This is a genomic window from Novosphingobium terrae (assembly GCF_017163935.1).
GTDB lineage: Bacteria > Pseudomonadota > Alphaproteobacteria > Sphingomonadales > Sphingomonadaceae > Novosphingobium > Novosphingobium terrae.
Window position 1 is genome coordinate 3,994,764 of sequence record NZ_JABVZR010000001.1, and the last position, 108,376, is coordinate 4,103,139.

The 108,376-nt window shown below is 64.4% G+C and carries 117 protein-coding genes and 2 tRNA genes (2 of these 119 only partly in view); 53 read left to right on the top strand and 66 right to left on the bottom strand.

Annotated features, from left to right (window positions below):
• The 4 genes from HGK27_RS17755 to HGK27_RS17770 all read right to left on the bottom strand — a co-directional run.
• Positions 1 to 747, bottom strand: partial view of a 5-(carboxyamino)imidazole ribonucleotide synthase gene (locus HGK27_RS17755; RefSeq protein ID WP_206242307.1) — the 5' portion only. Its footprint begins 309 nt before the window's first position; only the first 747 of its 1,056 coding nucleotides appear in the window; it begins with the start codon at positions 745 to 747; its stop codon lies beyond the left edge, outside the window.
• Positions 748 to 765: 18 nt separating this feature from the next.
• Positions 766 to 1,260 carry a 5-(carboxyamino)imidazole ribonucleotide mutase gene (gene purE, locus HGK27_RS17760; protein ID WP_206242309.1) on the bottom strand — a complete coding sequence of 165 codons (495 nt, stop codon included), beginning with the start codon at positions 1,258 to 1,260 and terminating at the stop codon, positions 766 to 768.
• 3 nt (positions 1,261 to 1,263) lie between these two features.
• On the bottom strand, positions 1,264 to 1,950 hold the full coding sequence (gpmA, locus tag HGK27_RS17765; protein ID WP_206242311.1) for a 2,3-diphosphoglycerate-dependent phosphoglycerate mutase: 687 nt from the start codon (positions 1,948 to 1,950) through the stop codon (positions 1,264 to 1,266).
• 118 nt (positions 1,951 to 2,068) lie between these two features.
• A complete protein-coding gene (locus tag HGK27_RS17770; protein ID WP_206242313.1) occupies positions 2,069 to 2,233 on the bottom strand; it encodes a hypothetical protein in 165 nt (54 codons plus the stop codon).
• A gap of 172 nt (positions 2,234 to 2,405) precedes the next feature.
• Between HGK27_RS17770 and HGK27_RS17775 the strand changes: the two genes are divergently transcribed.
• Together HGK27_RS17775 and HGK27_RS17780 are read left to right on the top strand one after the other, a co-directional pair.
• Positions 2,406 to 2,480, top strand: a tRNA-Thr gene (locus HGK27_RS17775).
• A gap of 191 nt (positions 2,481 to 2,671) precedes the next feature.
• Positions 2,672 to 3,424, top strand: coding sequence for a FadR/GntR family transcriptional regulator (locus tag HGK27_RS17780; RefSeq protein WP_206242315.1), 753 nt, complete (start codon positions 2,672 to 2,674; stop codon positions 3,422 to 3,424).
• A 241-nt stretch (positions 3,425 to 3,665) separates the two neighbouring features.
• Here the strand turns inward: HGK27_RS17780 and HGK27_RS17785 are convergent, their stop codons facing one another.
• From HGK27_RS17785 to HGK27_RS17795, 3 genes are all read right to left on the bottom strand, one after another.
• On the bottom strand, positions 3,666 to 5,933 hold the full coding sequence (locus HGK27_RS17785) for a putative bifunctional diguanylate cyclase/phosphodiesterase (RefSeq protein ID WP_206242317.1): 2,268 nt from the start codon (positions 5,931 to 5,933) through the stop codon (positions 3,666 to 3,668).
• Positions 5,934 to 6,130: 197 nt separating this feature from the next.
• Positions 6,131 to 7,342 carry a M20 metallopeptidase family protein gene (locus HGK27_RS17790; RefSeq protein ID WP_206242319.1) on the bottom strand — a complete coding sequence of 404 codons (1,212 nt, stop codon included), beginning with the start codon at positions 7,340 to 7,342 and terminating at the stop codon, positions 6,131 to 6,133.
• A gap of 12 nt (positions 7,343 to 7,354) precedes the next feature.
• Positions 7,355 to 8,296 carry a CDP-alcohol phosphatidyltransferase family protein gene (locus HGK27_RS17795; protein WP_206242321.1) on the bottom strand — a complete coding sequence of 314 codons (942 nt, stop codon included), beginning with the start codon at positions 8,294 to 8,296 and terminating at the stop codon, positions 7,355 to 7,357.
• A 336-nt stretch (positions 8,297 to 8,632) separates the two neighbouring features.
• On the opposite strand from HGK27_RS17795, the gene HGK27_RS17800 reads away from it, so the two are divergent.
• Both HGK27_RS17800 and HGK27_RS17805 read left to right on the top strand, forming a co-directional pair.
• Positions 8,633 to 9,733 (top strand): inositol-3-phosphate synthase, encoded by a 1,101-nt coding sequence (locus HGK27_RS17800; protein WP_206242322.1) that lies wholly within the window; start codon positions 8,633 to 8,635, stop codon positions 9,731 to 9,733.
• Positions 9,734 to 10,058: 325 nt separating this feature from the next.
• Complete coding sequence (locus HGK27_RS17805) at positions 10,059 to 10,808, top strand: phosphocholine cytidylyltransferase family protein (protein WP_206242324.1); 750 nt, start codon at positions 10,059 to 10,061, stop codon at positions 10,806 to 10,808.
• Between the two features lie 231 nt (positions 10,809 to 11,039).
• Here the strand turns inward: HGK27_RS17805 and HGK27_RS17810 are convergent, their stop codons facing one another.
• The gene (locus HGK27_RS17810; protein WP_206242325.1) at positions 11,040 to 11,546 is read right to left on the bottom strand and encodes a DUF2141 domain-containing protein; all 507 of its coding nucleotides are present in this window, start codon (positions 11,544 to 11,546) and stop codon (positions 11,040 to 11,042) included.
• A gap of 297 nt (positions 11,547 to 11,843) precedes the next feature.
• Here HGK27_RS17810 and rpe point away from each other — a divergent pair, with 297 nt between their 5' ends.
• The 6 genes from rpe (at position 11,844) to HGK27_RS17840 (ending at position 18,205) form a co-directional block, all read left to right on the top strand.
• On the top strand, positions 11,844 to 12,506 hold the full coding sequence (gene rpe, locus HGK27_RS17815; RefSeq protein WP_206242327.1) for a ribulose-phosphate 3-epimerase: 663 nt from the start codon (positions 11,844 to 11,846) through the stop codon (positions 12,504 to 12,506).
• 3 nt (positions 12,507 to 12,509) lie between these two features.
• On the top strand, positions 12,510 to 14,447 hold the full coding sequence (locus HGK27_RS17820) for a heparinase II/III family protein (RefSeq protein ID WP_206242328.1): 1,938 nt from the start codon (positions 12,510 to 12,512) through the stop codon (positions 14,445 to 14,447).
• 387 nt (positions 14,448 to 14,834) lie between these two features.
• A complete protein-coding gene (gene purH / locus HGK27_RS17825) occupies positions 14,835 to 16,409 on the top strand; it encodes a bifunctional phosphoribosylaminoimidazolecarboxamide formyltransferase/IMP cyclohydrolase (protein WP_206242330.1) in 1,575 nt (524 codons plus the stop codon).
• Between the two features lie 213 nt (positions 16,410 to 16,622).
• Complete coding sequence (locus HGK27_RS17830; protein ID WP_206242332.1) at positions 16,623 to 16,766, top strand: hypothetical protein; 144 nt, start codon at positions 16,623 to 16,625, stop codon at positions 16,764 to 16,766.
• A gap of 13 nt (positions 16,767 to 16,779) precedes the next feature.
• On the top strand, positions 16,780 to 17,487 hold the full coding sequence (gene msrA / locus HGK27_RS17835; RefSeq protein WP_206242334.1) for a peptide-methionine (S)-S-oxide reductase MsrA: 708 nt from the start codon (positions 16,780 to 16,782) through the stop codon (positions 17,485 to 17,487).
• 244 nt (positions 17,488 to 17,731) lie between these two features.
• Positions 17,732 to 18,205, top strand: a complete 474-nt coding sequence (locus HGK27_RS17840; protein ID WP_206242335.1) for a Fur family transcriptional regulator — start codon at positions 17,732 to 17,734, stop codon at positions 18,203 to 18,205.
• 4 nt (positions 18,206 to 18,209) lie between these two features.
• Here the strand turns inward: HGK27_RS17840 and HGK27_RS17845 are convergent, their stop codons facing one another.
• Positions 18,210 to 18,593 (bottom strand): VOC family protein, encoded by a 384-nt coding sequence (locus HGK27_RS17845; protein ID WP_206242337.1) that lies wholly within the window; start codon positions 18,591 to 18,593, stop codon positions 18,210 to 18,212.
• Between the two features lie 61 nt (positions 18,594 to 18,654).
• Positions 18,655 to 20,424, bottom strand: coding sequence for a peptide MFS transporter (locus HGK27_RS17850; protein ID WP_206242338.1), 1,770 nt, complete (start codon positions 20,422 to 20,424; stop codon positions 18,655 to 18,657).
• A gap of 171 nt (positions 20,425 to 20,595) precedes the next feature.
• On the opposite strand from HGK27_RS17850, the gene HGK27_RS17855 reads away from it, so the two are divergent.
• The 3 genes from HGK27_RS17855 to HGK27_RS17865 all read left to right on the top strand — a co-directional run bounded on the left by HGK27_RS17855 (position 20,596) and on the right by HGK27_RS17865 (position 21,539).
• A complete protein-coding gene (locus tag HGK27_RS17855) occupies positions 20,596 to 20,943 on the top strand; it encodes a GntR family transcriptional regulator (RefSeq protein WP_206242340.1) in 348 nt (115 codons plus the stop codon).
• 167 nt (positions 20,944 to 21,110) lie between these two features.
• Entirely contained in the window at positions 21,111 to 21,395 is a 285-nt protein-coding gene (locus HGK27_RS17860) for an integration host factor subunit beta (RefSeq protein WP_206242342.1), read from the top strand.
• A 59-nt stretch (positions 21,396 to 21,454) separates the two neighbouring features.
• A tRNA-Leu gene (locus HGK27_RS17865) sits at positions 21,455 to 21,539 on the top strand.
• A gap of 230 nt (positions 21,540 to 21,769) precedes the next feature.
• Here HGK27_RS17865 and HGK27_RS17870 read toward each other — a convergent pair.
• The 3 genes from HGK27_RS17870 to ligK form a co-directional block, all read right to left on the bottom strand.
• The gene (locus tag HGK27_RS17870; protein WP_206242343.1) at positions 21,770 to 22,645 is read right to left on the bottom strand and encodes an amidohydrolase family protein; all 876 of its coding nucleotides are present in this window, start codon (positions 22,643 to 22,645) and stop codon (positions 21,770 to 21,772) included.
• Positions 22,646 to 22,667: 22 nt separating this feature from the next.
• Positions 22,668 to 23,729, bottom strand: a complete 1,062-nt coding sequence (locus HGK27_RS17875; protein WP_206242345.1) for a 4-oxalomesaconate tautomerase — start codon at positions 23,727 to 23,729, stop codon at positions 22,668 to 22,670.
• A 242-nt stretch (positions 23,730 to 23,971) separates the two neighbouring features.
• Entirely contained in the window at positions 23,972 to 24,643 is a 672-nt protein-coding gene (ligK, locus tag HGK27_RS17880) for a 4-carboxy-4-hydroxy-2-oxoadipate aldolase/oxaloacetate decarboxylase (RefSeq protein WP_206242347.1), read from the bottom strand.
• A gap of 103 nt (positions 24,644 to 24,746) precedes the next feature.
• On the opposite strand from ligK, the gene HGK27_RS17885 reads away from it, so the two are divergent.
• The 11 genes from HGK27_RS17885 to HGK27_RS17935 all read left to right on the top strand — a co-directional run bounded on the left by HGK27_RS17885 (position 24,747) and on the right by HGK27_RS17935 (position 34,754).
• Positions 24,747 to 25,919, top strand: a complete 1,173-nt coding sequence (locus HGK27_RS17885; RefSeq protein ID WP_206242348.1) for a LysR substrate-binding domain-containing protein — start codon at positions 24,747 to 24,749, stop codon at positions 25,917 to 25,919.
• A gap of 67 nt (positions 25,920 to 25,986) precedes the next feature.
• Positions 25,987 to 26,820 (top strand): NAD(P)-dependent oxidoreductase, encoded by an 834-nt coding sequence (locus tag HGK27_RS17890; RefSeq protein ID WP_241127281.1) that lies wholly within the window; start codon positions 25,987 to 25,989, stop codon positions 26,818 to 26,820.
• Positions 26,821 to 26,877: 57 nt separating this feature from the next.
• Complete coding sequence (locus HGK27_RS17895) at positions 26,878 to 27,906, top strand: amidohydrolase family protein (protein WP_206242350.1); 1,029 nt, start codon at positions 26,878 to 26,880, stop codon at positions 27,904 to 27,906.
• Positions 27,899 to 28,339 carry a protocatechuate 4,5-dioxygenase subunit alpha gene (gene ligA, locus HGK27_RS17900; RefSeq protein WP_206242352.1) on the top strand — a complete coding sequence of 147 codons (441 nt, stop codon included), beginning with the start codon at positions 27,899 to 27,901 and terminating at the stop codon, positions 28,337 to 28,339. The genes HGK27_RS17895 and ligA overlap by 8 nt, the downstream gene beginning before the upstream one ends.
• 1 nt (position 28,340) lies before the next feature.
• Positions 28,341 to 29,183, top strand: a complete 843-nt coding sequence (locus HGK27_RS17905; protein WP_206242354.1) for a class III extradiol dioxygenase subunit beta — start codon at positions 28,341 to 28,343, stop codon at positions 29,181 to 29,183.
• Between the two features lie 11 nt (positions 29,184 to 29,194).
• Positions 29,195 to 30,154 carry a Gfo/Idh/MocA family oxidoreductase gene (locus HGK27_RS17910; RefSeq protein WP_206242355.1) on the top strand — a complete coding sequence of 320 codons (960 nt, stop codon included), beginning with the start codon at positions 29,195 to 29,197 and terminating at the stop codon, positions 30,152 to 30,154.
• The gene (locus tag HGK27_RS17915; RefSeq protein WP_241127282.1) at positions 30,151 to 31,155 is read left to right on the top strand and encodes an aldo/keto reductase; all 1,005 of its coding nucleotides are present in this window, start codon (positions 30,151 to 30,153) and stop codon (positions 31,153 to 31,155) included. Before HGK27_RS17910 ends, HGK27_RS17915 begins: the two co-directional genes overlap by 4 nt.
• A gap of 134 nt (positions 31,156 to 31,289) precedes the next feature.
• Entirely contained in the window at positions 31,290 to 32,528 is a 1,239-nt protein-coding gene (locus HGK27_RS17920) for a glycosyltransferase family 2 protein (RefSeq protein WP_241127283.1), read from the top strand.
• A gap of 1 nt (position 32,529) precedes the next feature.
• On the top strand, positions 32,530 to 33,234 hold the full coding sequence (locus HGK27_RS17925) for a class I SAM-dependent methyltransferase (RefSeq protein ID WP_206242359.1): 705 nt from the start codon (positions 32,530 to 32,532) through the stop codon (positions 33,232 to 33,234).
• Positions 33,235 to 33,654 carry a GtrA family protein gene (locus tag HGK27_RS17930; RefSeq protein ID WP_206242360.1) on the top strand — a complete coding sequence of 140 codons (420 nt, stop codon included), beginning with the start codon at positions 33,235 to 33,237 and terminating at the stop codon, positions 33,652 to 33,654.
• Complete coding sequence (locus tag HGK27_RS17935; protein WP_206242362.1) at positions 33,651 to 34,754, top strand: glycosyltransferase family 4 protein; 1,104 nt, start codon at positions 33,651 to 33,653, stop codon at positions 34,752 to 34,754. The genes HGK27_RS17930 and HGK27_RS17935 overlap by 4 nt, the downstream gene beginning before the upstream one ends.
• A gap of 223 nt (positions 34,755 to 34,977) precedes the next feature.
• On the opposite strand, the gene HGK27_RS17940 is transcribed toward HGK27_RS17935, so the two are convergent.
• The 11 genes from HGK27_RS17940 to HGK27_RS17990 form a co-directional block, all read right to left on the bottom strand.
• Positions 34,978 to 35,514 carry a demethoxyubiquinone hydroxylase family protein gene (locus tag HGK27_RS17940; protein WP_206242363.1) on the bottom strand — a complete coding sequence of 179 codons (537 nt, stop codon included), beginning with the start codon at positions 35,512 to 35,514 and terminating at the stop codon, positions 34,978 to 34,980.
• Between the two features lie 3 nt (positions 35,515 to 35,517).
• Positions 35,518 to 35,988 carry a disulfide bond formation protein B gene (locus tag HGK27_RS17945; protein WP_206242365.1) on the bottom strand — a complete coding sequence of 157 codons (471 nt, stop codon included), beginning with the start codon at positions 35,986 to 35,988 and terminating at the stop codon, positions 35,518 to 35,520.
• An 11-nt stretch (positions 35,989 to 35,999) separates the two neighbouring features.
• On the bottom strand, positions 36,000 to 37,361 hold the full coding sequence (locus tag HGK27_RS17950) for a S41 family peptidase (protein ID WP_241127284.1): 1,362 nt from the start codon (positions 37,359 to 37,361) through the stop codon (positions 36,000 to 36,002).
• Between the two features lie 123 nt (positions 37,362 to 37,484).
• Positions 37,485 to 38,711, bottom strand: coding sequence for a murein hydrolase activator EnvC family protein (locus HGK27_RS17955; protein ID WP_241127286.1), 1,227 nt, complete (start codon positions 38,709 to 38,711; stop codon positions 37,485 to 37,487).
• Positions 38,711 to 39,133 (bottom strand): 23S rRNA (pseudouridine(1915)-N(3))-methyltransferase RlmH, encoded by a 423-nt coding sequence (locus tag HGK27_RS17960; RefSeq protein ID WP_068091992.1) that lies wholly within the window; start codon positions 39,131 to 39,133, stop codon positions 38,711 to 38,713. The genes HGK27_RS17955 and HGK27_RS17960 overlap by 1 nt, the downstream gene beginning before the upstream one ends.
• Positions 39,134 to 39,180: 47 nt before the next feature.
• Positions 39,181 to 39,585, bottom strand: a complete 405-nt coding sequence (rsfS, locus tag HGK27_RS17965; protein WP_206242367.1) for a ribosome silencing factor — start codon at positions 39,583 to 39,585, stop codon at positions 39,181 to 39,183.
• An 18-nt stretch (positions 39,586 to 39,603) separates the two neighbouring features.
• Positions 39,604 to 40,290 (bottom strand): nicotinate-nucleotide adenylyltransferase, encoded by a 687-nt coding sequence (locus tag HGK27_RS17970; protein ID WP_206242368.1) that lies wholly within the window; start codon positions 40,288 to 40,290, stop codon positions 39,604 to 39,606.
• Positions 40,291 to 40,302: 12 nt separating this feature from the next.
• Positions 40,303 to 41,613 carry a glutamate-5-semialdehyde dehydrogenase gene (locus tag HGK27_RS17975; RefSeq protein ID WP_206242370.1) on the bottom strand — a complete coding sequence of 437 codons (1,311 nt, stop codon included), beginning with the start codon at positions 41,611 to 41,613 and terminating at the stop codon, positions 40,303 to 40,305.
• A gap of 373 nt (positions 41,614 to 41,986) precedes the next feature.
• Positions 41,987 to 42,706 (bottom strand): DUF1013 domain-containing protein, encoded by a 720-nt coding sequence (locus HGK27_RS17980; RefSeq protein WP_241127288.1) that lies wholly within the window; start codon positions 42,704 to 42,706, stop codon positions 41,987 to 41,989.
• A gap of 150 nt (positions 42,707 to 42,856) precedes the next feature.
• Positions 42,857 to 43,468 (bottom strand): glutathione S-transferase family protein, encoded by a 612-nt coding sequence (locus tag HGK27_RS17985; protein ID WP_206242372.1) that lies wholly within the window; start codon positions 43,466 to 43,468, stop codon positions 42,857 to 42,859.
• Positions 43,465 to 44,448, bottom strand: a complete 984-nt coding sequence (locus tag HGK27_RS17990) for an NAD(P)H-quinone oxidoreductase (RefSeq protein ID WP_407674628.1) — start codon at positions 44,446 to 44,448, stop codon at positions 43,465 to 43,467. The genes HGK27_RS17985 and HGK27_RS17990 overlap by 4 nt, the downstream gene beginning before the upstream one ends.
• 13 nt (positions 44,449 to 44,461) lie before the next feature.
• Here HGK27_RS17990 and HGK27_RS17995 point away from each other — a divergent pair, with 13 nt between their 5' ends.
• Together HGK27_RS17995 and clpA are read left to right on the top strand one after the other, a co-directional pair.
• Positions 44,462 to 44,779: a DUF1192 domain-containing protein gene (locus HGK27_RS17995; protein WP_322099044.1), complete on the top strand. Its 318-nt coding sequence runs from the start codon at positions 44,462 to 44,464 to the stop codon at positions 44,777 to 44,779.
• Between the two features lie 264 nt (positions 44,780 to 45,043).
• Positions 45,044 to 47,416 (top strand): ATP-dependent Clp protease ATP-binding subunit ClpA, encoded by a 2,373-nt coding sequence (gene clpA, locus HGK27_RS18000; protein ID WP_206242375.1) that lies wholly within the window; start codon positions 45,044 to 45,046, stop codon positions 47,414 to 47,416.
• A 316-nt stretch (positions 47,417 to 47,732) separates the two neighbouring features.
• On the opposite strand, the gene HGK27_RS18005 is transcribed toward clpA, so the two are convergent.
• From HGK27_RS18005 to hemB, 4 genes are read right to left on the bottom strand one after another with little or no spacing between them, the layout of a single operon-like run.
• Complete coding sequence (locus HGK27_RS18005) at positions 47,733 to 48,014, bottom strand: DUF167 domain-containing protein (RefSeq protein WP_206242376.1); 282 nt, start codon at positions 48,012 to 48,014, stop codon at positions 47,733 to 47,735.
• The gene (locus HGK27_RS18010) at positions 48,014 to 48,586 is read right to left on the bottom strand and encodes a gamma carbonic anhydrase family protein (RefSeq protein ID WP_206242377.1); all 573 of its coding nucleotides are present in this window, start codon (positions 48,584 to 48,586) and stop codon (positions 48,014 to 48,016) included. The genes HGK27_RS18005 and HGK27_RS18010 overlap by 1 nt, the downstream gene beginning before the upstream one ends.
• Positions 48,583 to 49,113, bottom strand: a complete 531-nt coding sequence (locus HGK27_RS18015; protein WP_206242379.1) for a GNAT family N-acetyltransferase — start codon at positions 49,111 to 49,113, stop codon at positions 48,583 to 48,585. Before HGK27_RS18015 ends, HGK27_RS18010 begins: the two co-directional genes overlap by 4 nt.
• Positions 49,106 to 50,113, bottom strand: a complete 1,008-nt coding sequence (hemB, locus tag HGK27_RS18020; protein WP_206242380.1) for a porphobilinogen synthase — start codon at positions 50,111 to 50,113, stop codon at positions 49,106 to 49,108. Before hemB ends, HGK27_RS18015 begins: the two co-directional genes overlap by 8 nt.
• 278 nt (positions 50,114 to 50,391) lie before the next feature.
• Between hemB and xth the strand changes: the two genes are divergently transcribed.
• Positions 50,392 to 51,165: an exodeoxyribonuclease III gene (gene xth, locus HGK27_RS18025; protein ID WP_206242382.1), complete on the top strand. Its 774-nt coding sequence runs from the start codon at positions 50,392 to 50,394 to the stop codon at positions 51,163 to 51,165.
• 228 nt (positions 51,166 to 51,393) lie between these two features.
• Here the strand turns inward: xth and HGK27_RS18030 are convergent, their stop codons facing one another.
• The 11 genes from HGK27_RS18030 to HGK27_RS18080 all read right to left on the bottom strand — a co-directional run bounded on the left by HGK27_RS18030 (position 51,394) and on the right by HGK27_RS18080 (position 58,413).
• Entirely contained in the window at positions 51,394 to 51,765 is a 372-nt protein-coding gene (locus HGK27_RS18030; RefSeq protein ID WP_206242384.1) for a glutathione S-transferase N-terminal domain-containing protein, read from the bottom strand.
• 113 nt (positions 51,766 to 51,878) lie between these two features.
• Positions 51,879 to 52,490, bottom strand: coding sequence for a cell wall hydrolase (locus tag HGK27_RS18035; RefSeq protein WP_206242385.1), 612 nt, complete (start codon positions 52,488 to 52,490; stop codon positions 51,879 to 51,881).
• 202 nt (positions 52,491 to 52,692) lie between these two features.
• A complete protein-coding gene (locus tag HGK27_RS18040; RefSeq protein WP_206242387.1) occupies positions 52,693 to 53,031 on the bottom strand; it encodes a DUF1491 family protein in 339 nt (112 codons plus the stop codon).
• Positions 53,028 to 53,495, bottom strand: coding sequence for a PaaI family thioesterase (locus HGK27_RS18045; RefSeq protein WP_206242388.1), 468 nt, complete (start codon positions 53,493 to 53,495; stop codon positions 53,028 to 53,030). Before HGK27_RS18045 ends, HGK27_RS18040 begins: the two co-directional genes overlap by 4 nt.
• Before the next feature lies 1 nt (position 53,496).
• Positions 53,497 to 53,958 carry a PTS sugar transporter subunit IIA gene (locus HGK27_RS18050; RefSeq protein WP_206242390.1) on the bottom strand — a complete coding sequence of 154 codons (462 nt, stop codon included), beginning with the start codon at positions 53,956 to 53,958 and terminating at the stop codon, positions 53,497 to 53,499.
• A gap of 234 nt (positions 53,959 to 54,192) precedes the next feature.
• A complete protein-coding gene (gene hpf, locus HGK27_RS18055; RefSeq protein WP_206242392.1) occupies positions 54,193 to 54,762 on the bottom strand; it encodes a ribosome hibernation-promoting factor, HPF/YfiA family in 570 nt (189 codons plus the stop codon).
• Positions 54,763 to 54,798: 36 nt separating this feature from the next.
• Positions 54,799 to 55,491 (bottom strand): DNA polymerase III subunit epsilon, encoded by a 693-nt coding sequence (gene dnaQ, locus HGK27_RS18060; protein WP_206242394.1) that lies wholly within the window; start codon positions 55,489 to 55,491, stop codon positions 54,799 to 54,801.
• Between the two features lie 54 nt (positions 55,492 to 55,545).
• Entirely contained in the window at positions 55,546 to 56,142 is a 597-nt protein-coding gene (gene coaE / locus HGK27_RS18065; protein WP_206242396.1) for a dephospho-CoA kinase, read from the bottom strand.
• Positions 56,139 to 56,978, bottom strand: coding sequence for a shikimate dehydrogenase (gene aroE / locus HGK27_RS18070; RefSeq protein ID WP_206242398.1), 840 nt, complete (start codon positions 56,976 to 56,978; stop codon positions 56,139 to 56,141). The genes coaE and aroE overlap by 4 nt, the downstream gene beginning before the upstream one ends.
• Entirely contained in the window at positions 56,975 to 57,571 is a 597-nt protein-coding gene (locus tag HGK27_RS18075) for a Maf family protein (RefSeq protein ID WP_206242400.1), read from the bottom strand. The genes aroE and HGK27_RS18075 overlap by 4 nt, the downstream gene beginning before the upstream one ends.
• Positions 57,568 to 58,413, bottom strand: a complete 846-nt coding sequence (locus HGK27_RS18080; RefSeq protein ID WP_206242401.1) for a pyruvate, water dikinase regulatory protein — start codon at positions 58,411 to 58,413, stop codon at positions 57,568 to 57,570. The genes HGK27_RS18075 and HGK27_RS18080 overlap by 4 nt, the downstream gene beginning before the upstream one ends.
• Before the next feature lie 347 nt (positions 58,414 to 58,760).
• Between HGK27_RS18080 and hemE the strand changes: the two genes are divergently transcribed.
• The 3 genes from hemE to rho all read left to right on the top strand — a co-directional run bounded on the left by hemE (position 58,761) and on the right by rho (position 61,931).
• Positions 58,761 to 59,786, top strand: a complete 1,026-nt coding sequence (gene hemE, locus HGK27_RS18085) for a uroporphyrinogen decarboxylase (protein ID WP_206242403.1) — start codon at positions 58,761 to 58,763, stop codon at positions 59,784 to 59,786.
• Between the two features lie 15 nt (positions 59,787 to 59,801).
• Positions 59,802 to 60,245, top strand: a complete 444-nt coding sequence (locus tag HGK27_RS18090; RefSeq protein WP_206242405.1) for a CopD family protein — start codon at positions 59,802 to 59,804, stop codon at positions 60,243 to 60,245.
• A 429-nt stretch (positions 60,246 to 60,674) separates the two neighbouring features.
• Entirely contained in the window at positions 60,675 to 61,931 is a 1,257-nt protein-coding gene (gene rho / locus HGK27_RS18095; RefSeq protein WP_206242406.1) for a transcription termination factor Rho, read from the top strand.
• Positions 61,932 to 62,254: 323 nt separating this feature from the next.
• On the opposite strand, the gene HGK27_RS18100 is transcribed toward rho, so the two are convergent.
• The gene (locus tag HGK27_RS18100; RefSeq protein WP_206242408.1) at positions 62,255 to 62,953 is read right to left on the bottom strand and encodes a dienelactone hydrolase family protein; all 699 of its coding nucleotides are present in this window, start codon (positions 62,951 to 62,953) and stop codon (positions 62,255 to 62,257) included.
• Positions 62,954 to 63,066: 113 nt separating this feature from the next.
• On the opposite strand from HGK27_RS18100, the gene HGK27_RS18105 reads away from it, so the two are divergent.
• The 6 genes from HGK27_RS18105 to HGK27_RS18130 all read left to right on the top strand — a co-directional run bounded on the left by HGK27_RS18105 (position 63,067) and on the right by HGK27_RS18130 (position 69,048).
• Positions 63,067 to 63,312, top strand: coding sequence for a DUF6489 family protein (locus tag HGK27_RS18105; RefSeq protein ID WP_206242410.1), 246 nt, complete (start codon positions 63,067 to 63,069; stop codon positions 63,310 to 63,312).
• 13 nt (positions 63,313 to 63,325) lie between these two features.
• Positions 63,326 to 64,615, top strand: coding sequence for a tRNA uridine-5-carboxymethylaminomethyl(34) synthesis GTPase MnmE (mnmE, locus tag HGK27_RS18110; protein ID WP_206242411.1), 1,290 nt, complete (start codon positions 63,326 to 63,328; stop codon positions 64,613 to 64,615).
• A gap of 57 nt (positions 64,616 to 64,672) precedes the next feature.
• Positions 64,673 to 66,520: a tRNA uridine-5-carboxymethylaminomethyl(34) synthesis enzyme MnmG gene (gene mnmG / locus HGK27_RS18115; RefSeq protein WP_206242413.1), complete on the top strand. Its 1,848-nt coding sequence runs from the start codon at positions 64,673 to 64,675 to the stop codon at positions 66,518 to 66,520.
• Positions 66,517 to 67,194, top strand: a complete 678-nt coding sequence (gene rsmG, locus HGK27_RS18120) for a 16S rRNA (guanine(527)-N(7))-methyltransferase RsmG (RefSeq protein WP_206242415.1) — start codon at positions 66,517 to 66,519, stop codon at positions 67,192 to 67,194. The genes mnmG and rsmG overlap by 4 nt, the downstream gene beginning before the upstream one ends.
• 67 nt (positions 67,195 to 67,261) lie before the next feature.
• Positions 67,262 to 68,053, top strand: a complete 792-nt coding sequence (locus tag HGK27_RS18125; protein WP_206243353.1) for a ParA family protein — start codon at positions 67,262 to 67,264, stop codon at positions 68,051 to 68,053.
• A complete protein-coding gene (locus HGK27_RS18130; RefSeq protein ID WP_206242417.1) occupies positions 68,050 to 69,048 on the top strand; it encodes a ParB/RepB/Spo0J family partition protein in 999 nt (332 codons plus the stop codon). Before HGK27_RS18125 ends, HGK27_RS18130 begins: the two co-directional genes overlap by 4 nt.
• Here HGK27_RS18130 and HGK27_RS18135 read toward each other — a convergent pair whose 3' ends face one another.
• Together HGK27_RS18135 and HGK27_RS18140 are read right to left on the bottom strand one after the other, a co-directional pair.
• Positions 69,049 to 69,426, bottom strand: a complete 378-nt coding sequence (locus HGK27_RS18135; protein ID WP_206242419.1) for a hypothetical protein — start codon at positions 69,424 to 69,426, stop codon at positions 69,049 to 69,051. It lies immediately after the preceding gene.
• Between the two features lie 320 nt (positions 69,427 to 69,746).
• A complete protein-coding gene (locus tag HGK27_RS18140; protein WP_206243355.1) occupies positions 69,747 to 70,229 on the bottom strand; it encodes a GAF domain-containing protein in 483 nt (160 codons plus the stop codon).
• Positions 70,230 to 70,289: 60 nt separating this feature from the next.
• Between HGK27_RS18140 and HGK27_RS18145 the strand changes: the two genes are divergently transcribed.
• Positions 70,290 to 71,765: a PQQ-dependent sugar dehydrogenase gene (locus HGK27_RS18145; RefSeq protein ID WP_206242421.1), complete on the top strand. Its 1,476-nt coding sequence runs from the start codon at positions 70,290 to 70,292 to the stop codon at positions 71,763 to 71,765.
• 379 nt (positions 71,766 to 72,144) lie between these two features.
• Here HGK27_RS18145 and HGK27_RS18150 read toward each other — a convergent pair whose 3' ends face one another.
• On the bottom strand, positions 72,145 to 72,975 hold the full coding sequence (locus HGK27_RS18150) for an ATP-binding protein (RefSeq protein WP_206242423.1): 831 nt from the start codon (positions 72,973 to 72,975) through the stop codon (positions 72,145 to 72,147).
• Positions 72,976 to 73,132: 157 nt separating this feature from the next.
• Between HGK27_RS18150 and HGK27_RS18155 the strand changes: the two genes are divergently transcribed.
• Entirely contained in the window at positions 73,133 to 74,074 is a 942-nt protein-coding gene (locus HGK27_RS18155) for an L-threonylcarbamoyladenylate synthase (protein WP_206242425.1), read from the top strand.
• A 1-nt stretch (position 74,075) separates the two neighbouring features.
• On the opposite strand, the gene HGK27_RS18160 is transcribed toward HGK27_RS18155, so the two are convergent.
• The 6 genes from HGK27_RS18160 to HGK27_RS18185 form a co-directional block, all read right to left on the bottom strand.
• A complete protein-coding gene (locus HGK27_RS18160) occupies positions 74,076 to 74,804 on the bottom strand; it encodes a head GIN domain-containing protein (protein WP_206242427.1) in 729 nt (242 codons plus the stop codon).
• Between the two features lie 399 nt (positions 74,805 to 75,203).
• On the bottom strand, positions 75,204 to 75,734 hold the full coding sequence (locus HGK27_RS18165) for a CarD family transcriptional regulator (protein ID WP_206242429.1): 531 nt from the start codon (positions 75,732 to 75,734) through the stop codon (positions 75,204 to 75,206).
• Between the two features lie 244 nt (positions 75,735 to 75,978).
• The gene (locus HGK27_RS18170) at positions 75,979 to 76,374 is read right to left on the bottom strand and encodes a hypothetical protein (RefSeq protein WP_206242430.1); all 396 of its coding nucleotides are present in this window, start codon (positions 76,372 to 76,374) and stop codon (positions 75,979 to 75,981) included.
• A 67-nt stretch (positions 76,375 to 76,441) separates the two neighbouring features.
• Positions 76,442 to 76,780, bottom strand: coding sequence for a ferredoxin FdxA (fdxA, locus tag HGK27_RS18175; RefSeq protein WP_206242432.1), 339 nt, complete (start codon positions 76,778 to 76,780; stop codon positions 76,442 to 76,444).
• Complete coding sequence (locus HGK27_RS18180) at positions 76,777 to 77,106, bottom strand: RNA-binding S4 domain-containing protein (RefSeq protein WP_206242434.1); 330 nt, start codon at positions 77,104 to 77,106, stop codon at positions 76,777 to 76,779. The genes fdxA and HGK27_RS18180 overlap by 4 nt, the downstream gene beginning before the upstream one ends.
• A gap of 2 nt (positions 77,107 to 77,108) precedes the next feature.
• Entirely contained in the window at positions 77,109 to 79,685 is a 2,577-nt protein-coding gene (locus HGK27_RS18185) for a helicase-related protein (protein WP_206242435.1), read from the bottom strand.
• Positions 79,686 to 80,068: 383 nt separating this feature from the next.
• Here HGK27_RS18185 and HGK27_RS18190 point away from each other — a divergent pair, with 383 nt between their 5' ends.
• Positions 80,069 to 81,517 carry a M23 family metallopeptidase gene (locus HGK27_RS18190; protein WP_206242437.1) on the top strand — a complete coding sequence of 483 codons (1,449 nt, stop codon included), beginning with the start codon at positions 80,069 to 80,071 and terminating at the stop codon, positions 81,515 to 81,517.
• 258 nt (positions 81,518 to 81,775) lie between these two features.
• Here HGK27_RS18190 and HGK27_RS18195 read toward each other — a convergent pair whose 3' ends face one another.
• A complete protein-coding gene (locus HGK27_RS18195) occupies positions 81,776 to 82,108 on the bottom strand; it encodes a HesB/IscA family protein (RefSeq protein ID WP_206242439.1) in 333 nt (110 codons plus the stop codon).
• A gap of 50 nt (positions 82,109 to 82,158) precedes the next feature.
• Positions 82,159 to 82,590, bottom strand: a complete 432-nt coding sequence (locus tag HGK27_RS18200; RefSeq protein WP_206242441.1) for a CBS domain-containing protein — start codon at positions 82,588 to 82,590, stop codon at positions 82,159 to 82,161.
• Positions 82,591 to 82,715: 125 nt separating this feature from the next.
• On the opposite strand from HGK27_RS18200, the gene HGK27_RS18205 reads away from it, so the two are divergent.
• Complete coding sequence (locus HGK27_RS18205; protein ID WP_241127292.1) at positions 82,716 to 83,078, top strand: hypothetical protein; 363 nt, start codon at positions 82,716 to 82,718, stop codon at positions 83,076 to 83,078.
• Here the strand turns inward: HGK27_RS18205 and HGK27_RS18210 are convergent.
• The 4 genes from HGK27_RS18210 to HGK27_RS18225 are packed head-to-tail and all read right to left on the bottom strand — an operon-like array spanning position 83,051 to position 86,071.
• Positions 83,051 to 83,431 carry a (2Fe-2S) ferredoxin domain-containing protein gene (locus HGK27_RS18210; RefSeq protein ID WP_206242443.1) on the bottom strand — a complete coding sequence of 127 codons (381 nt, stop codon included), beginning with the start codon at positions 83,429 to 83,431 and terminating at the stop codon, positions 83,051 to 83,053. The genes HGK27_RS18205 and HGK27_RS18210 overlap by 28 nt on opposite strands.
• 13 nt (positions 83,432 to 83,444) lie before the next feature.
• Positions 83,445 to 83,936, bottom strand: a complete 492-nt coding sequence (locus tag HGK27_RS18215; RefSeq protein ID WP_206242445.1) for a DUF2497 domain-containing protein — start codon at positions 83,934 to 83,936, stop codon at positions 83,445 to 83,447.
• A 56-nt stretch (positions 83,937 to 83,992) separates the two neighbouring features.
• The gene (locus HGK27_RS18220; RefSeq protein WP_206242447.1) at positions 83,993 to 85,450 is read right to left on the bottom strand and encodes a TolC family outer membrane protein; all 1,458 of its coding nucleotides are present in this window, start codon (positions 85,448 to 85,450) and stop codon (positions 83,993 to 83,995) included.
• Positions 85,451 to 86,071, bottom strand: coding sequence for a protein-L-isoaspartate O-methyltransferase family protein (locus HGK27_RS18225; protein ID WP_206242449.1), 621 nt, complete (start codon positions 86,069 to 86,071; stop codon positions 85,451 to 85,453).
• A gap of 270 nt (positions 86,072 to 86,341) precedes the next feature.
• Between HGK27_RS18225 and HGK27_RS18230 the strand changes: the two genes are divergently transcribed.
• The 3 genes from HGK27_RS18230 to HGK27_RS18240 are packed head-to-tail and all read left to right on the top strand — an operon-like array spanning position 86,342 to position 88,927.
• The gene (locus tag HGK27_RS18230) at positions 86,342 to 87,862 is read left to right on the top strand and encodes a fumarate hydratase (protein WP_206242451.1); all 1,521 of its coding nucleotides are present in this window, start codon (positions 86,342 to 86,344) and stop codon (positions 87,860 to 87,862) included.
• 34 nt (positions 87,863 to 87,896) lie between these two features.
• Positions 87,897 to 88,163, top strand: coding sequence for a hypothetical protein (locus HGK27_RS18235; protein WP_206242453.1), 267 nt, complete (start codon positions 87,897 to 87,899; stop codon positions 88,161 to 88,163).
• 32 nt (positions 88,164 to 88,195) lie between these two features.
• On the top strand, positions 88,196 to 88,927 hold the full coding sequence (locus HGK27_RS18240) for a metallophosphoesterase family protein (RefSeq protein ID WP_206242455.1): 732 nt from the start codon (positions 88,196 to 88,198) through the stop codon (positions 88,925 to 88,927).
• Between the two features lie 76 nt (positions 88,928 to 89,003).
• On the opposite strand, the gene rpsI is transcribed toward HGK27_RS18240, so the two are convergent.
• From rpsI to HGK27_RS18260, 4 genes are all read right to left on the bottom strand, one after another.
• Positions 89,004 to 89,507: a 30S ribosomal protein S9 gene (rpsI, locus tag HGK27_RS18245; protein ID WP_206242457.1), complete on the bottom strand. Its 504-nt coding sequence runs from the start codon at positions 89,505 to 89,507 to the stop codon at positions 89,004 to 89,006.
• Positions 89,507 to 89,986, bottom strand: a complete 480-nt coding sequence (rplM, locus tag HGK27_RS18250; protein ID WP_206242459.1) for a 50S ribosomal protein L13 — start codon at positions 89,984 to 89,986, stop codon at positions 89,507 to 89,509. The genes rpsI and rplM overlap by 1 nt, the downstream gene beginning before the upstream one ends.
• A 194-nt stretch (positions 89,987 to 90,180) precedes the next feature.
• Complete coding sequence (gene cutA, locus HGK27_RS18255) at positions 90,181 to 90,492, bottom strand: divalent-cation tolerance protein CutA (protein ID WP_206242461.1); 312 nt, start codon at positions 90,490 to 90,492, stop codon at positions 90,181 to 90,183.
• The gene (locus tag HGK27_RS18260; RefSeq protein ID WP_206242463.1) at positions 90,489 to 91,523 is read right to left on the bottom strand and encodes a COX15/CtaA family protein; all 1,035 of its coding nucleotides are present in this window, start codon (positions 91,521 to 91,523) and stop codon (positions 90,489 to 90,491) included. The genes cutA and HGK27_RS18260 overlap by 4 nt, the downstream gene beginning before the upstream one ends.
• Before the next feature lie 139 nt (positions 91,524 to 91,662).
• Here HGK27_RS18260 and HGK27_RS18265 point away from each other — a divergent pair, with 139 nt between their 5' ends.
• Both HGK27_RS18265 and thiS read left to right on the top strand, forming a co-directional pair.
• Positions 91,663 to 92,034, top strand: a complete 372-nt coding sequence (locus HGK27_RS18265; protein ID WP_206242465.1) for a MerC domain-containing protein — start codon at positions 91,663 to 91,665, stop codon at positions 92,032 to 92,034.
• A 19-nt stretch (positions 92,035 to 92,053) separates the two neighbouring features.
• Positions 92,054 to 93,043 (top strand): sulfur carrier protein ThiS, encoded by a 990-nt coding sequence (gene thiS / locus HGK27_RS18270; protein WP_206242467.1) that lies wholly within the window; start codon positions 92,054 to 92,056, stop codon positions 93,041 to 93,043.
• Positions 93,044 to 93,067: 24 nt separating this feature from the next.
• Here the strand turns inward: thiS and HGK27_RS18275 are convergent, their stop codons facing one another.
• Complete coding sequence (locus HGK27_RS18275; protein ID WP_206242469.1) at positions 93,068 to 93,415, bottom strand: hypothetical protein; 348 nt, start codon at positions 93,413 to 93,415, stop codon at positions 93,068 to 93,070.
• On the opposite strand from HGK27_RS18275, the gene HGK27_RS18280 reads away from it, so the two are divergent.
• Positions 93,414 to 93,941, top strand: coding sequence for a hypothetical protein (locus HGK27_RS18280; RefSeq protein WP_068088353.1), 528 nt, complete (start codon positions 93,414 to 93,416; stop codon positions 93,939 to 93,941). The genes HGK27_RS18275 and HGK27_RS18280 overlap by 2 nt on opposite strands.
• Positions 93,942 to 94,206: 265 nt before the next feature.
• Here HGK27_RS18280 and HGK27_RS18285 read toward each other — a convergent pair whose 3' ends face one another.
• Both HGK27_RS18285 and HGK27_RS18290 read right to left on the bottom strand, forming a co-directional pair.
• The gene (locus HGK27_RS18285) at positions 94,207 to 95,478 is read right to left on the bottom strand and encodes an alginate export family protein (protein WP_206242471.1); all 1,272 of its coding nucleotides are present in this window, start codon (positions 95,476 to 95,478) and stop codon (positions 94,207 to 94,209) included.
• 80 nt (positions 95,479 to 95,558) lie between these two features.
• A complete protein-coding gene (locus HGK27_RS18290; RefSeq protein ID WP_206242473.1) occupies positions 95,559 to 96,419 on the bottom strand; it encodes a DMT family transporter in 861 nt (286 codons plus the stop codon).
• A gap of 109 nt (positions 96,420 to 96,528) precedes the next feature.
• On the opposite strand from HGK27_RS18290, the gene HGK27_RS18295 reads away from it, so the two are divergent.
• Both HGK27_RS18295 and HGK27_RS18300 read left to right on the top strand, forming a co-directional pair.
• Entirely contained in the window at positions 96,529 to 97,917 is a 1,389-nt protein-coding gene (locus HGK27_RS18295) for an aminotransferase-like domain-containing protein (protein WP_206242475.1), read from the top strand.
• Between the two features lie 160 nt (positions 97,918 to 98,077).
• Positions 98,078 to 100,117 carry a TonB-dependent receptor gene (locus HGK27_RS18300; RefSeq protein ID WP_206242477.1) on the top strand — a complete coding sequence of 680 codons (2,040 nt, stop codon included), beginning with the start codon at positions 98,078 to 98,080 and terminating at the stop codon, positions 100,115 to 100,117.
• Between the two features lie 62 nt (positions 100,118 to 100,179).
• Here the strand turns inward: HGK27_RS18300 and HGK27_RS18305 are convergent, their stop codons facing one another.
• Positions 100,180 to 100,674 (bottom strand): cupin domain-containing protein, encoded by a 495-nt coding sequence (locus HGK27_RS18305; RefSeq protein WP_206242479.1) that lies wholly within the window; start codon positions 100,672 to 100,674, stop codon positions 100,180 to 100,182.
• A gap of 60 nt (positions 100,675 to 100,734) precedes the next feature.
• The gene (locus HGK27_RS18310) at positions 100,735 to 101,646 is read right to left on the bottom strand and encodes a LysR family transcriptional regulator (RefSeq protein ID WP_206242481.1); all 912 of its coding nucleotides are present in this window, start codon (positions 101,644 to 101,646) and stop codon (positions 100,735 to 100,737) included.
• Positions 101,647 to 101,758: 112 nt separating this feature from the next.
• Here HGK27_RS18310 and HGK27_RS18315 point away from each other — a divergent pair, with 112 nt between their 5' ends.
• The 4 genes from HGK27_RS18315 (at position 101,759) to HGK27_RS18330 (ending at position 104,189) form a co-directional block, all read left to right on the top strand.
• Positions 101,759 to 102,457: a pirin family protein gene (locus HGK27_RS18315; protein ID WP_206242482.1), complete on the top strand. Its 699-nt coding sequence runs from the start codon at positions 101,759 to 101,761 to the stop codon at positions 102,455 to 102,457.
• A 71-nt stretch (positions 102,458 to 102,528) separates the two neighbouring features.
• Positions 102,529 to 103,446: a pirin family protein gene (locus HGK27_RS18320; RefSeq protein ID WP_206242484.1), complete on the top strand. Its 918-nt coding sequence runs from the start codon at positions 102,529 to 102,531 to the stop codon at positions 103,444 to 103,446.
• A 12-nt stretch (positions 103,447 to 103,458) separates the two neighbouring features.
• Positions 103,459 to 103,881 carry an OsmC family protein gene (locus HGK27_RS18325; protein WP_206242486.1) on the top strand — a complete coding sequence of 141 codons (423 nt, stop codon included), beginning with the start codon at positions 103,459 to 103,461 and terminating at the stop codon, positions 103,879 to 103,881.
• Positions 103,878 to 104,189 (top strand): hypothetical protein, encoded by a 312-nt coding sequence (locus HGK27_RS18330; protein WP_206242488.1) that lies wholly within the window; start codon positions 103,878 to 103,880, stop codon positions 104,187 to 104,189. The genes HGK27_RS18325 and HGK27_RS18330 overlap by 4 nt, the downstream gene beginning before the upstream one ends.
• Before the next feature lie 276 nt (positions 104,190 to 104,465).
• On the opposite strand, the gene HGK27_RS18335 is transcribed toward HGK27_RS18330, so the two are convergent.
• Positions 104,466 to 106,292, bottom strand: a complete 1,827-nt coding sequence (locus tag HGK27_RS18335) for an AMP-dependent synthetase/ligase (protein WP_206242489.1) — start codon at positions 106,290 to 106,292, stop codon at positions 104,466 to 104,468.
• 351 nt (positions 106,293 to 106,643) lie between these two features.
• Positions 106,644 to 107,699, bottom strand: coding sequence for a quinone-dependent dihydroorotate dehydrogenase (locus HGK27_RS18340; protein WP_206242491.1), 1,056 nt, complete (start codon positions 107,697 to 107,699; stop codon positions 106,644 to 106,646).
• Between the two features lie 475 nt (positions 107,700 to 108,174).
• Here HGK27_RS18340 and HGK27_RS18345 point away from each other — a divergent pair, with 475 nt between their 5' ends.
• Positions 108,175 to 108,376, top strand: partial view of an RrF2 family transcriptional regulator gene (locus tag HGK27_RS18345; RefSeq protein WP_206242493.1) — the 5' portion only. Its footprint extends 287 nt past the window's final position; 202 of the gene's 489 nt are visible here — the first part of the coding sequence; its start codon is at positions 108,175 to 108,177; its stop codon lies off the right edge, out of view.

Genomic DNA, 108,376 nt, shown 5'->3' on the forward strand with positions numbered 1-108,376 from the left:
CACCGCCAGCACGCCGACATAGCCCAGCGCTTCGGCAATCTTCTGCGCCATGGCGCGGGCGGCGGGCACCTGTTCCAGCAGGGCCGGGGCGGCGGGCACGGTGGAGAGGGCAAGGATGCCACTCTCGTGAACATTCTGCGCTGAATCCCAGAAGCGGATATCGCCATCGGCACCGCGTGCCAGAATCACCGAAAACTCGCCGGAGAAGCGCACGAAGCCTTCATAGACCAGCGGCACATCGGGCAGATCGATGGCGGCGGCGTCCTGCGGCGTCATGATGCGCCACTGACCCTTGCCGTCATAGCCGTCACGGCGGGTCTTCAGGATGCCCGGCGTGCCGATTTCGGCGATGGCGGCGTCCAGATCAGCCCGGCTGTCCACAGTGGCGAAGGGGGCGGGGGTGCCGCCCAGATCGCGGACCATGCTCTTTTCGCTCACCCGGTCCTGCCCAACTTCCAGCGCGCGGGGCGGGGCCAGCAGCGGCGTGGGAGCAATGGCAGCCAGAGGCCCCACCGGCACATTCTCGAACTCATAGGTGACGACGGCGCAATCCGCTGCGAAGGCGCGCATGGCCGCCGCATCGTCCCACGCCGCCTGCGTGAAGGACGCACAGACCTCGGCGGCCACCGAATCCTCTTCGGGCGCATAGATATGCACCCGGTAACCGAGGTTCGCTGCCGCCATGGCCATCATGCGGCCCAATTGGCCGCCACCCAGAATGCCGATCGTCTCGCCGGGGGGAATCATGGTCTTGCTGGTAATCCTTCAGGCGTCGGTGGGGCGCTCGGCCACCGAATCGGTCTGCGCCACGCGATAGGCTTTCACGCGCTCGGTCAGGGCCGGATCGCTGGTGGCCAGAATCTTGGCCGCCAGCAGACCGGCGTTGGTCGCGCCAGCCTCGCCGATGGCCAGCGTGCCGACCGGCACACCGGCGGGCATCTGCACGATGGAAAGCAACGAATCCTGCCCCGAGAGCATCTTGCTCTGCACCGGAACGCCCAGCACGGGCAGGTGAGTCATCGAGGCGACCATGCCCGGCAGATGCGCCGCGCCGCCAGCGCCCGCGATGATCACCTTGAAACCCTCATCCGCGGCGCCCTTGGCGAATTCGACCAGACGGTCGGGCGTGCGATGCGCCGAAACGATGCGCACATCATGCGGCACATCCAGCGCGGTGAGAATGTCAGCGGCCTTCTTCATGGTGTGCCAGTCAGACTGGCTGCCCATAACGATGGAAACAATGGCTCCGGGACGGGTCATGGCTTAGCGCTCCGACAGGTAGTAACGTTCCGTGGCGTTCAGATCTTCGTCGAGTTCGAAGATGATGGGCTGACCGGTGGGGATTTCAAGATCCAGAATGTCGGCATCCGAAATCTTCGACAGATGCTTCACCAGCGCGCGCAGCGAATTGCCATGCGCGGCGACGATCACCGTCTCGCCAGCCTTGAGCTGAGGGGCGATGGCCTCCTCATAGTAAGGCAGCACGCGGGCAATGGTGTCCTTCAGACTCTCGGTCTGGGGGATGGCGATGCCAGCATAGCGCGGATCGGTCGAGAGATCGAACTCGCTGCCCTTTTCCTGCACCGGGGGCGGCACGTCGAAGCTGCGGCGCCAGATCTTCACCTGCTCCTCGCCATGCTTCTCGGCGGTTTCGGCCTTGTTGAGGCCAGTGAGGCCGCCATAGTGGCGCTCATTCAGGCGCCAGTCCTTGGTTTCGGGAATCCAGGCCAGACCGGCCTCTTCCAGCGCCAGATGCAGCGTGCGGATCGCGCGCGTCTGAAGCGAGGTGAAGGCCACGGTGGGGATCACGCCCTTGTCCTTGAGCAGTTCGCCCGCGGCCATCGCCTCGGTCTCGCCCTTGGGGGTCAGATCGACATCCCACCAGCCGGTGAAGCGGTTTTCAAGGTTCCACTGGCTCTGGCCATGGCGGACGAGGATCAGGCGAGGCATCGGTAATGGGCTCCCTCTCGTAGAGGCCGGGCCTTGCGCCGACGCATGTGGCGGGAGGCGGCCCGACGGTAACAGGCCCGAGGCCCTAGCCGGTTGGCCCGGATTTGGAAAGGAAAGCTTATGCGCCTTTTTCGCTCTCTTCATTGCGCGGGGTGTTGTTCTGCTGCGCGGCCTCCTCGGCGCTCAGGGCGCGGGCCTGCGTTTTGCGGCGGCGCAGATTTTCACGCAGCTTGGCGGCAAGGCGTTCCTCGCGGGTGAGGGGGACTGATGGGTCGGAGGGCATGGGCTGCGTCAAATCCTGAAGGTTCGGTTGGAAGGTTCGAGTGGGCAGGGCGGATGCCTGACAGAGATTTTCATTCAATGCAAAACAGGCGCTTGACAAGGGATGATCGGGCCGTCATTAGCGCCCCCCTGCCCGGCGGCGCTTTTCGCTCCAAACGGCAAGACTGTGGTGTGCTGCTGTAGCTCAGTGGTAGAGCGCATCCTTGGTAAGGCTGAGGTCGGGAGTTCAATCCTCCCCAGCAGCACCACAGTTTCCCGATCCTGATTGATTATTTCCCCTCGGGGGACACTCCCAACATCGATAGCATCATTTCGGCCCCAAGGCGCCGATTGATCGCCTGATTGCGCCCATTCTTATGTCCCGGTGCGGCTCGGCTCTTGCCAAGCTGCGTGGCGGCGCCTCTACTGCATCCAAAGAAAAGACTTTGGGAGTATGGGAATGGATGTGTCGCTGGCCGATGGCCGCAGGATACCGGGGCCAGAGGCGGGGCTTGGACGCAATCTGACCTATGGGCTGCTCGATCTGCTGGGCAAAAGAATCGTCACCGGCGCCTATGAAACCACCGGCTTCCCCACCGAGGCCGAACTTTCCGAACAGCAAGGCGTCAGCCGCTCGGTCACGCGTGAGGCGGTGAAAATGCTGACCGCCAAGGGATTGCTCACCGCGCGCCCCCGGCAAGGCACCAGCGTCCAGCCCTCCGCCTGCTGGAACCTGTTCGACCCCGATGTCCTGCGCTGGATGCTGGAGCGCAAGGTGACCGCGCAACTGCTCGAACAGTTCAACCAGCTGCGCAACGCCATCGAGCCGGGCGCCGCCGCGCTGGCAGCCCGCACAGGCGATCCGGCGGGTCTGGCAGGCATCGAGGCCGCTTTCGCCCGCATGGAGGCTGCAGAGGCCGGACAGGAGACCTACGCCCATCACGAGGCGCTGGAGGCCGATATCGGCTTTCACCTGTCGATCCTGCGCGCCTCGGGCAATCCTTTCTTCATGCAGTTCCGCGATGTGGTGGCCACGGCTTTGCGCACCTCGATCCGCATGACGCGCAACATCTCGGGCAAGGTGTTCGATCTGGCCGCGCATGAGGCGGTGATGCAGGCCATCCTGCGCGGCGATGCCGATGGGGCCTTTGCCGCAATGTCTGCGATCATCGGGGAGGTGTCGCGGATTATGGAGCAGGAAAAGGCGGCTTGAGGAGGTAAGAAAGAGAAGATGCGAGGGTCATAACCCTCGCGCTCCCTTTAATGTCTACCTTGCGCCACGGGTTCGGCCTTGCGCCCAGTTTGCCGCGCCGCAGGCAGAAATGAGCTTTAAAGCCTGCGGCGCCCCAAGTGTCACAGGTGGAGAGACTGGGCACAACAACCGGGCGCCACTGCCCTTGTGTCGGAAGACGTTCCGGGAGCGCGAGGGGGTAACCCCCTCGCATTATTCTTCCTTACCTTCCCGGAATCATCTTCTCCAATTCCTGCGCCCCCACAGGCCGGCTCACCAGATACCCCTGGAAGTGATTGCACCCACACAAAGCCAACCGCCGCCGCTGGCTCTCGGTCTCAACCCCCTCCGCCACGATATCCAGCCCCAGAGCGCGGCCCAGCCGCACGATGGCGTCGATCAGAGCCTCGGCCTCTTCCCCGCTGTCGAGGTTATGGACGAAGCTGCGGTCGATCTTGATCTTGTCGATGGCGAAGCGGTGCAGGTTGGTCAGGCTGGAATAGCCCGTGCCGAAATCGTCCAGCGCGATGGTGAAGCCCTCCTGACTCAGCACGGTCAGATTGTTGCGGGTGACGCCATCATCGCCCAGCAGCGCGGTTTCGGTGATCTCGAACTCGTAATGGCGGGGATCGATGTCATATTCGGCAACCAGCCGCGTCACCATCGCCATAAACACCGGCGAGCGCAGCTGCAGCGCCGAGACATTCACCGCCACGCGCAGATTGGGCCAGCCCCGCGTCTCCTCAAAGACGCGGCGCAGGATATATTCACCAAGCTCGTGAACCAGACCGCTTTCCTCGGCCAGCGGCACCAGCACGGTAGGCGAGATGGCGCCCTTGGTGGGGTGCTGCCAGCGCACCAGCGCCTCGACGCTGACAACGCGGTCATCGCGGTCGATCTGCGGCTGATAGGCCATGTGGATCTGGCCGTGAGACAGGGCCTGGCGCAGATCGCCTTCCAGCGCGCGGCGCAGGCGCAGGGCGGCATCCATCTCGGGCTCGAAGAAGGCGCTGGCGTTGCGGCCCGCCTCTTTCGCGACATAGAGCGCCATATCCGCCTGCCGCAGCACATCGGAGGGCTCGACCTGCGGGTCAGGCACCATGGTCACGCCGATGGAGGCGCTGATCTCCACCTGACCGAAGGTGAGGTCGATCGGGCGGGACAGTTCACGCAGGATGCGCTCGGCCAGATGCGAGGCGCCCGCGGCGGTGGTGCCGGGCTGAAGGATCACGAATTCATCGCCCCCCAGACGCGCCACCGTATCGGATTCGCGGCACAGCGCCTTCAGGATGGTGCCGACCTTGCGGATCAGCTCATCCCCGGCGTGGTGGCCCAGCGTGTCATTGACCTCCTTGAAGCGGTCGAGGTCGAGGCAATGGACCGCCAGATCGGCGGCGGGATCATAGGGATGGCGTCGGGCGAGGGCCAGAAGGTGATTCAGCCGGTCGAACATCAGGGCGCGGTTGGGCAGGCCGGTCAGCGTGTCGTGATAAGCGACATGGCGGGCAAGGGCCTCGCTGTCGATCAGCTCGCGGGTCATCTGCGAGGCTTCGCGCATGAAGATCCAGCTGCCCCAGCCAAAGGCCACCAGCAGCATGATCAAAGGCGCGGCGATCTCCCGCAGCAGGGCCGAGCCGGGGCGCTGGGGCGACCACACCATCCAGCCCAGATCGGACCCGTCGAGTCCCTTGAGCAGCACGCGGGCCATTGTGTCATTGCGCGGCGCCATGGGCATCACCACCATATCGGCGATGCGATAGCGCTGGCCGAACAGGTTCAGCATCGGCGCGTCGAGCGGGATCGCCACCATGGCGATGGCCAGCGGCCCCTCGCGCGGCTTGACCTTGCCGCCATCGGGCTGAATCAGATGAGCGCTGACGATCCACACCTGCCCCTCGGCCCGGGCCAGCGCGGTGGTGTGCACAGCATGGGCCAACGCCTGACCGGGGACAGGCGGCTGATGCGCGGCAGCTTCACGCTGGCGCAGCCCCGGCAGCATCGCTTCAGCAGCGGGAGCGAAAGGGCCAAAGAGCGCATCGGGCGCGGCATTGGTGGGCTTGCCGTCACGCGCGCCATAGACAGGCCGCCCATCGCCCTGAAGCACGAAGGCACGGGTGGCGCCCACCTGCGAATGCATGAAAACGGCGAAATAGGCATCAGCCCAATGGCGGTCGAGCCGGTTGCCCAGATGATCGACCGCCTCGTCCCATTCGACCTGCGGGATGATGGCCTGCTCCAGCTCATGCATGCGCAGGGCAAGGCCGCGCGCCACCATGGCCTGCTCATGCTCGCGGGTTTCGCGGTCATTGCTGGCCACCAGCTGCATGGCGATCACGGCGAGCAGCAGCAGCGCCACCACCGCCACCACCGCCACCGGGCGAAAGATGCGGGCGCGGCGCTTGTCGAAACTGCTGTCCGCCATGGCATCATGGCCCGCGATCGCAGGCATGACGGGTTCGGGTCGGGAATCGCGGTTGGGCAGTGCCAGCATGTCGGTCAACGTCCGTTGCGTGCCGCGCCGGCTGCATGACCGACGAGCAGGCTGTGGTCAGGGACGTGGTGACCGAGTCTCATTGCGCCGCCATAGCTTACGCCCTGTTAGGGAAGGATGCGGAGATCTCCTCCGGAAGTTCCCTAGGCGTTTGTTGTCGTTGGATCAGGAGGTGGGAAAGCCTAGGCTTGTTTTGGTTACCAACCGGTTTCCAGAAAGGCCTGCCCCAGACCGGCCAGCAGGGCGCTGCCGCGTGGCAGCACCGCCTCATCCAGCACCATGCGGGGGGAATGGATGCCATTGGCCCTGGCGGCTTCCACATCGCGATGGGCGGCGCCCAGAAACAGCATGGCGCCCGGGGTTTGCTCCAGCACATAGGAGAAATCCTCGGCCCCCATGATCGGCGCGGGGAGGCGAGCGAAGGTATCGGCCTCAAACAGCATGCCGCTGACCCTTTGCGCCAGATCGACGGCGCGCGGATCGCAGAGCGTGACGGGAAAGCCGGGATGGATCGTCACTTCGGCCCGCTGGCCATGGGCTGCGGCGATTCCCTCGGCCAATCTGGTGAGCGCGTCACGCAGCGCAGCGCGGTTGGCGGGGGAGAGCGAGCGCATCGTGCCCTTGAGATGCGCGCTGTCGGGGATGACATTGTGAGTCGTCCCGGCCTCGATTTTGGCGATGGTGACCACCACCGGATCATGGGCGTTGAACTGGCGCGTCACCATGGTCTGGATCGCGGTGACGATCTCGCAGGCGACAGGAATGGGGTCGGCGGCGTGATGCGGCATGCTGGCATGGCCGCCCGCGCCGGTGATGGTGATGTCGATCTGGTCGGCGCTGGCCATCAAGGCCCCGGCGCGGCCCTGCACCTGCCCATGCGGGGCGTTGGGCATGACATGCAGCGCAAAGGCAGCATCGGGCTGACGACCGTCTGGCGTTTGCAGCAGCCCGTCATCGATCATGAAGCGGGCGCCGTGATGGCCTTCCTCGCCGGGCTGGAACATGAACAGCACGTCGCCGGGCAGGCTTTGCGCCCGCGCCGCCAGCAGCTCCACCGCACCGGTCAGCATGGCGGTGTGGGCGTCATGACCGCAGGCATGCATGGTGCCCGCAATGGTGGAAGCGAAGGGCAGGCCGGTTTCCTCACCCATCGGCAGGGCGTCCATATCGCCGCGCAGCAGCACCACGCGGCAGTTCTCCGCCGGGCCAGCGCCGCCGCGCAGAAAAGCCACGGCGCCGGTGGTGGAGGGGCCCTCACGCCATTCCAGCGGCAGATGAGCCAGCGCAGCCTTCACCTTGGCCAGCGTTCTGGGCGTGTGCAGGCCCAGTTCGGGCTCGGCATGGATGGCGCGGCGCAGGGTGGTCAGGCGTTCCGAGAGGTCCTGCGCTTCGTCATAGAGCGTCGCCATGCCCGCCTCCCTTTAACCGATGGCCTTCAGAATCCGCAGAGCGGCGGCATTGTGCATCCGGATCGACGCCTTGAGCGTCAGATTCAGACCAATCACCAGCCACAGGAAAAACCAGATCGGGCTGCCCGCCAGCATCGAGAAGCCCAGCAGCACCGCGCGCGGATTGGGGCCCAGCACCTTGAGAATCCCCAGCAGGCGCGGCGCTTCCTTGCGGGCGGCGGTGCGAATCACCTCCAGCCGCTCCGGATTGCCCTGCGCCTCATCCACAGCTTCGTCGATCAGCGGCGTGTTGGTGGCGAATTTGCCGCCCACATACATATAGAGCGACACCAGCGCGCCCGAAGCGCCCGTCTTGGTGCTTTCATCGGCCTTTTCGCGCGTCTGGCGAATCCACGGCTTGGCATAAACCCACCACTGGTAGGAGCGCTTCTGCACCTCGACATGGTTGGCCTGAATCACATGACTCACGCCCGCCGCCAGCATCAGGGGCCAGGCGATCAGCGCGATCAGCGAGGAACCGGTCCAGCCGGCGATCTGCTCGTAAGCGATCCAGCCCAGCACGAAATACATCACCACATGGCTGGCATAGTCGCAGATGCCGTCCACCATCTCGCCGATGGGGCTGGCGCGACCGGTGATGCGGGCCAGATCGCCATCGGCGCCGTCCCACACATGCCACGCCATATGCAGCGCCATACCCAGCGCCGCGCCCTTCCAGCCCCAGCCATGGGCAAAACCCCAGCCATAGACGAAGGCCGCACCCACCACATTCATCGCCCCGATCACCGAGACGATGTTCGGCGTCAGCGGAGTCTTGGCCAGCAGCAGCGCCAGCCGCCATGCCAGCGGGTGATAGAGGTAATGGTTAAGCCCATCCTGCAGCTCACGCGGACGCATCGGGCGTTGCGGCCGCTTGCCCTTGGGAGGCTGGCCCGACTCTTGTGACGTATTCATTTGCGGTGCGCCATCTGTCGCTACCTTACCCCCGACGGATGCCATGCGCTTGCGAATACCCTTTGCCTGCGATATAAAAATCGCATAAAAATACGTGCGTCTACGGGGCGTCGGCCTGCAACTCATCGCAAACCCGCGCTATCGCGACCAAAGCAGCATATCGCCAAAATGCTTGCGGTAACACCGCTTTGTGGCGGTCCTGAGACAGTTTTGCGAGGGAGTCGTGCATCTGGCCGCTTGACCCCGGGCCAACTTCTTGCTTTGGACCTGTGATTTACCGAGAAGCGCGCAAAGGCGGACGACGCCCCCCGCGTCTCGCCTGGAGGAATCGAATTGATGAAACCGATTAAGGTCGCCGTGATCGGCGTGGGCAACTGCGCCAGCTCGCTGGTTCAGGGCGTTGCCTATTACCGTGCCAACAACTCGTCGGAAGGTCTGATCCATGACCGCATCGGCGGCTATGGCGCGGGTGACGTGGACTTCGTGCTGGGCATCGACGTTGACAAGCGCAAGGTCGGCAAGGACATTTCCGAAGCCATCTTCGCAGGCCCCAACTGCACCGCCATCTTCCATGCCGACGTGCCCGCCAGCGGCTCGAAGGTCATCATGGGCAAGATCCTGGACGGCGTTGCCGACCACATGACCGGCATGGGCGACAAGGGCTTCATTCTGGCCGACGAGCCCGAAGCCACCAAGGAAGGCATCATCGCTGCCATCAAGGACAGCGGCGCCGAGGTTCTGGTGAACTTCCTGCCCGTCGGTTCGCAGACCGCCACCGAATTCTACATGGAATGCGCGCTTGAAGCCGGCGTTGCCGTCGTCAACTGCATGCCCGTGTTCATCGCCAGCCGCCCCGAGTGGGAAAAGAAGTTCGCTGAAAAGCGCCTTCCCATCGTCGGCGACGACATCAAGGCTCAGGTCGGTGCCACCATCGTGCACCGCGTGCTCTCCAGCCTGTTCGCCGCCCGCGGCGTGACCGTGGAGCGCACCTACCAGCTCAACACCGGTGGCAACACCGACTTCATGAACATGCTCGACCGCCAGCGTCTGGGTTCCAAGAAGGAATCGAAGACCGAAGCCGTGCAGGCCATGCTGGCCACGCGCCTGGAAGACGAGAACATCCACGTCGGCCCCTCGGACTATGTTCCCTGGCAGAAGGACAACAAGCTGTGCTTCCTCCGTCTGGAAGGCGCACAGTGGGGCAACGTGCCCATGAACCTGGAGCTGCGCCTCTCGGTTGAAGACAGCCCCAACTCGGCCGCCTGCGTGATGGACGCCATCCGCTGCTGCAAGGTCGCGCTGGAGCGCGGTGAGGGCGGCGCCCTGACCGGCCCCTCGGCCTACTTCTGCAAGCACCCGCCGGTGCAGTTCAGCGACGATGTCGCCGCGCAGATGGTCGAAAGCTACATCGCTGACCCGGCCATCGCTGCCGAGTAAGCCTTGCGCTTTTGAAGAACATGACGCCGGTTGGGATTGCCCAGCCGGCGTTTTGTTTTTCAGGGGATGGAAGAAGGAAGATGCGAGGGGGTTACCCCCTCGCGCTCCCATGACGTCTTCCGACGAGAGGCTGATGGTTCCGCATCGTGGCGCACAGTCTCTCCACCTGCGCAGCCTAAGGCGCCGCAGGCTCCAAAACCTTTTCTGCCTGCGGCGCTTTGAGCCCATGCACCCCGGCCTAGTCAGGGCGCAACGCAGACACTAAAGGGAGCGCGAGGGTTATGACCCTCGCATTTTCACTTTTCTTGCAACGTACCGGAAACCCATGGACGCCCTGATCATCGCCGCCGGCTACGGCAGCCGCCTTGCCGACATTTCGCCCAGCAAGCCGCTGACCCCCATCGCAGGCATCCCCTTGATCGAACTGGGCATCCGCAACGCCAAGGCCGCGGGTGCGGGCAAGGTGGTGGTGGTGACAGGCCACGCGGCAGATCGCCTCGAAGGCGCACTGCCCGCTCTGTCCGACCGCGTGGGCATCGCCGTGGAGCCGGTGCGAATCGGTGACTGGTCCAAGCCCAACGGCTGGTCCGTGATGGCCGGGGCCGAGCATATCGCGGGCGACTATCTGCTGATGATGGCCGACCATATCTTCGCCCCCTCGATCCTCCAGCGCCTTGCCAAACAGGGCGGGGCGGATCGTGGCGTGACTCTGGCCGTCGATCAGCGCATCGACAGCCCGCTGATCGATCCCGACGACGCCACATGGGTGGAAACCGACGAGAAGGGCTTCATTCAGGCCATCGGCAAGACGATTCCCATCTGGAACGTGGTGGACTGCGGCGCCTTCCTCGCCACGCCGGAACTGGCCGCCGCGATCGGCGAGGCCATCGCTCAGGGCAAGGGCGGCAGCCTGTCGGAAGGCATGCAGGTTCTGGCCAACCGAGGCCGCGCCGCCACCTTCGATATCGGCGAGGATGAGAACGACGCGTGGTGGATGGATGTCGACGATCCCCGCGCGCATGAACTGGCCGAGGCTTTGGCGCCCCGGTATCTGGCCGGGTATTTTCAGGGGTAAAAAGGTGAATGCGAGGGTCATAACCCTCGCGCTCCCTTTAATGTCTGCGTTGCGCCAAGGGTTCAGCCTCGCGCATGGCTTGCCGCGCCGCAGGCAGAAAGCCAAAGCCTGCGGCGCCTCAGCTCGCGCAGGTGGAGAGCCAAGGCGCACGGATCGGGCGCCACCGCCCAGGCGTCGGAAGACGTAATGGGAGCGCGAGGGGGTAACCCCCTCGCATTTTCACTTTATCCCTTAGGGATACTTCATCTTGATGTGCGACGTCAGCCCATCACGCGTCACATTCAGACGCACGGAGCTGAACGTCGGCAACCCCAGCAGCGTCGGCGGATTGTTCGAAAAACCATACCCCTCGGCAGGCATCTTGAAGCTGGTCAGATCGAACTTCTGGTTCGAGTTCTCATCATGATACAGCGCCAACACCCAGACCCCGGTTTTCGGCAGGTAGATGCAGGTGTTGGTCGTACCGGCCACAGCCTTGGTGCGTCCCACATAGAGCGAGCCGTGCTTCACGAGGAACTTACTGGAATCATCGCTGTAAAGCGTGATGGCGATCTGGCCCTGATCGTTGCGCACATTCTCCACCACCACATTGATCCAATGCGGGCTGGCGGGGCCGGTGCATCCCGGAGGCGCTCCATCGGCCAGAGCCGGAGTAGCAGGCAAGGCGGCTGCGAAAGCCACAGCGGCAGCTGCAACACGCAGCCGGCGGGCGAGCAGGGGGAAGGGCGAAAAAGGCATCCGGTCTGGCATCCAGTCGAGCGAGCAACACTGCCCCACCGCGCGAGCGAGGGGCCACAACAGGGTTAACCTTCCTGCCATCCCCCCCGGGCTGACTGGTCGGGCGGGGCAATACAGGAGGTCAGCCTGTGGTGCCAGCACTTCTTGGCAACAGTGTGGCAACGTAATTCCCCTTAAACGCCCGTCACTTGGGGCTCTGTGACGCGTAACTGTGTGGAAAATGGCGGGGTCGGCGCTTGAGTGGCTGCGAATCGGGGGTTAAGCCAAGTCGATTTCCGTCAAGAGCATTACCCTGTCATGACCATTCCCCTGATTGCTCCCTCGATCCTTTCGGCCGATTTCGCGCGGCTGGGCGAGGAAGTGCGCGCCATCGACGCCGCCGGGGCGGACTGGATTCATGTGGACGTGATGGACGGGCATTTCGTGCCCAACATCACCATCGGGCCGATGGTGGTGAAGGCGCTGCGCCCGCACACGCAAAAGCCTTTCGACGTGCATCTGATGATCTCTCCGGTGGATTCCTACCTTGAAGGTTTTGCCGAGGCCGGGGCCAACCACATCACCTTCCACCCGGAAGCCGGTCCGCATCCGCACCGCACGGTGCAGGCGATCCGCGCGCTGGGCTGCAAGCCGGGTCTGGTGCTCAATCCGGCGACGCCGGTCGATTGCCTCGACTATCTGCTTGAAGATCTTGATATCGTGCTGCTGATGAGTGTGAACCCCGGCTTCGGCGGGCAGAAGTTCATCTCCAGCCAGCTGCGCAAGATCGAGACGGTGCGCAACATGATCGAAGCCACCGGCAAAGCGATCCACCTTGAGGTGGATGGCGGTGTCGATGTGGAAACCGCACGCCAGTGTGTGTCCGCGGGGGCGGATGTGCTGGTGGCGGGAACGTCCAGTTTCCGGGGTGGGCCGGAGCATTATGCCGCGAACATCGCGGCGCTGAAAAGGGCCGGGTAGACGATGTGGGAGGTCGAGGGAACGTCAGGTGCTGATCCTTCGGGTTCCCGTGAAGGGACGGTGCGTTCGCGCGCCATTCCCTTGACCTCCACACCGCCCTCGCATGAGGAAACCGCCCTGCTCGCCGATGAGCGGCAAGGCCATGGGCAGACCGGCGCCCGGCGCGACGCCAAGCTGATCGAACCCAGTCGCGCGCTGGCGCTGGCCGATTTCGGCCCGCCGAAAGTGGGCGCGGGTGAGCGGCTGATCCGCATGGCCTATCGCATGGGCGTGTCGGGCGGCATGCTCGCCGCACCGTTCCGCAAGCCTGCCAAGCCGCGCCTGCTGGCTGCCGTGGCCAATCCGCTGCCGGGCGACCGCGCCTCGGGCATGGCGCTGCGCTCGGGTCATTTTCTGGTGCATGGGCTGAAACTGCCGATCATGCAGGTCGATTTCGCGGGCGTGGCGCGTCTGGCGCCGCCCGTCGAGCAGGCCGTGCATGGCTTCGGCTGGCTGGCCGATCTGGAAGCGCTGGGCCAGGCCGACCGCAACAGCCGCGATGGCCGCGACCAGATCACCCCCGTCGCCGAACGCATTCTGGGCGCCTGGATGCAGGCCAACCCCAAGGCCCCCTCGCGCCCCGGCAAGGGCCCGGCGTGGAGCGTGGACAATGCCGGCAACCGCCTGCTCAACTGGCTGGTGCATGCCCCGCTGATCCTCTCCGGCCCTGACAAGGCGCTGCGCAACCGGATCATGGAGGTGATCGCCGACACCGCCCGCTGGCTCGACCGCAATGTGGGCCGTGGCGAAGACCTTCTGGCGCAGGTGACGGGCTGGTGCGCCATTGTCGCCGCCGGTCTGCTGCTGCCCGATGGCCGCCCGCGCCGCCTCTATGGCGAATCCGGCCTGATCGCCGCGCTGGGCGAATTGCTGGGCGATGATGGCGGCGTGATGAGCCGCAGCCCGCTCGGCCAGATGGAGGCGATGAGCGCCATCGTCCGCCTGATCGCCTGCTACCGCGCCACCCGTCGCGAGCCGCCCCGCGCGCTGGATTCGATCCTGCAGCTGATGGTGCCGCCGCTGCTGGCGCTGGCCCATGGCGATGGCTCGCTGGGCAGCTGGCAGGGCAGCTGGGCGGTTTCGGCCGATGCGGTGTCGCGGATGATCGCGGCGACCGGCGTGCGCACCCGCCCGCTGCGCGATGTGCGGCAGTGGGGTTATCAGCGCGTCAACGCGGGCAAGAGCATGCTACAGTTCGATGCCGCGCCGCCGCCGCTGGCGCGCCATGCCCGCACCGGCTGCGCCTCGACGCTGGCGTTTGAATTGAGCCATGCCGGGCAGCGCATCATCGTCAATTGCGGCGGCGCGGCGGCGGCGGGCGGCTTGATGCCCGTGCGTCTGGAGCAGGGCCTGCGCGCCACGGCAGCCCATTCCACGCTGGTGCTGGACGACGCCAACTCCACGGCGGTGCTGATCAACGGCGGCCTTGGCAATGGTGTGGCCGAGGTCGAGGTCGACCGCCGCACGCTGGAGGGCGAGGGCACCGCAGGCAGCTGGGGCGCCACCCGTCTGGAGGCCAGCCATGACGGCTATTCCACCCGCTATGGCCTGATCCACCGCCGCATCCTGATCCTGCGCGACGATGGCACGGAATTGCGCGGCGAAGACCTGCTCGTGCCGCAGGGCCGCAAGGGCAAGCGCGGGATGGTGGGCTATGCCATTCGCTTCCATTTAGGCCCCGGGATTGATGTCGGCCTGTCTCAGGACAAGCAGGGTGTGGGTCTGGCTTTGCCGGATGGGTCCTACTGGCAGTTCCGCGTCGGTTCGGGCGAGATCGGCATTGAGGAATCGATCTGGTGTGACGGGCAGGGGCGCCCGGTGCCGGTGCAGCAGATCGTGATTCAGGGCATGGTTTCGCGCGGGGGCGGGAATTTCGCCTGGTTGTTGAAGAAGATGGGCTAAAAGGAAGATGCGAGGGGGTTACCCCCTCGCGCTCCCATGACGTCTTCCGGCGCACGGGCAGTGGCACCGAAGCCGAGCGCCTCGGCTCTCCACCTGCGCTACCTAAGGCGCCGCAGGCCTGAATCCCTACAGCACTGCACCATCGCTCCTGCCTGCGGCGCGGCGACGTTGCTCTGTGGCCGAACCCATGGCTCCAAGGCTGACAAATAACGGGAGCGCGAGGGTGTAACACCCTCGCATTTTCCCTTTTCCTTCCTGCCCCTTACCTGCGCAAACCCGTCAAACCCCCGCAGGCCCCCTAGCCAAACCGGCCAAAATCCTTATGGGAGCGCGCAACAGCAGGGCGATCTCAACCCGCCCACCCGCCTCCGCAGGAAAGGCCGCATCATGACCGACATCGTTCCCATTCGCCGCGCATTGCTCTCCGTTTCGGACAAGACCGGTCTGGTCGATCTGGGCAAGTCTCTGGCGGCAAAGGGCGTTGAGCTGGTCTCGACGGGCGGCACGGCCAAGGCGCTGCGCGATGCGGGTCTGGATGTGAAGGACATCAGCGAGCTCACCGGCTTTCCCGAGATGATGGATGGCCGCGTGAAGACGCTGCACCCCAAGGTCCATGGCGGCCTTCTGGCGGTGCGCGACAACGCCGAGCACGTCGCCAGCATGGATGAGCACGCCATCGGCGCGATCGATCTGGTGGTGGTGAACCTCTATCCCTTCGTGCAGACGGTCGCCAAGGGCGGCACGCGCGAGGAAATCATCGAGAACATCGACATCGGCGGCCCCTCGATGGTGCGCAGCGCGGCGAAGAACCATGAGTTCGTCGCCATTGTGACCGATCCGGCGGATTACGCCGCTGTCGCCGCTGGTGAGACCACGCTGGCCCAGCGCCGCAAGTTCGCCGCCAAGGCCTATGCGCTGACCGCCAGCTATGATGGCGCGATCAGCCAGTGGTTCGCCCATGCCGATCAGGGCGAGACCTTCCCCGAGACGCTGGCGATCACCGCCGACCGCGCCACCACGCTGCGCTATGGCGAGAATCCGCATCAGCAGGCAGCACTGTACCTGCCCAAGGGCGCAGCCGCGCGTGGCATCGCCAATGCCGTGCAGGTGCAGGGCAAGGAGCTGAGCTACAACAACTACAACGACGCCGATGCCGCGCTAGAGCTGGTCGCCGAGTTCCGCGATGCTGAACCGACTGTGGTGATCGTCAAGCATGCCAACCCCTGCGGCGTCGCCACGGCGGCCACGCTGGTGGAAGCCTATGAGGCCGCGCTGAAGTGCGACTCGGTCAGCGCCTTTGGCGGTATCATCGCTGTGAACCGCCCGCTGGACGGCCCCACCGCCGAAGCCATCAGCGGCATCTTCACCGAAGTGGTCTGCGCGCCCGACGCCGATGACGCCGCCAAGGCCGTCTTCGCCAAGAAGAAGAACCTGCGCCTGCTGCTGACCGGCGAGCTGCCCGATCCCAAGCGCGAGGGCCTGACCGTCAAGCCCATCGCCGGTGGCATGCTGGTGCAGAACCGCGACAACGGCTCGATCACGCTGGATGACCTGAAGGTCGTCACCAAGCGCCAGCCCAGCGAGCAGGAGCTGACCGACGCCCTCTTCGCCTGGACCATCGCCAAGCATGTGAAGTCCAACGCCATCGTCTATGCCAAGGACGGCATCACGGCGGGCATCGGCGCGGGCCAGATGAACCGCCGCGATTCCAGCCGCATCGCCGCCGCCAAGGCCAAGGAAGCCGCTGAAACACATGGCTTTGCCGATGTCCACACGAAGGGCAGCGCGGTCGCCTCGGACGCCTTCTTCCCCTTCGCTGACGGTCTGCTGGCCGCTGTCGAGGCCGGCGCCACCATGGTGATCCAGCCGGGCGGCTCGATGCGTGACGACGAAGTCATCAAGGCCGCCGATGAGGCCGGTCTGGCGATGGTTTTCACAGGCATGCGACACTTCCGCCACTAATGGCGACAAAGGTGAACCGCGCCGAAAGGGCCGGTTCATCGACTCCACGCTAATCAGGCGCTGCGACGAGCCGTTCGTCGCAGCGCCACGCCTTTTTGTCGCGCCCGGATGCGGGTGAGACCAAAGGGGGGCTGGAACTTTTTGACGGCAGTACCATTTAGGGCCTCCCCCCAAGGGCTTTCCCAGAGCCCGCCAGACAAGTCGACTCCTCCTATGAGCCTTATCAAATCAGACCTGTTCCGCTCTTTCGCCGTCGGCTTCACGCTGGGCGCGATTGCGATCTGCCTGTTCCTGAGCACACATAACGGTGCGAGCAACCCGGTGATCCCCGCCGCGGTGGCCGCGCCCTCCCGCTAAGGATATCCGCATCATGCGCCCAGCCCTTGCTGCTGCGGTGCTGATGCTGGCGGCGGCCTGCTCGCCCACCGATACGGCGCAAGCCGGAGGCCAGAGCCGATCCGCCGCGCCTGCGGGCGAAACCATCCTCCTGACTCCTGACGCCAGAGTGCCCGCGCAGGAAGCCCCCGGCAAAAAGATCGCGATCTTCTCCGGCGGCTGCTTCTGGGGCGTGGAAGGCGTCTTCTCGCATGTGAAGGGCGTGACCAGCGCCGTTTCGGGCTATCAGGGCGGCAGCGCCTCCACCGCCAATTACGACAGCGTGAGCGAGGGCGACACCGGCCATGCCGAAAGCGTGCGCGTGGCCTATGACCCCGCCGTGATCCGCTACGACCAGCTGTTGCAGATCTTCTTTTCAGTGGTGGCCGATCCCACGCAATTGAACCGTCAGGGGCCGGACAGCGGTACGCAATATCGCAGCGCGCTGGTGCCCCAGAGCCCCGAGCAGGAAAAAGTCGCCCGCGCCTATCTGGCTCAGCTGGATGCGGCCCATCTGTGGAAAGGCGCCGTGGTCACCCGCGTGGAGCCCATGAAGGGCTTCTATCCCGCCGAGACCTATCATCAGGATTTCATGCTGAAAAACCCCGGGCATCCCTACATCCAGTATTGGGATGTGGCCAAGGTGGAAGGGCTGAGGAAGCTGTTCCCGCAGGTTTATAAGGCTGATTTTACCAGGAATTGAAGGGTTGAAGCAGGGGGTGTTACACCCCCTGCACCCCCATGACGTCTCCCGACACGGTTGGAGCGCCAAGCCAGATCGCAGCGCAAACGTCCCACCGCCGGAGGCAAATCATTCATTCCCTGCGGGGCGGACAGGGCACGCCGATAGGGTGCCACCATCCTTTCGCCGGAAGACGTTATGGGAGCGCGAGGGGGTAACCCCCTCGCATCTTTCTTCTTCCTCTTAACCCGGCTACAACACCCTTATGTCCGCACATCACCACCATCACGAACTCTCTGGCGACGGCCTTGTCCACGCCGCCCGCGCTGCTCTGGAGCTGGCGGGCGAGCAATGGACCGACATGCGCGGCGATGTGTATGATGCGCTGGCCAGCGAGGGCAAACCGGCCTCGGCCTATGACATTGCCGAGGCGGTGTCGAAGCTGCGCGGCAAGCGTGTGGCGGCCAACAGCGTCTATCGCATTCTGGACCTCTTCGTGCGGACCAATCTGGCGCGGCGGGTGGAAAGCGCGAATGCCTATATCGCCAACCCGCATCCGGGCTGCCGCCATGACTGCATCTTCCTGATCTGCGAAGTCTGCGGCAAGGCCGTACATATCGATGACGACAAGCTGACCGGCGCTCTGGTCGAAGCAGCCAAGGCGGCAGGCTTTGCCGATGTGCGCCCGGTGGTGGAGCTGCGCGGCATGTGCGCCGATTGCACCGCCGGAGCAGAATAATCCTTCAGAATTGAGTCAGGCTGAGCAGATTGCCTTCGGGGTCGGGGAACCATGCGACCATGGTTTGGCCATCCGGGGCCGTCCAGACGCCATCTGAGTCCTGACCGAAGCCGTCATAGGTCTTGAACGCCACACCCTTGGCTTTCAGCGCGAGGATGGTGGCGCGGATGTCTGCCACGCTCCATCCGAAGGCCGTGTGGGGCTCGGGCTTGTGGCTGGGCAGGTTGGTCAGGCGCAGCATCGCGCCTTGCCCCAGATCGAAGGCGATGGCGAAATCATCTTCCCCCGTCAGCGGCAGCCCCAGCACATCGGCGTAGAAGGATTTCAACGCTTGGGGATTGGTGCTGAAGACGAAACCGATGGGATGGGCGCTTGGCGGCAAGGTCATGGCAGGCTCCATGGCTGGAACCGTGCCAATCTCTCACCGCCTGAGGCTGCCGTCAAACCCTTCAGCGCACGCCGTGCATCAGGCGCTTGAGCAGCGGCGCAATCGCCAGCAGCACCACGCCCACAGCCACCGACGACCAGCCGATCTGGCGGTAGGTGGCGATATAGGTTTCAAGGCTGAGCTTGAGGTTGGTCACCTCGCCGCCCACGGTCTTCACCGTCGCCAGCTGCGCCAGCAGGCCCGCGCCATACTCACCCAGCGCCATGGAGAGATACCATGTGCCCATCATCAGGCCGACCACACGCGGGATGGCCAGCTTGGTGATCATGGAAAGTCCCACGGGCGAGAGGCACAGCTCGGCGATCGAATGGATCACATAGAGCCCGGCCAGCCAGATCAGCCCCACCTTGAAGCTGGGCCCCACGAATTGCGCGCCCAGCACCAGAAACAGGAAGCCCGCGCCCACGCCGATCAGGCCCAGCGCGAATTTCACGGGAATCGAGGGCTCCCACCCCTTGCGGCCCAGCACGCTCCACAGCGCGCCCATCACCGGCGCCAGCAGGATGATCGCCACCGAGTTGAACTGCTGCGTCTGCGGCGCGGACATCCTCAGGCTGCCCCAGAGGGTGAGATCGGTGTTGCGGTCGGCAAAGAGGGTGAGGGAGGAACCGGCCTGCTCGAACAGGCTCCAGAACACGGTGTTGAAGGTGATCAGCACCATGGCGGCCACCATCATCTGGAATTCCTTGCGGCTGCCCACCCGCCATGACCAGATCAGGATCGCGGGCAGGGCAATCGCGAAGGTGCCGCAGAGAAACTTGCCCATCAGCGGCAGGCCCAGCAGATAACCGGCCAGGCCCGCGCCCGCGACTGGCTCGGGCGTGTCCATCAAATTGACGAAGAGCAGGTAGAACAGCGGGATCGCCAGCACGGCCAGCGCATAGATCGTCCAGGCGCGATCACCACCCTCGCGCTGCGGGGTTTCGCCATAGCCGGCCAGACGCCCGCCATCGAAACGCAGCATCGCCCAGGCCAGCAGCATCACCGCGCCCGCCGAGCCGAAACCGGCGGGCCAGCCATAGGCGTCGGCCAGCCATGGCGCCACCGTCTGCCCGATCATCGAGCCGAGGTTGATGCCCATGTAGAAGATGGTGAAACCGGCGTCGCGGCGGCGGTCGCCCTGTTCGTACAGCGCGCCGACCATGGTCGAGATGTTGGGTTTGAAGAAGCCATTGCCCACCGCCACGGCGGAGAGCGCCATCAGCATCAGGGCCACGCGCCAGCCTTCGCGCACGGCGCCTTCCTTCAGCGCGCCGGGGGCCAGATGGCGGGCGACATGGCCGTCAGCGGCCAGCAGGTCGATGCTGCCATCGTCATTGCCGCGAATCTGCTCGGGGCTTCCATTCACGATCACCACGCGGCGTTCATCCGCGCCGCTGGTGGGGCCATCGCGGAAATGTTCGATCACCACCTCGTGGCGCGCGCCGTCGAATTCGACCCAGGGTTTGGCCGCATGGCCACCAAAGGCCAGCGTGAAATAGCCCGCCGCCATCACCAGCGCGCCGAATTTCACCGAGCGTTTCGAGCCCAGAAACTGGTCCGCCACCAGACCGCCCGCCAGTGGCGTGAGGTAAACCAGCGCGGTATAGCCGCCATAGATCCCGGTCGAGGCGTGATCGCCCAGCACGAAATGCTTGGTGAGATAAAGGGTTAGCAGCGCCCGCATGCCGTAGAAGCCGAAACGCTCCCACATCTCGATCGAGAACAGGCGGGCAAGCTGCGCGGGGTGCCCCATCCATTGGCGTGGGGCGGTGTTCGAAGCATCTCTCATCGCGGCAGGCTTAGAGCATCGGGCAAAAAAGTGGGAACCGGATTTTCGTAAAAAGCGATGTCGTAATGAAACGTCAGATCGGGTGCGAAAAGCGCCCGATTGCATTACGACCAAGGTCCAAATCCCGCAGGAATGCTTGCGTGAGAGGCTGTATTATGGCACTGATGCACCATGGTCGCATCACCCAAACCCGTCTATCTCAAGCTGCGCGATATGATCGCCGCAGCCATCATCGATGGCACCTATCCGGAAGGGACATTGCTCCCCTCGGTGCGGGCGCTGGCAGCCGAGCAGGGCGCCAATCCGCTCACCGTGGCCAAGGCTTACCAGCAGTTCCAGCTGGACGGTCTGGTGGAGGTGCAGCGCGGCGTGGGCATGCTGGTGGCCCCCAATGCGGCAACCCGCCTGCGCAAGACCGAGCGCGACCAGTTCCTCACCGAAGAGTGGCCCGCCATCCGCCAGCGCATCGACCGCCTTGGCCTGGACGCGCAAGAGTTGCTGGCGAAGCAGCCGGGCTGAGAATCTGCTGCAAAAAATGGGCCTGTCCCATTTCCGGATTGGCAGGAACTCTTGACTGTTCCGCAACTTATGTCACTTATATGCATTGCACTGATGGAATGATGCCGCCGGCCGGAAGTGGGACCGGCGGAGGCATCGGGTGCTTTATACGGGTTGGGGGAAGTTCAATGATCCGATCGGAATTGCTTCAGGCTCTGTCCAAGGCGAACCCGGAACTGCGGGCCGATGATGTCGAGCGCGTGGTCGATGTGTTCTTCGATGAAATCGCTCAGCGCCTGGCCGAAGGCGGCCGCGTTGAACTGCGCGGCTTCGGCGCCTTTTCCTCGCGTGAGCGCGAACCCCGCAAGGGCCGCAATCCGCGCACCGGCGAATCGGTGGACGTGCCCGGCAAGCGCGTGCCCTTCTTCAAGCCCGGCAAGGAAATGCGCGCGCGCCTGAACGTCGAGGGCTGATTCGCGCTGGTTTCAGGGCTCTTGCTCCGTCTGGCGCGATCTGCCACAGGCAACAGCGCGCGGACGTGGCGGAATGGTAGACGCCGGAGACTTAAAATCTTCTGAGCCTTGCTCGTGCGGGTTCGAGTCCCGCCGTCCGCACCAAATCTTCCTGAAGGTTTTTAAGGGATTGAAGCAGGGGGTGTTACACCCCCTGCACCCCCGTGACGTCTTCCGACACGGATGAAACGCCAAGCCAGATCACAGCGCGAACGTCCCACCGCCGGAGGCTTTTATGCCTGCGGCGCTGCGGGCCTCGCTCCATGGCCGAACCCGTGGCGCAAGGCTGACATTCATGGGAGCGCGAGGGGGTAACCCCCTCGCATTTTCCTTTCTTACAATTCTTCCGGCCAATACAGCCGCATAGGATTGGTCACCAACAGCTTCTGCTGCAGCTCTGCCGTGGGCGCGATGCGGGGGATCATGTCCACGATATGCCCGTCATCGGGAATGTTCTTTTCCATGTTGGGATGCGGCCAGTCAGTGCCCCAGATCACGCGGTCCTGATAGTCTGCGACCAGAGGCGCGATGGCGGCGGCAAAGTCGTTCCACGGGTCGCCGCTCGCGTCGAGGCGATCCGGGCAGGTGGGCTTGAACCAGATGTCGTCGCGGCTTTCCAGCAGGCGGCGGAAGGCTTTCAAATCCTCACCATCGGGGCCCTGCGAAACGTCGGGGCGACCCATATGGTCCACCACCACGGGGACGGGGATGGCGGCGATGAAGGGGCGCAGCTCTTCGAGGATGTCGGCCTCGAAATAGATCACCACATGCCAGCCTTCGGGCAGGCGGGCGGCGAGATCGAGGAACTTGTCCTTGGGGGCGTTGTCGACGAGGCGCTTGAGGAAGTTGAAGCGCACGCCGCGCATGCCCTTGGCGTGCAGGTCGGCCAGTTCCTCAGCCGAGATATCGGGATCGACCACGGCCACACCGCGCGCCTTGCCGCCGGACAGCGCGATGCCGTTCAGAGTCGCGGCATTGTCGGTGCCATGGCAGCTGGCCTGCACGATCACATTGCGCGAGAAGCCGAGGTGATCGCGCAAGGCGAAAAGCATGTCCGGGCCGGCATCCTCGGGCAGATACTTGGCCTTGGGGCTGAAGGGGAAGTCCGCCATCGGGCCGAAGACGTGGCAATGGGCGTCCACCGCGCCGGGGGGCGGGGTGAAGCTGGGCTTGGACGGGGCGCTGTGCCACGAGGTGATACGGTCAGTCATTGAAACTCTCCCTTGGCGTGTCTCAGCCGAAAACGGTTCCATCCATCAGCTTGCGCGCGGTGCGCAGCAGGGCGGCGGTGGCGACCTGCCCCTTGTCGTCCAGTTCCAGCACGCAGCTCATCTCGCCGGTGGGATGCTCGACAGAGAGCGTCTTGCGGTTGCCCTCGGGGATCTCCGCCACCTCGGCGGCGGGCGAACCCGGAATCAGGCAGGCCGTGGCGACGCTGACCGCACCCAGCACGCCGATCGTGGCATGCGCGCGATGCGGGATAAAGCTGCGCACGGTAACCGCGCCGCCGTTCTTGGGCGGGGCCACCAGCATCATCTTGGGGACGGACTTTTCCTTCACATCGCCCAGATTCATGGTTTCGCCCACAGCCAGACGGATCGCCTCGATCTTGGCTTTCAGCTCGGTGTTGGCGTCGAGACTCTCGCGGTCTTCATAACCCGTGATGCCGACATCTTGCGCCTTCATCACCACGCAGGGCATGCCATTGTCGATCAGCGTGACCGGCACACCATTGACCACGTCCACCGCATTCCCGCTGGGCAGCAGCGCCCCGCAAGACGAACCGGCGGTATCGCGAAACTCCAGCGGAATGGGCGCATGCGAGCCCGGCACGCCATCGATCCTCGCGTCACCATTGTAGGTCACAACCCCACCCGGCGTCTGCACCGTTGCCACCGCAACTTGGCCCGTGTTCTCCATGAAGATCGCCACGCGGGTTTCATCGCCTGTGGCCGGGATCAACCCGCGCTCGATGGCGAAGGGCCCGATGCCCGCCAGAATGTTGCCGCAGTTCTGCGCATCCGTCACAATCGCCTGATCGACGAACACCTGCAGGAACAGGTAATCGACATCGATCCCCTCACGATCCGACTTGCTGACGACCGCCACCTTGCTGGTCAACGGATCGGCGCCGCCCATGCCATCGATCTGGCGCTCATCGGGGCTGCCCATCACGCCTAGCAAGAAGGCGTCGCGCTCGGCTGTGTCGGCGGGGAGGTCGCTCTTCAGGAAGAAACCGCCCTTCGACGTGCCGCCGCGCATCCAAAGGCAGGGGGCGGAAAATCCGGTGGTCATGATGGGGTGTCCTCTCAGATTATTCGGTCAAGAAGGAAGTGAAGATGCGAGGGTCATAACCCTCGCGCTCCCTTTAATGTCTGCCTCGCGCCACGGGTTCGGCCTTGCGCTGACTTTGCAGCGCCGCAGGCATGAAAGCCTCCGGCGGTGGGACGTTTGCGCAGCCATCTGGCTTGGCGCTTCATCCGTGTCGGGAGACGTAACGGGGGTGCAGGGGGCGTAACGCCCCCTGCTTTCATCCCTTAAATATACTTCAGGCCTTCCTTTTCGAGACGCTCCCGCATCTTGTACATGTCGAGACCCAGAATACCGGAAGCCAGCTTCTCGCGCTTCTCGCCTTCGTTGGCCTCACGTGCCTGAGCGGCGGCCAGAACCTCGGCGGCCTTCTCGCGCGGCACGACCACCACGCCGTCGTCATCGGCCACGATCACGTCGCCCGGCTGCACGGCGGCATTGGCGCAGACCACCGGCACGTTCACCGAGCCCAGCGTGTTCTTCACCGTGCCCTGCGCCGAGACGGCCTTGGACCACACGGGGAAGTTCATCTCGGTCAGATCGCGCACGTCGCGCACGCCCGCGTCGATGATGAGGCCGCGGCAGCCGCGGGCCTGAGCGCTGGTGGCCAGCAGATCGCCAAAATAGCCGTCCTCGCAAGGCGAAGTGGGAGCGAGGAGCAACACGTCACCTTCCTTCAACTGCTCGATGGCGACATGGACCATCCAGTTGTCGCCAGGGGCGGCGCTGATCGTTACGGCGCTGCCCGCGATGCGCGCACCGGCGTAGATGGGGCGCATATAGGCCGCCAAAAGCCCGGTGCGGCCCTGCGCCTCATGGACGGTGGCCACGCCGCATTTGGCAAGGCCGTCGATCACTTCCGGATCGGCGCGGAGGATATTCTGGACGACGACACCCATGGGGGTTCTCCTCTGATCTGTTTGGCGCGTGGGATGGGCCTTTGGCGGTCATCAGGGAAAGCGGAAGTCTGGCGCGGCTATTAGATTTCGCTAAGATGGTGCGATGGAGATCTGGGATTTCAACCTGAGGCATCTGGCCGCCATCACGCGGATTTCGGAACTTGGCACGATGATCGCGGCCGCCGAGGCGGTGAGTCTGACCCAACCGGCCATAACACAGGCCTTAGGACGGATGGAGGACCAACTCGGCCTGCCGCTGTTCGAGCGGCGGCACAACGGCATGGTGGAGACCGAGGCGGCGCGTCTGCTGGTGCCGCGATTTCGCGCGGCGTTGGATCATATCGGCTCGCCGCATGTCACCATGTCGCGGTTGCGGGCGATGCTGGCGCTGGCCGATGCCGGGTCTTACGTGGGGGCGGCGCAGATTACCGGGCTGTCGCTGCCCTCGCTGCATCGCGCGGTGAATGATCTGTCGCTCTCGATGCGGCGGCAGCTGGTGGCGCGGCGCGGCAAGGCGATCATGCTGACCGAGGCGGGGCGGGCGATGGCGCGCTCGCTGCGACTCGGGCGGATCGAGCTGGAGACGGCGCTGGCCGAACTCGCCTCGCTGAAAGGTGACGAGCAGCGCAGTCTGGCGGTGGGGGCGATGCCGCTGTCGCGGGCGCGGGTGCTGCCGGCGGCCGTGACTCGCTTTGTGCGACGGCACCCGCAGGTGCGGCTGCGCATTGTGGAGGGATCGCGCGCGGAACTGGTCGAGCCCTTGCGCAACGGCGCCATCGATCTGATGATCGGCGCGCTGCGCCAGCCGCTGATGGAGCCCGATCTGGTGCAGACGGAGCTGTTCCTCGACCATCCGGTGGTGCTGGGGCGGCGCGAACATCCGCTGGCGGGGCAGGCGCCCAGCCTGCAGGATCTGGCGCAATGGCCATGGATCATCGCCGCCAAGGGCGCGCCTTTGCGCGATGCGTGGGAGCAGATGTTCACCCGCGCCGGGCTCGATCAGCCGCAGGTGCTGGTGGAGGCCGGATCGGTGATGACCATCCGCCAATTGCTGATCGAAAGCGATTGCCTCACGCTGCTGTCTCCCGATCAGGTTTCGGTGGAGCTGGAGGCGGGATGGCTCACCACGCTGTGTGCCGCGCCGCCGGGGCTGGCGCGCATGATTGGCGTCACAACGCGCGCTTCATGGGTTCCCACACAGGTTCAGGTCGATTTTATCGAGCAACTGCATCAGCTTACGCAATCTCATCAGGATCGCGATCCGCAACAGGATTAGCATGATCTTATAACCAGCGGGCAGTTCCGATTGGCTGTTTTGCGCGATCAGGGGCAGGTCCGGCGGCATGACGCTCAACCCCGCCACCTCGCTGCCCCTATCGCTCGCCCTGATCGGCTTTGGCGAGGCGGGGGAGACCTTTGCCAGTGCTGCCGGATGGCGCGCGGGCAATGAACTCAACGCGGGGGCCTGCGATCTGAAGTCCGAGCGACTGGCTCAGGCCCAGACGCTGGGGCTGGGCACGGGTGAGGCCAAGGCCGTGCTGACCGGCGCCGATCTGGTGCTGTGCCTCGTCACCGCCGATGAGGCGCTGCCTGCCGCCGTGGCCTCCGCGCCGCTGCTGCCCAAGGGCTCGATCTGGTGCGACGGCAATTCGGTGGCACCCGGCACCAAGCGCGCCGCCGCCGAGGCCATCGAGAAGGCGGGCGGCATCTATGTCGATATGGCGATTCTGGCGCCGGTGAATCCGGCCAAGCTCGATGTGCCGCTGCTGCTGAGCGGCGCGGCGGCGCAGGATGCCGCAAAGCTGCTGGCCCGCGCCGGTTTCCGCAACATTCGCGTGGTGGGTGACGAGGTGGGCCGTGCCAGCGCGATCAAGATGATCCGCTCGGTGATGGTCAAGGGCGTGGAAGCGCTAACCGCCGAGATGATGATGGCCGCCCAGAAGGCAGGCGTGGTGGACGAGGTTATCGCCTCGCTCGACGCCAGCGAGAAGCCCAGGCCCTGGGCCGAAAAGGCCGCCTACAACATCGAGCGCATGGTGACTCACGGCGCGCGCCGCGCCGCCGAAATGGAAGAGTCGGCCAAGACTCTCGAAGGACTCGGCATCGAGCCGCTGATGACCAGCGGCACCGTCGCCCGCCAGCGCGAGATGGCCGGGCGGAAAGACCGTTTGATCTGAATCCGGTTGAGCATCGCTCACCGAAACCGCACAAATTTCGAAGGGAAGGATAGCAACGTGACTTTGGTGATCGACTGCCACGGGCATTACACCACAGCGCCTGACGCCCATACCGCATGGCGCGACGCGCAGAAGGCTGCTTTCAAGGCTGGCGAGGCGGCACCCGCCTATCCCGCCATCAGCGACGACGAGATCCGCGAGACGATCGAGAAGAACCAGCTGCGCCTCATCAAGGAGCGCAAGGCGGATCACACGATCTTTTCGCCGCGCGCCTCCACCATGGCGCATCATGTCGGCGATCAGCAGGTCAGCGAAAGCTGGTCGATCCATTGCAACAATCTGATCGCCCGCGTGGTGGAGCTGTTCCCCGAGACCTTCACCGGCGTCTGCCAGCTGCCGCAGAACCCGCAGAGCGATCTGTCGGTCTCGATCAAGGAGCTGCGCCGCTGCGTTGAGGAGCTGGGCTTTATCGGCTGCAACCTCAACCCCGATCCGGGCGGCGGCCACTTCACCAGCCCGCCGCTCACGCACGAATACTGGTTCCCCATGTATGAGGCGATGAGCGAGCTGGACGTGCCCGCGATGATCCACGTCTCGGGCAGCTGCAACCCGGCGCAGCATGCCACCGGCGCCTTCTACATCGCGGCGGACACCATCGCTTTCATGCAGCTGCTGGAAGGCGATCTCTTTGCGCGCTTCCCCAATCTGCGCTTCATCATCCCGCATGGCGGCGGCGCGGTGCCCTATCACTGGGGGCGCTATCGCGGTCTGGCCGATATGCTCAAGAAGCCCGCTCTGGACGGGCATCTGATGAACAATGTGTTCTTCGACACCTGCGTCTACCATCAGCCGGGCATCAACCTGCTGAACGAAGTGATCGAGACCAAGAACATCCTGTTCGGCAGCGAAATGGTCGGCGCGGTGCGCGGCATCGACCCCACCACCGGCCAGTATTTCGATGACACGAAGCGTTATATCGACGCTCTGCCCGTCACCGACGAGCAGCGTCATGCCATTTTCGAAGGCAATGCCCGCCGCGTTTTCCCGCGTCTGGATGCCAAGCTGAAGGCCATGGGCCATGTCTGAGATCAAGGGCACCATCGGCCCGGTCGGCAATCAGGACGACATCGCGGAATATCTGGAAGAGCTGGAGGATATCCCCGGCACGCGCGTCTACACCGCCGCGCGCGCCCGCAAGGGCTACTGGATCAACCAGTTCGCGATGAGCCTGATGAAGGAAGAGAACCGTGCCCGCTGGCGCGCGGACGAAAAAGCCTATCTCGACGAATGGCAGATTTCGGACGAAGCCAAGCAGGCGCTGCTCGACCGCGATTACAACCACCTGCTCGATCTGGGCGGGAACATCTATTTCCTCGCCAAGGTCTTCTCGACCGATGGTCTCAGCTTCCTGCAGGCGGTCTCCACCATGACCGGCATGAGCGTGACCGAATATAAGGCGATGATGGATGCCGGTGGGCGCTCGCCTGAAGGCGTGCGATCCATCAAAGGAGGCTATTAAGATGGCGCGGATTACCGCCGGTGTCGGCTCCAGCCATATCCCTCTGCTGGGTGTGGCGGTCGATCAGGGCAAAACCACGGATGAGTATTTCACCCCGATCTTTTCGGGCTATGAGTGGACCAAGGAGTGGATCAAGGGCGAGAAGCCCGATGTGATCATTCTGGTCTACAACGACCATGCCTCGGCCTTCGATGCCAACATCATCCCCACCTTCGCCATCGGCACGGGCGAGCGTTACAAGCCCGCCGATGAGGGCTGGGGCCCGCGCGAGGTGCCCGATGTGATCGGCGAACCCGATCTGGGCTGGCACATCGCGCAGAGCCTGATCCTCGATGAGTTCGACATGACCATCATCAACGAGATGGATGTCGATCACGGCCTGACCGTGCCGCTGTCCATGATGTTCGGTCAGCCCGAGGCATGGCCGGTCAAGGTCATTCCTCTGGCGGTCAATGTCGTCACCTATCCCGTCCCCACCGGCAACCGCTGCTGGCTGCTGGGCGAGGCGATCAAGCGCGCCGTGGAAAGCTATCCGGAAGATCTCAACGTGCAGATCTGGGGCACGGGCGGCATGAGCCACCAGCTTCAGGGTCCGCGCGCCGGCTTGATCAACGCCGACTGGGACAACCAGTTCATGGACGGTCTGATCGGCACTTCCGACAAGAACCGCACCATCCCCCATATCGAATATCTGCGGGAAACCGGCAGCGAGGGGATCGAGATGGTGATGTGGCTCATCATGCGCGGCGCGCTGGGGGCCGAAACCCGTCTTCTGCACCGCCATTATCACGTGCCCTGCAGCAACACCGCTGTGGGCCATATCGTTCTTGAACCTGTTACCTGAGGATTGCTCCCATGAGAATCGCAGTCGTTGGCGCCGGTGCTTTCGGTGAAAAGCATATCGATGGCCTGAAGAACATTCCCCACGCCGAGGTTGCGGTGGTGGTCTCCAACTCGCTGGAAAGCGCTCAGAAGGTGGCCGACAAGTTCGGCATCGCCGAGGCCAGCGATGCCTATGACGAGGTGCTGAAGCGCGACGATATCGACGCGGTGATCCTCGCCACCCCCACCCAGATGCATGCCGCGCAGGCGATTGCCGCCATGAAGGCGGGCAAGCATGTGCAGGTGGAAATCCCCGTCGCCGACAGCTGGGCGGATGCTCAGGAAGTGCTGCGCGTGCAGCAGGAAACCGGCAAGGTCTGCATGGTGGGCCACACCCGCCGCTTCAACCCCAGCCATCAGTGGGTGAAGAACAAGATCGACGCGGGCGAGTTCAACGTGCTGGCGATGGACGTGGAAACCTTCTTCTTCCGCCGCAAGAACATCAACGCCAAGGGCGAGCCGCGCAGCTGGACCGATCATCTGCTGTGGCACCACGCCGCCCATTCGGTCGATATCTTCCAGTATATGACCGGCGCCAAGGTGGTGAAGGCCAACATCCTGCAGGGGCCCAAGCACCCCGAGCTGGGCATCTCGCTCGACCAGTCGATCCAGCTCAAGACCGACAAGGGCCAGATCCTGACTCTGGCGCTGTCGTTCAACAATGACGGTCCGCTGGGCACCTTCTTCCGCTACATCGGCGACACCGGCACCTACATCGCCCGTTACGACGATCTGGTGAACGGCAAGGAAGAGCCTGTCGATGTGTCGGGCGTGGCCGTCTCGATGAACGGCATCGAGCTGCAGGACCGCGAATTCATCGCCGCCATCACCGAAGGGCGTGAGCCCAACAGCTCGGTGGCCGGCGTGCTTGACTGCTATCGCGTGCTGGGCGAACTGGCAGCCAGTCTGGAAGAGCAGGACGGTTGGTCATGATGCAAGCTGTGGCGGTTGAACGGAATCTGGGGGGCACGTCGTTGCCTCCCATCGGGCTGGGTTGCATGTGCCTGTCATGGGCCTATGGCCTGCCGCCCTCGACGGAGGAGGGCATCGCGCTGCTCCACCGCGCAATCGATCTGGGATACCGCCACCTCGATACGGCCCGGCTCTATGGGCTGGGCCGTAACGAGATCCTTGTCGGGCAGGCGCTGAAGGGCAAGCGTGACAAGGTCTATCTGGCCAGCAAGATGGGCATCATCGTCGATGATGCCGGTCGCCGCATCGACTGCAAGCCGGAGACCATCCGCGCCGAGGTCGAGAAGAGCCTGACCGCGCTGGAGGTCGATCATATCGACCTCTATTACATGCACCGCCGCGATTTCACCGTGCCCATCGAGGAGTCGGTCGGCGCGATGGCGGATCTGATCGCCGAGGGGAAGATCGGCGCTATCGGCCTGTCGGAAATGAGTGCGCAGACGCTGGAAAAGGCGGCCGCCACCCATCCCATCGCCGCGATGCAGACCGAATATTCGCCCTGGACGCGCAATGTCGAAATCGCCGTGCTGGAGGCCACCAAGCGCCTCGGCACCGCGCTGGTGGCGTTCTCGCCGGTGGCGCGCGGCGTGCTGGCCAATGGGCTGCGCGATCCCGCTCTGCTGGCGGAAAAGGACATTCGCCGCCCCATGCCGCGTTTCTCCGCCTTCAACTGGCCGAAGAATCTGGCGCTGGTCGATGCCTTCAACGTGCTGGCCGAGGAAGCCGGTGTGACTCCCGCGCAACTTTCGCTGGGCTGGGTGCTGTCACGCGGGGAGCATGTCCATGTTATCCCCGGCACCACCAGCATCGCCCATCTGGAAGAGAATGTTACCCGCGCGGATTGGCGCCCCGATGCCGATCTTGCCGCCAAGGTGGACGCGCTGATCAACCAGCAGACGGTGGCGGGCGGGCGCTATGATGCCGTGACCCAGCGCACCATCGAAACCGAGGAATTCGCCTGAACGGGCGAAACGCGGGGTAAACTCGCCTAACATCCTCTGTTCTTGCCGCTTTGTGCCTGTTAGGCAGGCCATGGGGCAAGACAGGGGATGGTAAAACCAGCCCGGCCACGCGCCCCATGGGGAGCAAGCCGGGTTTGAGCGAGACCATAACAGCCAGCCAGACTGATCAGGCCGCCCCGGCGATACAGCCGGATGTCTCGATCATCATGCCCTGCCTCAACGAGATTGAATCGCTGCCGCATTGCCTCGCCAATGCGCGCGCGGCGGCAGAGGCGATTCACGCCAAATACGGCCTGACCAGCGAAGTGCTGATCGCCGACAATGGCTCCACCGATGGCAGTCAGGCCTATGCGCAATCGCAAGGCGCCCGCGTGGTGCCGGTGCCCCGGCGCGGCTATGGCGCGGCGCTGATCGGCGGGTGTGAGGGCGGCTATGGCCGCTATCTGCTGATGGCCGATGCGGACGGCAGCTACAATTTCCTTGATGGCGTGGCGATGATCGGGCGGCTGGTGGCGGGCGCGGACCTCTGCATGGGCAGCCGCTTTGCCGGGGGCATCGCCAAGGGCGCCATGCCCTGGAAGAATCGCTACATCGGCAATCCCATCCTGACCGGTGTGCTGAATCTCTTCTTCCGCGCCGGCATCGATGACGCCCATTGCGGCATCCGCGCCATCACCAAACAGGCTTTCCTCGCCTGCCGCCTGTCCTCCACGGGCATGGAATTCGCCAGCGAGATGGTGATCAAATCCACCCTGCTGGGCCAGCGCATCGAGCAGGTGCCCGCCACCCTCGGCCCCGATCTGCGTGACCGCGCCCCGCATCTGCGCCCGTGGCGCGACGGCTGGCGGCACTTGCGCTATCTGCTGATGCTCAGCCCGACATGGGTCTTTGGCGTGCCCGCATTGCTGGCGATGCTGGCCGCCGCGCTGATCTTCAGCGTGGCCGGGCTTCACGATCTGCATCTGCTCCCCGGAGACGGCCCTTTCGGCGCCAGCTGGACCATTCTGGCCGGTTTCCTGCTGACTCTGGGCCATTTCTCCGGCCTGATGGCGGTGGCGACCCATTTTTACGGCGTGCGCAGCGGGTATCGCCGCCTGCGCCCCGGTTTCGACCGCTGGAGCGCCATCCTGACGCTGGAACACACGCTGATGGCCTCGCTGGCGCTGATCCTGCTCGCCGGGCTATGGCTGGGCGAGATCGGCATCCGCTGGCAGGGTGGAGGCTTTCTGGCGCTGCCCTCGGTGCTGCCTTTGGTGATGGCGCTTTCTATCGGCTCAGTGGGGGTACAAACCGCTTTGGGAGGCTTTCTGATCTCGATCCTTGCCGGGCATGACGCCAGCTTCGTACCGCCTGCCACAAGAGAGGCGCGCTGACATGCAGGAAAACGCCCGCCGCGTCGCCCCGCGCCTCTGGGATACCGACTGGCTGCAACTGCGCCCGCTCGCCCGCCTGCTGCGCGAGAAGGCGCAGGCCCATCTGCGCCCCGACGGCGTGATGATCGACCTTGGCTGCGGCACCATGCCCTATGCCGGGATGATGCGCGATCTGGGCTGGCACTATCAGGGCGCGGACATCGACGCCGATGCGGTGGCCAAGGGCAAGCTGCCCATCGGCGCCGATGGCCGCGTGCCCTTCCCGGACCATGGCGCCGATGCCGTGATCTCGGTGCAGGTGCTGGAGCATATCGCCGACCTCGACAGCTATTGCGCCGAAATCCGCCGCCTGCTGGCGCCCGGAGGGCTGGTGCTGCTCTCCACCCATGGCAGCTGGTTCTACCACCCCCATCCAGAGGATCACCGTCGCTGGACGCGCACGGGCCTCAAGCTCGATCTGGAAGCGCGCGGCATCATGGTGGAGGAGATGCACTCCATCTGCGGCCCTCTGGCCACCACCACCATGATCCGGCTGACGGCCTTTGCCTTCGTTATCAAGCGCATCCCGCTGGTGGGCAAGCCCATCGCCGGGCTGCTCTCCATCGTGATGAATCTGCGCGGGCTGGTGGAGGATGCCGCCACGCCCGCCGAGATGGGTGACGACAATGCCTGCATCTATCTGGTGCGGGCGCGGGTCGCCGCGTAAATGTCAATTGCTCGCACCGGCATTGCCTATGGTCTGGTGGCCGCCACCTGCCTTGGCCTGCACAATGGCATCATGATCGCCACCGATTGGGCGCTGCGCAAGCATGTATCCGATTTGACCGTGCTGGTGACGGGCTTTTTGATCTCGCTGCTTGTGGTCTCCATCGCGGGCTATCTGCTGCACAGCCGCTTCACCTTCCGCGAACCCACCAGCCTTGGCCGCTACCTGCGCTATACGCTGGCCATGAGCGCGAACACCCCCATCGCCTTCGCCGTGACATGGGTGCTGAAAACTCCCCTGCATCTGCCGATGGCACTGGCCGCGCCGATTGCCTCGGGCGGGATGATTCTGGTCAACTTCCTGATGAGCCGCTGGGCGATCCGCCATCCGGGACAAGATACAAAACCGGGCGCGCCATGACCCGCATCCTGACCGTCAGCCACTTCTACGAAAGCCACCTTGGCGGGCTGGAACGCGTCGCCGGCCACCTCGCCAGAGCGCTGGAACGGCAAGGCGCACAGGTCACATGGGCGGCCAGCACGCAAGACGCTGCCCCCTCAGATATCTCCACCCTCCCGCTGCCCTGCGCCAACCCCACAGAGGCGCTGAGCGGCCTGCCCATGCCTCTACCCGGCCCACGCGCCCTTGCCGCCCTGTGGCGCGCCGTGGGGCAAGCCGAGGCTCTGGTGGTCCACGACGCGCTCTATGTCACCAGCATCGCCGCCATGGTGATGGCCAAGCTGCGCCGCCGCCGCGTGGTGCTGGTCCAGCATATCGCCGCCATCCCCTTCGCCAGCGCCGCCATGCGCGCCCTGATGCGCCTCGCCAATGCGCTGGTGACCCAACCGATGCTCTCCGCCGCCGATGAGGTGGTGTTCATCAGCGCCACCGTGCGCAAGGACCTGCTGGGCAACCCGCCGCGCCGCACAGCCCATTTGCTGTTCAACGGCGTCGACGATTCAATCTTCCGCCCCGATGGCCCTTCTACGCGCCCCATGCCCGATGCATCGCGCTGCTGCCTCTTCGTGGGTCGCTTTGTGGAGAAGAAGGGGCTTTCCATCCTGCGCGCTCTGGCTCGCCAGCGCCCGGACCTCACCCTGCTGATGGCCGGAGACGGCCCCATCCGTCCGGAAAGCTGGAACCTGCCCAACGTCCATGTTCTGGGCCCTCAAAATGCCGGACAGCTTGCCGCCCTGTATCGCGGCGCCGACCTGCTGCTGCTTCCTTCCGTGGGCGAGGGCTATCCGCTGGTGATTCAGGAAGCCATGGCCTGTGGCCTGCCTGTCATCTGCGGCGCGCCCACGCATCTCGCTGATCCGGATGCCTCACGGTGGCTGCATGGCGTGGCGGTCGATCTCGGGAACGTGGACGGGTCTGCTGCGCGATGTGCCGAGGCGGTGGATGGCCTTGCCATTTCCCCCAAGGATCGCGCTGCAATGGCCGCCTATGCCGGGAAGGCCTATCGTTGGGATGCGATGGGGCAGGGGGTTTTGACGTTGATTTTGCAGAAGGAAAAGTAAGATGCGAGGGTCATAACCCTCGCGCTCCCTTTACTGTCTGCGTTGCGCCACGGGTTCAGCCTTACGCTCAGCTTGCCGCGCCGCAGGCAAGGTTTAAAGCCTGCGGCGCCCTAGATCGCGCAGGTGGAGAGCCCGGGCGCAACATTTCGGCGCCACCGCCCTATCGTCGGAAGACGGAATGGGAGCGCGAGGGGGTAACCCCCTCGCATCTTACCTTTAAACCTTAAATCCGCTCGGACAGAGCAATCGCCACCTTGCACCCCAACCGGATCGCGCCCGACAGCAGCGGATAGGCCGGAGCCTTCTCCGCCCCCTGCTCGAAGGCGATATCGCGGTGCTCACGCTCTTCATCGCGGGCCTTGGCGATCTTTTCGGCGATCTCGGGTTCGTCCTGGCCCAGCTCTTCCAGCTGCTTGGTGTAATGGAGATCGATCTCGGTCTCGACGGCAGCGGTGCAGGCCATGGCAGCTTCAGGGCCGATCAACGCCGTCGCCGCGCCCAGAGCAAAGCCTGCCACATGCCAGAAGGGCTGCAACAGCGTCGGCCGCGCGCCGCGCTTAACCAGAAACTCATCGAACCATTGGCGGTGGACGACTTCCTGCTCCATCATATGGGCGATGCGGCCACCGTGAGGGCCACGGTCTCCCATCACCGCCATCTGGCCCGCATAGATGCGCACCGCGCCATATTCGCCCGCCTGATCGACGCGGATCATCCGCTCGACGGCTTTGGAGAGGGGCTTTTTGACCGGATCAGACATGGTTCACGCCTTCTTGCCGCGCAGCAGCAGCGCGAACACGCCCACCGCGCCCAGAGCCGACAGGATAAAGTTGAAGCCCGCCAGCGAAATGCCGAAAATCTTCCACTGCACCACATCGCAGCGGATGATCGGCGCGTTCATGATCGCGGCCAGAGGATCGCCGCCAGCGCCGAAGTTCACCAGCGTGGTGCATTCGGTCAGCCCCTTGAACCAGCCATATTCGACACCCGCGTGGTAACCGCCGATCAGCGCCGAAACCGCAATCGCCAGCCCGGCCAGCGCCACAAACAGCTTCTTTGCGGGCAGCACAAAGGCCGCCACAGCAAAGGCAATTGCCGCGAAATGCGCATAGCGCTGCCACCAGCACATCTCGCAGGGGAACAGCCCGCCCCAGTACTGGAAGGCATAGGCGCCGCCCACCAGAGCCACCGGCACCACCAGCGCCAGTGCGCGGGCCTGAGTCACATTTGCCATCGACGGTGATCCTATTTCGCGGCCTTGGGCTGAGACGGCAGGCCGCCGGTGTGCTTCAGGGTTTCCTCCGCATACCACAGCTGGAAGTCCTTGATGCCCTTGGCCTTCAGTTCATCGGCGGTCATCTTGAAGCGCGGATCGTCCTTCAGGTCGTTTTCCAGCTTCTTGTCGTCGATGCCGGCCTCGTTGACGAGGTGGCGGGCCAGATCGCTCTCGCGCTCGGCCAGTTCGTTGCGGCGGCGGGCATCGGGATCGGTCAGCTGAGGCACGCGGATGTCGGGATGGATGCCGCCCTCCTGCACCGAATGGCCGCTGGGCGTGTAGTAGCGCGCGGTTGTCAGCTTGACAGCATGATCCTTGTCGAGCGGGATCATCGTCTGCACGCTGCCCTTGCCGAAGCTGCGCTCACCCATGATCAGCGCGCGATGCTGGTCCTGCAGCGCGCCCGCCACGATCTCGGAGGCCGAAGCCGTGCCCGCATCGATCAGCACGATGATCGGCATGCCCTTCACGGCATCGCCGGGGAAGACGGTCTCGGCATGCCAGACGGCGTTTTCAGAGGCCACACGGCCCCGCTGCGAGACGATATCGCCCTTCGTCAGGAACAGATCGGACAGCGCCACGGCCTCGTCCAGCTCACCGCCCGGATTGCCGCGCAGATCGAGGATATAGCCGGTCAGCTTGTTGCCCGATTGCGCACGCAGCGTCTGGATCGCCTGATAGACATCGCGCCCCACATTGGTGGAGAACTCGTTCACCGAAATCACGCCGACGGTGCCGTCCAGCTGCGAGGTGACGGGTTTCAGATCGATGGTCGCGCGCGTCACATTCACATCGAAGGTGCCGTCGCGGCCCGGGCGATAGATGGTCAGGCGGATGCTGGTGCCCGGAGGGCCACGCATCTTGTTGACCGCATCATCCAGATCGCCGCCATAGATCAGCTTGCCATCGAGATGCGTGATGTAATCGCCCGGCTTGATCCCGGCCTTTTCGGCGGGGCTGCCCTTCATGGGCGAAACCACCTTCACCGTGCCCTCATCCATCACCACGGAAAGGCCAAGGCCCTGATAATTCCCGTCGATCATGGTGCGCAGCCGGTCGAGGCTGGAGCCTTCCAGATAGGCCGAATGCGGATCGAGGCTGGCCAGCATGCCGTCGATGGCGCCCTTCACCAGCTTGTCGTCATCGGTCTGATCGACGTAATTGGCCTTCACCAGCCGATAGACGTCGAACAGCCGCCCGAATTGCGGCGCCACGCGCCCATCCACTGCCGACAAGGCCGCCGTGGTGGCCGGCACCAGCGCCACCGTGCCCAGCAACAGGGCGGCACGAAAGGTAGTGGCAAGACTGGAGCGCATCCCGTTCAAACGCATTTCGGGGCCTTTCAACTGCTTTAAGGATCGAGTCTAGCGGCTCGCAAGCGCCAGCGCCAGATGGATCAAGGTGTTAACCCCCGTGATGTTCCTGAATTGGTTTTCGCCTTGCCCAAAAGGCCATCAGCGCCGCACAATCTGGTCAAGCGGATTGGCTGGCTGGCCATCCTTGCGCAGTTCCAGCCCCACCACCGGGCGGCCCGGCCCGGCGAGTCCCAGCGGCGCGCCCGCCACCAGACGGTCCCCCACGCGCACATCGACGCGGCCAAGGCCCGTCACGAGGCTGGTCCAGCCGCCGTCATGCTCGATGATGGTGATCTGGCCATAGCCGGGATAGGGCCCGGCGAAAGCGACACGCCCCGGCGCGGGCGTCACCAGTTGCGCGCCCGCAGGCACGGCCAGCGCAATCCCGCGTGACACGCCGCCATTGTTGCTGGCGCCGAAACCGGTCACCAGCCGCCCGGCGACCGGCAGAATGTAATCGGCCAGATGGGCGGGGGGAGGGGTGTGGTCCTCCTCCTCGCTGGCCTGCGTGGTTTCGGGGCGGTCTGGGCGGATGATCGGGCCGGGCAGGTGGGCCAGCTTCTCACGCAGGCCCGCGGCCTTGTCCAGAGTATCGAGCAGGCCACCCAGATCGCGCGCCTGTTCGGAAAGCGCCAGAGCATGTTCGGCTTCTCGATCCGCGCTGCCCGAAACATCGCGCGCGGCCAGACGCTGGCGCGTTTCCAGCGCGGAGAGCGACTGCTTGCGGTTGTTCAGATCCTGCCGCCCGGCAATCAGCGTGGCCTGCGCCTTGCGCTGCTGCGCGGCGAGGGCGCGCGCCTTGTCGATCTCCTGACGCAGCGCTGCGGTGCGCTGGCGCACCTCGGGCATCATCGTGGCGAGCAAGGCGCGCAGATGCGCCGCATCCTGCACCGATCCCGGGCGCAGCAAGGACACGATCAGCGGACGACGCGAGAGATGCTGCAAAGCCCCCGTCAGCCGCAGCAGAGGCTGCTGACGGCGGGCCAGCGTGGCGGACAGCGCCGCGCGTTGCTGCTCGATCAGGCGGATGCTGGCTTCATCGGCGGCGATCTCGGCTTCCGCCTGCTGGATACGTGCGGCGACGGCGGCGGCTTCGCGCGCGGTATGGTCGGCGGCGGCGTTGGCATTACGCGCATCGGCTTCCAGCTTTTCGGCACGGACGCCGGCGGCCTGCGCGGCGGCTTTGGCGTCGAGCAGCTGGCGGCGGGCCTGGTTGGGATCGTCACCCGCCGTCAGGCCGGGGATCGCGCCCTGCCCCATGGCAACGCCAGCGACACCGGCCATCACCGCCACACTCACCGTCGCGATCCACGCAGCTCTGCGCATCACCCCGCCCGATGGTAGGGATGGCCGGCCAGAATGCTGGTCGCGCGCCACAATTGCTCGGCCAGCATGGCGCGGGCCATCATATGCGGCCAGGTCATGGCGCCAAAGCCCAGCAGCAGGTCGGCATGGGCGCGCGCCGCATCGCCGTGCCCATCCGCCGCGCCGATCAGGAAGCGGCATTCACGCACACCATCGTCACGCCAGCGGCCCAGCAGCGCGGCGAAATCCTCCGAAGAGATCTGCTTGCCGCGCTCGTCGAGCAGCACATTGCGCACCGGGGTCTGATGCGCGGGGATCGCGCCGCCGCGATCGGGCAGCTCGGTGTGCTTCACCGGCCAGGCGATGCGCTTGAGGTAGCGCTCGACCATCTCCCCCTCGCTGGAGCGGCCAATCCGCCCCCGCGCGATGATATGCAGCAGCATGCGCCCCCTATCCTTTGCGCATCGATCCGGTCAGGGACGCCAATGGGTCAGGCAGCAGCCGAAGCGCCGCCAAAGGCCCACATACGCTCCAGATTGTAGAAGCTGCGCACTTCGGGGCGGAACAGGTGAACCACCACATCGCCACAGTCGATCAGCACCCAGTCGGCAGCGGGCAGACCCTCGATGCGGACATGGCCGAAACCGCCATGCTTCACGCGCTCGGCCAGTTTCTGCGCCATGGCGGCAACCTGACGGGTCGAGCGGCCCGAGGCGATCACCATATGGTCGGCGATCGTGGTCTTGCCTTCGAGCGGGATGGAGACGATTTCCTGCGCCTGATCGTCATCGAGCGAGTTCAGAACCAGCTCGTGAAGCGAACCCGGCTCAGAGGCCGGAAGCGGGGCAGGGGCGCCTGTAGAGGCGGTCGGGGATTGGGGGACAGGCTCGTTCATTGAGAGGATAAGCACTCCTTAAGGGCGCGTTGAAAGGGCCGCCATGCGGCCGATGGATGAAGAAGGTGCGGAAGAAATCAGATGGTGGGTCAACCCGTCACGCAGAGCCAAAGGCCCGTTTCCGGGCGTTTGAGCCCAGAGCGGATCGGCCTGCCGGATGGCGCTGGCCGAACGTGGATCGGGATCGAAGGCCAGAAGCACCAGGGCCGGCGCGCTCCAGTCAATCCGGTTGACCACACTGGCCACAGGCCGCCGGAAACGGCCCAGCCAGGCCATGGCCGGGGCGGCCAGGGCAGCGCCATCATAACCCGGACGGGCGACAACCGCAATCGGCATCGCCCGCGCCATATCGCGCCAGCGGTGCCATTTGTGGAATTGCGCCAGATTGTCGGCCCCCATGATCCAGACAAACTGGTCATGCGGATAGCGCCGACGCAGGGCTTTCAGCGTATCGGCGGTATAGCGCGTGCCGAACTCCCGCTCGATGGCGGTGACGCGGATTCGTGCAAGCCGGGCCTGTTTGACGGCAGAGGCAAAGCGCTTGGGCAGGGGGGCCATGCCCTCCACCGGCTTGAGCGGATTGCCCGGGGAGACCAGCCACCACACCTCATCCAGCCCCAGCGCGCGGATCGCGCCAAGGCTGATGCGGCGATGACCGCCATGGGCCGGGTTGAACGACCCGCCCAATATGCCGATGCGTCTCATGAGGTCAGGATGTTACGGGCGCGTCTGCCCGGTTCCGCGCACCAGCCACTTGTAGGTGGTGAGCCCCTCCAGCGCGACAGGGCCGCGTGCATGCAGGCGCCCGGTGGCGATGCCGATCTCCGCGCCCAGACCGAACTCGCCACCATCGGCGAACTGGCTGGAGGCGTTGACCATGACGATGGCGCTGTCGACGCGGGTGAGGAATTCTTCCGCCACGGCGTCCTCGCCGGTGACGATGGCATCGGTGTGGCGGCTGGAATGGGCATCGATATGCGCCAGCGCCTGATCGAGGCCATCGACAATTGCCACCGAGAGAATGGCGTCGAGATATTCGGTGTCCCAATCGGCATCGCTGGCGGGCAGGATGCGCGGATCGAGCGCGCGGGCGCGCGCATCACCGCGAATCTCGCAGCCCGCATCAAGCAGATCAGCCACCACCGCCTGAGCCGCCGGGAAAGCCGCATCGATCAGCAGCGTCTCCATCGAGCCGCAGATGCCGGTGCGGCGCAGCTTGGCGTTCAGCACAATCGAGCGCGCCATGGCGACATCGGCGCTGGCGTGCAGATAGGTGTGGCAGATGCCATCCAGATGGGCGAGCACCGGCACGCGCGCATCGTTCTGCACGCGCTCCACAAGGCTCTTGCCGCCGCGGGGCACGATCATGTCGATCAGGCCCTGCGCCGTCAGCATGGCGCCCACCGCCGCGCGGTCCTGCGTGGGGATGAGCTGAACGGCTTCAGCCGGCACGCCCGCCTTGGCCAGACCCTGCTGGAAGGCGGCCATGATCGCACGGTTGGAATGCACCGCCTCCGTGCCGCCACGCAGCAGCGCGGCATTGCCCGAGGCCAGGCACAGCGCAGCGGCATCGGCGGTGACGTTGGGGCGGCTCTCGTAAATGATGCCGATCAGGCCGATGGGCACACGCACGCGGCTGAGCGCCAGCCCATTGGGGCGACTGGAGGAATCGATCACCTGACCGACGGGATCGGGCAGGGCGGCAACCTGCGCCACGGCATCGGCGATGCCCGCAAGGCGCCTGGAATCGAGCTTCAGGCGGTCCAGCAGCGCGCCGGACAGGCCACGCTCGGCGCCTGCCGCCATATCCTTGTCATTGGCGGCGAGGATGTCTGTTTCGGCAGCGCGCAGCGCCTCTGCAGCGGCGATCAGAGCAGCGCCCTTTTGCGCCGTGGTCATCCGCGCCAGCTGCGCCTGTGCCGCGCGACCCGCTTTCGCCAGACGGGCGATGAGCGCCTCCGGGCTCTCCGCAGCATGGTCTGCTGCGGGGGCCACGGGTTCGATCTGGGCGGTTTGCGTGTCGGTCATGGTGCTGCCCGTAGCAGGATTGTGGGGATATGTCAGGGGTTGAGTCTTTTTTGACTGTTTCAAGACAGGAAGGAGGAAATGCGAGGGTCATAACCCTCGCGCTCCCTTTAATGTCTACGTGGCGCCACGGGTTCGGCCTTGCGCCCAGATTGCCGCGCCGCAGGCCTTAAAAGAGTCACTGCCTGCGGCGCTTTACGTCACGCAGGTGGAGAGGTGGGGCGCGCCATTTCGGCGCCACCGCCCATGCGTCGGGAGACGTTATGGGAGCGCGAGGGGGTAACCCCCTCGCATCTGCTTTTTCTAAATCCCTTAAACCCCAAAACAAAACCCCCACAGAAACCTGCGGGGGTCATGTTCATCGCAAAAGCAAAGCTTACTCGCCCCAGCCCGGAGGCGGGGTCTGCTGCTCTTCGTTTTCCGAGGCGCGCTTGGCGGCCAGCCATGCGGCGGCTTCGGCTTCCTGAGCGGCTTCCGAGGCGATGCGGGCCTGCGCCTGACGGGCGGCGCGCAGTTCCTCGATCAGCGCCTCGCGGTCGCTGCCCAGACGCTGTGCGGTTTCCTCGTCGTCGGGCTTGCCCTTGGCGGCCTTGGCGATCATCGCGTCGAGCTCGCGCTGCGAGCTGAGGCCCAGCGTGACGGGGTCCTTCGCCGTGATGTTGGCGATGTTCCAGTGGCTGCGGTCGCGGATCGCGGCGATGGTGTGACGGGTGGTGCCGATCAGCTTGCTGATCTGCGCGTCCGACACTTCGGGGTGGTTGCGCAGAATCCAGGCGATGCCATCGGGCTTGTCCTGACGCTTGGACACCGGCGTGTAGCGCGGGCCCTTGGTGCGGTTCACCGTGACGGGCGCCTTGAACATCTTGAGGCGATAGTTGGGGTCGTTCTGACCCTTCTCGATCTCGGCGGTGGTCAGTTCGCCCGAGCGGAGCGGATCGCGACCGGTGTATTTGGCGCTGGTCAGGTCATCGGCCATGGCCTGCACTTCGAGGATGTGCAGCCCGCAGAAATCCGAGATCTGCTCAAAGGTGAGCGCGGTGTTGTCGACGAGCCACGAGGCCGTTGCATGCGGCATCAGCGGGGTGGGCTGGGTCACGGGATCTTCTCCGGCGCGTTGGGGCGAAATCTGGTGAGACAGGCCCTACAGAAACAGCAAGGCCGCCCCTTACCGGAGCGGCCCTTCAACCGCGTTGCCTATCCGAAATCACCGCGCCCGGCAAGCAGAGTCTGTTGCAGGCGCAACGATTCAGTCCATTGGCACATAGCCCGGCACGGCGGCGACGCGGGCGATCCAGCGCTGGATATGGGGATAGTCGGCAAGCTGGAAGCCGCCCGGCTCGCAGACATGGGTGTAGGCGTAGAGGGCGATATCGGCCAGCGTGATGCCATTGCCCACGAACCAGTCATGGGTAGCGAGATGCTCATCCATCAGGCGCAGGGCCGCTTCGCCAGCACTGCGCTTGGCGGAAAGCTGGGCGCGCTGCTGGTCGGAGAGATTCTCCTCACCCAGCTTGCCGAGCCAGAAGCGCAATGTCGCGACATTGGGCTCATGGTTGTACTGCTCGAAGAACATCCAGCGCAGCATATCGGCCTGCGCAAAGCGATCCGTCGGGATCAGCGCCGAGCCATGGGCGAGATACCAGCAGGCAGCGCCGCTTTCGGGCAGGAACTTATCGCCCATCTGCAACACCGGGATGCGGCCATTGGCGTTGACCGTGGCGAGGAATTCAGGCGTGCGGGTTTCGCCCCTGGTGATGTCGTAAAAGCGGCGCTCCAGCTCCACACCGACCAGCGCGGCGGTCAGGCGGATCTTGTAGCAATTGCCGCTGAAAGGGTCCTCGTGAAGAATGTAGGTCACGGGGCCACCTCCAGCACGATCTTGCCGATGTGATCGCCCGCCTCCATCCGCGCATGAGCGGCAGCAGCAGCGGCCAGCGCAAAGGTCTGATCCATGATCGGGCGGCAGTCACCGCGCTCGATCAGCGGCCAGACGATGCGCAGGATATCCTCGGCCACCAGCGCCTTGAAGGCGACATCGCGGGCGCGCATCGTCGATCCGGTCAGAGTCAGGCGCTTGGTCATCACCAGCCACATCGGCACTTCGGCCTTGGCACCGCCCTGCACGGCGATGGTGATATGGCGGCCATCATCGGCCAGGCATTTGATGTTCCGGGCCACATAATCGCCCGCCACCATATCCAGCACCAGTTGCACGCCCTTGCCGCCGGTGATTCGCTTCACCTCTTCCACGAAATCCTGATCGCGGTAGTTGATGGCATGGTCAGCGCCGATCTCCAGCGCGCGGGCGCATTTCTCAGGGCCGCCGCAGGTGACGATCACCGTCATGTCGAAGGCCTTGCACAGCTGGATCGCCGTGGTGCCGATGCCGCTGGTGCCGCCGTGAATCAGGATCGTCTCGCCCTCACGCGCCCAGCCGCGCTCGAACACATTGTGCCAGACGGTGAAGAGCGTTTCAGGCAGCGCCGCCGCCTGATCGAGCGGCAGGCTGGCGGGCACCGGCAGGCACAGTGCGGAATCGGCCACGCAATATTCGGCATAGCCGCCGCCCGTCACCAGCGCGCAGACCTGCTGGCCCAGCCAGATCTCATCCGCGCCCTTGCCCAGCGCGACGACCTTGCCCGAAATTTCCAGCCCGGGAATCGGCGAAGCGCCCGGCGGCGGGGGATAATTGCCCTGCCGCTGTATCACATCGGGGCGATTCACCCCGGCATAGGCCACGCGGATCAGAACCTGTCCCACGCCGGGATGCGGCACGGGGGCCTGGCCGGGGTGCAGCACCTCCGGCCCGCCGGGGTGTTCGAAGCCAACAACTGTCATGAATTCAGGGACTATGTCCGCCATCGCTACCCCGCACAGCTCGGTAAAGTCGCACTTGTCTGCCGTAAACGCGCAAGCGGTTGACAGCAAGCGCCGCGACGTCAAGGATGCGTTTCCAATGGAAGACGATGACCGCCCCGTTCCGTCCGGTGGCGTCAGCAAGGACGCCGCCCAAGCGCTCGCCAGCGAAAGCCTAGAGAGCTATTCGCAGGATGAGTTGAGCGCCCGTATCCGTCTGCTTGAAATCGAGATTGAACGCGTCAAGGCCCATGCCGCGCGGGCCAGCGCCCACAGGCTGGCCGCCGATGCCCTGTTCAGGCCGCGCGCATGAAGGCGGGCGCCATCATCCCGCGCTCCGGCGCAAGCGAAGGAGCCCCCCCTCGTAATTGGGCGGGGGTGCCCCATATAGAGATTGTTGATGGAGCCGACTCCATGATCGGCCCCCACACCAGACCCCATGCGGACGCCAAAACCGCATGGACCGCTCGCCCCTTCCGGGCGTTTCGTTCCTCAAGCCCCGCTCTTCATGTTCATCAGGCGCCCGTCCACACGGCGCCGATTCACGGACACGTCAGTCCCTAGCGAAAGTGCCAAGATGCCCAGTTTCGCCCAAAGCCTCGAAAAAACCCTTCACGCCGCGCTGGCGCATGCGTCCGAGCGCAGCCACGAATATGCAACGCTTGAGCATCTGCTGCTCGCGCTGATCGATGACGTGGATGCGGCTCAGGTGATGAACGCCTGCGGGGTTGACCTTGGCGAACTGTCCGAGGCGGTGAAGCAATATCTGGATCAGGAATATCAGAGCCTGAAAACCAAGGATAAGGCAGAGCCTGCCCCAACCGCCGGTTTCCAGCGCGTGATCCAGCGTGCCATCCTGCATGTGCAATCCAGCGGAAAAGACACCGTCACCGGCGCCAATGTGCTGGTGGCCCTGTTCTCCGAGCGGGATTCCTATGCCGTCTATTTCCTGCAGCAGCAGGATATGAGCCGCCTGGATGCCGTCAGCTTCATCAGCCACGGCATCGGCAAGGGCGGCAAGCGCATCGAGGACAAGCACCCCAAGGGCACCGAAGAAACGCCCCATGAGGACAAGCCCGAGACCAAGAGCGCGTCGGCCAACAAGAAGGATTCGGCGCTCGACCAGTTCACGGTGAACCTCAATGAGAAGGCGCTGGGCGGCAAGGTCGACCCGCTGATCGGGCGCGGGCCCGAGGTGGACCGCACCATCCAGATCCTGTGCCGCCGGTCCAAGAACAACCCGCTTTATGTGGGCGATCCGGGCGTGGGCAAGACCGCCATCGCCGAGGGTCTGGCGCGCAAGATCGTCGAGGGCGACGTGCCCGAGGTGCTGGCCAATGCGGTGATCTATTCGCTCGACATGGGTTCGCTGCTGGCGGGCACCCGCTATCGCGGCGATTTCGAGGAACGGTTGAAGCAGGTCGTCTCCGAGCTGGAGAAGATGCCGCATGCCGTGCTGTTCATCGATGAAATCCACACGGTGATCGGTGCCGGTGCCACCAGCGGCGGCGCGATGGATGCCTCGAATCTGCTGAAGCCCGCGCTGTCGGGCGGCACGATCCGCTGCATCGGCTCGACCACCTACAAGGAGTTCCGCAATCACTTCGAGAAGGACCGCGCCCTGCTGCGCCGGTTCCAGAAGATCGACGTGAACGAGCCCAGCATCGAGGACACGATCAAGATCCTCAAGGGCCTGCGCACCGCCTTCGAGGATCACCACAAGGTGAAATACACCGCTGAGGCGATCAAGACGGCGGTGGAGCTTTCCGCGCGCTACATCAACGACCGCAAGCTGCCCGACAAGGCGATCGACGTGATCGACGAGGTGGGCGCGATGCAGATGCTGGTGGCCCCGTCCAAGCGCAAGAAGACGATCACCGGTCGCGAGATCGAACAGGTGATCGCCACCATGGCGCGCATCCCGCCCAAGAGTGTCTCCAGCGACGACAAGAAGGTGCTGGAGCATCTGGAACGTGACCTCAAGCGCGTGGTCTTCGGGCAGGACAAGGCCATCGAGGTGCTGTCCCGCGCGATGAAGCTGTCGCGTGCCGGTCTGCGCGATCCGGACAAGCCGATCGGTTCGTTCCTGTTCTCGGGCCCGACCGGTGTGGGTAAAACCGAAGTCGCGCGCCGTCTGGCCGAGATCATGGGTATCCCGCTCCAGCGTTTCGACATGTCGGAATATATGGAGCGCCACTCGGTCTCGCGCCTGATCGGTGCCCCTCCGGGCTATGTCGGCTTCGATCAGGGCGGTCTGCTCACCGATGCCATCGATCAGCAGCCCCATTGCGTGCTGCTGCTGGATGAAATCGAGAAGGCCCACCCCGATCTGTTCAACATCCTGCTGCAGGTGATGGACAATGGCCGCCTGACCGATCACCACGGCAAGACGGTGGATTTCCGCAATGTGGTTCTGATCATGACCACCAATGCGGGTGCCAGCGACATGGCGCGCAACGGCATCGGCTTTGGCGACATCTCCAAGGCGGACGCCGGCGAGGAAGCGGTCAAGAACCTGTTCACGCCGGAATTCCGCAACCGTCTGGATGCCATCGTGCCCTTCGCCTACCTGCCCACCTCGGTGGTCAGCATGGTGGTGGACAAGTTCATCCTGCAGCTGGAACTGCAACTGGCCGACCAGAACGTCCACATCCAGTTCGACGCCGATGCGCGCGCCTGGCTGGGTGAGCGCGGCTATGACAAGCTCTATGGCGCGCGGCCTATGGCTCGCCTCATTCAGGACAAGGTCAAGCAGCCGCTGGCGGAAGAACTGCTGTTCGGCAAGCTGGCCCATGGCGGCGAGGTGAACGTCACCATCAAGGATGATGAGGACGGCAAGCCCGCCCTCAACTTCCAGCTGACGCCCGCCGCGCCCAAGGTGGTCAACAAGAAGACCCGTGGGCAGAAGAACGCGCCCGAGGCCCCCAGCAAGGCCGACGGCAAGGAGTAAGCGCTGGACCGCGCAAGAAGGGGCGCCACTCGTGAGGGTGGCGCCCTTTTTTGATTCAGAAGGGAAGAGAGGATGCGAGGGTGTTACACCCTCGCGCTCCCATGAATGTCTGCGTGGTGCTTCGGGTTCGGCTTGGCGCTCAGTTTGCCGCGCCGCAGGCATGAATCGCCAGCATGGCCCATCATCCATGATCGGATTGCCTGCGGCGCCTTGCCTTGCGCCGGTGGAGAGACTGGGCACTCGGATCGGGAGCCACTGCCGCTCCGTCGGAAGACGTTCCGGGAGCGCGAGGGGGTAACCCCCTCGCATTTCCTTTTTACCCTTCCAATCCCAACACCTTGTCCCTTGAAGTCGCCCCCCGCAGCAAAACCAGCCGAGACGGCGCCACACCCAAGCCCTTCGCCACCAGATCGATCACGGCAGCGTTCGCCTTGCCATCCTCCGGCTTGGCGCGGACCTTGGCCAGCAACCGCCCCTCGGCCAGTTCCAGCCCTTCCGAACGGGCGCCGGGCGTCACACGCAGCGCCAGACGGCCTTCCTCATCCAGCAAATCCCGGATCGCGTCAGGGGAGGGCAAATCGGCCTTGGGGCGGGCCATCAGCCCTCCAGCGCCTCGCGGTGCAGGCGGGCATTGTCCACATAATGCGCCACGCCAGCCTGCATGCCGGCCAGCTGCTGGTCGTTCAGAGCGCGGCTGAAAGCGGCAGGGCGGCCCACCCATAGCTCACGGGGCGGGATCACCTTGCCGGGGCTCAGGAGGGCTCCTGCGGCCAGCATGGCGTCGCTGGAGACGCGCGCGGCGTCCATCACCATGGCCCCCATGCCGACGAAGGCGCGATCCTCCAGCACGCAGCCGTGGATCATGGCCATGTGGCCGACCAGCACATCCTCACCGATCAGCGTGGGAAAGCCTTCGGGGCGGTTGGGCTTGGGGGAATCGCAGTGGATCACCGTGCCGTCCTGGATGTTGCTGCGCGCGCCAATGCGGATGTGATTCACATCGGCGCGGATGACGCAATTGTACCATATGGAAGCGTCAGGGCCGATCTCGACATCACCGATGATCCGGCAGCCGGGGGCGATAAAGGCGCTGTCATGGATGCTCGGCCAGATGCCCTTGAAGGGGGCGATGGTGATGTCAGGGCGAGTCTCAAAGGGGGAGGGGGTCATGGCCTGTGGATACGGTAAAGCCGGTGCAGGCGCAAAGGATCGCCTTCGGGCAGGGCGGGGTGCTCGAAATCCTCATCTGCGGCGCGAACCATGCCGAGGCGCTCCATCAGGGTCCAGCTGGCGCGATTGTCGGGGACGGTGATCGCCACGATGGTCTGCATCGGGCGATTGGCCCATGCCCAGTCCAGCGTGGCGCGTGCGGCCTCCTGCGCATAGCCCTGACCCCAGGCGTGGCGCACCAGGCGCCAGCCCACCTCATACTCCACCAGCGGCGGGCGAGGCGGGGCCATGCCGCACATGCCGAGGAAAGCACCATCCGAACGCCGCTCCAGCGCCCAGAAGGTGTGGCCGTGCTCGGCATCCATCGCCTGACCGCGCGCAAAGGCCGCATCGGCCCCGGCGCGGTCCAGCGCGACCAGATAGCGCATGACCTCCTCGTCCTGCGCCATGGCCCAGAAGGGCTCTCGGTCCGAATCCTGCCAGCTGCGCAGGATCAGCCGCTCGGTCTCAAGGCGGAAATCAGCCATTCAGCAGGCGCGCGGCATGGGCGGCATGATACGTCAGCACGCCCGAGCAGCCCGCGCGGCGGAAGGCCAGCAGCGTTTCCAGCACCATCGTATCGCGGTCGGCGGCGCCCGCCGCCACGGCATGCTCGATCATCGCGTATTCGCCGCTGACCTGATAAGCGAAGACGGGCACGCCGAATTCGTCCTTCACGCGGCGGGCGATGTCCAGATAGGGCAGGCCGGGCTTGACCATCACGCTGTCGGCGCCCTCGGCCAGATCGATGGCGACTTCACGCAGGGCTTCGTCGCTGTTGCCGGGGTCCATCTGATAGGTCTTCTTGTCGCCCTTCAGCAGCCCGCGCGAGCCCACCGCATCGCGGAACGGGCCATAGAAGGCGCTGGCATACTTCGCGGCATAGGACATGATCTGCACGTTCTGGTGGTTGGCACCCTCCAGAGCGGCGCGAATGGCGGCGATGCGGCCATCCATCATATCGCTGGGGGCGATGATGTCGGCACCGGCGTTGGCCTGATTCAGGCTCTGGCCCACCAGCGTTTCCACCGTGGCATCGTTCAGCACATAGCCCGTGTCGTCGATCAGCCCGTCCTGACCGTGCGAGGTGTAGGGATCGAGCGCCACATCGGTGAGAATGCCGATATCGTCACCGCAAGCATCCTTGATGGCGCGGATGGCGCGGCACATCAGATTGTCCGGGTTGAGCGCTTCCTTGCCGTCCTCGGTGCGGCGCTCCTTCTGCGTGTAGGGGAACAGGGCGAGGCAGGGGATGCCAAGGCTGACGGCCTCCTTCGCGCGCTCCACCATCAGGTCGACGCTCCAGCGCGAGACGCCGGGCAGGGCGGCGACCGGATCTTCCACGCCTTTGCCATCGGCCACGAACAGCGGCCAGATCAGATTGGCGGGGGTGAGGATGGTCTCGCGATGCATCGCGCGGCTCCAGGGGGTGGAGCGGCTGCGGCGGGGGCGCTGGGCGGGGAAGGGGGCGATGATGGTCTGGGTCATGGGTTCGGGTTTAGACCTGTTGGGGGCGGGGGGGAATGCGATTTTGGTCGAAAGAAAAGGACAATGCGAGGGGGTTACCCCCTCGCGCTCCCATGCATGTCTACGTGGCGTGCCATCTCATCGTTGCGCCATGCCGCAAGCGGCTTTCATTTATAGCCTCCGGCGGTAGAGAGGTTGGCATAAGGCTGCGCAACTGCGCGCCCTCTCGTCGGGAGACGTAACGGGGGTGCAAGGGGCGATGGCCCCCTGCTTATTCTCTTCCTTAGGAACCTCTCCCCATGAAAATCGCCAGCTTCAACATCAACGGCATCAAGGCCCGCCTGCCGCGCCTGCTGGAGTGGCTGGAAGAGACGCGCCCCTCGGTCGCCTGCCTGCAGGAGATCAAGACTCAGGACGAGGGCTTCCCGGCCGATGAGTTCGAGAAGATCGGCTATCACGCCATCTGGCACGGCCAGAAGGGCTTCAACGGCGTGGCGATTCTGGCCGACGGCGAAAAGCCCGTCGAGGTCCAGCGCGGTCTGGCCGGAGAGCCCGAGGACGAGCACTCGCGCTACATCGAGGCCGATGTGTTCGGCGTTCGCATCGCCGGCATCTACCTGCCCAACGGCAACCCGCAGCCCGGCCCGAAGTTCGACTACAAGCTGCGCTGGATGGAGCGCCTGCGCAACCGTATGGCTGAGCTGCGCGCACTGGAAATCCCTGTCGTGGTCACCGGCGACTTCAACGTCATCCCCACCGATCGCGACATCTGGTCCCCCAAGGCCATGGCCGATGACGCGCTGATGCAGCCGGAATCACGCGACGCCTATCTGCGCCTGCTCAACGATGGGTGGACGGACGCCATCGCCACGCACAACCCCGATGGCGGCGTCTGGACCTATTGGGACTATCAGGCCGGGGCATGGCAGCGCGATCACGGCTTCCGCATCGACCATGCTTTGCTCTCACCCGAGGCGGCAGACCGGCTGGTGGCTTGCGGGGTGGACAAGGATCATCGCGGGCGGGAAAAGGCCAGCGATCATGCGCCAATCTGGATTGAGTTGAGGACGTAAGAAGGGAAGCAGATGCAAGGGGGTTACCCCCTCGCGCTCCCATGACTGTCTGCGTGGCGCTTCGAATTCGGCGATAGAGCAACGTCGCTGCGCCGCAGGCATAAAATGAATGATCTGCCTGCGGCGCTTTTGCTGCCTAGGTGGAAAGTTCACGCACCACGATGCCTACACACCTCCCTTTCGTCGGGAGACGTAACGGGGGTGCAGGGGGCGTAACGCCCCCTGCTGTTACCCTTTCCCCTTCAACTCCGCGATTTCCTTCCTGAGCGCCGCCATGGTCGCCAACGGCCCACGCACATATTGATCCAGCGTCGGCAGGCTGGCCACGTCCACGCTGGCCTCCGCTGCATAATGATCGATGATCGCTCCGGAATCCGGCAGATATTGTCCGGGAGCAATCTGGGCGATGGGGAAGGTGACCTTCTCGACATGCGGCTCCAACTCAGCGCGCATCGCGGCCTCCAGATCATCGCCGGGGACGAAGACCCGCAACTCGAAACCACCGATCAGCCCCGCCTCAAGCAGGAACAGCCGCAGCTTCAGGCACCAGGGGCAGCGGTCCTTCAGGTAAAGAACCGGGCGGAAAGGCGTGGTGGTCATAGAAGCGCTCCGTGTGAGGATCAGATCACCGGTCTAACCCTCGGGCCACAAACAACAAGGCCCCCTGTTCCACGTGGAACAGAGGGCCCTGGCTGGCGCAGAAAGGATCTATCTCATCGATAGAAAACGTGATTGTCGATCCGGGCCACGCGCTGACGGTGCCAGCGGGGCGAGATGCGCGCGGAATGGAAGAACATCGCCCCTTCAACGGGGCTCTGCCAGCTGCCGTCGTGAGCGATTTCGGCAATGGCCAGCGCGCGATGCCAACCAGCGGAGGTGTGGTTGATCACCGGCATCGTGCCGCCATGAATGAAGGAGAATTGCGAGGGCTGGTAGACCACACCGCAATAGCTGTCCGGGAAACGGCCCGAGCGCGAACGGGCGACGACCACGCGGGCAACAGCCAGCTGGCCATCAAGCGTTTCATTGCGCGCTTCGAAATAGACGGCGCCTGCCAGGCAGTTGATTTCGGAGGAGACCTCTTCGCCCTGCGGCTGGCGGGCGACAAGCTGAGTCAGCGTCGCGGCACTCACGGCGGGAGCCGGTTCGAGGTCGAGGGAAGGCTGGGTGGCAGCGGCGTTCGCGATGCCGGAAGCGGCAGGAACAGGCACAGTCTGCAGGGTCGGTTCGTTCTGCTGAGCAGAGACGCCAGAACCGATGGCGGTGAGCATCAGAACAGTCGCTGCCAGCGACAGGCTCTTGGCACGGTTGAACAGCTGACGCATCGAAAGCAATTTCTAGTGCGGTGAACTTTCCAGACGCAGCACGCGCAGATAGAAAAGCCCCGAAAAGCCATCCCCATCCACCAGCGATCCTGCCGGCAGCCCCCCGTCTGCGTGCCAGCCTGCCAACCCCCCGGTCAACTTGGCCGCCTGCGCGTTATGGACGTCGCGCGGTGCAGGACAGGGCGTTTGGAGTCAATCGCGCCTAAACGGACAATCCGATGAATCGTTCCGCCGCCGGGATGTCCAGTTCAACTATCCACAGATCACGGTCCTGCTGGCGGCGGCGTTCCAGCCAGTCATGGAAGGATTGCGGGTCCTCGGAATCAAGGCGCTTTGCGCAATGCCAGCCGCGTGAGCCATCGGCCATGGGCATGCGTTCATAGACGCGCTGGTCCTGACCGTTCTCGCAGAGCAGCAGGAGAATCGTGCCGGCATCGGCCTCGCCCTTGGCAATGACGGTGGCAAAACCGCCCTGCGTATTCACCTGCCTGACCAGCGCCGAAACTTCCACAGCGGCGGGCAGGCGAGGGGTCTCGCTCATCCGCCGTAACCGGGCAGTGAGGAGAGCGCCATATGTGAGCGCATAAAGGTGCCGGTGCCGCGCCCGACCTCCTCGCCTTCCTCGTCGATCAGCCGTGCCTCGGCCACCAGCACGCGGCGGCGACCGCTGACCCAGCGCCCCTCCGCCGTCACCCGGCCGCCGCGCACAGGGCGCGAAAACAGCAGGTTGAAGGAGGTGGTCAGCAGGAAGCGGTCAGTGACCAGCGTGTTGGCGGCGTAAAAGGCCGCATCGTCGAGCATCTTGAAATAGATCGTGCCATGCGCCGCGCCGCCCGCGTGAAAGACGGTGGGATCGATGTCGAAGAGGATGCGCGCATGGCCTTCCCCGATCACCTCAAGCCGCGATGAAAACAGCTGGTTGATCGGCGCCGAGGCGTAAAGCCCCTCCAGCGCGCGCCAATGCAGCGCAGCCCCCGAGTCCACGTCCTTATCCTCAACGCTCATCTTACGCCGCGTCGCGGTCGAGGACGTTGGCGAGGAGGGCATAGAGCGCCTCATCGCTGGGGGCATCATTCAGGGCGGCATGCATCTTGTCGTCGCGCATCATGCGGCTGATCGCGGCCAGTGCATGGAGATGCACCGCCCCCGCCTGTTCAGGCGAAAGCAGGCCGAACACGATGTCCACCGGCATATCGTCAGCGGATTCGAAGGCCACCGGCGATTCCAGCCGCAGCACCACCGCCACGGGGCGCACCAGATCGGGCATGCGCGCATGGGGAATGGCCACGCCGCGGCCAAAGCCGGTGCTGCCCAGCTTTTCGCGTTCCTCGATGCGGTCGCGAACTTCGGCCTCGTCCAGCGCGTAAACGCTGGCGAAACGCCCGGAGAGATGCTCGATGATGGCGGATTTGCTGTCAGCCGCAATGGTGCCGACCGCCTCCGGCATGAGCGTGAACAGCGCTGTCATCGCCAATCTTCAACTTGCCTTATCATGCCCGTCGCCGATTGGTCGGGTCGGGCGGGGCGATAGCTTGTTTCGCTGGAACACGCAAAGGCGTTTGGCATGCATGCTATCCCGCGTAAAACACGGAAGATCGCGCATCAGGTCGAAGCTGGTTAGCCGCCACAACCAGACGCGCGTCCTTCCGTGAAGGGCCACTATCCCCGCCGCAGCCGACGGGGCAGCGACGCGTTTCGTCTGTTACGACGGTTCGACCCAGCCGATCGAGCCATCACCCCGTCGATAGACCATATTATGCTTACCGGTGCCAGCATTTTTGAACAGCAAGGCATTGGTGTTGCGCAGATCCAGCATCATCACCGCATCGGAAACGGTCGCTTCGGGCACGTCCACACGCAGCTCGGCGATGACCAGAGGAGCCTCGGCAACGGCTTCCTCACCCTCTTCGTGAACCGGTTCCTCGAAGATGGTGTAGGCCGCTTCCTGAGTCTGCACGGCGTGCGTGGACTGCTCGTGGCGATCGTTCAGGCGCTTCTTGTAGCGGCGCAGCTGAGTCTCGATCTTGATGGCGGCCGCATCCAGGCTCTGATGCGCATCATGGGCGATGCCGGCGCCTTTCAAGATCAGTCCCTGGCGCACATGAGTCACGATATCGCATCGGAACGAACCGCCGGGCGCCTTGCCGAAGGTCACCACGGAAGACAGCGCCTTGTTGAAGTGCTTGTCCGTGATGGTGTTCAGCCGGTCCTCGACGTGGACCCGCAGCGCTTCGCCGGTTTCCATCTGATGGCCGGAAACGCGAATGTCCATGGTCCTGACTCCTGTTCTGTTGTTGGGAATGCGTTCTTAATCGGAAAGCCAAAGAGGTGTTTTGATCGACTCCAAAAACTTTGCGTGAGCGGCCAATTCCGCTTCGCTGGCGTGGTGGGGGCGGGCGGGGCGTGCAGCCCTTTCCCGCGTGATCACAGTGGTTTCGACCACGGTGGATTCAACAAGTCCCTGCTCGGCGGCAAGTTCCAGACCGATCTGGCGGCCGCCCAGCAGCTCGACATAGACCTGCGCCAGCAGTTCGGCGTCCAGCAGAGCGCCGTGCTTGGTGCGGTGGCTGCGATCGATGCCGTAACGCGTGCAGAGCGCATCGAGCGAATTTTTCGCGCCCGGATGCTTGGAGCGCGCGATGCGCACCGTATCGACCATACGGTCAGCCTCGACGATGGGCAGGCCCACCATCGTCAGCTCATTGTTGATGAATCCGAAGTCGAATCCGGCGTTATGCGCGACCATCGGCGAGTCGCCGATAAAGTCGAGGAAAGCCTGCGCCTCATCCTTGAACAACGGCTTGTCGGCCAGGAAGGCTTCGGACAGGCCGTGGACCCGTTCCGCCTCGGCGGGCATATCACGCTGAGGGTTGAAATACTGGTGAAATGTGACGCCGGTCTGCACCCGGTTGACCATTTCCACACAGCCGATTTCCACGAGTCTGTCCCCTGTTTTGGGGTCGAGTCCGGTGGTTTCAGTGTCGAAAACAATCTCTCTCATTCACTCGACTATCGTCCTGCCGAGGCCCGCTTACAAGGGGTTGTGACGCTTTTATTATCGTGTCGGGATCAGCCGTTCGATCAGCGCCGCGACCTGTGCGCGAGTCTGCGCAAGGCTGGTGCCGGTGTCGATGATGTGATTGGCAAGAGCGCGTTTTTCGGAATCGGGCATCTGCCGCGCGAGGATTTGCGCGAATTTTTCCTCGGTCATGCCGGGGCGGGCCAGCACCCTTTCGCGCTGCGCTTCGGCAGGGGCGGAAACGACCGCGACGGCATCGATTCCCTTGCGGCCCGTTTTTTCGAACAGCAGCGGGATATCGTAGACCACCAAAGGCGCGACGGCATGCTCTTCGAGGAATCGCATGCGCGCTTCGGAGACAGCGGGGTGGACGATGGCTTCGAGTCTGGCCAGCGCCGCATCATCGCCGAAGACGGCTGCGCCCAGTTTCACCCGATCCACGCCATCGGGGCCGGTGGTGCCAGGGAAGGCCGCTTCGATAGCGGGCAGCAAAGCGCCATTCTGGCCCTGCATCAGCCGCACCTGCGCATCGGCATCGAAGACCGGCACACCGATCTCTTCCATCATCGCTGCCACCGCCGATTTGCCCATGCCGATCGAGCCGGTCAGCCCGAGGACAAAAGGGCGAGTCATGCCGTCAGCAGTGCGCGCAGGGCGGCATCGCCATCCTGCCGGGGCGGGGGGGCGCCGAAAAAGCGCTCGAAAGCCGAAGCCGCCTGACCGATCAGCATCGAGAGGCCATCGACGGTGGTGAAGCCCGAGGCTTCCGCCGCGTGCAACAAGGGCGTTTTGAGCGGCGCGGTGATGATGTCGTACACCACAGCGCCCGGCGCCAGATGCGAAAGATCGAACGTCAGCGGCGGGTTACCCACCATGCCCAGCGGGCTGGCGTTGATCAGCAGATGATAGCCGCCCTCCGCAGGCTGGGCGAAGGTGGCCAGATCGCTGACGCCATGATCACCCGCCGGGGCCAGCGCATCGACCAACGCCTTGGCCTTGGCCGGATCGCGCGCCGCCAGCGTGATCGCCGGGCCAGCCTCGGCCAGCGCCGCGACCACCGCCCTCGCTGCGCCACCATTGCCCAGCACCAGAGCGCGGCAGGGCTGATCCAGCGTAGTCACGAAATCGGCCAGCGGCTCCATAAAGCCGGGCACGTCGGTGTTGTAGCCGGTCAGCGTGCCATCCGCGCCGCGCACCACCGTGTTCACCGCGCCGACGCGCTCGGCGAGCGGGTCCAGCGCATCAAGCAGGGGCATCACGGCCTGCTTGTGAGGCATGGTGACGTTGCAGCCGCGCCAGTTTTCATCCTGACGGCGGGCCGCGATATAGGCGGGCAGGGCCTCTGCGGTGACATGGGCGTGGCGGTAATCGCCCTCAAGCCCCAACGCTTTCAGCCAGTGCTTGTGGATAATAGGCGATTTGGACTGGGCGATGGGATCACCGATCACCTCTGCGTAGGGGAGAGTCATGCGATAACCCCTTGAGCCCGCAAGGCTCCCAGCACCGGCAGCAGGGGCATGCCCAGCACCGTGAAATGGCTACCTTCCACAGAGTTAAACAGGTTTATCCCCAGACCTTCCACACGGAATACACCGACGCATCCCGCCACCTCGGGCCATTCGGCGTCGAGATATTGGGTGATGAAGGCCTCATCCAAAGCGCGCACATGCAGCTTGGCCACTTCGCCATGGCTCCACACGATCTGGCCCGCGCGGGCGAGGGCGGCGCCGGAATGCAGCTCCATCACCTTGCCCGAGAAGAAGCGCAGATGCTCGGCGGCATTCTCGCGGCTGGTGGGTTTGTCGAAGCGGCGGCCCTCGACCACCACCAGTGAATCGCTGCCCAGCACCAAGGCATCGCGCTCGGTTTCGGAGACGGCGAGAGCCTTGGCCTCGGCCAGAGCCAGCGCCACATCGGCGGGCGCGGCATCGGCCAGCGCGGATTCAAGCGCGCGCTCATCCACATCGGCGGGCTGAATCGTGTAAGGCACACCAGCTGCGGTCAACATCGCGCGACGTGAGGCGCTTTTGGACGCCAGCACCAGAGGAACTTTATCGGTCATATCGGGCGGTTTCCGGCCTGTGCGCCCACATCCTGGGCATTGCGATCCTTGAGCAGCGAAATGATCGCGGCGGCGGTTTCCTCAATCGAGCGGCGGGTGACGTCGATCACCGGCCAGCCATTGTCGGCAAACATGCGGCGGGCGTAGAGCAGTTCGGTCTTCACCCGCTCGACATCGACATAGGATGTCTCGGTCTGATGATTCATTGAGAGCAGGCGGTTGCGACGCACCTGCACCAGCCGCTCCGGCGCCGTCGTCAGCCCGACCACCAGCGGCGCACGCAGGCCGAACAGCAGGGCAGGCGGCGGGCTTTCCACCACGATGGGGATGTTCGCCACCTTATAGCCGCGGTTGGCGAGATAGATGCTGGTCGGCGTTTTCGAGCTGCGCGAGACGCCCGCCAGCACGATGTCGGCCTCTTCCCAGTTTTCCCAATTCAGCCCGTCATCATGGGCGATGGAGAAATGAATCGCATCGACGCGCGCGAAATAGGCCGCGTCCAGAATATGCTGCTTGCCCGGTCGCCCCTTCGCCTGCTGCCCCAGCATATTGCCCAGCGCATCGGTGACGGAATCCAGCACCGGCACGGCAGGCAGGCTCATCGCCAGACAGCGGTCCTCCAGCATGCGGCGGATGTCGTGGCTGACCATCGTATAGAGCACCAGGCCCGGATTGGCCGCGATATCGCCCATCACGCGATCGAGATGCGCCTGGCTGCGCACCATCGGCCAGAAATGGCGGTTGACCTCCACATCCTCAAACTGGGCGAGCGCCGCCTTGGCGATCATCTCCAGCGTTTCGCCGGTGGAATCCGAGAGCAGATGCAGATGCAGGCGGTTCATAAACAACAAGCCAAAGTGCTGGGGAGAAAGGAATGCGGGCCATCAGCCCTTGTGGATATCCCTTGGCATAAACGGCAGGACAGGAGAACCGACAAAATGGGGGATAGAGTCCACCCCCGCTAACCCGGACTCAATCCGGGGCCTGCGCACATGTGGGCAGTCTTTCCCACAGGCTGGGGATAAGGGGCATAAGGATTCCTTGACGATTGGAGTCACGGAGTCGCAGATCGCTTTGCGCTGTTCAGCCCGGCATAATTCAGGCAAGTGGCCGTAATTCCCACTATCCACAGGCCCAACAACCTTCATCATCCTTTCATGAATCCTCTTTGAATCAGGAATGACTCACAATGCCCGGTCCTTTGCTCGCCACCCTCAAGGGAGAGAACCTCTCTCGCCGTCCCATCTGGCTGATGCGGCAAGCCGGGCGCTATCTTCCTGAGTATCGCGCGCTTCGCGCGGAGAAGGGCGGGTTCCTGCCTCTGGTCTATGACAGCGAGGCAGCAGCAGAGATCACCTTGCAACCGCTGCGCCGTTTCGGCTTCGATGGCGCGATCCTGTTCTCAGACATTCTGATCGTGCCTTATGCGATGGGTCAGGATCTGGCGTTTCTGGCGGGCGAAGGGCCTCATCTCTCGCCCAAGCTTGTGGATCATAGCTTGCAGGCTTTGCAGGGGGTTCCAGACCGTCTGTCACCCATCTACGAGACGGTGCGTCTGGTCAGAGCCGCGCTGAAGGAAGAGGTGACCATGCTGGGCTTCGCAGGAAGCCCCTGGACGGTCGCCACGTATATGGTGAACGGCGAGGGCAGCCGTGACCAGCATGAGACCCGCGCCTATGCCTATCGCGATCCTGAGGCCTTCCAGGCGATCATTGATGCCATCATCGAGGTGACCGTCGAGTATCTCGATGGCCAGATCAAGGCGGGCGCCGAAGCCGTGCAGCTTTTCGACAGCTGGGCTGGCAGTCTGGCTCCGCGCGAATATGAGCGCTGGGTGATTGCGCCCAACGCCACCATCGCCGCGCAGATTCAGGCTCTCCACCCCGATGTGCCGGTGATCGGCTTCCCCAAGGGCTCGGGCGAGAAGCTGGCCGCCTATGCCCGCGAGACTGGCGTGAATGCCGTGGGCGTGGATGAAACCGTCGACCCGCTTTGGGCCGCGCGCGAACTGCCCGCTGGCATGCCGGTGCAAGGCAATCTCGATCCCCTGCTGCTGCTGTCAGGCGGCGCGGAGCTGGACAAGCGCGCGACCGAGGTGCTGGAGGCCTTTGCCGACCGCCCCCATGTCTTCAACCTTGGCCATGGCATTGGGCAGACGACGCCCCTCGCGCACGTCGAACAGTTGCTTCAGGTGGTGCGCAACTGGCACCGATAACCTATATAGGCCTGTATGGATTGGATACTCTCGATGACCTACGCCTGGCTTAAGGCCGGCCATATCATCTTCGTCATCTTCTGGATGGCGGGGCTTTTCATGCTGCCGCGCTATTTCGTCTACCATCAGGAAAGCCTGCCCGGCACCGAGGAAGAGCGCCGCTGGATCGACCGCGAGAACAAGCTGCTCAAGATCATCATGTGGCCCTCTCTGGTGGCCGTGTGGGTGTTCGGGCTGCTGCTGGCCCATACGATCGGAGCTTTCTCGCAAGGCTGGTTCCACGCCAAGCTGGCGATGGTGCTGGTGTTGACGGGCTATCACGTGTGGCTGGCGGGCTATGCCAAGAGTCTGGCCAAGGGTGATCGCAAGCTGCCGGGCAAGACTCTGCGCCTGCTGAATGAGGTGCCCGGTGTGGCGGCGGCGATCATCGTGATTCTGGTGATTGTGCGGCCGTTTTAAGTTTTTGAAGTAGGAAGATGCGAGGGGGTTACCCCCTCGCGCTCCCATGACGTCTTCCGACGATAGGGCAGGGGCGCCCGATCTTTGTGCCTAGCCTCTCCACCTGCTGGCGCCGCAGGCTTCAACTCTTCAGCGCGGTGTTATCGTTCTTGCCTGCGGCGCGGCGACGTTGCCCTGCGGCTGAACCCGTGGTGCTGAGGTAGACATTAAAGGGAGCGCGAGGGTGATGACCCTCGCATTTCTCTTTCCCTTCTTCCCAACCAATCAATCCCCTCCACCCATCGCCAATTTATTGACGGGAAAGCGCCAACAGAATATGCGCTAACCTCTCACCGGCAATGATTTGCGCGCGAACGTAGCGCGCAACTGGTCCGCCTTCTCCAGGCCCGATGGACCCGCCGGCCGAAAACCTCCTTACGGAAATTATTTATGCATTTGAAAGAATTGAAGAAAAAAACATCGGCCGAGCTGGTCGAAATGGCTGAGGAACTGGGCGTTGAAAGCGCCAGCACGCTGCGCCGCCAGGATCTGATGTTTGCGATCCTGAAAGAACTGGCCGAGGATGGCGAAGAGATCCTGGGCATCGGCACCATTGAAGTGCTGCCGGACGGCTTCGGCTTCCTGCGCAGCCCCGAGGCGAACTATCTGGCTGGCCCGGATGACATTTACGTCTCGCCCAATCAGGTCCGCAAGTGGGGCCTGCGCACGGGCGATACGGTTGAGGGCGAGGTTCGCGCTCCCAAGGATGGCGAGCGTTATTTCGCGATCACCAAGCTGGTCGCGGTGAACTTCGACAGCCCGGAGGCCGTGCGCCACCGCGTGAATTTCGACAACCTCACGCCGCTCTATCCGAACAACCGCCTGAAGCTGGACACGCTGGACCCGACGGTCAAAGACAAGTCGGCGCGCGTGATCGATCTGATCTCGCCGCAGGGCAAGGGCCAGCGCGCACTGATCGTGGCGCCGCCGCGCACGGGTAAGACCGTGCTGCTGCAGAACATCGCCAAGGCCATCACCGACAACCACCCCGAGGTGTTCCTGCTGGTGCTGCTGGTCGATGAGCGTCCCGAGGAAGTCACCGACATGCAGCGCAGCGTGAAGGGTGAAGTGATCTCCTCCACCTTCGACGAGCCCGCAACGCGCCACGTGCAGGTCGCCGAAATGGTGATCGAAAAGGCCAAGCGCCTGGTCGAGCACAAGCGCGACGTGGTCATCCTGCTGGACTCGATCACCCGTCTGGGCCGCGCCTACAACACGGTCGTTCCTTCGAGCGGCAAGGTGCTGACCGGCGGTGTGGACGCCAATGCCCTGCAGCGCCCCAAGCGTTTCTTCGGCGCCGCGCGTAACATCGAGGAAGGCGGTTCGCTCTCCATCATCGCCACCGCGCTGATCGACACCGGCAGCCGCATGGACGAGGTGATCTTCGAAGAGTTCAAGGGCACCGGCAACAGCGAAATCGTGCTGGACCGCAAGGTGGCCGACAAGCGCATCTTCCCCGCGCTGGACGTGGGCAAGAGCGGCACCCGCAAGGAAGAGCTGCTGGTGGAGAAGGGCAACCTCTCCAAGATGTGGGTGCTTCGCCGCATCCTCATGCAGATGGGTACCGTCGACGCGATGGAGTTCCTGCTCGACAAGATGAAGGATTCCAAGACCAACGAAGACTTCTTCGCGACGATGAATCAGTAAGATTCATTCGGTCTGAGATTCAAGGAAGGGGTAGGAGGAATCCTGCCCCTTTTTTGATTCAGGTTTTGAAGAAGAAAGATGCGAGGGGGTTACCCCCTCGCGCTCCCGGAACGTCTTCCGCCGATAGGGCAGGGTCGCCGAAATGTTGCGCTCCGGCTCTCCACCTGCTGGCGCCGCAGGCTATGAATCTCATGATCGATAGGGTGCACTGGCGGATTCAAGGCCTGCGGCGCAGCGACCTTGGCTCTGCCGCCGAACCTGATGCGCAACGAAGACATTAAAGGGAGCGCGAGGGCGATGGCCCTCGCACTTATCCTTCTTTCTTACCCGATAAATTCGGCAATAAACTCCACCGTCCGCGCATCGGCCAACACAGCGCCAGCCTCATTGCGACGGCTGCCCTTGGTCTCCGCAAAACCGTGACCGAGGCCTTCATAATCATACAGAGTCACATTCGGCACCGAATCCAGCCCGGCATGAATCACCTTCTGCTGCTCGGGCGAGGTGAAGGCGTCGGCGGTGGGGATATGCAGCAGCAACTGACCCTTGATGTTCCCGGCCTCACCCAACAGCTGATCCAGCCCCACACCGTAATAGCCAACAGCAGCATCGATGTCGGTGCGCGCAGCCGCCTGATAGGCCACCAGACCGCCCATGCAGAATCCGACCAGACCGACTTTCACGTCCGGATTCTGAGCGCGCGCCCATGCGATCAACGCGCGAATATCGTCCACACCGGCGGGGAAGTTGTGAGCGCTCATCATGGCCAGGGCGCGAGTCATCTCCTCGGGCACATCATGGTCCAGTTCCACGCCGGGCTCCTGGCGCCAGAACACGTCGGGCGCGATGGCGACGTAGCCCTTGCTGGCCCAGTCATCGGCCTTCGCAACGATGCCGGGATTCACGCCGAAGATCTCGGGCACCACGATCACCGTGCCGCGCGGGGTGCCTTCAGGTTTGGCGACATAGGCGGGGATCTCGCCTGTGTGGTCAAGGCTGGGGATAAGCGTGTTGGTTGTCATGGGGAACTCCGTGGAGGGGCCGATTGTTACGACTGAAGGACAGATGAATGGACAGTCAGCTCTGGCTATGCCAGCTATGTTTGACGGTTCGTCACAGTTTAGGGAGAGGCCTGATGAAGCTCAATCTTGAGATTGATTGCAGCCCGGAAGAGGCGCGGCGCTTTCTGGGTCTGCCCGATGTGACCCGGGCCAATGAGATGTATATCGATGCCGTGATCAAGGCGATGCAGGGCGGCGGCAGTCTGGAGCAACTGGCCGAATACACCAAGCAGTTCGCGCCGATGGGCCAGATGGGGCTGAAGATGTTCCAGCAGCTGATCGAAGCGGGCGTGGGCATGGCGGGCAAGCCCAAGGGCTGATACACGCCTGCGGATGCAGGATACGATTTTCGCGCCCTCCAGCGGGGCGGCTCCGGCGGCGATTGCCGTTATCAGGATCAGCGGACCTCAGGCGGGGGAGGCCTTGCGGGCTTTGGCCGGGCGGCTGCCCGCGCCGCGTCGAGCGAGCTATGGCGCTTTGCGCGACAGCGGCGGCCAGGTGCTGGACCATGCTCTGCTGCTGTGGTTCCCCGGACCGAAAACCGCAACCGGCGAGGATCTGGTTGAATTGCATTGCCATGGTGGCCGCGCGGTGATTGCGGCGGTGGAGCAGGCGCTGAGTCAGTTGCCCGGCCTGCGCAAGGCCGAGCCGGGTGAGTTCACCCGTCGCGCTTTCACCAACGGTCGCATTGATCTGGCCGAGGCCGAGGGTCTGGCCGATCTGCTCTCCGCCGAAACCGAATTGCAGCGACAGAGCGCGATGGCTTCGGCAGGCGGTGCTTTGTCGGCGCTGGTGGATAGCTGGCGGCAGGAGGTGCTGTCGCTTTCGGCGCTGGTCGAGGCGGCGCTGGATTTTGCCGATGAGGATGATGTCGGCGGTTTGCCTGCAGATATCCCGGTGAGGCTGGGCGATCTGCGTTTCACCATCGCGCAATGGCTCGATCGCCCGCGCGCGGAAGCCTTGCGTGAAGGGTTCCGCGTGGTGATTGCAGGGCCTCCCAATGCCGGTAAGTCGACTCTGTTCAACGCGCTGGTGGAAAGTGAAGCAGCGATCACCGCGCCCATCGCCGGGACGACACGCGATGTGCTGACTCATCCCGTGGCGATTCAAGGCGTGCCTTTCCGCTTCTTCGACACGGCGGGTCTGCGCGATGAAACCGACGATGTGGTCGAGGCCATTGGCATCGAGCGCGCCCGGGCCATCGTCGATCAAGCCGATCTGATCCTATGGCTGGGAGAGGAAGGGCAGGGGCCGGATGCCGATGATCGCCTGTGGGAGATCGCTGCCCAGATCGACCGCGCTGATCATCACGCCAAGAGTCAGCCCCGTCATCGCGTCTCGGCCAAGAGTGGTGAGGGGGTGGATGATCTACGCCGTGATCTGGTGGCTCATGCCCGCGCCGCGCTTCCTCGCCCGGGAGAGGCTGCGCTGAATCAGCGCCAGCACGCCGCACTGGCCGCTGTGGTGTCAGCGCTTCATGACGCCGAAGCGCGACAGGATGATCCGCTGCTGGTGGGCGAGGGTCTGCGTCTCGCCCGCGTCTCTCTGGATCGCCTCTTGGGCCGCACCACCACCGAGGATATGCTCGATACGCTGTTCGGTCGCTTCTGCATCGGTAAATGATGTTCCACGTGAAACACGCCTTTTGACCTGAGCCTCGCCCTCATGTAGGGCGGGCCCATGCAGAATTTCGATGTGGTTGTGATCGGCGGAGGCCATGCAGGGGTCGAGGCCGCTGCCGTTGCCGCGCGCATGGGCGCGAAGGTTGCCCTGGTCAGTTTCGATCTCGACGCCATCGGCGCCATGAGCTGCAACCCGGCCATCGGCGGCCTGGGCAAGGGCCATCTGGTGCGCGAGGTCGATGCCTTTGATGGCATCATTGCCCGCGCTGCCGACGCTGGCGCGATCCACTATCGCATGCTCAACCGCAGCAAGGGCAGCGCCGTGCAAGGCCCGCGCGTGCAGGCCGACCGCAAGCGCTTCAAGGCGGCGGTGCAAAAGCTGCTGGTACATCAGGGCGATCTGACTCTGGTGCAGGGCGAGGCGGCTGCGCTGATTCAGCAGGGCGGCAAAGTCACCGGTTTACAGCTGGCCGATGGTTCCACGATCAATGCTTCGGCGGTGATCCTTTGCACCGGCACCTTCCTTGGCGGCACGTTGTTTCGTGGCGAAGAGCGCATGGTCGGCGGCCGCATCGGTGAGGCTTCGGCCCAGCGATTGGCGGCGCAGATTCGTGATGCCGCTCTGCCGATGGCACGGTTGAAGACGGGTACGCCGCCGCGCCTCGATGGCCGCAGCATCGATTGGGCTCGTCTTGAATCGCAGCCTTCGGAAACGATCCAATGGTGCATGTCACCCATGGAAAAGGCGCGGGTGAATCCGCAGGTGTTCTGCGCCATCACCCGCACCAATCCCGCGACGCATGATGTGATCCGCGCCAACCTCCATCGCTCGCCTTTGTTCAGCGGTGCGATCGGGGCGACCGGCCCGCGCTATTGCCCCAGCATCGAGGACAAGATCCACCGCTTCGCCGACCGCGACGGCCATCAGATTTTCCTCGAACCCGAGGGTCTCGATACGCCGCTGGTCTATCCCAATGGGGTGTCCACCTCCTTGCCCGCCGATGTGCAGCTCGCAATGCTGCACACCATGGAAGGGTTGGAAGAGGTCGAGATGGCGGTGCCGGGCTATGCGGTCGAATATGACCACATCGATCCGCGCGCGCTCTATCCCAGCCTTGAGGTGAGGGCGATGCCGGGCCTCTATTGCGCCGGACAGATCAACGGCACCACCGGTTATGAGGAAGCCGCTGCGCAAGGACTCATCGCAGGCATGCATGCTGCGGCTGCTGTGCTGGGCAGGGCGCCCGCGCCGCTTGATCGCGCCAATGCCTATATGGCGGTGATGGTGGACGACCTGACTCTGCAGGGCGTTTCCGAACCCTATCGCATGTTGACGGCCCGCGCCGAATATCGCCTTCGGTTGCGCGCCAACAATGCGGTGACTCGTCTGACACCTCTGGCACTGGCTGCCGGTTGCATCGGCGAGGAACGCCGCGCCTGGTATGAACAGCGCGAGGCGGATCGCGAGGCCTTTTCGGCCAAGCTCGATCACCTTGTGACCAGCGCTGAATTAGCCCGCAGCGGCGTGCCCGTCCGTGAGGATGTAGGTCGCTTGCCGCTGCGCGAATGGCTCCGTTTTGGTGGCGTGACTCTCGACACGCTGGAACCCTGGATCGAAGACGGTCTGGGAGATGATGCCGATCTGGCGGCAGAGGTGGCGGAGGACGCTGCCTATGCTCCCTATCTGGAACGGCAGGATCGCGAATTGAAGGACATGCGCGCGCATGATGGTTTGGCTCTGCCAGAGAATTTCCCCTATGCCGATACGCCCGGCCTCTCCCGTGAAATGGTTGAGCGGTTGGGTAAGGCTCGCCCAACGACGCTCGCTGCAGCCGGGCGCGTCCCGGGGATCACGCCTGCTGCGCTCGCAGCCCTGCTCGTTCATGCGCGGAGGCTTTCGGCATGATCGCTGATGAGGCGGCAGCCCTTGCCTGGCTGGAGCAATTGCCCGGTTTCGACAGCGCTGCAAAAGCGCGCGCCGAACGTCTGGTGGCGATGCTGAAAGAGGAAAACGAGCATCAGAATCTGGTGTCGAGCGGATCGCTGGCCGAAGTCTGGCGGCGCCATATCGTCGATTCAGCGCAGCTTCTGACTCATGTCACTTGGCCGGATGTTTCACGTGAAACATCGGGGCCATGGCTCGATATGGGGACGGGGGCGGGATTCCCCGGTCTGGTCATCGCGTTGATGCGGCCCGAGATGCCGGTGTGGATGGTTGAATCGCGCGCACGCCGGGTCGATTGGCTTCAGCGTGTTTGTGACGATCTGGATCTGAAGCAGGCCAAGGTGATCGGCAGCCGTTTGGAACTGGTGGAAAGCCAAGCCGTATCGGTGATTTCCGCCCGGGCCTTTGCACCATTGCCGCGTCTGCTCGAACTATCTGCCCGGTTTTCCACAAAGGCGACCGCGTGGCTGTTGCCCAAAGGGCGGTCGGCAGGGCAAGAATTGGCAGAGCTGACCGGATGGCAGCATATGTTCCACGTGGAACCATCGATCACCGATGGCGAGGCGGGGATCATCATGGGGCACCTTGAGGGGCCCGCGGACGGAAAAAAGCGCGCCAAATCCAAACGTGCGTAAAGACCGACCGACCTATCCGCCGATGCAGATACCCATGGCGCTCCACGCCACAGACGAGGATGAACCGATGATCCGCGTTGCCATTGCCAATCAGAAGGGTGGTGTGGGTAAAACCACCACCGCCATCAACATGGCCACGGCGCTTGCCGCCACCGGATGGAAGACGCTGCTGGTCGATCTCGACCCGCAGGGCAATGCCTCGACCGGCACCGGTGTGGGCACGGATCAGCGCGAATGGTCTTCTTACGACCTGCTGATGGGGGAGGCCGTGCTGAGCGACTGCATCATGCAGACCCGCATCCCTGGCCTTGATATCGTACCCGCCACCGTCGATCTCTCCGGCGCCGAGGTTGAGCTGGTGGCTGTCGATCATCGCACGGACCGGCTGCGCCATGCACTGTCACTTGATGCGGTGGCAGCGGCTGGTGGCTATGACATCTGCTTTATCGATTGTCCGCCCTCGCTGGGTCTGCTGACTCTCAATGCGCTGACCGCCGCCGATACGCTGCTGGTGCCACTGCAATGCGAGTTCTTCGCGCTGGAGGGTTTGAGCCAGTTGCTCCAGACGGTGGAGCGCGTGCAGCAGCGTTTCAACGCTGACCTGGGCATCATCGGCGTGGCGCTGACGATGTTCGATCGCCGCAACCGCCTGACCGATCAGGTCTCCGCCGATGTGCGCCAGGTGCTGGGCAATCTGGTGTTCGACACCGCGATTCCGCGCAACGTCCGCCTCTCCGAAGCGCCCAGCCACGGGCTTCCAGCCCTCATTTACGACCAGCATTGCGCGGGCAGCAAAGCCTATATGGCGCTCGCCCGCGAATTGATTGCCCGCCTGCCAGAACAAAGGAAAGCCGCATGAGCGAGGATACCGCGCCCGCCCCGACCCCTGAAGCCCCCGTTGCACCGCGCCGCAAGGTGCCGGCGCTGGGGCGCGGCCTTCAGGCGCTGCTCGGTGAGACGCGGCGCGAGGAACCGCTGGTGCAGTCCAACCCTGCCAGCGGCAATCTGCCCGTTCACGTGGAAAGCCAGCAAGCCACCCGCGTGGAGGGTGGAATGGCCATGCTGCCGGTCTCCTCTATCGAGCCGCATCCTGATCAGCCGCGCCGTCATTTCGACGATGCCGCGCTGGACGAACTGGCCGCGTCGATTGCGGCGCGCGGGGTGATTCAGCCGGTGATCGTGCGTCCGTTGAGTGATGGGCGTTATCAGCTTGTGGCCGGTGAGCGCCGCTGGCGTGCCTCGCAGCGTGCGCAGGTGCATGAGATTCCCGCGCTGGTCCGCACGCTGACCGAGCGCGAAGTGATGGCTCTGGCGCTGATCGAGAACCTGCAGCGCGAAGACCTCAACCCCATCGAAGAGGCGCGCGCCTATCAGCGTCTCGCCGAGCATGAGAGCATGACTCAGGCCGATATCGCCCGCATGGTCGATAAGAGCCGCAGTCATGTCGCCAACATCCAGCGCCTGCTGAGTCTGCCCGATCCAGTGATCCTGCTGGTGGAGAAGGGCGACCTCTCCATGGGCCACGCCCGCGCCCTGATCGGCGCGGAAGATGCGACCGCGCTGGCGACTCAGGCCGTGGACAAGGGCCTTTCCGTACGTGATGTGGAAGGGCTGATCCGCCGCCGCAACAAGGGTGAGGTCACCACCGCTGCTCCGCGCCGCGCGCGCGATTCAGGCGAGGTTGCGGACAATGCCGATATCGCTGCCGTGCAGGCTCATCTTGAGGACTTCCTCGGCCTGTCTGTGAAGATCACCGCCGACACCGATCCGCGTTCGGGCACGGTGACGATCCGTTATCGCACCTTGGATCAGTTGGATCTGGTGTGCCAGCGTCTGACTGGCGGCGGAATCTGATCAGAGTTTGATCCTCTTGTCATGCACCACCCGGCGCGGTCGCGGATGCGGTCTGGCCGGGGGTGGGCAGGGGATGCAGTCCATCCCGCCGCTTGTTTCCACTGGCACGGCATAACCATAGGTGGGATCGGGCGCGCCGCCGGCTTCATAGTAGTTCAGCCATGCCTGGCAGCCTTGATCGATAGCGGCGTAATCGGGTTGCGCGCCGCGAGTCAGGCGGTTGCGGCATTCGTTCAGCCAGTTGATTCTTTGATCCGGGGCGAAGGGTCTTAGATAGGCCGCTGTCATCGGGGCAAGTGGTGGGGGGAGTGGGCGCTCGGCGGCATGGGCCACGGCGGGAAGGGCGCTCAAAGCTGCCAGAAGTACCAGGCGATGCATGGGCCATCTCCTCTCTCAGCAAGCAGGAAGATGGTTAATATGTGCCTTTTTAGGCAAGTAGGAAAGGGAAGAAAGTTGAATGCGAGGGTCATGACCCTCGCGCTCCCTTGAATGTCTACGTCGCGCACAAGCTATCGGGCAGGCATAGATTCATAGCGCCGCAGGCAGTTGCTTTGCTGCGCAGCATTTGCATTCCAAACTGAATCTGATTGCTTGCGGCGCGGAGAGGTTGGGAGCAAGGATCGTGCGCCACTGCCGCTTCGTCGGGAGACGTTATGGGAGCGCGAGGGGGTAACCCCCTCGCATCTTCCCTTTAATCCTTAAATCGCTTCAGCAATCGCCAAAGCCAGCGCCTCGATCCCCTGCGCGTCTTCCTCATCGAAACGCGCCTTCTCCGGACTGTCGAGATCGATCACCGCGATCACCTTGCCATCGCGCACCACCGGCACCACCAGCTCCGACTGACTCGCCGCATCGCAGGCGATATGGCCCGGGAAGGCATGGACATCGGCGACAAGCTGAGTCAGCCCGGAGGCCGCCGCCGTGCCGCATACGCCGCTGCCGAAAGGGATACGGATGCAGGCGGGCTTGCCGATGAAGGGGCCGAGGACCAGCTCATCCTCAACATTGCGGTAGAAGCCCGCCCAGTTCAGCGTGGGCAGCATCTGCCAGAGCAGCGCCGCCACGTTGGCCATATTGGCGACGGGGTCGGGTTCTCCGGCGATCAGGGCTTGGGCGGCCTGAGTCAGGTCACGATAGGTTTCGGCCTTGGATTGGCCGGGGAGGGGGGCAAAGTCGAACATGGGCATGCCATACTGCTTCTGGCGCTTGCCGCCTAGGGCATGCTGTCCTATCCACACGCAATGAGCCCTTTTCTTCGCAAATTGCTGATCGGCACGGGCATTGCCGTGGTCGGTCTCGGCGCCTTCACTGGCTGGGTGTGGTATGGGAATCCGACATCGGAGCCCATCGAGCAGTTCGAGGGCACCAAGCCCCGCATTGTCGATCCGCAACCCGAAAAGATTCCCAGTATCGCGGTCTACAAGCCGATTGGCTGGGATGCGGGCGCCGCGCCTCAGGCTGCGCCGGGCATGCAGGTGACTCGCTTTGCCGAGGGGCTGGCCCATCCGCGCACGCTCTACACGCTGCCCAATGGCGATGTGCTGGCGGCCCTGACCGGCCCGCCGAAGGGCAATGATGCGGGCGGCATCATCGGCTTTATCCAGCGCACGCTGGTCGGTTTTGTGGGCGGTGGCGACACCTCGGCGGATGAGATCGTGCTGCTGCGTGACAGCAAGGGCACAGGCAAGGCGGATCAGCGCTTCGTGCTGCGCCACGACGATCTGCACAGCCCCAGCGGCATGGCCTACGCCGATGGCAAGCTCTACATCGCCAATGACAATGCCGTGCTTGCCTTCGACTACAAGATCGGTGACACGACTCTCACCGGCAAGCCACATAAGGTCATGGATCTGCCCGGCGGCGGCAATCACTGGATGCGCAACCTGTTGATGGCGCCGGATGGCAAGACGATGTTCGTCGCCATCGGTTCGGCCTCGAACATTGGTGAGCGTGGCATGCAGGCCGAGGAAGGCCGCGCCATGATCGAGCAGATCGACATCGAGAAGATTCCCACCGGCAAGTGGCCGGCGCGTCGCTATGCGGCGGGCATGCGCAACCCCAATGGCATGGCCTGGAATCCCGCCACCGGCGAGATGTGGACCGTGGTGAATGAGCGCGATCAGCTCGGCCCGAATCTGGTCCCTGATTATCTGACCAACGTGCCCGCCGGCGCGCATTACGGTTGGCCCTGGTACTATTGGAAGGACAAGCAGGACGACCGCGTCGATGCTCCGATCCCTGAGTACCTCACCGATTACATCCGCAAGCCGGAGTATGCCATGGGGCCGCATGTGGCGGCGCTGGGGCTGGTTTTCGGGCAGGATGGCTCGCATCTGGGTGAGCAGTACGCCAGTGGTGCCTTTATCGCCCGCCATGGTTCGTGGAATCGTCGCCCGGCGGTGGGTTACGATGTGGTCTATGTGCAGTTTGACGATCACGGGAATCCGCAGGGCCTGCCCAAGCCGATCCTGACCGGTTTCCGCGATGCCAAGGGTGCGCATGGTCGCCCCACCTGGCTGCAGTGGGCCAAGGATGGCGCTCTGCTGGTCAGTGACGATACGGCGGGGATTATCTGGCGTGTGTTTGCTCCGGGCGCGAAGCCTGCCATGGCGCCCAAGCCTCTGCCCACCGAGCATCTGCCTGCGCCCAAGGATCTGAAGGACCCTAATAGGCAGTATAGTGCTGATTTTCAGGCTGATTCCAAGGTTAAGCAGTAAAGGGTAAAAGCGAGGGTGTTACACCCTCGCGCTCCCATGAATGTCTACGTTGCGCTTCGAGTTCGGCCTTGCGCTTCGAGTTCGGCCTTGCGCTTCGAGTTCGGCCTTGCGCTTCGAGTTCGGCCTTGCGCTTCGAGTTCGGCCTTGCGCTTCGGGTTCGGTCTTGCGCTTCGGGTTCGGTCTTGCGCTTCGGGTTCGGCCTTGCACTTCGTTTGCGCCGCCGCAGGCAGAATCTTTTAGTGCTTAGGCTGGCGTTCTAACCTGAATCTGACTGCCTGCGGCGCGGCGAGGTCAGGCGCAAGGATCGTGCGCCACTGCCATTTCGTCGGGAGACGTTATGGGAGCGCGAGGGGGTAACCCCCTCGCATCTTCTCTTTCCTTAAATCTGCTTCCCCACTCGTCCTGCCAATTCAGTGATGTAGTGCGAAGCAATACGCCCCGACCGGCCACCGCGACGCTTTGACCATTCCAGCGCGTCGGAAACCTCCCACTCCAGCCCATAGGCCGCCGCATAGCCCCGGATGATCCCGAGGTAATCGTCCTGGCTGCAATTGTGGAAGCCGATGGAGAGGCCGAAACGGTCGGCCAGCGCCAACTGGTCGTCCACGGCGTCGCGCGGATTGATGGGGTCGTCCTGCTCCGACATATGGCGCGAGACGATGGCGCGGCGGTTGGCGGTGACAGCAAGGCGCACATTGCGCGGGCGGGCCTCGACGCCGCCCTCCAGCCAGCTGCGCAGGGCGCGCGGGCCGGCTGAATCGCCTTCCTCAAAGCCGAGGTCGTCGATGAAGACGAGAAAGGGGCGGGGCACATCGCGCAGCACCGAGAAGAGCGTGGTGAGCGAGGAGAGCGCGTCGGGCGCGACCTGCACCAGCGCGAGGTCGGTGCCCTTGTCCTCGCGGGCGTGGCGCAGGCTGGCGCGGAGCAGGGCCGATTTGCCCATGCCGCGCGATCCCCACAGCAGCATGTCATGCGCGGCGTGGCCGTGGGCGTGGCGCAGGACGTTGTCGACCACCTTGGCCTTCTGCTCATCCACGCCGTAGATCAGGTCGAGCGAGGGGGCTTCGATGGCGGGGACGGCGCGGGGCTGGATGCCGTTCCAGACGTAGGCGGGGGCGGCGGACCAGTCGATGGGCGTGGCGGCGGGGGCGGCGATGCGCTCCAGCGCGGCGATGATGCGGTCGATCTGGCCAGCGAGTTGATCGCTCATGGGTATTCTCTCCGAACGGAGCGTTTTCGAGCCGGATCTCCATCCGGCGGCTCGGAAAACGCGACCATAAAAAACGTCGCCTCACACCTTGCAAATTCGCGAGGGTAGGGGAAGCCTCTCTCTTGGAGCTTGCGATGCCTGTGCCTATAGCGGGGCGATGAGCATCCCCATTCTTCTGCCCGCCGATGAGGCTGGGCTGGCGCAGGCCATCGAGCAGTTGACCGCAGGCGAACCCGTGGCCGTGCCCACCGAGACGGTCTATGGTCTGGCCGCGCGTGCTGATCGCGCCGAAGCGGTGGCGGCGATTTATCGCGCCAAGGGGCGGCCTGATTTCAACCCGTTGATTGTGCATGTCAGCGATGTGGAGGCGGCTGAAAAGCTGGCGGTGGTCGATGAGCGGGCGCGCGCCTTGGCTAAGGCTTTCTGGCCGGGTGCGCTGACGATGGTGCTGCCGCTTCGGGAGGGGGCTCCGTTGGCTGCGGCGGTGACGGCGGGTTTGCCCACCGTGGCTTTGCGTTGCCCGGCGCATCCGGTGATGCGGCAGGTGCTGGCGCAATCGGGGCTGGCGCTGGCGGCGCCCTCGGCCAATCGCAGCGGTGGAGTCAGCCCGACGCGCGCCCGACATGTCGCTGAATCATTGGCGGGGCGCATCGGGCTGGTGCTGGATGGCGGGGCCTGCGCTCAGGGGCTGGAATCGACCATCGTGGCGTTGCGCGAGGGCGGGGGGTGGCAGGTGCTGCGCCCGGGCCCGATCACCGCTCAGGCGATCGCTGAGGCGCTTGGAGAGGATGAGTTGGCACCGTCAGCGGATGCTGGGATCGAAGCGCCCGGCCAGATGACCAGCCACTATGCTCCGGGCAAGCCGGTGCGCCTGAACGCGCGCGAGGCGGAGGCGGATGAATTCCACATCGGTTTTGGCGCGATTGCCGGTGCGATGAATCTGTCCGAGTCAGGCGATCTGGCCGAGGCGGCGGCGAATCTTTACACTGCCCTCCACGCTTCGGCGCAGGCCGATCAGCCGCGCGTCGCCGTGGCCCCCGTACCCGACAGCGACATCGGCGAGGCGATCAACGACCGCCTGCGCCGCGCTGCCGCCTGAGTCAGGGTTCGCACACCACCTTGCCGGTGCCCATGGCATGGACCTCGCATTTGGCGCGGCCCTTCACATGCAACGAGCCCGTGCCAAGAATGCTGGCCTTGATGTCGCCATCCGAGGCGAATTCCGTATCGCCCGTCCCGGCGATGTTGATCTCGGCCTTGTCGACCTTCAGCTCGGCCATATGCGCGTTGCCGGTGCCGGCGATGTTCAGTTCCAGCCCGCCGGCGGTGCCGCCCGCCTTGTAATTGCCGGTGCCGGCGATGTTCACCTCCAGCTTGCCGATGGCGATATGCGGCGTCTCGATGTTGCCGGAGCCCGCGACGGAGATCTTGGAATCCTGCGCCAAGGTCTCAGCCGTGATCTGGCCCGAACCCGCCATCGTCAGCGATTTGGGCGCGGGCATGGTGACGTCCACGGTGAACGGCCCCTGATTGCTGACGCCGGATTTGCGCAGAATGCCCAGCGTGCCATCCTTCAGGGTGAAGCGCAGCACATTGTCCGTATCGCCACCGACGTGAATCGCCAGCTTGTCGCCTTGATGCAGGCGAACCGTATCGGGGCCGAGGAGCACCAGCTCATTGGCCTCGGCATGAGTCAGGTCGAGTTCGGCCAAGGGCTTGCCCTTGTCGCCATTGATCGAGATATCGGCTGTATCGCAGGCCGACAACGCCATCACCATCCCCAGCGGAATCAAGGCGCCAAAGCTGGCGGCGAGTTTGCGGATGTCCATCGTGTGGGTCTCCATCTTATGTGTGTTGGTTGTATAATACACATCGAGAGGGAGAACAAGAAGGGGAAAATGCGAGGGTCATCACCCTCGCGCTCCCTTTAGTGTCTGCGTTGCGCCACGGGTTCGGTCTCAGAGCAAGGTCGCGGCGGCGCAGGCAGAATCTGCGTGAGGCCAGCGTGGACTCTGACTGCCTGCGGCGCGGAGAGGTTGGGCGCCACGATGAGGAGCCACTGCCGCTTCGTCGGGAGACGTCATGGGAGCGCGAGGGCCCGGAGCATTCCTCTTGAGGAATGTGACCAACTAAAGACTCTCCCCTCGCATCTTCCCTTTCCTGAACCGCCTGAATCAAAAAAGGGCCACCCTTGCGGGCAGCCCCTTCTTTGCACCGAATCTGAAGGTTCAGACCACGGCGGCTTCGTAGTACTTGGGTGCATGCTCGTTGAGGATCACGAGGATCTTCTTGAGCGCTGCGGGTTCGTCGGTCTTTTCCATGGCCGCCAGTTCGCGGGCGAGGCGGCTGGAAGCAGCCTCGAAGATCTGGCGTTCGGAGTAGGACTGCTCGGGCTGGTCGTCGGCGCGGAACAGGTCGCGGGTCACCTCGGCGATCGACACGAGGTCGCCCGAGTTGATCTTGGCTTCATATTCCTGGGCGCGGCGCGACCACATGGTACGCTTGACCTTGGGCTTGCCCTTCAGCGTATCGAGCGCCTCGCGCAGCGTCTTGTCCGAGGACAGTTTGCGCATGCCGATGGCTTCGATCTTATTGACGGGAACGCGCAGGGTCATGCGCTCTTTCTCGAATCGCAGCACATAGAGTTCAAGCTTCATGCCGGCGATTTCCTGCTCGAGCAGTTCGATCACCCGACCGACACCGTGCTTGGGGTAAACGACGTAATCTCCAACATCGAAGGCGTGAGCCTTGGCGGTCATCTATCGTCCTTTCGCGCGGCGAGGCTTGCGACCAAGGGGTTGACTCTGAAAGAGAACGGCGCTGTCATGGCCGGGGGTGGCCAACAGCGCCTGTCAACGAAGGTCAGCAAACCTGCCTTTCATGGTGTTTGGGTTTCGACCCGGGTATGCGATGGCTGTAGACCGGTTTTGGGAGACGGTTCCAGTCGCGCGGGGTATTATATATCCCATCTGCAACAAAATTGCCAGAGGCAGAACGCTCGCCTCAGCGAAAACGCGGATTCGGGCTCAGGGCTTCCATTCCGGGGAGGCCGGAGGCCATGGAATGCGCCATCAGCTGTTCCAGTCTGGCCAGGGCTTCGGCGCCTGGCATATGCGCGGCATCGCCGGCGGCCTGGCGCGACATTTGCTGGATCAGGGCCGCCATTTCGGTCAGCACCACCATCTGACGCTGGTAGAGCGTTTCGACATGATCAAGGCGGCTGTAGAGGCCGGAGACCTTCGTGGCCGACAGCACACCGTTCACGACAAAGCCGAGAGAGGCGAAGACCACCGCCGTTAAGGCATAAGAGGCGATGACGCCAAGCGACAGATACACGAGGCCCACTCCCAGCTCGTCGTAAAACAAGCCGGGAGTATCGCAATTCAACCGATTGCTCAACGCATTCCGGTCTTAATTTTTATTCACGGACGTAAAATCTTCCCGCTTTGGGACAGCGAGTGAAAGATCAATCACCCTCGCCCGGGGCTTCCGAGAACTGGGTTTCGAACTTGCCGTCCTTGCCCTTCCAGTCGTCGGCGTCGTCCGGCGCGTCCTTCTTGACGGTGATGTTGGGCCATTCTGCCGAGAACTTGGCGTTCAGCTCCATCCACTGCTCCAGACCGCTTTCGGTGTCGGGCAGGATCGCTTCGGCGGGGCACTCGGGCTCGCAGACGCCGCAGTCGATGCATTCGCTGGGGTTGATCACCAGCATGTTCTCGCCTTCGTAGAAGCAGTCCACGGGGCACACTTCCACGCAATCCATGTATTTGCAGCGGATACAGGCGTCGGTGACGACATAGGTCATGGCTGCAAATCCCCTTTCGCTAGGTAAGCCAAATCAGCGCTAATGCTTGGGCGCGCTGCTAGGGCGGAAACACGCGTTTCGTCAAGCACGCGATAACAGGCCTGTGCCTCCGGCGCGGGGCCGCGACGTGCGGGCAACACCAGAATCTCGATCACGCGCACGCCATGGGGCAGGGGCAGCACCAGAATATCGCCGGGTTTCACCGCTGTGCCGGGCCGCTCCACGCGCCGTCCGTTAAGGCGCATATGGCCCTCCAGCACCCAGTCATGCGCGCGGGGCCGCGTGGGAGAGAGGCGGATAAACCACAGCAGCTTGTCGATCCGCATGCTCATCCTGCCACCAGTTGCCTGGCCATCAGCTGATGGAGCGCGGCAAAGGCGCCGCCGTTGGGGGCCGGTTCCGGGCTGGCCGCAGTTTCAAAGCGAGGTGGCTGCCAGCGCCACACCACCGGCGCGGGCGGGCCGGAGACAGTCTCACCCAGCATGCGCGGCATGATGGCCCGGAACCCGGCGAGCCGCAGCAAATGGGCATAGGCCCTTGTGCTCAGCCCCATGCGCAGGGCGGGTGCGGGATCGAGCATGAAAGGACGGTTCCGCGCGGCGACGCGGCGGCCATGGGCTTCGCGCAGCAGAGCTTCGGCACGGTCGATGCGCAGGGCCTGAGCGCCCAGCAGGCGATAGAAGGGCAGCACGCCCTTGCGCGGAGCGGGGATCAGCACCGGCATGGACTCGATTTTGGCGCGGCCATGCAGCGCGGCCCAGGCGCTTTGCGCGCTGGCTTTCAGCATGGAGGGTACAAACAGATCGAGCGCGCCTGCCTTCACACCCAGATGTCGCAACCTTTCGCGCTGTGCCTTGTCGAGCCGTTCGATGCCGGAACCGGCACGGGGCACCATGCCGCCGGATTCCACCAGACGGATCAGCAAGGCGCGCAGCTCCGGCCCGGCCTGAGCTTCAAGGCTGGCCGCTTCCAGGCGAGCCAGCGGGGCCAGTGGCTTGAGGCATTCTCCCAGCCAGCCTTGCAGGGCGGCGATGAGCCCGTTGCGCTCCGCGGAGGGCATTGGATCAAGCAGAACAGACGGCGTCAAATGTGGCGCGAGCAGGCGGCGTGTCGCAACAAGCTTTGCCAGCGCCTCGCCTTCCCAGAGGATCGCGCCGCTCTCCAGAGTCAGGCCTGTGTTTTCGCCTGCCGTGATTTTGCCAGCTGTGATTTTGGTTGTCAGATCGCGTGCGCGCGCAGCGATCAGCGCTGGCAAATGCTTTTCCGCAGCGGCCAGCAGCAGCTTGCGGTCAGCCAGGCGCGTGGAAGGATCGACATGGAAGCGGAAACCGGCCAGCGTGCCGATGGCTTCCTCCTCCACCAGCACGGTGTCATCCTCCAGGCGCACCGGCAGCAGACCGGCATCCGGCCCCAGCTTGCGCATCAGCACGGCGGTGCGGCGGTTGACGAAACGCTCGGTCAGGCGGCCGTGCAGCGCGTCGGAGAGGCGCGCCTCCACGGCGCGGGCGCGTTCGGCCATTTCTTCCTGAGCCAGCACCCAGTCACGGCGCTGGCAGATATAGGCCCAGCTGCGGATCGCGGCGATGCGGCCCTGCAGCGTGTCGATATCGCCGCTGGTGTTGTCCAACTGGGCGATGGCACGCGGGGCGTGATCGCTGGCCAGCGGGCCATGCGCCAGCTCCTGCCACAGGCGTTCCACGAAGCGCGCATGGGTTTCAGCCCCCTGCTGACGGAAATCGGGCAGGCGGCACACATCCCAGAAGCGGCGCAGCATGCCGGGCGAGGTCAGCGTATCGGTGACAGCCGAATCCTCCGAAAGCCGCTTCAACACCGCCAGATCGATGGCCTGAGGCGCGGGAATCAGCTCCACGCGTTCCGGAGGCTCCTCCAGATCGGCGATCAGCGTGGCGAGGGAATCGAAACGCGGCCCGGCCTCGCGCCAGAACAGGCGGGTGATCGGCGGAAAGCGATGCTCCTCGATGGCGTAGATTTCTTCATCGGCGAATTCAGCCTCATGCGCGCCGCCTGCCAGCGTGCCGAAGGTGCCATCACGCTGATGCCGCCCGGCGCGCCCGGCGATCTGCGCCATTTCCGCCGGAGTCAGTCGCCGCTGCCGCACACCGTCGAACTTCGACAGCCCCGCAAAGGCGACATGGGTGATGTCCAGATTGAGCCCCATGCCGATGGCATCGGTGGCCACCAGATAATCGACTTCGCCCGCCTGATAGAGTGCCACCTGTCGGTTGCGCGTCTCGGGGCTGAGCGCGCCCATCACCACCGCCGCCCCGCCACGAAACCGGCGCAGCATTTCGGCCACGGCATAGACCTGCTCGGCACTGAAGGCGACAATCGCGCTGCGCGGCGGAATGCGCGACAGTTTCTTCGCGCCGGCATAGCTGAGCGTGGAAAAGCGCGGGCGGCTGACGATCTCCACACCGGGCACCAGCGCCTTGATCAGCGGCTCCATCGTGGCCGCGCCCAGGAACATCGTCTCCTCGCGCCCGCGCGCATGCAGCAGGCGGTCGGTGAAGATATGGCCGCGCTCGCGATCGGCGCAGAGCTGAATCTCGTCCAGCCCCACAAAGGCGACATCGCGCCCCATGGGCATCGCCTCCATGGTGCAAAGCAGCCAGCGGGCGTTCTTCGGTTCGATCCGCTCCTCGCCGGTGATCAGCGCGACCTGCTCGGGGCCCTTGATCGCCACCACCTTCTCGTAAACTTCCCGCGCCAGCAGGCGCAGCGGAAAGCCCATCATGCCGGAGGAATGGGCGCAAAGCCGCTCAATCGCGAGGTGAGTCTTGCCCGTGTTGGTGGGGCCAAGCACCGCCTTCACACGGGATTGACCGGTGTCGCGGGCCGGTGATGTGCCGAGGCCGCGAAAGGGAGCAGGGGAATGCTTCGCCATGTCCTGTCTAAGATGGCAGTGCAGGGGGCAGGGGACAAGGGTTGGGGGCAGTTTTTCACAGGGAAGTAAGGTGAAAGGAGAAATGCGAGGGTCATGACCCTCGCGCTCCCTTTAATGTCTACCTTGCGCCATGGGCTCGGCCTTGCGCCCAGATTGCCGCGACGCGGTGAGGATGGGGTGCCACTGCCCTTGCGTCGGGAGACGTCATGGGAGCGCGAAGGGATAATCCCCTCGCATCTTCTCTTCCTGAATCCCTTCGCTCTACCCGGTCCTTATCCATTGATTAACCCAACTCATGCAGGGCTAAAGCGGCATCACGCACACAGGCAGACGAAGTGTACGCATTCCGCCATAGCGACGATTTGCAGGCCCAGGGCGGAGCCATGCCCGCCGCCGTGGCCGAGCAAGGCCTGTGGCAGCGCTTCCTGACTCATTACCGCAAACTCGATATCGCCGATGATCTGGCCGAGGACATCGGCACACCGCGCTGGTGGCGGGGGATGGGCGTGCTGGCCACGGGCATCGCCTGCGCGCTGAGCTTCTGGCCCGGCCATGCAAGACTTGAGGCGGCCATGGCCATGCCTCTCGATGCCGTCGCAACGGACGAATGGCGCAGCCAGACCTTGCGCCCCCTGGCGCTGGGCGCGGAGATGGGCCAGCGCATGGCGCCGACCCATGCCGTCACGCCCATCGCCGCCGTGCCGGAACGCCCGAGTATTTCGCTGGTGGCGACTCTGGCGCAGGGGGACTCGCTGGAGCGGATGCTGGAGCGGGCAGGGGTCGGTTCAGCGGATGGCGCGCGGGCGCTGTCTCTGATTGCCTCGACCATGCCTCCGGGGGAGATCGAGCCCGGCACGCGCTTCGATATCACTCTGGGCAAGGCATCGGCCCCCGGCCAGCCCCGCCCGCTGGACAAGCTCGATTTTCGCGCGCGGATGGATCTTGATCTGGCCGTCAGCCGGGGTGCGGACGGGCTGACGCTGGGTAGCCATGCCATCGCGGTGGACACCACGCCGCTGCGCATTCGCGGCCCTGTCGGCCCGAGCCTCTATCATGCCGCGCGGGCGGCAGGTGCGCCGATGAAAGCGATCGAGCAGTACCTCCATGCCATCGACGCCCATTTCAGCCTCGACGAAGTGGCACCGGGCGACACCTTCGACATGATCGTCGCCTACAAGCGCTCGGCGCGCGGCGAGACCGAGGTGGGCGACCTGCTCTACGCCGGCATCGAGCATGACGGCAAACCGCGCACCCAACTCCTGCGCTGGAGCGGCGCGCATGATTCAGGCGACGCGCAATTCTTCGACGCCCAGGCCATGACCGAGCAGCGGACCTCCAACGCGCTGATCATGCCGGTGGCGGGCGCGCGCATCACCTCCAGCTTTGGCATGCGCTATCACCCGATTCTGGGCTTCTCGCGCATGCACTCGGGCACCGATCTGGCCGTGCCATGGGGTTCGCCGATCTACGCCGTGGCCGATGCGCTGGTCACCTACGCAGGCTGGCGCGGCGGCTATGGCAATTACGTGAAGCTGGAACATGGCGGGGCGCTGGCCACCGGATACGGCCATATGAGCCGCTTTATCGTCTCGCCGGGCATGCGTGTGCGAGCCGGGCAGGTGATTGGCTATGTGGGTAGCACGGGCATGTCGACAGGCGCACACCTCCATTACGAGGTGTTCCGCGATGGGGCCTCGGTCGATCCCATGTCGATGCATTTCACTGTGAGGGCGGGCGTGGACAAGGCCGAGATGGATGCCTTCAAGGCCAAGCTCACGCGCATTCTCACAGTGAAGCCGGGAGCGGCTTTGCAGAGATTTTCAGGCGGGTAAGAAGGAAGTGAAGATGCGAGGGGGTTACCCCCTCGCGCTCCCATGACGTCTTCCGACGCTAAGGCGGTGGCGCCGCATCGTTGCGCCCAAGCTCTCCACCTGCTGGCGCCGCAGACAGTGAATCTCATGATCAATGGATTGTGCAGGCGTTTTTAGAGCCTGCGGCGCGGCAAGCTGAGCGCAAGGTTGAACCCGATGCGCAACGTAGACATTAAAGGGAGCGCGAGGGTTATGACCCTCGCATCTATCCTTCCTTCTTCAAACCGCGAAGGAAGACCCGCAACCGCATCCGGCGACAGCGTTAGGATTCTCGACCTTGAACGCCGCACCACCCAAAGACTCGACGTAATCCACCACACAGCCCGAAACCAGATCGAGGCTCGCCGGATCGACTACCAGAGTCACCCCATCGGTTTCCGTCACCGAATCCTCGGCGTCGGGCGCGTCGGCCAGACCGAAGCGGTACTGGAAGCCCGAACATCCGCCACCCTCGACCGAAAGACGCAGGATTGCGGGCTTGGCCTGCTTGGTGGCGATAAACGCCACGCGCGCGGCTGCCGAGGGGCTGAGGGTGAGAGGAGCTGCGGTCATGTCGCCCATGTAGGCATGGCGAGCCCGCCCCGCAAGGCGGGCTCGCCGTTTCAGGCCGTCTGGATGTAGTCGCGCATGGCTTGGGCCTCGCTCTGGATCCGCTCGATGCGGTATTTCACGAGGTCGCCGATCGAGACGAAGGCCACCATCCGCCCGGCTTTCAGCACGGGAAGGTGGCGGATGCGCCGCACGGTCATCAGTTCCAGCGCTTCGAGGGCGCCGGTGGAGGGCTCGACGGTGATGGCCGGCGAGGTCATCACCTGCCCGACCAGCTTGTCGAGCATGGAGGGTCCGTGGGTGCGCAACTGGTGGATGACATCGCGTTCGGAGAAGATCCCGGCGATGGCATGGCCATCCATCACCGGCACGGCGCCGATGCGTTGCGAGGCGAGAAGGTCGACAGCTTCCTGAACAGGTGTGGTGATCGAAACATGGATGATGGGGCGATCTTTTTGCCCTTCAATGAGACGCGCAATCGTCACGGCGACTCTCCCTGTTTATCTTTTGGGACCGTGACTATGACATGAGTCGCAGACCTTGGCGAGGGGCCCTGTAGTGACGGCGACACGGGGCGTGGCGGGGGCACGGCGGCGTGTTGAACGCCCCCATGAAAGCCATTGCCAACCCCCGTGGGCAGGCGCATGACGCGCGGATGACGCGGCCTTCCTCACCCTTGGACGATCCGGCAACGGCGGTGGCGATATGGGCGCGTTTCCGGCGGTTGATGCGCTGGATGTTCCTGATCACGCTGGCCACGGTGATTGGCGCCTTGACGGTGCTGTACCGGCAGGAGGGGCGGGTCTCGATCCATTTCTACATCGCGGTGGCGGTCGGCGTGTCTTTCGCGATGCTGCTGACGTCAGGGCTGATGGGGCTGGTGTTTCTGTCGAACGCCAGCGGGCATGATGCCGCTGTGGCCCAGCCTGATGAAGCCGAAGACGATCAGCCTTCGGAAGGCCGCAACCGGTAATCTTCCACCGGCACGCCGCCGATCAGATGTTCCTGAATGATGCGCTCCAGCACCTCTTCGGTGCAGGAGTGATACCAGACGCCATCCGGCCACACGACCGCGACCGGCCCAGCAAAGCAGATCTTCAGGCAATCGGCCTTGCTGCGGTGGATGCCCTTTTCGGGCAGGCCTAGCTGCTTGGCGCGCTTTTTCAGATAGGACCACGCCGCGCTGCCCACCTCATGCGAGCAGCACTCGCCCTTCTGCGGTTCGGCGCAGAGGAAGATATGGCGGTTGATGCCGCCGGGCGTGTCCGGATCATGCGCAACCTTGTGCAGGGCACGCGCGGCCAGAGCCAGTTCATCCTTGCTCATGGCCGCTGATCTTTCAGAGCTTCTTGCCGACGATGCGGGCGATTTCCTCGGCCACAAGGCGTTCCACCATGGCGGGCAGATGCGCGTCCAGCCATGCCGAGAGCGCCGGGCGCAGCAAGTCGCGAGTCAGCCCTTCCAGCGAGGTTTCGCCGCTGCGCACGATCTGCGGCTGGGCGGCGGGCTGGGCCATCATCGCCAGAGCGGCCAGCGATTCGCGCATCGAGGAGCGGACATGATCCTGCACCAGCGATTCGACCGAAACCTCCTCGGCCTCTTCGGCTTCGACATCGTCGAGGAAGCGGGCGCTGGCGGCCAGATCCAGCACGTCATCCTCATGCAGATCATCGATCGGATGCTGCTGCTGCGCGACAGGGGCCGGGCTGGGCGGAGGAACCACGGTCTCCGCGCGGCTGCGGCGCGTGTCCCCGGCGCGCGTGTCATGCGCGATCACCTTCTTGATCGATTCCAGAATTTCTTCGACCGAAGGTTCGCCGGGCTGGCGCATTGCCGTCATCTCCACAGGGGCCAAACCTAGGGTGAATCCCTAGAGAGGCTGAATCTTCACGGAATTGAGCCGGTCTGGGCCGGTGTGTCAACGGTGCGGGTGGCGGTTGGCCCCATTTTGGGGTCTGTCGCCCAATCCCACAGCGTGCCCTTCACGCGCTTGTAATGGGCGTCGGGATCGTAGATCGCATCCTTGTCAAAGCCCAGATCGCGCGCCTGCGCCCGGCCCATCGTCACCAGCAGATTGAACCCCGCGACATAGGCGTTGCGCCGGGCCGTCACCAGAGTCACCTGCGCATTGACCAGCTCCTGCTCGGCATTGAGGATGTCGAGCACGGTGCGGTTGCCCACGGTGTTTTCCGCGCGCACGCCCTCAAGGCTGAGCTGCGCGGCATCCACGGCGGTCTGGCTGCTGGTGATCACATCATTGGCCGCGGCCCATGTCGCCCAGGCCGAGCGGGCATTGGCGATCACCTGCCGCTCGGTGCCGATGGCGGTTTCCGCTGCCTGATCCTCGCGCGCCTGCGCCTGTCTCACCTGCGCGGCGGGGCGGCCGCCCTGAAACAGCGGAATCGTTGCCCGCACGCCGACATCGGCGGCGGTGTAGCGCTGTGGCACGCTGCCCGAGACGAAGCCGATGTAGCTCAGCGAATTGAGATAATCGGTATAATTGCCATCGGCGAAAAGGCTGACCGTCGGCAGGCGACTGGCCTTGGCGGAGGACACATCATGCCCCGCCGCCTTCACCCGCTGGCGCGAGGCGGAAAGATCAGGATTGTTGTCCAGCGCGTAGCCCACGGCCTCTTCCACCGTGGCGGGCAGATCGGGCAGGGGCGGGGGCGATTCCAGCACGCCCGCAGGCTCACCGATCACCTGAATATAGGTCTCGCGCGCGGAGACCAGATTGGCCTCTGCAGTGCGCAGATTGCCGCGCGCCACGGCCAGACGGCTCTGTGACTGGGCGACATCGGTGCGGGTGAGATCGCCGATCTGGAACCGGTCCGAGGTCATCGACAGGTCGAATTCAAGAGTCTGCACCTGCGCCTTGTTCAGCCGCACGATGGCTTCGGTACGCATCACATCGAGATAGGCGGCCACGGCCTGCGCAAAAATGGTGCCCTCGGTGGAGCGCAGATCGTCCTTGCCGGCGCCGACGCGGATTTTCGCCGCCGAAATCGCATGGCGCACGCCGCCGCCGGAATAGATCGGCACATTCAGCGTGGTGCTGGCCCCCAGCATGCGCGGCAGATCGGTGCCCGAGACCGGGCTCTGGCGGACGAATTCGGTTTCAGTGACGGTGGTGATCAGGCTGGGCAACCCGTCGGCACGGGCGATCGGCACGGACTCATCGGTGGCGCGCTGCCCGGCGCGGGCGGCGGCAAGCGTGGGGTTGCTGCGATAGGCGGCGCCCAGCGCGCCGCGCAAATCGTCAGCCGCCGCAGGGGAGGCCGGGAAGAGAGCGCCGATGGTGAGCCAACCGGCCAGCAGTCGTGATACGCGCTCTCTTCCCGTCACTCAGAAACTCCAGCGTTTGGGCGCGGCAAATTCGGGCAGCAGCGGAACATTGTCGTCCGCCACCGGGTCGAAGGCCACGGCTTCGGCATGCTTGGTGCCGCGCACGATGCGCGTCATCACCTTGTTGACCTGACCCGTGATGATGCGGCCACCGGCGCTCAGCGCCAGAGTCAGCGCCTCGGGCAGGGCCTCGATGGCGCCGTCGATCACGATCAGCGAATAGGGCGAATTGGGCAGGCCATTGTCGATCTCGGCGGCGTCGACGATGGTCAGCTTGCCGACCAGCGGGCGCATCACCTCGGCGAAATAGTTGCTGCCGTTGCTGACGATCAGAACGTTGTCGTCTTCCTTGGGCGCGGCGGCGGCCAGCATCTTGCCGTGCACGGTGGGCGCGGGCAGGAAACGGCCATTGCCCAGCGGCAGGGCGCGGTCGATGTAGGCGGCGTCACGCAGAGCCTCGGGCACGAAATCCTCGCGGGCGACGCGGGCCATGGCGCCCAGCACATAGGGTTCGTTCACCCCGCTGGTGCGCAGCTGGCTGTCGATCATGGCGCGGCGGGCCGAGCCTGGCGCGGCACCCGACACAGCGGCAACGGCGGTGGTGTATTGCGTGGTGGTCATCTGTGTTTCCCCGGGCCTGTATTGCATGCTTAATACAGCAATGCAATGCCTGTGATGATGACCCGCGCGTGGGTTACGCGGGTTTGCGCGCGCTATTAGGGCAAGGCGGGGGGCAAAGCCAAGAGGGCACGTGGGGGGCAAACGCCCAACTTTGGTGGCATCCGGGGGGTTTGTTGTTGGCGAGAGCCCGTAAAGGCGCCTATGGGGCTTGCCACAAGGGACAGGCGGCGCCGAACCGGGCGCGCATCAGACTCAAAGGACCCGCATATCATGGCCGATATGGTGACCATTCGCGAAGACGATCTGATCGAGAGCGTGGCCGACGCGCTGCAATATATCTCCTATTATCACCCGATGGATTACATCCGCGCGCTGGGTGACGCCTATGAGGTGGAGCAGGGCCCGGCGGCCAAGGATGCCATCGCGCAGATCCTGACCAACAGCCGCATGTGCGCCGAAGGCCACCGCCCGATCTGCCAGGACACCGGCATCGTCAACGTCTTCATCCAGTGGGGCCAGAACTGCCGTCTTGAATCCGAGAAGTCGCTGCAGGACGTGGTGGATGAGGGCGTGCGCCGCGCCTACAACAACCCCGACAACAAGCTGCGCGCCTCGGTGCTGGCTGATCCGGCCTTCACCCGCCGCAACACGCGCGACAATACCCCGTGTGTTTTGCATGTCGATATGGTGCCGGGTTCGAAGATTCACATCGATGTCGCGGCCAAGGGCGGCGGCAGCGAGAACAAGTCGAAGTTCAAGATGATGAATCCCAGCGATTCGATCGTCGATTGGGTGATCGAGATGCTGCCCCAGATGGGCGCCGGCTGGTGCCCCCCCGGCATGCTGGGCATCGGCATCGGCGGCACGGCGGAGCATTGCGTCCTCCTCGCCAAGAAGGCGTTGATGGAGCAGATCGACATGGCCCAGCTGAAAGAGCGCGGCCCTCAGAACGATCTGGAAGCGCTGCGCATCGAGATCTTCGACAAGGTCAATGCTCTGGGCATCGGTGCGCAGGGTCTGGGCGGTCTGGCCACGATCCTCGATGTGAAGATCATGGACGCCCCCTGCCACGCCGCGGGCAAGCCGGTGGCGATGATCCCCAATTGCGCCGCCACGCGCCACGCGCATTTCACGCTGGACGGCAGCGGGCCTTCGTTCCTCGAAACGCCCAAGCTGGAGGAATGGCCGCAGGTGCACTGGACCCCCAGCGCCGAGGCCAAGCGCGTCAATCTCGACACGCTGACCGCCGAGGAGGTTCAGGGCTGGAAGCAGGGCGACCGTCTGCTGCTCAACGGCAAGATGCTGACCGGCCGCGATGCCGCTCACAAGCGCATCAAGGACATGCTGGCCAAGGGCGAGACTCTGCCTGTCGATTTCACCGGTCGCGTGATCTATTACGTCGGCCCGGTCGATCCGGTGCGTGACGAGGTTGTCGGCCCCGCCGGCCCCACCACCGCCACCCGCATGGACAGCTTCAGCGACCAGATGCTCGACCTCGGCCTGCTGGCCAGCATCGGCAAGTCCGAGCGTGGCCCTGCCGCCACCCAGTCCATCGCCAACCACAAGAGCGCCTATCTGATGGCGGTGGGCGGCGCGGCCTATCTGGTGTCGCGTGCGATCAAGGAATCGCGCGTCGTGGCCTTTGAGGATCTGGGCATGGAGGCGATCTATGAGTTCACCGTGCAGGATATGCCGGTGACCGTGGCCGTCGATTCCGAGGGCAACAACGTCCACAAGCTGGCCCCGCCGGTGTGGAAGGACAAGATCGCCAAGGAAGGCCTGCTGGTCTGATGCAGCGGATCGGCGCCATGGGTGGAGATGATCCATGGCGCTGATCCTGCTGTTCGCGATGGGGATCGTGAATTTCGCGATCCACCGCGCGGTCAGCGACAGCGGCCACCCGCTGCTGGCGCAAATGCCCTGGGCGAGCAGCCGTATGGGCTTTGGCTTCGGCCTCATCACCGAATATCTGATGCTGCTGGCCTGCATGCTGATGACCGATCGCGGATCGGGCGGCTGGGTCTGGGGCTATGGCCTGTATACGGCGGCCAATGGCGTGGCGATCTGGCTGATCCTGTCGCGGCGTATCTAGCGCGGATTCGCCGCAGCGCCTAAGATGCCTGCATGGCCACGCTTTTCCATATCAGCGACATTCATTTCGGGGCGCAGGATAGCCATGCGCTTGACTGGTTCGCCCGCTCCGTGCGCGAGCAGCGCCCCGATGCGGTGATCTGCACCGGAGACCTCACCATGCGCGGCACCCCGCGCGAGTTCGAGGCGGCGGTGGCCTGGCTCTCAGCGCTGGAGGCCCCGGTCAGCATCGAGCCGGGCAACCATGACATGCCCTATTACTGGGAGATGTGGCACCGCCTGCGCCGCCCTTTCGAGCGTTTTAAAGCGGCTCAGGCACAGGCCCAGCGTGTGGTGGCCGTGCCGGGCGTGACGGTGGTGTCGCTGTCCACCATCGTGCCCGCGCAATGGCGGCTGAACTGGTCCAAGGGCTTTGTGACTCAGCCGGTGCTGACGCGCTCTCTGGAGGATTTGAATGCGGCTCCGGCGGGGCTGAAGTTGGTGGCTTGCCATCACCCGCTGATCGATGCCGATACGCATGGCTCGGGCCAGACGCGCGGCGGCAAGGCGGCTCTGGCGCAACTGGCGGCGGCGGGGGCCGATGCGGTGCTTTCGGGCCATGTGCATGACCCGTTCGACATGACCGTCGATGCTGGAGGGCGCCCCATCCGCATCATCGGCGCGGGCACGCTGTCCGAACGGGTGCGCGCCACGCCGCCCAGCTATAACCGGCTGGAGTGGACTCCTGACGATGGCCTGCAGGTGCAGGTGGTCACCGCAAGCTGATTGCTCCACGTGGAACGCGGGCACAAAAAAGGGGGCTGAAAAGCCCCCTTTTCCGTATCGGCAGTTGCCGAAGCGATTAACGCTTCGAGAACTGGAAGCTGCGGCGAGCCTTGGCGCGGCCGTACTTCTTACGCTCGACGACGCGCGGGTCGCGGGTAAGGAAGCCAGCGGCCTTGACGGCGCTGCGCAGAGCAGGCTCGAACTTGGCCAGAGCCTGGGCGATGCCATGCTTCACGGCGCCGGCCTGACCCGACAGACCACCACCCTTGACGGTGCAGACGACATCGTACTGGTCGGTACGGTCGGCGATGCCGAAGGGCTGGTTGATCACCAGACGCAGGGTCGGGCGGGCGAAGTACACTTCCTGATCGCGACCGTTGACGGTGATCTTGCCCGAGCCGGGCTTGATCCACACGCGGGCCACGGCGTCCTTACGACGGCCGGTGGCATACGAACGGCCCTGGGCGTCGATCTGCTTCTCGCGCAGCGGGGCGGTGGGAGCGGCAGGGGTGACGACGCCGGTGTCTTCGGCAACGGTGGTGCCGGCCAGATCGGCGAGGTTGTTCAGAGTCTCAGACATTATGCGCCAACCTTGTTCTTGCGGTTGAGGGCAGCCACGTCCAGCAGCTCGGGCTGGGTGCCGCCGTGCGGGTGCTCGCTGCCGGCATAGAGGTGCAGGGCGCGCATCTGATCGCGACCCAGCGGACCGCGGGGGATCATGCGCTCAACGGCCTTCTCCAGCACGCGCTCGGGGAAGCGACCGGCCAGAACCTTGTCAGCGGTGACTTCCTTCAGGCCGCCGGCATAACCGGTGTGCTTGTAGTAGGTCTGCTGCTTGAGCTTGTTGCCCGTGAACTTCACCTTCTCGGCGTTGATCACGACGACATGGTCACCGCAATCGACGTGGGGGGTGTAGCTGGGCTTGTGCTTGCCGCGCAGCAGGTTGGCGATGATCACGGCGACGCGACCAACGACCAGACCTTCGGCATCGATGAGATGCCACTTCTTTTCGACCTCGGCCGGCTTGGCCGACGCGGTCATCTTGGTGAGAGCCTTCATGGCTTTACGATTCCCGTTTTTGAAGGGGAGGGCCCCTATGAACAGCAACCCCACCAGCGCATGCCGGTGGGAGATTGGAGCGGCCAATGTTGCAAATGGCTTCCAGAGTCAAGGTTTCCGGGCTGTTTTCGTGGAGGTAAAATAATACCGTTCGATTTTGAGGCGTGCCGAAGGGGGATTTTTCAGGCCACCAGTTATCCGGGCAGCGCGCCCAGCCATGCGGCGGTGGCCGGAGCGGCAACATCGCAGCGCCAGCCCAGAATCGCGGGCGTATCATAGGGATGGATCGCGGAAAGCCGCGCGATGGCCTGTTCCAGCAGGGCGGCATCGGTTTTCAGCAGCACGCCGACCTCGGTGTCACGGTGGCGCTCGCCCTGCCAGACATAGAGCGAGGTCATGCCGGGCAGGATGTTGCCACAGGCCACCAGCCTTTCATCCAGCAGCGTGCCGATGGCGGACTCGGCACGGACGGAATCGGGGAAGGGGCACCAGATCAGGGCGCTCATGCCCGGCGGCCCACGGCATGCGCGCCCCAGGCCGTGGCGGCCACCAGCAAAGCGCCGACCAGCTGATGCAGCACCGCGATGCCGATCGAGACATCCGTCATCACCGTGGCGATGCCCAGCAGCACCTGCGTGCCGAAAGCGCTGTGAATGGCGATGGCGGCGCGGCGGTCTCCGGCGGCCTTCACCTTGCGCGCCAGCACCACCAGCAGCGCCACCACGCCCCAGGCCCACCAGCGATGGATAAAGTGGACGATGGCAGGGTCGGCGGTGATGGCGTGGAGAAAGCTCTCGCCGTTCTGGCTGGCGCCGGGCCAGAAGCTGCCGTTCATCAGCGGCCACTCATTGGTGACCCGGCCCGCGCGCAGGCCTGCCATCAGGGCGCCCCACACCAGCTGCACCGCCAGACCCAGCCCGGCCAGCGCGGCAAAGGGAGTCAGGCTGGCGGGCTTGGCGGCGGGATTTCTGGAGAGGGCCAGCAGGTCCAGCGCCGTCCACACCAGACCGGACAGGGTGAACAGCGCGGTGATCAGATGCGTGGCCAGCCACAGGGGGGCGACCTCGGTCATGCCCTTTTGCAGGCCGGAATGGACCATCAGCCAGCCCAGCGTGCCCTGCAGCCCGATCAGCGCCAGCAGCGCAAACAGGCGCGGCTTGTAGCCAGCAGGAATCCGCCCGCGCACCCAGAACCACGCCAAGGGCAGCGCCACGGCCATGCCGATGATCCGGCCCAGCACGCGGTGGATATACTCCCAGAAGAAGATCCCCTTGAATTCGGAGAGAGTCATGCCCGCATGCACGGCGGCATATTGGTCGATCTGGCGGTAATGGGCGAATTCCTGATCCCAGGCCTCCTGAGTCAGCGGGGGCAATGTGCCGCTGATCGGCTTCCACTCGGTGATCGACAGGCCGGATTCGGTCAGGCGCGTGATGCCGCCCACCACCACGATCAGCACCACCAGCGCGGCCACCGCCAGCAGCCAGCGCGCCATCACCCTTGCCTGGGTGGAGGGAGTGGTGCCTGTTGCCGCCATGGCAGCTGTGTCCTTTCGCAAAGAATGCCGCAAAACGGCGGGTTTGCGTGTTAGTGGCGGCAGTCGGCAGGTGAGGCAAGGTGAAAGGATGTCCAAGGGGGCTTGTGAAATGTGATGTTATTACATAAATGCCCTCCCCATGAGCACCATCGCTACCATGATTCGTGGCCGTATCGATCGCATCGGCGTGCTTCTGTCGGCGCTTTGCATGGTGCATTGCGTTTCGGGCGTGGTGCTGGTGGCGCTGCTGGGCGTGGGCGGCGGTGTGCTGATGAACCCGCGCATTCACGAGATCGGTTTGGCGCTGGCGCTGGTGATCGGCGCCGTGGGGCTGGGCATGGGCATGCTGCGCCATGGCAAGCGCGGCCCTCTGGTACTCGGCGGCTTCGGCCTTGCCTTGATGGGCATGGGCCTGCTCGCGCCCCACGGTCTGGCCGAAGCGGCGCTGACCATCGCGGGCGTGACTCTGCTGGCCACTGGACATATCGCCAACTTGCGCCACGCCGACTAACGCGGCATGGGCTTGCCCCATGTCTGAACTCATCACCATCACCGTCAACGGCGAGCAGCGCCGTATCGCATCGGGCGCCAGCGTGGCCGATTTGGTCGCGGACATCGGCTTGAACCCCGCCAAGGTCGCCGTGGAGCGCAATGGCGAGATCGCCCCGCGCTCGACTCTGGCGCAGGTGGTGCTGGGCGAGGGCGATACTCTTGAAATCGTGCATTTTGTAGGAGGTGGCGACGTGGCTGGTGATGACTCTTGGACCGTGGCAGGGCGCACGTTCAATTCGCGCCTGATCGTGGGCACCGGCAAGTACAAGGACTTCGCCCAGAACGCAGCCGCGCTGGAAGCCTCTGGCGCGGAGATCGTCACCGTCGCCGTGCGCCGCGTGAATGTGTCGGACCCCAAGGCGCCGATGCTGACCGATTTTATTGACCCCAAGAAGGTCACCTACCTGCCCAACACCGCCGGCTGCTTCACCGCTGACGACGCTATCCGCACCCTGCGCCTTGCGCGTGAGGCCGGTGGCTGGGATCTGGTCAAGCTGGAGGTGCTGGGCGAGGCGCGCACGCTGTACCCCGACATGCGCGAGACTCTGAAAGCCACCGAGGTGCTGGCCAAGGAAGGCTTCGCCCCCATGGTCTATTGCGTGGACGATCCCATCGCCGCCAAGCAGCTTGAGGAAGCCGGTGCCGTGGCGATCATGCCTTTGGGCGCGCCGATCGGCTCGGGTCTGGGCATCCAGAATCGCGTCACCATCCGCTTGATCGTTGAGGGTGCCAAGGTGCCGGTGCTGGTCGATGCTGGTGTGGGTACGGCGTCGGACGCTGCCGTGGCCATGGAGCTGGGCGTCGATGGCGTGCTGATGAACACTGCCATCGCCGAGGCCAAAGACCCCATCCGCATGGCCCGCGCCATGAAGCTGGCGGTGCAGGCGGGGCGTGATGCCTATCTCTCGGGCCGGATGGCGACTCGGAAATATGCCGATCCTTCGAGTCCTTTGGCCGGGATGATTTGAGGCAAGAAAAAGAGAATGCGAGGGTCATAACCCTCGCGCTCCCTTTACTGTCTTCGTTGCGTGCTGACTAAGCGTGGTGCCCGGATTCATCGCGCAGCAGGTATTTGAAATCCTTATGCGCAATCGTTTGAAATTGCGATCGATTGCCTGCGGCGCATATGCGCTGCGCAGGTGGAGAGGTGAGGCAAAAGGACCGGGTGCCACTGCCCATGTGTTCCGGGAGCGCGAGGGCGTTAACCCTCGCTTTTCATCTTTTTCGGCCCTCCATCCCGTGATTCCCCGGACAATGGTTAAGCTGCCGATAACCTCTTTCATGCAATCCTTTGGCATCGACTCCGAAGCGGGATCTTTGGTGAGGGACTTGACGATCATGGCGACGACTTCTTCTGCGCCACTGGCCATCGCGGAACTCCGCGAATTTGCCGGTTTTACGCCTTGCGAACAGCGCTACATCAAGCGCAGCCTCGACGTCGGGCTGGGGCGTCAGGATGCTTTCAAGCTCTGGGCGCGCGATGTTGACGAAATCGGCAGCATCCGCAGCCAGTACGTCGCCTATCAGGATCTGAAGATCCTGCGCGCCGCCGCGCCGACCGACCAGAGCTTCGAGGCGCTCGACACCTATCTCGGCACGCTGATCCGCCTGACGGCCTTCGATCTGGCGCAGGACCGCCTGACGGGCTTTTCGGCCTTCCGTTTCCTCTATGAGCGCCTGCTGGGCGCTGCTGCCCGGCCCTGGCTGCCTGCCGCCTTCTGCGCTGCTGCTGCCTTGCCGCAGATTCGCCCGGAGCGTCGCAAGAAGCTGCTTCAGTCGATCAGCGAGGCTGCTGCCACGGCGCCGGGTTGGTCCACGAAAGAGCCGCAGTTCTTCCCTGAGTGGGTGGAGAAGGAAGCGGCTTAAGGGATGAAGGGAAGATGCGAGGGGATTATCCCCTCGCGCTCCCATAACGTCTCCCGACGAAAAGTCAGTGGCTCCCCATCGTGGCGCCCAACCTCTCTATCAGAAAAAAAAGGCGCCGCAGGCTGTCATGCCTCTGGCGCCTTTTCTCATTCAAAAGCCTGCGGCGCGGCAAGCTGAGCGCAAGGCCGAACCTTAAGCGCAAGGTAGACATTAAAGGGAGCGCGAGGGCGATGGCCCTCGCATGTCCTCTTTTCAAACCCCTTGATTAAAAAACAAACTCTGCCTGCACCCAGATCTTGCGCGTATCGGTCGCAAACCCCCGTGCCTCATACTGCGCGAATTTCAGCAACCAGTTGATCGGCTTGGTCGAGAACCCCAGCGAGGCATTGATTTCCTTGCCGTAATGCGCCCCGCCCAAGTCCGCATCGAACCAGTGATGCGCCACGGTGTAGGTCACGCGGGGCAGAGCGTCGATCTTGGGCAGCTTGCCCGTTAGAGTCACCGCATGATCGCGCAGGCCATTGGCGGGCGTGGTCAGAAACATATCGGCCCAACCGTTGAACTTGTGCAGGCTGGAGAGCGGCGTCTGGAACGACCATGCGCCGTTCCGGGCCTTGGCATCGGCGCCCAGCACTTCGCGGGTGAGGGTGAGCGTGTGCTGGCCCAGAGTCAGGGCGGGCTCGATGCTGGAATAGGTGGCGGCATAGGCGTTGGGGTTGCGGCCATAGCTGCTCTGCCATGCGAGACTGCCTGCCAGAGCCAGCGATGCGTGGTGGCCCAGCGGCAGAGTCGTGGTCGTGCGCAGGCCGTAGGTTTGGGAACTGTCGAGCTGGGATCGGGCACCGGGCTGATTCAGGAAAGGCGTGGCGTCATAATCCAGCAGATAGGCAAAGCCTTTCAGCGTGGCTGGTTTGGTCACGATCCCGCCCGTCACGAAGGTGAAATCGCCGCGCAGATGGTCGCGCGGGGCGCCATCACTGCCGTTGACGGTGTTCTGGCGGATGGCATGGGTGGCATCCAGCACCAGCGGGCCGAGGGTGGTCTGTATGCGGGCGGCATCGAAGGTCTGCTCGGTCTGGCGCCAGGGGGCGTTGCCGACGAAGCGCTGGTCGTCGAGGATGATCCGCTGGCGGCCCACCGTCGCGGTCAGCGGCTTGGTGGCATAGCGCAGTTGCAGGCGGTTGAGCGCCACGGTGGAGCCATCGGCGATGGTGGCGCGATGAGGGCGATACTGGTCGCTGGGCGTGGCATAGGAAAAGCCGCTGAAGCCCGATCCGAAATGAGTGGTGCCGCTGCCCTCGATCAACAGCGAGAGATGGCTGGGCTTGTGAGCCAGCTCGGCCCCGGCGCGCAGGCGCAGGCTTTCGGCGTGAGCGTCGCGGCTGGTGGCATCGACATCCTCCCAGCGCAGACGAACGTCGATGATCGGGGCCAGCGTGAGCTGCTCATCCAGCGCGATGGGGTGAGTCTGGGCCTGCGCGGCGGTGGCGCAGGCAGTCAGCGACAGGGCGAGAATGGCGGGGCGAAAGCGAGTCATCCACCCGCCCTGCCTGTGGGCTCCATGAGGCTTCAAGCCCGATCGAAAGGCCGAAACGATTTGTCACGGATCAGCAGCGATCAGGCAAAACGGCGGGCTCCACCCACGCACAGCACCACGGCGGCGGTGGCAGCGATCATGGAGGGCGCCACCGTTTCGCGCAGGAAGAACGCCGAGAGGCCGAGGCCCATAAAGGGCTGCAACAGTTGCAATTGGCCCACCTTGGCGATGCCGCCCAGCGCCAGCCCGCGATACCAGAAGATAAAGCCCAGCAGCATGGTGAAAACCGAGACATAGACCAGCCCACCCCAGGCCATCACCGGCAGGCCGCTGAATGTGGCGGGCCAAGTCAACGCCGCCAGCAGCGCCGCCACCGGAGAACACACCACCAGCGACCAGCTGATCGCCTGCCACCCGCCGAGCCTGCGCGACAGCACCGCACCCTCGGCATAGGCCAGCCCGCAGAGCACCACGGCCACCACCATCAGCGCGTCACCCAGCGCCGAGCCATTCGCCCCGCGGTTGAGCGCAAACCCTGCCACCGCGCTGGCCCCGGCCAGCGCAAAGGCCCAGAAGGCGGGGTGAGGGCGCTCGCCCCCGCGTAGCACGCCGAAGATCGCGGTGGAGAGCGGCAGCAGCCCCAGAAACACCAGCGACCGCCCCGCCGTGATATGCTGAAGCGCAAAGGCCGTCAGCAGCGGAAAGCCGATCACCGCGCCGCCCGCCACAATGGCCAGCGAGGGCAGGTCGGTGCGTGCCGGGCGTTTCTGCCGCAGGGCCAGCAGCAAAAGCCCGCCCAGAGCAGCTGCGATCAGCGCACGGGCGGCGGTGAGGAACAGTGGGGTGAAGCCCATGATGGCAGCGCGCGTGGCGGGCATCGACCCGCTGAACAGCACCACCCCGATCATCCCGTTCACCCAGCCCGACGAGCTGACGCGCATTGTACCCTCCTTGCTAAACCTGCGCGCTGGATACGGCGAAGGGACTGGCGAACACAGGGACAGATCGATACAGTTGGTGCAATCTGTATCATTAGAAAGGCCCATACAGATGAGCGATGCCCCTCTCACCCGCACGCAATCGGTGATGGCCGCGATCCGCGCCCGCATCGAAGGCCGTATGCTGGGCGCGGGCGACAAGCTGCCCTCAATCCGGCGGCTCGCAGGTGCGATGGGCGTCTCCCCGGCCACAGTGGTCGAGGCCTATGACCGGCTGGTGGCCGAGGGGCTGATCCGTGCCGTGCCCAAATCGGGTTTTTTCGTTGCGCGGCGCGGCGTGGCGCCGATGGCACTGGCCGAACTGGCCCCGGCCCGCCCGCCAGAGATCGATCCTTTCTGGGTCTCGCGGCAGGCGCTCGATACGCCGGAGGACACGATCAAGCCGGGCTGCGGCTGGATGCCCGCTGCCATGATGCCCGGGGAAGCCCTGCGCCGCGCCATGCGCGAGGTGCTGCGCGGCGCGGACAGCCTGCTCACCGATTACGGCAGCACGCGCGGCATTCCCGCGCTGCGCCGCCATCTGGCGCTGGGCTTTGCGGGCGAGGGGCTGGCGGTGGATGTCGATCAGATCATGCTGACGGCCTCGGGCACGCAGGCGATCGATCTGATCTGCCGTTTCCTGCTGCGCCCCGGCGACACCGTGCTGGTGGACGACCCCTGCTATTTCAACTTTCAGGCGCTGCTCACGGCGCATCAGGCGCGGATCGTCAGTGTGCCCTACACCGCCACCGGCCCCGATGTGGCGCTGATGGAGCAACTGGTGCAGGCCGAGCGGCCCCGGCTCTACATCACCAATTCCGCGCTGCATAACCCCACCGGAGCCAGCCTCTCGCCACGCGTGGCGCATCGCGTGCTGGGCATCGCCGCCAGCGTGGGTATGACCATCGTGGAAGACGATATCTTCGCCGATTTCGAGAGTCAGCCCTCGCCGCGACTGGCGGTGCTGGACGGGCTGGTCGATGTGATCCGCATCGGCAGCTTTTCCAAGACGCTCTCGGCCGCCGCGCGCTGTGGTTATATCGCGGCGAGGCCCGATTGGGTCGATGCGCTGGTCGATCTTCAGGTGGCGACCAATTTTGGTGGACCCAGCCCGGTGGCCAGTGCGGTGGTGGCGCATGTCCTCTCCAGCGGCACCTATCGCAAGCATATGGACGATCTGCGCCGCAAGCTCACCCGTCTGCGCAGCGAGGTGGGGGCACGGCTGACAGCCTTGGGGATCGAGCCATGGCTGATGCCTCAGGGCGGCTTCTATCTGTGGTGTCGCCTGCCGGAAGGGATGGATTCCCGCCGTCTGGCCCGCGCCGGTCTGGAGCGGGGGCTGGTGCTCGCGCCGGGCAATGTCTTTAGCCCCAGCGAGACTGCGGAACGCTTTATGCGCTTCAACGCCACGCAAATGCCGGATCGAGCATTCGACTTATTGGCCGCCTTGATCACAGAGTAATGATATAAAATTTCATCATAGGGACTGGCCTTTCTCTTAATCGTGATATAACGTCACATCCATTCGCGGCGAGACAGGCGGTCCAGCCGTGCGGAGCTTGGGGGAGCATCCGCGCGGGCGATGGGCTGCGCGCCGCGAAGAGGTTAATGAGGGAGTTTCTATGCGTTCGATTCATCTGGCCGGCGCGGCCGTGCTGGCGCTGGCCTATGCCGGTGTGGCCCCCATGGCTCTTGCCGATACGGCAAGCGATGTCGCAGCCACCACCGACTCCGCGAATCCGGGCGCGCCCAGCTCGCGCAATGAGATCATCGTCACCGCCACCCCCTTCCGCCATACGGCTGACGAAACGCCGACGCTCTCCACCAAGATCGACGCCGACCAGATTCTCGCCGCCGGTGGCGCCAGCATTGGTGACGCGCTGCGCGATGTGCCCGGCGTCTCGGTCAGCGGCTTTGCCGCGGGCGCCAGCCGCCCGATCATCCGCGGTATGGACGCGGCCCGCGTGCGTCTGCTGGAAGACGGCACCAGCTCCTCGGACGTCTCCGACATCGGCCCGGACCATGGCATTCCCATCGATCCGCTCGCCGCGCGCAGCATCGAGGTGGTACGCGGCGCCGCCACGCTGCGTTACGGCAGTCAGGCGATCGGCGGCGTGGTCAACACGCTGAACAACCGCGTGCCCACCAGCCTGCCCGACAAGACGATCAGCGCCGAGGCCACCGTGGCCCACACCACCATCAACGATTCGAACGAGGCTTCGGGTCTGGTCGATGGCAAGATCGGCAATCTGGCGCTGCATGCCGATGGCTTCTTCCGCCATTCCGACGATTACGGCACGCCTGAAGGCGTTCAGCAGAACAGCTTCTTCCACGGGCGCGGCGGTTCGGTCGGCGGTTCCTACTTCCTGGGCGGCGGCGACAGCCATGTCGGCCTGGCGGTGACGCATTACGATGCGCAATACGGCATCCCCAGCGACACCACCTTCATCGACATGCGCCAGACCAAGATCATGAGCCGCAACAGCTTCGATCTGGGCACCGGCGTGCTGAAAACGCTGAATGTCGACGGCAGCTATGCCAACTACACCCATGACGAAAAGAACCCCGACGGTTCGATCAACACCACCTTCAAGAACAAGGAAGGCAATGCCCGCGCCGAGCTGCTGCTCAACCGCATTGGCGCGGTGCGCAACACGGCTGTCGGCTTCGAGTATCAGCACCGCGATTTCTCGGCCATCGGCGAGGACAGCTCTTACCTGAATCCGGCCACCAGCGAGAATGTCGCGGGCTATATCTTCACCGAAGTGGAAGTGGCCAAGGCGCTGCATCTGGAAGCCAGTGGCCGTGTCGAGCATGTCAGCGTGACGGGGACGCCCTCGACGGACGTGTTCACCAAGCGCAGCTACACGCCGGTCAGCGGCGCGATTGGTGCGCTGTTCACCGCTACGGAAGGCGTGAAGCTGGGCCTGAACTTCTCCAGCACGGGCCGCGCCCCGGCGCTGACCGAGCTGTTCGCGCGCGGCGGTCATGACGGCCCGCAGACCTTCGAGACCGGCGATCCGAACCTCAAGATCGAGCGCGCCAATTCGCTGGAGCTGAGCCTGCGTATCCGCAAGGGCCCCTTCCGCTTCGACGGCAGCCTCTACAACACCTGGTACAAGAACTACATCTACGGCGATCTCACGGGCCGCACCTGTGACGACGATGGCGATTGCGTCACGGGTGACAGCGAGGAGCTGCGCGAGGTGATCTATCGCCAGCAGGGCGCCCGTTTCCGCGGTCTTGAGGCGCAGGCCACCTATGATCTGCTGCAGGGCCCTCATGGCACGCTGACGGCCAAGGTGTTGGGCGATTACACCCGCGCCACGCTGGACAGCGGCAGCAATGTGCCGCGCATTCCGCCCTATCGCGTGGGCGGCGGGCTGAACTGGCAGAGCAAGATCGTCGATGCCGGGGTGACCTTCATCCACTATGGCCGCCAGAACGATTATGGCGATTATGACACCGCCACCGACAGCTACAATTCGCTGAGCGCTCAGGCGGCGGTGCGCCCCTTCAAGCAATATCCCGGCGTGGAACTGGCCCTGATCGGCCAGAATCTGACCAATGACGTTCAACGCCTCGCCACCTCCTTCAACAAGGATCTGGTGATGATGCCCGGTCGCTCCCTGCGTGTCGTGCTGAAGGTCGCAACCTTCTAAGCACCGCGCAGCACCATGAGCCGGGGTGGAGAGATGGTCGCACCCCGCCCCGGCTCATTCCTTTATGGCGCGGGTTTAGCCCCGCGCGGCAGTTTCATGGTGATGAGGATCAGCCGCCCGTTGATCTGGCTGAACCAGTGCGGCGTCCCCTCGGGGATGATCAGCATATCGCCCTTGGTGATCGGGCGCATGCTGCCGCCGATGATGCCATGTCCCGTCAGATTGGTGGGGCCGGTACGTTGCGGGGTCTCCAGCCTGCCGCCGGTGACCAGCGTGCCGCTGCCTTCCACCACCTGAACCCATTCGGCCTCAGCCTCATGCGTGGCCGCGCCGCTCACCCCTTGGCGATACTCCAGACTGGCGCGATAGGTGCCCAGCCCGACCAGCGGCTGGAAGATCACCGGCTGATCGGGTTTGATGCGCGAGGCGATCAGGGCGATGGTCTGCTCGACGCCCGCCTGATTCATGAAGAGGCCGGGAGCAGGGGCCTCTTGCGCGATGGCAGGCGTTGCGATCGCGACCAAAGCCGCCAGCCAGAACCGGTGTTTTGCGCGCATGCCTGTCCCCCTTTGCGATGCCGGGCCAGACTATGCCAGATCGGCGGTGGACGGCAAGAATCAGTGCTGTGCAGCCCATGGTGCAGCCGAAAGATGCTTGGCCAGAAACTCGATCAGCACCCGCACCCGCGCCGGGCGCAACTGCCCCGGCGGCGTCACCAGATGCAGGGCGATATCGGGGATGCGCCAGTCGGGCAGCACCTCCACCAGAGCGCCGCTGGCGATATGCTCCCACACCATGAAATCAGGCTGAAGCGCCATGCCTTGCCCGGCCAGCAGGGCAGGGGCCAGCGCATCGGCATTGTTGGCGCCGAGGCGACCCTTGATCGTCACCATATAATCGCCCTGCGTGGCGTGGCTGAAACGCCATGTGCCCGGCGCCTCCAGATTGGTGTAGAGCAGCCCGGTATGGGCCGAGAGATCGCGCGGATGGGTGGGATGCCCATGCTCTGCCAGATAGGCCGGGCTGGCCACCAAAGGCCGACGCACGGTGCAGAGCCGCCGTGCGCGCAGGGAGGAATCCTCCAGCCCCCCGATGCGCAGCACCACGTCATGCCCGCCGCCCACCACATCAACCAGCGAGTCGGACAGATCGACATCCACATTCACCTGCGGAAAAGCGCCCAGAAACTCGGGAAGAATCGGCGCGACATGGCGCAGGCCAAAGCTCATCGGCACTGCCAGACGCACAAGACCACGCGGCGTATCGCCCTCGGCGCTGGCCTGCGCCTCGGCGGCCTCGCCATCGGCCAGAATGCGGCGGGCCTTGTCCAGCACGCCGCGCCCGCTCTCGGTCAGCGCTAGTCGGCGGCTGGTGCGGTGAAGCAGAGGCACGCCAAGGCGCGCTTCCAAGCGCGTGACCGCCTTGGACACGGTGGGTTTGGAAAGGCCCAGCGCCTCGGCAGCGGCGGCGAAAGAGCCGGTGTCCACAACGCGGGCGAAGATGGCCCAGGCCTCAAGATCGGGCAGCATTGATAAAATTCCTTCACCGGTATCATTCTATCATTGCCATTTCTTTCCTCGGCGCAATCCCTAAATTGGCCTCAACAGCCGCAGAGACACTCTGGCGGCACGGAGAACACCCATGATCGAACTGCGCCCCTTCGCTTCCATCGGCCATGCCAACCATGGCTGGCTCGATGCCCGCCACCACTTCTCCTTCGCCGATTATTACGAGCCCGACCGCATGCACTGGGGCAATTTGCGCGTGTGGAATGACGACACCATCGCGGCCAAGAGCGGCTTCCCCCCGCACCCCCACCGCGACATGGAAATCATCACCTATGTCCGCAAGGGCGCGATCAGCCACCGCGACTCGCTGGGCAATGACGGCCGCACCGAAGCGGGCGACGTTCAGGTGATGAGCGCGGGCACCGGCATCACTCACGCCGAATACAATCTGGAGGACGAAACCACCACGCTGTTCCAGATCTGGATCCAGCCCACCCGCAGCGGCGAGCAGCCCAGCTGGGGCGCCCGCCAGTTCCCCAAGGGCGAGCGCGCCGGGCAACTGGTGGTGCTGGCCAGCGGCTACGGTGACGACGGCGATGCCCTGCCGATCCGCACCGAGGCCCGCATCGTGGGCGGCACGATCCGCGCCGGTGAGACGGTCGATTACGTGCTGGGCACCGAGCGTAAGGGCTACCTTGTCCCCGCCACCGGTGCGATCGAGGTCAATGGCGTGAAGGCCAACACCCGCGACGGCGTGGCCATCGCCGAAGTCGAAACGATCAGCATCACCGCCCTTGAAGATGCCGAGATCGTCCTGGTCGATACGCTGTAAGATCCCCCCGGGCGCGGGGTTTCCCCCCGACTCCGCGCCACCCTTTTTCTCCACCCACGGAGTAGCCCACCATGAGCCTGTCCCCCGCTGAAAACCCCGTCGATTCGGTGATCCTGCCCCCGGTGCGCGATCTGGGGGACGGCTTCTCCGTCCGCCGCGCGCTGCCCAGCCCCAACCGGCGGATGGTCGGCCCCTTCATCTTCTTCGATCAGATGGGTCCGGCGGCCTTCTCGGGCGAGCAGGCGCTGGATGTGCGCCCGCACCCCCATATCGGCCTCGCCACGGTGACCTTCCTGCTCGATGGCGAGATCATGCACCGTGACTCGCTGGGCAGCCTGCAGGCGATCCGCCCCGGCGAGGTCAACTGGATGACGGCGGGCAGCGGCATCGTCCATTCCGAGCGCACGCCCGACAATCAGCGCGGCGTGGGCGGCAGCCTCTTTGGCCTCCAGACCTGGGTAGCTCTGCCGAAAAAGCATGAGGAAACCGCGCCTTCCTTCCGTCACTACAAGGCCGACGAAATCCCCGTCGCCGAGGACAAGGGCGCCAAGCTGACGCTGATCGCAGGCACTGCCGATGGGCTGGTCTCTCCGGTCGAGACCTTCTCGGACATGATCTATGGCGATCTCACGCTGGCCCCCGGCGCGCGCTACGCCTTCGCCCGCGATCATGTCGAGCGCGCGGTCTATGTCGTTTCCGGCTCGCTGCGGATCGAGGGGCAGGAAGGCTCCTTCGGCCAGACCCAGCTTGTGGTGCTCAAGCCCGGCGCCGAAGTGGTGCTGACCACGCAGGAACCCACCCGCCTGATGCTGGTGGGCGGCGAACCTTTCCCGGAAAAGCGCTACATCTACTGGAACTTCGTCTCCTCCGATGCCGACCGCATCGAGCAAGCCAAGGAAGACTGGCGCGAGGACCGCTTCGCCCATGTCCCCGGCGAAGATGAATTCATCCCGCTGCCCCCCGACGTCCCCGGCGTGAAGCTGAAGTAAGGAGCCTGTGCCATGGCCGAGACCCACACCCCCAACGCCAGCGCCACCACCACCGGCGCAGGCCTGTTCCAGAGCCAGCTCGACATCGCCGGAACCCCGCTGATCGCTGACGAGCCGGTGGAACTGGGCGGTCTCGGCACCGGCCCCGGGCCTTATGACTTGCTCTCCGCCGCGCTGGCCACCTGCACCACCATGACGTTGCGCTTCTATGCCCAGCGCAAGGGTTGGGACATTGGCGAGGTCAGCACCCACGTCACTCACCACCGCGACGCCAAACAAACCCCCGCCGACCGTTTTGAACGCTTGATCACGCTGGCGCCCGGTCTGGATGCAGCGACGCGCGAAGAGCTGCTCTCCATCGCCAACCGCTGCCCGGTTCACAAGACCCTGACCGCCGGTTCCACCGTCGATACCGCCCTTGTGGGAGACGTATGATGACCACCCTGACCCGCGAAGACTGGCTGGCCGCTTCCATCGGCGCTCAGGATTTTCAGCGATATGGTTGCCGTCAGCCGAGCGTTCCACGTGAAACGCTTGGGTTTTTTGGGCGGATGGTGACGTGGGTGTTCGGGGAAGGGGATGCGCCCCGGCCTCTGGCTCATCCCCGGTTGGAGGCTTTGCGCCGGTTTGCCTGCGCCACGCGCGCCGGGCATCAGCCGGGGGTGGCTCTGGTGAGCGAGTTGCACCGCTTGGGCGTGCAGCCGAAGCATTTGGCAGCGATTGAAGGTTTTTTGATGGTTTGAGGATTTAAAGGTTCAAAAGAGAAATGCGAGGGGGTTACCCCCTCGCGCTCCCATAACGTCTTCCGACGAGAGCGCAGTGGCTCCGCATCGTTGCGCTCCAACTCTCCACCTGCTCAACCTATGGCGCCGCAGGCAATGAATCTTATGGCCGCTAGACTGTGCAGGCGTTTTAAAAGCCTGCGGCGCAGCGACGTTGCTCCTCGGCTGAACCCTTAGCGCCAAGGCTGACAAAACCCGGGAGCGCGAGGGTGTAACACCCTCGCATTTCCCTTCTTCTCACCCCTTATAAAGCGCATCCAACCGCGCCCCATACCGCTCTTTCAGCTTATGGCGGCGGATCTTCATGGAAGGCGTCATCTCTTCATTGTCGATGGCGAAAGGCTCATCCGCAAAGGCGAACTGGCGCACCTTCTCCACCACGGACAGATCCGAATTCACCCGGTCCATCGCCTCACGCACGGCGGCGCGGAAGGCGGGATCGCCTTGCAGCGTTTTCATGTCGAAATGGATGTGATTGGCTTGCGCCCAGTCCAAAGCCCATTCGCAATCGGGCACGATCAGACCCACGACATAGGGGCGGCGGTCTCCGATCACCATGGCCTGCGCGATTTCCGGCTGAAGAGTCAGCATGCCCTCGACGCGCTGGGGCGAAATGTTGTCGCCCTTGTCGTTGACGATCATGTCCTTCTTGCGGTCGGTGATCTTGATGCGCCCGGCGGAATCGATCAGGCCGATGTCTCCGGTGTGGAGCCATGGGCCTTTTTCCGGCTCGGCGGGGTCGATCTTCAGGACTTTGGCGGTTTCGGCGTCGTTGCGCCAATAGCCGTGCATCACCAGCTCGCCGCGAATCAGGATTTCGCCGTCCTCGGCGATACGGACCTCGGTGTCGGGCATGGGTGGGCCGACGGTGTCCATGCGGATGCCAGCGCTGGGCCGGTTGACGGCGGCGACAGGCGCGCATTCGGTCTGGCCATAGCCTTGCAGCAGGGTGAGGCCCATCGCCTGAAAGAACAGGCCGATCTCGGGGTTGAGCGGGGCGCCGCCCGAGACCAGCGCCTTCATGCGGCCACCGAAGCGCGCGCGGACCTTGGGGCGCAGCGTGCGTTCCAGCACGGCCTCAAGCAGCGGATCGCTGAGGTGTTTCTTGCCCTCCGCGCGGCGGGAGGCCAGATCAATGGCCTTGTCCATCAGATAGTTGGGCAGGCGGCCCTGTTTCTCTATGCCCTTGATGATGCGCGTGCGCAGCACCTCGAACAGGCGGGGGACGACCACCATGATGGTGGGGCGCACCTCCTCGATGTTGGCGCCCAGCTTTTCGAGCCCCTCGGCATAGGCGATCTGGCCGCCCATGCCGATGGGCAGGAACTGGCCGCCGGTATGCTCATAGGCGTGGGAGAGGGGGAGGAAGGAAAGGAAGACCTCATCGCCCCAACCGAAGTCCTCGGCCAGAATGCGCGCGGCGCCCGCCACATTGTGCAGGATGGCGCCGTGGTGCTGCATCACGCCGCGCGGGGCGCCACCGGTGCCGCTGGTGTAGATGATGCAGGCGGTGTCAGCGCGGCCGATGGCGCCGATGCGGGCCTCGACAGCCTTGCGGGCGGCGGCGGCATCGCCTTCAAGCATCGAATCCCAGTCGTGATAGTTCAGTGCGCCGGCCTGAGTTGCGCCCAGCGGCTCCATACCGATCACATGGCGCCCATGGCCGGAGCGCAGCACGGCGGGCAGAAGCGTCTTGCCCAGCTTCGCACCCGAGACGATCACCGCGCAGGCGCTGGAGTTTTCCAGAATATGGGTGTGATCGCGTTCGGTGTTGGTGGTGTAGGTGGGCACGGTGACGCAGCCCGCCGCCATGATCGCCAGATCGGCAATCGCCCATTCCGGACGGTTTTCCGAGACCAACATCACGGGATCGCCACGCCGCAGGCCCAGTTTTACCAGGCCTTCCGCCAGCAGGCAGACCTTCTGCGCCGTTTCCTTCCAGCTGATCGATTGCCATTGCCCGTTGCGTTTGGCGCGCAGGAATGGGGCATCGCCCTTCTCATCCGCGCGAGCCAGAAACAGCGCGACCAGATTCGGCGTGGTGGAAAATTCGGTAAGCTGCACGGTGATGGTCCTGTCCCCCTTGTTCAGGGTTTTAGGAGGGTGAAGGAGGGGAGGCAAGAAGGTGAAGATGCGAGGGTAGAGTCCTTTGTTGGTCGCATGTCTCCAGAGACATGCTCCGGGCCCTCGCGCTCCCGGAACGTCTCCCGACGAAAGGTCGCGCTGGTGGCCGCGTCAGTCTTGGAACTCTTGAACTGTGCCAGGGTTGCGCCGCAAGCAAGAATGTCTTGGAAGGCAATGCTATACGAAGGATATAAAAGCCTGCGGCGCAGCGACGTTGCTCCATCGCCGAACCCGTGGCGCATCGTAGACATAAAAGGGAGCGCGAGGGCGATGGCCCTCGCATTTCCTCTTTTATGTCCCTGTTCCGATGGCTTCCTGAATCGAGGAAAACCCATCCCGCCGCATCAGCTCCAGCAGGCCCTTGTTGATGGCTCGCGCGATCCCCGGCCCCTCATAAACCATCGCGCTGTAGAGCTGCACCAGCGACGCCCCCGCGCGAATCCGCGCCCATGCGTCCGCAGCATTGGCGATTCCGCCCACGCCGATCAGCGGCACAGCGCCCCCGGTGGCCTTGCGGAAATCGACGATGCGCTGCTGGGCCATATCGCGCAGTGGAGCGCCGGAGAGGCCGCCGGTCTCGCCCGCGTGGGGGCTGTGCAGGGCGGGGCGCTCGATGGTGGTGTTGCTGACGATCAGGGCGCCCAGCTGCTTGTCGATGGCGATGCGGGCGATGGCGTCCACATCGGCGGGCTGCAGATCAGGCGCGACTTTCAGGAACACCGGCGGGCGGTGGCCGGTGGCGTCACGCGCGGCGATCACGCCGTCGAGCAGTTCCTCCAGCGCGGCGGGGTCTTGCAGGGCGCGCAGGCCCGGCGTGTTGGGGCTGGAGACGTTCACCGCCAGATAGGAGGCCAGCGGGGAGAACAGCCTCGCTCCCGTAGCGTAATCGGCGATGCGGTCGGTGGCGTCCTTGTTGGCGCCTATGTTGATGCCCAGAATGCCGCCGCGAGTCCTACGCTCGGACAGGCGCGCGTGAGCTGCAGTCGCTCCGCCATTGTTGAAGCCCATGCGGTTGATGACGGCGCGGTCTTCCACCAAGCGGAACAGGCGCGGCTTGGGGTTGCCGGGCTGGGGCAGGGGGGTGATCGAGCCGACCTCCGCAAAGCCGAAGCCCAGGCCGAGCAGGGCGTCGGGCACCTCGCCGTCCTTGTCGAAGCCTGCTGCCATGCCGACGGGGTTGGGGAAGGTCAGGCCTGCCACGCTGCTGGACAGCGCCGGATCGCTGGCAGGGGCGCGCTGGGGGCCGCCGTTGCGCAGCACGTTGAGCGCGACTCCATGCGCCTTCTCGGCGTCGAGTCGGAACAGCAGGGGGCGGATCAGCGCATAGGCGGCGGGGCTCGGGATCATGAGATGCCTATGGCAAGGCGGGGAGGCGCTGTCGATGGCCCAGATTGTGCCGGAGATTCCGATGGTGGATGGCAGGCAACAACGGCCTATCGCAGATTACCTAGGGGGTCGTCGCAGTCCGTGACGGATCTTTACAATTATTTGTTCATCTCGCCCCTTACCTCGGACTTGCGACCCGAAGGGCTCGACGGTTTTTACCGCGAGACCTCGAACTTGACGGCGGCCTCCTTTCCAGCGCTTGCGCGGTAAAGGGGCCGCCTTTTTTCTTGCCTCCCAAATGCTTGTTGCGCTGCCCGGATACGCCTTTCGTCTGATGCGCGGGGGCCACAGCGATGATTCCTGTGTCGCTGCATAGCTTTGCCCCGTTGCGCGATGAAAAGACTGGGCCTAGGGGCTCGAAATCGGAACGATTCGATCTTATTTAGATTTCGAACCGTTTTTTGAGCCGTCCTTTCCAGCCCAGCGGGGTGCCCACATGCGTTTGTCCAGCATGGCCGATTATGCCGTGGTTGCCATGACAGCAGCAGCGCGCCATGGCGAGCTCGCCGTGGCCGGGGGCAAGCGCGCTCAGATGAATGCGGCTCTGCTGGCCGAGGAATCGGGCCTGCCCGCGCCCACGGTGCAGAAGCTGGTGAGCCGGCTGGTGGCTGCCGGGCTGCTGCGCTCCACCCGCGGGG

What these genes read in the sequence shown, in the direction of transcription:
- purE (WP_206242309.1), bottom strand. Translation starts at nt 1,260, where the DNA reads ATGACCCGTCCCGGAGCCATTGTTTCCATCGTTATGGGCAGCCAGTCT.
- gpmA (WP_206242311.1), bottom strand. Translation starts at nt 1,950, where the DNA reads ATGCCTCGCCTGATCCTCGTCCGCCATGGCCAGAGCCAGTGGAACCTT.
- HGK27_RS17770 (WP_206242313.1), bottom strand. Translation starts at nt 2,233, where the DNA reads ATGCCCTCCGACCCATCAGTCCCCCTCACCCGCGAGGAACGCCTTGCC.
- HGK27_RS17780 (WP_206242315.1), top strand. Translation starts at nt 2,672, where the DNA reads ATGGATGTGTCGCTGGCCGATGGCCGCAGGATACCGGGGCCAGAGGCG.
- HGK27_RS17785 (WP_206242317.1), bottom strand. Translation starts at nt 5,933, where the DNA reads ATGCTGGCACTGCCCAACCGCGATTCCCGACCCGAACCCGTCATGCCT.
- HGK27_RS17790 (WP_206242319.1), bottom strand. Translation starts at nt 7,342, where the DNA reads ATGGCGACGCTCTATGACGAAGCGCAGGACCTCTCGGAACGCCTGACC.
- HGK27_RS17795 (WP_206242321.1), bottom strand. Translation starts at nt 8,296, where the DNA reads ATGAATACGTCACAAGAGTCGGGCCAGCCTCCCAAGGGCAAGCGGCCG.
- HGK27_RS17800 (WP_206242322.1), top strand. Translation starts at nt 8,633, where the DNA reads ATGAAACCGATTAAGGTCGCCGTGATCGGCGTGGGCAACTGCGCCAGC.
- HGK27_RS17805 (WP_206242324.1), top strand. Translation starts at nt 10,059, where the DNA reads ATGGACGCCCTGATCATCGCCGCCGGCTACGGCAGCCGCCTTGCCGAC.
- HGK27_RS17810 (WP_206242325.1), bottom strand. Translation starts at nt 11,546, where the DNA reads ATGCCTTTTTCGCCCTTCCCCCTGCTCGCCCGCCGGCTGCGTGTTGCA.
- rpe (WP_206242327.1), top strand. Translation starts at nt 11,844, where the DNA reads ATGACCATTCCCCTGATTGCTCCCTCGATCCTTTCGGCCGATTTCGCG.
- HGK27_RS17820 (WP_206242328.1), top strand. Translation starts at nt 12,510, where the DNA reads ATGTGGGAGGTCGAGGGAACGTCAGGTGCTGATCCTTCGGGTTCCCGT.
- purH (WP_206242330.1), top strand. Translation starts at nt 14,835, where the DNA reads ATGACCGACATCGTTCCCATTCGCCGCGCATTGCTCTCCGTTTCGGAC.
- HGK27_RS17830 (WP_206242332.1), top strand. Translation starts at nt 16,623, where the DNA reads ATGAGCCTTATCAAATCAGACCTGTTCCGCTCTTTCGCCGTCGGCTTC.
- msrA (WP_206242334.1), top strand. Translation starts at nt 16,780, where the DNA reads ATGCGCCCAGCCCTTGCTGCTGCGGTGCTGATGCTGGCGGCGGCCTGC.
- HGK27_RS17840 (WP_206242335.1), top strand. Translation starts at nt 17,732, where the DNA reads ATGTCCGCACATCACCACCATCACGAACTCTCTGGCGACGGCCTTGTC.
- HGK27_RS17845 (WP_206242337.1), bottom strand. Translation starts at nt 18,593, where the DNA reads ATGACCTTGCCGCCAAGCGCCCATCCCATCGGTTTCGTCTTCAGCACC.
- HGK27_RS17850 (WP_206242338.1), bottom strand. Translation starts at nt 20,424, where the DNA reads ATGAGAGATGCTTCGAACACCGCCCCACGCCAATGGATGGGGCACCCC.
- HGK27_RS17855 (WP_206242340.1), top strand. Translation starts at nt 20,596, where the DNA reads ATGGTCGCATCACCCAAACCCGTCTATCTCAAGCTGCGCGATATGATC.
- HGK27_RS17860 (WP_206242342.1), top strand. Translation starts at nt 21,111, where the DNA reads ATGATCCGATCGGAATTGCTTCAGGCTCTGTCCAAGGCGAACCCGGAA.
- HGK27_RS17870 (WP_206242343.1), bottom strand. Translation starts at nt 22,645, where the DNA reads ATGACTGACCGTATCACCTCGTGGCACAGCGCCCCGTCCAAGCCCAGC.
- HGK27_RS17875 (WP_206242345.1), bottom strand. Translation starts at nt 23,729, where the DNA reads ATGACCACCGGATTTTCCGCCCCCTGCCTTTGGATGCGCGGCGGCACG.
- ligK (WP_206242347.1), bottom strand. Translation starts at nt 24,643, where the DNA reads ATGGGTGTCGTCGTCCAGAATATCCTCCGCGCCGATCCGGAAGTGATC.
- HGK27_RS17885 (WP_206242348.1), top strand. Translation starts at nt 24,747, where the DNA reads ATGGAGATCTGGGATTTCAACCTGAGGCATCTGGCCGCCATCACGCGG.
- HGK27_RS17890 (WP_241127281.1), top strand. Translation starts at nt 25,987, where the DNA reads ATGACGCTCAACCCCGCCACCTCGCTGCCCCTATCGCTCGCCCTGATC.
- ligA (WP_206242352.1), top strand. Translation starts at nt 27,899, where the DNA reads ATGTCTGAGATCAAGGGCACCATCGGCCCGGTCGGCAATCAGGACGAC.
- HGK27_RS17905 (WP_206242354.1), top strand. Translation starts at nt 28,341, where the DNA reads ATGGCGCGGATTACCGCCGGTGTCGGCTCCAGCCATATCCCTCTGCTG.
- HGK27_RS17910 (WP_206242355.1), top strand. Translation starts at nt 29,195, where the DNA reads ATGAGAATCGCAGTCGTTGGCGCCGGTGCTTTCGGTGAAAAGCATATC.
- HGK27_RS17915 (WP_241127282.1), top strand. Translation starts at nt 30,151, where the DNA reads ATGATGCAAGCTGTGGCGGTTGAACGGAATCTGGGGGGCACGTCGTTG.
- HGK27_RS17925 (WP_206242359.1), top strand. Translation starts at nt 32,530, where the DNA reads ATGCAGGAAAACGCCCGCCGCGTCGCCCCGCGCCTCTGGGATACCGAC.
- HGK27_RS17930 (WP_206242360.1), top strand. Translation starts at nt 33,235, where the DNA reads ATGTCAATTGCTCGCACCGGCATTGCCTATGGTCTGGTGGCCGCCACC.
- HGK27_RS17935 (WP_206242362.1), top strand. Translation starts at nt 33,651, where the DNA reads ATGACCCGCATCCTGACCGTCAGCCACTTCTACGAAAGCCACCTTGGC.
- HGK27_RS17940 (WP_206242363.1), bottom strand. Translation starts at nt 35,514, where the DNA reads ATGTCTGATCCGGTCAAAAAGCCCCTCTCCAAAGCCGTCGAGCGGATG.
- HGK27_RS17945 (WP_206242365.1), bottom strand. Translation starts at nt 35,988, where the DNA reads ATGGCAAATGTGACTCAGGCCCGCGCACTGGCGCTGGTGGTGCCGGTG.
- HGK27_RS17950 (WP_241127284.1), bottom strand. Translation starts at nt 37,361, where the DNA reads ATGCGTTTGAACGGGATGCGCTCCAGTCTTGCCACTACCTTTCGTGCC.
- HGK27_RS17955 (WP_241127286.1), bottom strand. Translation starts at nt 38,711, where the DNA reads ATGCGCAGAGCTGCGTGGATCGCGACGGTGAGTGTGGCGGTGATGGCC.
- HGK27_RS17960 (WP_068091992.1), bottom strand. Translation starts at nt 39,133, where the DNA reads ATGCTGCTGCATATCATCGCGCGGGGGCGGATTGGCCGCTCCAGCGAG.
- rsfS (WP_206242367.1), bottom strand. Translation starts at nt 39,585, where the DNA reads ATGAACGAGCCTGTCCCCCAATCCCCGACCGCCTCTACAGGCGCCCCT.
- HGK27_RS17970 (WP_206242368.1), bottom strand. Translation starts at nt 40,290, where the DNA reads ATGAGACGCATCGGCATATTGGGCGGGTCGTTCAACCCGGCCCATGGC.
- HGK27_RS17975 (WP_206242370.1), bottom strand. Translation starts at nt 41,613, where the DNA reads ATGACCGACACGCAAACCGCCCAGATCGAACCCGTGGCCCCCGCAGCA.
- HGK27_RS17990 (WP_407674628.1), bottom strand. Translation starts at nt 44,448, where the DNA reads ATGACAGTTGTTGGCTTCGAACACCCCGGCGGGCCGGAGGTGCTGCAC.
- HGK27_RS17995 (WP_322099044.1), top strand. Translation starts at nt 44,462, where the DNA reads ATGTCCGCCATCGCTACCCCGCACAGCTCGGTAAAGTCGCACTTGTCT.
- clpA (WP_206242375.1), top strand. Translation starts at nt 45,044, where the DNA reads ATGCCCAGTTTCGCCCAAAGCCTCGAAAAAACCCTTCACGCCGCGCTG.
- HGK27_RS18005 (WP_206242376.1), bottom strand. Translation starts at nt 48,014, where the DNA reads ATGGCCCGCCCCAAGGCCGATTTGCCCTCCCCTGACGCGATCCGGGAT.
- HGK27_RS18010 (WP_206242377.1), bottom strand. Translation starts at nt 48,586, where the DNA reads ATGACCCCCTCCCCCTTTGAGACTCGCCCTGACATCACCATCGCCCCC.
- HGK27_RS18015 (WP_206242379.1), bottom strand. Translation starts at nt 49,113, where the DNA reads ATGGCTGATTTCCGCCTTGAGACCGAGCGGCTGATCCTGCGCAGCTGG.
- hemB (WP_206242380.1), bottom strand. Translation starts at nt 50,113, where the DNA reads ATGACCCAGACCATCATCGCCCCCTTCCCCGCCCAGCGCCCCCGCCGC.
- xth (WP_206242382.1), top strand. Translation starts at nt 50,392, where the DNA reads ATGAAAATCGCCAGCTTCAACATCAACGGCATCAAGGCCCGCCTGCCG.
- HGK27_RS18030 (WP_206242384.1), bottom strand. Translation starts at nt 51,765, where the DNA reads ATGACCACCACGCCTTTCCGCCCGGTTCTTTACCTGAAGGACCGCTGC.
- HGK27_RS18035 (WP_206242385.1), bottom strand. Translation starts at nt 52,490, where the DNA reads ATGCGTCAGCTGTTCAACCGTGCCAAGAGCCTGTCGCTGGCAGCGACT.
- HGK27_RS18040 (WP_206242387.1), bottom strand. Translation starts at nt 53,031, where the DNA reads ATGAGCGAGACCCCTCGCCTGCCCGCCGCTGTGGAAGTTTCGGCGCTG.
- HGK27_RS18045 (WP_206242388.1), bottom strand. Translation starts at nt 53,495, where the DNA reads ATGAGCGTTGAGGATAAGGACGTGGACTCGGGGGCTGCGCTGCATTGG.
- HGK27_RS18050 (WP_206242390.1), bottom strand. Translation starts at nt 53,958, where the DNA reads ATGACAGCGCTGTTCACGCTCATGCCGGAGGCGGTCGGCACCATTGCG.
- hpf (WP_206242392.1), bottom strand. Translation starts at nt 54,762, where the DNA reads ATGGACATTCGCGTTTCCGGCCATCAGATGGAAACCGGCGAAGCGCTG.
- dnaQ (WP_206242394.1), bottom strand. Translation starts at nt 55,491, where the DNA reads ATGAGAGAGATTGTTTTCGACACTGAAACCACCGGACTCGACCCCAAA.
- coaE (WP_206242396.1), bottom strand. Translation starts at nt 56,142, where the DNA reads ATGACTCGCCCTTTTGTCCTCGGGCTGACCGGCTCGATCGGCATGGGC.
- aroE (WP_206242398.1), bottom strand. Translation starts at nt 56,978, where the DNA reads ATGACTCTCCCCTACGCAGAGGTGATCGGTGATCCCATCGCCCAGTCC.
- HGK27_RS18075 (WP_206242400.1), bottom strand. Translation starts at nt 57,571, where the DNA reads ATGACCGATAAAGTTCCTCTGGTGCTGGCGTCCAAAAGCGCCTCACGT.
- HGK27_RS18080 (WP_206242401.1), bottom strand. Translation starts at nt 58,413, where the DNA reads ATGAACCGCCTGCATCTGCATCTGCTCTCGGATTCCACCGGCGAAACG.
- hemE (WP_206242403.1), top strand. Translation starts at nt 58,761, where the DNA reads ATGCCCGGTCCTTTGCTCGCCACCCTCAAGGGAGAGAACCTCTCTCGC.
- HGK27_RS18090 (WP_206242405.1), top strand. Translation starts at nt 59,802, where the DNA reads ATGGATTGGATACTCTCGATGACCTACGCCTGGCTTAAGGCCGGCCAT.
- rho (WP_206242406.1), top strand. Translation starts at nt 60,675, where the DNA reads ATGCATTTGAAAGAATTGAAGAAAAAAACATCGGCCGAGCTGGTCGAA.
- HGK27_RS18100 (WP_206242408.1), bottom strand. Translation starts at nt 62,953, where the DNA reads ATGACAACCAACACGCTTATCCCCAGCCTTGACCACACAGGCGAGATC.
- HGK27_RS18105 (WP_206242410.1), top strand. Translation starts at nt 63,067, where the DNA reads ATGAAGCTCAATCTTGAGATTGATTGCAGCCCGGAAGAGGCGCGGCGC.
- mnmE (WP_206242411.1), top strand. Translation starts at nt 63,326, where the DNA reads ATGCAGGATACGATTTTCGCGCCCTCCAGCGGGGCGGCTCCGGCGGCG.
- mnmG (WP_206242413.1), top strand. Translation starts at nt 64,673, where the DNA reads ATGCAGAATTTCGATGTGGTTGTGATCGGCGGAGGCCATGCAGGGGTC.
- rsmG (WP_206242415.1), top strand. Translation starts at nt 66,517, where the DNA reads ATGATCGCTGATGAGGCGGCAGCCCTTGCCTGGCTGGAGCAATTGCCC.
- HGK27_RS18125 (WP_206243353.1), top strand. Translation starts at nt 67,262, where the DNA reads ATGATCCGCGTTGCCATTGCCAATCAGAAGGGTGGTGTGGGTAAAACC.
- HGK27_RS18130 (WP_206242417.1), top strand. Translation starts at nt 68,050, where the DNA reads ATGAGCGAGGATACCGCGCCCGCCCCGACCCCTGAAGCCCCCGTTGCA.
- HGK27_RS18135 (WP_206242419.1), bottom strand. Translation starts at nt 69,426, where the DNA reads ATGCATCGCCTGGTACTTCTGGCAGCTTTGAGCGCCCTTCCCGCCGTG.
- HGK27_RS18140 (WP_206243355.1), bottom strand. Translation starts at nt 70,229, where the DNA reads ATGTTCGACTTTGCCCCCCTCCCCGGCCAATCCAAGGCCGAAACCTAT.
- HGK27_RS18145 (WP_206242421.1), top strand. Translation starts at nt 70,290, where the DNA reads ATGAGCCCTTTTCTTCGCAAATTGCTGATCGGCACGGGCATTGCCGTG.
- HGK27_RS18150 (WP_206242423.1), bottom strand. Translation starts at nt 72,975, where the DNA reads ATGAGCGATCAACTCGCTGGCCAGATCGACCGCATCATCGCCGCGCTG.
- HGK27_RS18155 (WP_206242425.1), top strand. Translation starts at nt 73,133, where the DNA reads ATGAGCATCCCCATTCTTCTGCCCGCCGATGAGGCTGGGCTGGCGCAG.
- HGK27_RS18160 (WP_206242427.1), bottom strand. Translation starts at nt 74,804, where the DNA reads ATGGACATCCGCAAACTCGCCGCCAGCTTTGGCGCCTTGATTCCGCTG.
- HGK27_RS18165 (WP_206242429.1), bottom strand. Translation starts at nt 75,734, where the DNA reads ATGACCGCCAAGGCTCACGCCTTCGATGTTGGAGATTACGTCGTTTAC.
- fdxA (WP_206242432.1), bottom strand. Translation starts at nt 76,780, where the DNA reads ATGACCTATGTCGTCACCGACGCCTGTATCCGCTGCAAATACATGGAT.
- HGK27_RS18180 (WP_206242434.1), bottom strand. Translation starts at nt 77,106, where the DNA reads ATGCGGATCGACAAGCTGCTGTGGTTTATCCGCCTCTCTCCCACGCGG.
- HGK27_RS18185 (WP_206242435.1), bottom strand. Translation starts at nt 79,685, where the DNA reads ATGGCGAAGCATTCCCCTGCTCCCTTTCGCGGCCTCGGCACATCACCG.
- HGK27_RS18190 (WP_206242437.1), top strand. Translation starts at nt 80,069, where the DNA reads ATGCCCGCCGCCGTGGCCGAGCAAGGCCTGTGGCAGCGCTTCCTGACT.
- HGK27_RS18195 (WP_206242439.1), bottom strand. Translation starts at nt 82,108, where the DNA reads ATGACCGCAGCTCCTCTCACCCTCAGCCCCTCGGCAGCCGCGCGCGTG.
- HGK27_RS18205 (WP_241127292.1), top strand. Translation starts at nt 82,716, where the DNA reads ATGAAAGCCATTGCCAACCCCCGTGGGCAGGCGCATGACGCGCGGATG.
- HGK27_RS18210 (WP_206242443.1), bottom strand. Translation starts at nt 83,431, where the DNA reads ATGAGCAAGGATGAACTGGCTCTGGCCGCGCGTGCCCTGCACAAGGTT.
- HGK27_RS18215 (WP_206242445.1), bottom strand. Translation starts at nt 83,936, where the DNA reads ATGCGCCAGCCCGGCGAACCTTCGGTCGAAGAAATTCTGGAATCGATC.
- HGK27_RS18225 (WP_206242449.1), bottom strand. Translation starts at nt 86,071, where the DNA reads ATGACCACCACGCAATACACCACCGCCGTTGCCGCTGTGTCGGGTGCC.
- HGK27_RS18230 (WP_206242451.1), top strand. Translation starts at nt 86,342, where the DNA reads ATGGCCGATATGGTGACCATTCGCGAAGACGATCTGATCGAGAGCGTG.
- HGK27_RS18235 (WP_206242453.1), top strand. Translation starts at nt 87,897, where the DNA reads ATGGCGCTGATCCTGCTGTTCGCGATGGGGATCGTGAATTTCGCGATC.
- HGK27_RS18240 (WP_206242455.1), top strand. Translation starts at nt 88,196, where the DNA reads ATGGCCACGCTTTTCCATATCAGCGACATTCATTTCGGGGCGCAGGAT.
- rpsI (WP_206242457.1), bottom strand. Translation starts at nt 89,507, where the DNA reads ATGTCTGAGACTCTGAACAACCTCGCCGATCTGGCCGGCACCACCGTT.
- rplM (WP_206242459.1), bottom strand. Translation starts at nt 89,986, where the DNA reads ATGAAGGCTCTCACCAAGATGACCGCGTCGGCCAAGCCGGCCGAGGTC.
- cutA (WP_206242461.1), bottom strand. Translation starts at nt 90,492, where the DNA reads ATGAGCGCCCTGATCTGGTGCCCCTTCCCCGATTCCGTCCGTGCCGAG.
- HGK27_RS18260 (WP_206242463.1), bottom strand. Translation starts at nt 91,523, where the DNA reads ATGGCGGCAACAGGCACCACTCCCTCCACCCAGGCAAGGGTGATGGCG.
- HGK27_RS18265 (WP_206242465.1), top strand. Translation starts at nt 91,663, where the DNA reads ATGAGCACCATCGCTACCATGATTCGTGGCCGTATCGATCGCATCGGC.
- thiS (WP_206242467.1), top strand. Translation starts at nt 92,054, where the DNA reads ATGTCTGAACTCATCACCATCACCGTCAACGGCGAGCAGCGCCGTATC.
- HGK27_RS18280 (WP_068088353.1), top strand. Translation starts at nt 93,414, where the DNA reads ATGGCGACGACTTCTTCTGCGCCACTGGCCATCGCGGAACTCCGCGAA.
- HGK27_RS18275 (WP_206242469.1), bottom strand. Translation starts at nt 93,415, where the DNA reads ATGATCGTCAAGTCCCTCACCAAAGATCCCGCTTCGGAGTCGATGCCA.
- HGK27_RS18285 (WP_206242471.1), bottom strand. Translation starts at nt 95,478, where the DNA reads ATGACTCGCTTTCGCCCCGCCATTCTCGCCCTGTCGCTGACTGCCTGC.
- HGK27_RS18290 (WP_206242473.1), bottom strand. Translation starts at nt 96,419, where the DNA reads ATGCGCGTCAGCTCGTCGGGCTGGGTGAACGGGATGATCGGGGTGGTG.
- HGK27_RS18295 (WP_206242475.1), top strand. Translation starts at nt 96,529, where the DNA reads ATGAGCGATGCCCCTCTCACCCGCACGCAATCGGTGATGGCCGCGATC.
- HGK27_RS18300 (WP_206242477.1), top strand. Translation starts at nt 98,078, where the DNA reads ATGCGTTCGATTCATCTGGCCGGCGCGGCCGTGCTGGCGCTGGCCTAT.
- HGK27_RS18305 (WP_206242479.1), bottom strand. Translation starts at nt 100,674, where the DNA reads ATGCGCGCAAAACACCGGTTCTGGCTGGCGGCTTTGGTCGCGATCGCA.
- HGK27_RS18310 (WP_206242481.1), bottom strand. Translation starts at nt 101,646, where the DNA reads ATGCTGCCCGATCTTGAGGCCTGGGCCATCTTCGCCCGCGTTGTGGAC.
- HGK27_RS18315 (WP_206242482.1), top strand. Translation starts at nt 101,759, where the DNA reads ATGATCGAACTGCGCCCCTTCGCTTCCATCGGCCATGCCAACCATGGC.
- HGK27_RS18320 (WP_206242484.1), top strand. Translation starts at nt 102,529, where the DNA reads ATGAGCCTGTCCCCCGCTGAAAACCCCGTCGATTCGGTGATCCTGCCC.
- HGK27_RS18325 (WP_206242486.1), top strand. Translation starts at nt 103,459, where the DNA reads ATGGCCGAGACCCACACCCCCAACGCCAGCGCCACCACCACCGGCGCA.
- HGK27_RS18330 (WP_206242488.1), top strand. Translation starts at nt 103,878, where the DNA reads ATGATGACCACCCTGACCCGCGAAGACTGGCTGGCCGCTTCCATCGGC.
- HGK27_RS18340 (WP_206242491.1), bottom strand. Translation starts at nt 107,699, where the DNA reads ATGATCCCGAGCCCCGCCGCCTATGCGCTGATCCGCCCCCTGCTGTTC.